Origin of the sequence: Terrabacter terrigena (assembly GCF_042676085.1) — a bacterium.
Classification (GTDB): Bacteria; Actinomycetota; Actinomycetes; order Actinomycetales; family Dermatophilaceae; genus Terrabacter; species Terrabacter terrigena.
In genome coordinates, this window is sequence record NZ_JBHTKH010000007.1 from 109,003 (window position 1) to 222,080 (window position 113,078).

Sequence of the window (113,078 nt, forward strand, 5' to 3'; positions counted from 1 at the left end):
GCGCAGGACGCCGCAGCAGACGACGACGAGACCGAGCTGACCGTCGACCGCAGCGCCCTGCTCGAGGCCCGCAACGCGGCGCGGAACCAGGCCTTCTCGGGTCCGAGCGTGCTCGCCGTGCTCTGCTCAGCCGGCCACCCGACGCCACCGCACAGCGACCGGTGCCGGGTCTGCGGTGCGAGCATCCCGCCGCAGGAGCCGTTCACCATGCCGCGGCCGCCGCTGGGCGTGCTGCGCCTGTCGACCGGTGACGTCGTGACGCTCGACCGCAGCGTCCTGCTCGGCCGGGCCCCGAAGCTCGGTGAGGGCCTCGCGGCCCACGACAGGCCCCACGTGGTCAAGGTCCCGAGCCCCGAGCGCGACGTCTCGCGCAACCACGTCGAGGTCATCCTCGAGGGCTGGCACGTCCTCGTGCGCGACCTCGGCACGACGAACGGCACCACCGTGTGCCTGCCCGGCGAGACGCCCGTCCGGCTGCGCGCCAACGACCAGCAGGTCCTCGAGCCGGGTTCGCTCGTCTCCATGGCCGACGAGGTCTCCTTCACGTTCGAGGCGGCGCCGTGACCACGCCTACCCCACCGTCGACAGGCCGGAGCCGGCTCCCCGGGGGAGGTGCGTCGTGAAGAAGGGGGCACCTCCCAAGATCCCGGGCCTCGTCTTCGTGCAGCCACTCGGCTCGGGCGGCTACGCCGACGTCTTCCTCTACGAGCAGCAGAGTCCCAGGATGCCGGTGGCCGTCAAGGTGCTCAAGTCCGAGGGCCTGACCGACGCGCTGCGGCAGCAGTTCGTCGAGGAGGCCGACACCATGGCCGCCCTCGGCGACCACCCCTACATCGTCCAGGTCTTCCGGTCCGGCACGTCCGACGACGGCCGCCCCTACCTGGTGATGAAGTACTACCCCCCGCCCAACCTCGCCATGCGGGCGCGGGCAGAGCGGTTCTCGGTCGAGGACGTCCTGCGCACCGGCATCCAGCTCTCGAGCGCGGTCGAGACGGCCCACCGGGCCCACATCACCCACCGCGACATCAAGCCGGCCAACGTGCTCATCAGCGCCTACGGCGCCCCGGGCCTGACCGACTTCGGCATCGCCGGGCGCGGCGCCCGCGAGGGCGACGTCGAGGCCGAGGCCACCGACGACGTCGGCGTCTCCGTGCCCTGGGCCCCGCCGGAGGTCCTCTACGGCCAGAGCAACGGCGACGAGCGCTCCGACGTCTACTCGCTCGCGGCGACCCTGTGGCAGCTGCTCGTCGGGCGTTCGCCCTTCGAGGTCCCCGGGGGCGACAACTCCGCGTACGCGTTGATGCCGCGCATCCGCAGTACCGCGCCGCCGCGCACGGGTCGCCAGGACGTGCCGGCCGGTCTCGAGCGCCTGCTGGCGCAGGCGATGGCGAAGGACCCCGCGCACCGCCCAGCGTCCGCGCTCGAGCTCGCCCGCGCCCTCCAGGCGGTCGAGCAGCAGCAGCGGCTCGCACGCACGCCGATCGTCGTCCTCGACGAGCAGGGTCACACGACCCTCGTCAGCCAGACCCAGGGCTCGCCCACGGGGCGCGGCGGCGACGAGGACGACCGCACCCGCATCAAGGCGCCGCAGACCGTCGTCGCCCAGCCGGCTGCCCCGACACCCCCACCGTCGCCCGCGCCGTCGGTGCTCGACGATGAGACCCGCCGCCGCTCCGACGCCGGCGGTCAGCGCTGGTCGCCGGCCCCGATGCCGAGCCCCACGCGTACGTCAGCCGCTGCGCCGGTGCGGGCGGCCGCCGTCACCGACCTGGTCTCGAGCCCGACCGCGCCGCTGGGCTCCGACACCTCCGACGAAGCCACCGTCCGCCGTGCCGCGAGCACCATTGGCACACAAGCAGATCCGGCCCCCGCACCTTCCCCCGCCCCAGGCCCGGCGATGCCCGTGGTCCTGTGGGGCCTGGTCGTGGGCCTCGTGCTGCTGCTCGGCCTCGTGGTCTTCCTCGTGGTGCGCCCGGGTGCGGACGACCCCGTCACCACCCCGACGCCGAGCGCGACCGTCTCGATGCCAGGCGACGACAGCGCCATCGGCGACGGTGTCTTCGACCAGCCCGTCGTCGAGGCGAACAGCCAGGCCGGCAGGGTGACGTTCACGTGGACCTATCCCAACCGGTCCACGAAGGACACGTACCGCGTTTCCTACGGCCCGACGGCCTCCGACGCAGGGAACCCGGCGCGGGCCAGGACCGTCTCGCTCACGGCGCCGCGCTACACGGTCAAGGCGCCCAAGGGCACGAAGGTGTGCGCGACGGTCGTCGTCGTCCGGTCCGGGCAGGCGTCGCCGGGCGCCCAGCCCCAGTGCGAGACCGCGAGGTGAGCGTCCACCCGTGAGTACGTGGGCGGGTGGACACTCGTCGGGCGAAACGGCAACCTCGACCCAGACACCGGCAAACCACCACAGACTTCCGTAACGTCGCACGGCCGGACATCGTTTGACCACGAGTGCCGGCGGGCGTGCGCACCGACAGGGGACAGGGGACCTGATCGTGATCCACAGCAAGGTGAGCGTCGTGTTCTGCGGCGAGGAGTACTCGGTGTCCCCCGAGACCGGTCTCACCATCGGACGCACCGGCGACGTCGAGGTCGACGACAACCCCTACCTGCACCGCACGTTCCTCGTCGTCTCCTTCGACAACGGCTTCTGGTGGCTGAGCAACACCGGCTCGACGCTCACGGCCACCGTCGCCGACGAGCAGGGCCTCTTCCAGGCCTGGCTCAACCCCGGCGCCAAGATCCCGCTCGCGATGCGCAAGCTCATCGTCTGGTTCACGGCCGGCCCCACCACCTACGACTTCGAGATCCACGTGGCCAGCCCGGCGTTCAAGTCCGTCACGGCCGACGCGCTCACCGACGGGCCCACCGGCGCGTCCGACGACGAGGTGGGCGCGGCCACCGTCGGCCGTGTCTCGCTGACGCCCGACCAGAAGCTGCTCATCGTCGCCCTGTGCGAGCCGTTCCTCCGCAGGCGTGAGGCGGGCACGAGCCAGATACCCTCATCCGCTGCGGCGGCAGAGCGCCTCGGCTGGACCATCACCCGCTTCAACCGCAAGCTCGACAACGTCTGCCAGAAGCTGGCCGACGCCGGCACCCGCGGCCTGCACGGCGGCGTGGGCAAGCTCGCGACCAACCGCAAGGCCCGCCTCGTCGAGCACGCCCTCTCGACCAAGCTCGTCACCGAGGACGACCTCGCCCTCGTCGACGACCGTCGCGACGAGCGGGGCGGCACCGCACCGGACCACACACCACGCACCGAAGAGAACAGGTTCGGCCGTCTGGTCGCGACCGAACAGGGGACCGCATGAGCACCGCCGCCAGCAAGCGACGGATCGGGATCATCTCCACCGTCGTCGTCGCGCTCGTCGCGAGCCTGCTCGTCTGGCTCGCGACGCGCAGCGACGGCGAGATCGTCCGCAAGGCCGACCTCAACGACGGCGGCATCTGGGTGACCAACGCCGAGCAGGCCCGCTACGGCCGCATCAACAAGGCGGCCGGACAGCTCGACGCCGGCGTGCTCTCCGACGGCACCAGCGGGTCGGGTCTCGACGTCTTCCAGGACGGTGCGGCCATCGTCGGCTACTCGCGGGCCACCAACCAGATCGTCCCGATCAACCCCTCCGAGGGCACGCTCGCGGCGGAGCAGTCGATCCTGCTGCCCAAGGCCAGCACCGCGACGGGCAACCGGGTCTTCGCTGCTCCGCTCGTCGACGTGCGCGGCGGCTCGATCGCGATGATCGACCCGGCCAACGGCGAGCTGCGCGCCCAGCGCGTCGACAACCGGTCGGGCATCTCCGGCCTCGACGCCCTCCAGACCCAGGCCAAGCCGCTCGCCAAGGTCGGCGGAAATGCCGCCGTCGCCGTCGGTGTCGACGGCGCCGTCTACGCCCTCTCGGCCGAGAAGGGCACGATCACCGCCCTGCGCCCCGAGGGCGACGGTCTCGGCAAGCCGGCCACGACGTCGCTCGGCTTCACCTCCAAGTCCGCCCAGGTCACGGCCGTCGGCAGCCACTGGGTCGTCTGGGACTCCGCCTCCGGCAAGCTCTACTCCGACGTGCTGCCCGAGCCCCAGCAGCTGTCGGTCGGCAACGTCGAGCCGGGCAACCCGGCATACGCGGCCCTCCAGCAGCCCGGACCCGACGCGAACACCGTCCTCGTCGAGGACGAGTCGGGTCTGACGCAGGTGCCGCTCACCGGTGACAGCCCCACGGTCGGTGGCATCAAGCTGTCGCAGGCGGGCCCCGGGACCAGACTGTTCCTCTCGGCCCCGGTGCGTCTCGCGAGCTGCGTCCACGCCGCCTGGGCCGGGGCGTCCGACGTCTACTACGGCCGCAACTGCGGCTCGCCCACCGACGCTGCCACCGTCGACCTCGGCGCGATGAAGAAGGGCGTGCGCACCGACGGCGTGAAGCTGCGCACCAACCGCGGACTCATCGTGCTCAACGACCTCGACTCCGGCGACGTCTGGGACATCGACCGCAACCGCGTCAAGATCGACAACTGGAACTCGGTCATCCCCCCGCCGCAGACCGACGACCAGAACAAGAAGAAGGACGAGAACCTCGTCGACGACGAGGTGAGCCGTACGCCGCCGAAGGCGCAGCCCGACAACCTGCAGGTGCGCCCCGGCCGCACGTCGACGCTTCACGTGCTCGACAACGACTCCGACTCACAGGGCTCGATCCTCGCCATCGCGCCCGGCGACGTCACCCAGCCCGCGACCCAGGGCATCACCACGAGCGCCGCGGCCGACGGCCAGACCGTCCAGGTCACCGTGCCCGAGGAGGCCCAGGGCACGTTCTCGTTCGACTACACCGTCAACAACGGCACCACGGCCAAGAACGGCCGCGCCACGGCGAAGGTCACCGTCCGCGTCGTCGGCCCCGACGTCAACACGCCGCCGAGGCTGCGCACGGGCCAGGCCAAGCTCGCCCTCGCGAAGTACCCCGTCGTCGCGAGCGGCTCGGTGCGGGTCGGAGTCGTCGCCGACTGGCGTGACGCCGAGAACGACCCGATCCAGGTCTCGGCCGTCGACCCGACGACCACCGGCGTCGACGGCTCAGGCGCCCTGACCATCAAGGCTCAGGCGGCCAAGGGCGACCAGCTCGTCGAGTACGTCGTCGACGACGGCCGGGGCGCCAGCCAGAAGTCGAACGTCACGCTCGACGTGCTGAGCGAGGCCGACTCGAAGGCGGTCGCGCCGAAGACGCAGCCCGACGTGCTGCGTGCCGTGGTCGGCAAGCCGGTGCAGCTGCAACCCCTCGGCAACGACATCGCGGGCGCCGACCCGACCGACCCGCAGGCGCGGATGCGTCTCGCGCAGGCGGTCAAGGGCCCGGGCCAGCTCAAGCTCGACACCAACCTCGACACCAACGTGCTCACGGTCACCGGGCAGACCCCCGGCACCTCGACGATCACGTATGCCGCCCAGGTCGGTTCCGGCGTCAGCGTCGGTCGCATCCGGGTCGACATCGCACCCAACCCCTCGGTCGACCTGCCGCCCGTGGCCTCGCCCGACGCCGCGGTGCTGCGCGGCCAGACGCCGGTCATCGCCGACGTCCTCTCCAACGACTACAGCCCGCGCAGCGACGTCCTCGTCGTCCAGCGCGTCGTCACCGGAGATGCGTGGCTACGCGTCTCGGTGGTGCAGGGCCGCTGGGTCCGCGTCGAGGCCACCGCGCCGCTCGACGGCGACGCCGCCCGGCACGGCAAGGTCACCTACACGATCAGCGACGGCACCAAGACGGCCGTCGGGCAGCTGAGCGTCACCCAGAAGCCCGAGCCCGAGGACAAGGTGCTCCCGACCGTCGTCGACGACGTCGCGACCGTCCGCGTCGGTGACGCGGTGACGATCCCGGTGCTCGACAACGACTCGATGAGCGAGGGCATCCCGCTCAAGCTCGAGCCGGCCGGCGTCAAGGTGCTCTCCGGCGGCGGCCAGGCGTTCGCCTCAGGCACCGTCGTGCGCTACGTCCCCGAGCAGGGGGCCATGACGGGCCCCAAGTCGGCCATCCTCGAGTACGTCACCTACCCCGAGGGCCTGCGGGCGCGCGGAGTGACCGGCCGCGTCAACGTCACGGTCAACCCGCTGCCCGACGCCGTGAAGCTGCCCGACCAGCCGCCGTCGGCGCGCAGCTTCTCGGCCACCGTCACCGCGGGCGACACGCTGTCGATCACGGTGCCGACGAGCGGCGTCGACCCCGACGGCGACCTGACCTTCGTCAGCGGCATCGTCGGCGAGGACGGCAAGGCCGTCGACCTGAAGCTCGGCCGCGTGCTCGGGTTCGGGGCGGCGACCATCCGCTACGAGGCCTACCCGCGCAGCTCCGGCACCGAGGTGATCCGCTACCAGATCCGCGACCGGTTCGGCCTGTCCAGCGAGGGGTTCGTCCGGGTCGGCGTCGTGCAGCCCGGCGACCCGCAGCCGCCGGTCGCCGTCGAGGACGACGTCGTGGCCGCGCCCGGACGCACCGTCCACGCCGACGTGCTGTCCAACGACCTCATCGCCGCCGGTGACTCGGTGTCGTTCGTCGACCTCGCGACTCTCAACGAGCCCGACGTGCTCAAGGACTTCCAGAAGCAGAAGGACGACTCCTTCAAGGTGGTCGCGCCCGAGGACGGCCCGGCGAAGGTGCTGACCTACGGCATCACCAACGGCCTGTTCGACCCTTCGAAGTCGACGCTGACGGTGCGCGGCCAGAAGGACTTCAACAACCCGCCCGTCGCCGTCGACGACACCGGCATCGCCAAGCAGGGTGAGACCTCGATCGTCGTCGACGCCCTCGCCAACGACCGCGACCTCGACGGCGAGCAGTCGAGCCTCAAGATCTCCAAGTTCATCGGCGACGGCGTGACGCGCGAGGGACGCAAGCTGCGCATCCAGCTGCGCGCCCAGGCCCGCGTCGTCCCGTACTTCATCGAGGATGCCGACGGCGCGACGGCGATGGCGCTGATCTACGTGCCGGCCGGCAGCAACGGCTCCCCGTATGCCGTCGACGGCAAGGTCGTGAAGATGGGCGCCGACTCGACGGTCGACGTGCTCCTCGGCGACTACGTCTCCGACCCGCGCGGCGGCAAGGTGAGCCTCACCTCGCCCGACACCGTCTCGACGTCGCCCGAGGAGAACCTCCAGTTCTCCGTCACGTCCGGCACCGAGCTCAAGCTGACGTCGACCAACGGCTACGTGGGACCGGCCGCCCTCATGCTCGAGGTGACCAACGCGACCGGGCCGTCCGACAAGACGGCGCAGGAGGCGTACGTCACGATCCCGGTCCAGATCGGGCCGGACGTGCCGGTGCTGCGCTGCCCCGACCACGAGGTGCGGCTGGTCGCCGACGGCCCCGCGCGCAGCTTCGACATCCCGCGCCTCTGCCACGCGTGGCTGCCCACCGGCATGGACCAGGGCAACGTGCAGTACGAGGCCACGTGGGACCCCGCGATCGACCGCGTCGACCTCAACCAGTCCGGCGCCGGCGGCCGCCAGGTCGTGCTCAAGGCGCAGCCGGCGGCCCAGGCGGGCGCAACCGGCTCGGTCACGGTCAAGGCCAAGGGCGGCGCCGAGTCGTTCAAGATCAAGGTGCGCGTCGTCAGCTCGCCCCCGATCGCGACGCTGCGCCCGGTGCGTATCGAGGGTCTCATCGCCGGCACCAGCCGCACGGTCAACATGGCCCAGTACCTCGACAGCCCCCTCGGCGCACCGCAGTGTGCGATCCAGTCGTCACGGGTGCTCTCCGGCACCGGCGTCAGCGCGACGCAGAGCGGGTGCCGGCTCACGGTGGCGGCCTCCGACAAGGGGCGCGGCGACGCGCGCGTCTCCGTCAGCGTCACCGACGCCCCGGGCCGCCCCGCGGTCACCGGCGAGGTGGCCGTGAGCGTGCGCAGCAAGCCCGACCCGACGGCTGCCCCCGTCGCCGTCGCCGACCGCATCCTCGGCAGCAGCGCCCGGGTCGACTGGCGTCCGCCGGCCTACGACGGTGGTCTGCCCATCCAGGGCTACGAGGTCACGGCCATCGGTCCCGGTGGCGGCACGACGCCCTGCCCCGCGGCGCCCTGCACCATCAAGGGCCTGACCAACGGCCAGGACTACTCCTTCACGGTGCGCAGCAAGAACCCGGTGGGCTGGTCCGACCAGAGCCCGCGCAGCAACACGGTGCGGCCCGACACCAAGCCCAAGGCGACCGCGGTCAGCAGCATCACGCCGGGCGACCGCAAGCTGACGGTGCGCTGGTCCGAGCCGCCCAACGAGGGCAGCCCGGTGCTCAAGTACCGCGTCCAGTGGGTCAACATCGGCGGCAACGCCGGCGCGACGGGCTCTGCCGAGGTGCCGGCCCCCGGCCTGACGAAGGTCATCAGCGGCCTCGTCAACAACGACGCGTACAACGTGCGGGTCCAGGCCTACAACGAAGCCGGCTGGGGTCCCTTCGGACCCGACGTCAAGGCCCAGTCGTTCGGCAAGCCGGCGGCCGTGCCCGCCCCGAGCCTGAGCCCGCGCACCCCGGTGCCCGGCGAGACGAACGCCCAGGTGTCGATCTCCTGGTCGGCGACCGACCCCAACGGCCCCCCGATCACGAGGTACGACGTCTACCGCCGCACCGGGGGCGGGGCGTGGAACCTCATCGCGACCCGCTCGGGCGGCGAGTCGCGGGTCGCGAGCGACACCGTGCCCTACGAGGGCCAGACCGTGCAGTACGTCGTCACCGCGACGAACGGCGGCCCGGCGACGTCCGACAAGGCCAACTTCTCGAGCTACACGGCCAACGGCTACCCGGACACCCCGACGCTGCTCACGGCCACCACGCCGCGCGCCGACAAGACGATCGACATCACCTTCCGCGTCGGCAGCCCGCACGCCGGGGGCTACGACCGCATCCACTGGACGACCGACGGCGTCACGGGCTCGTTCCCGTGCTCGGGCAGCTCCTGCCCGTCGGCAGGCACCACGAGGCCGGTCGACCCGACCTCCCGCACCATCGCGATCCGGGCGTGCAACTCGGCCGGCTACTGCTCGCCGATGTCGAACGCGATCCGGGTCCACCCCTACGGCCCCACCCAGGGCGTCGGCGGCATCAGCCAGACCCACGACGACAACAGCATCACCTTCAGCTGGAACAAGCCGGCGAACAACGGCAACCCCATCGGCGGCTACCGGGTGAGCCGCTCGAACGGCGGCAGCGGCTGCGGGGCCAACCTGGGCCCGAACCAGACGTCGTGCACCGTCTCGGGGCTCGGCTACTCCACGACGATCAGCATCAGCGTCACCCCGTATGCCGACCGGTCCGGTGACGGACCGACGTCGCGGGGGTCGGGCACCACCAACGCGGCCCCGCCGCCGCCGCAGCCGAAGGTGAACTCCGTCTACAAGGCGGGCCCCTGTGGCCCGAGCAACTGCCCCAAGCCCGACGGCACGCAGTGCGGCACCAACTGCAACTTCGTCGGCTACAACCTCGCGAACTACCAGGGCAACATCGTCTGCAGCCTCGACAGCAGCAGCGGTGCCTGGAGCACGCGCGACGACGGCATCGCCGGGCGCCACAACCCGGTCAACGGTGCCAACACCTCCGGCAAGTTCTTCGGGTTCCCGTCCGGCTGGGTGAGCGTGCGATGCACGGGGTCCAACGGGTCCGACTCGGCCAGCCGAAACCCCTGGGGGTAAGGGCCGGCTCCTCCGCTCAGCCGCTCCACCCCGACGCAAGACCAGCGACCGACCGACGAACCACCGATCGACGAACCACCGACCGACGAGCCACACGGCATACCCAAGCCTTTCGCAAGAACCGACAGGAGAACGACAGCCATGACGGCCACCCCGACAACCACCCGCGTCACCCAGGAGCAGGTGACGTGGTTCGCCCACACGTTCGACCAGCTCGTGGGCAACATCGAGAAGGCCGTCCTCGGCAAGCAGCACGTGACGCGCCTCGCGCTCACCTGCCTGCTCTCCGAGGGCCACATGCTCCTCGAGGACTTCCCCGGCACCGGCAAGACGCAGCTGGCCCGGGCGCTGTCGGCCACGGTGCAGGGCACGCACAGCCGCATCCAGTTCACGCCCGACCTGCTGCCGTCCGACGTCACCGGCGTGACGATCTACGAGCCGACGAAGCAGGCCTTCGAGTTCCACCCCGGGCCGATCTTCGCGACGATCGTGCTCGCCGACGAGATCAACCGCGCCTCGCCGAAGACGCAGTCGGCGCTGCTCGAGGTCATGGAGGAGGGCCGCGTCACCATCGACGGCAAGCCGCACTCGGTCGGCGAGCCGTTCATGGTGATCGCGACGCAGAACCCCATCGAGCAGGCCGGCACCTACCGCCTGCCCGAGGCGCAGCTCGACCGCTTCCTCATGAAGGCGAGCGTGGGCTACCCCGACCACGAGGCGACGATCGCGGTCCTCGCCGACGCGAAGACGCGTGACCGCGCCAAGACGCTCAGCCCGCTGATCGCGAGCAACGTCATCGTCGAGATGAGCAAGCTCGCCGACGAGGTGCACGTCGACCCGGCGATCCTCGGCTACGTCAGCCGCATCGCCGAGGAGTCGCGCCGCCACCCCTCGCTCAAGCTCGGCCTCTCGGTCCGGGGCTGCCTCGCCTACGTGCGCTGCGCGAAGACGTGGGCCGCGAGCCAGGGGCGCACGCACGTCATCCCCGACGACATCAAGCTGCTCGCCGAGCCGGTGCTCAGCCATCGCCTGCTGCTCAATGCCGAGGCCCAGTTCGCCGGCACGACCGTCGAGGCGGTCGTCGACCAGATCCTCGGCGACATCGCGCCGCCGGCCGAGCGCGCCTCCTGACCGCGACCCGCGTCCGCATCCGCGGGCGCGGCAGCACGACAGCACAGGGAACCAAGGGGAGAGCATGACCCAGCAGGACCAGGAAGGGACGTCGCGCGGCGGCCGTCGCTTCCGTATGCCGTCCCGTCGCGCAGCGGCGGCACCCGCCGTCGCTGGTGCGCCGGCGTCGGCGGTGCCCGGCCGCACGGGCGGTCGGGCGCACGGCACCTCCGGCACCTCGGGCACGACGAGCCGCGGCATCCGTCAGGTCACCGCGCCCATCACCCGCTCGATCGAGCAGGTGGCGGGGCAGACCGAGGGCGTGTGGCGCCCGGTCGCGCGGGTGCTGCGCTGGGTCTCGCCGCTGGGGTGGACCATCCTCGCCCTCGGCGTCGTGTGCTGGGTCGTCGGCGTCCACTGGGTCTGGACCGAGCTGCTCATGGTGGCCGGGGCCGCCCTGCTGCTGTTCGCGATCTGCTTCCTGCTGGCCCTCGGTCGCACCAAGGTGCGCATCCTCGCCGAGGTCGACCCGCGCCGGGTCGTCGTCGGTGAGCCGGCGACGGGTCGCATCCTCGTCACGAACGAGGCCCGCACGCCGATGCTGCCGATCCTCGTCGAGCTGCCCGTGGGCCTGTCGGCGGCGCGCTTCGTGCTGCCGGCCCTGACGCCCGGCAACCAGCACGAGGAGCTCTTCGTCGTGCCGACCTCCCGACGAGGGGTCATCCAGGTGGGCCCGGCCACGACCGTGCAGGGCGACCCGCTCGGCCTCATGCGCCGCACCCTGACGTGGACCGAGCGCACCGAGCTGTTCGTCCACCCTCGCACCGTCGCGCTCGAGTCGCTGGGTGCGGGCCTGCTGCGCGACCTCGAGGGAAGCACCACCGAGGACGTCTCGATGAGCGACCTCGCCTTCCACGCGCTGCGCGAGTACCAGCCGGGTGACGACCGCCGCTACATCCACTGGCGCAGCTCGGCCAAGGCCGGCAAGCTGCTCGTCCGCCAGTTCCTCGACACGAGGCGCTCGCACGTGACGATCATCGTCGACCCCGACCCCGAGCAGTACCGCTCCGGCCACGGCAGGACGGGCCGCACCGACCGCGACGTCGAGCGTGACGTCATGGCGGCCAACGCGCCGACGGCGATCCAGGCCGACGTCGAGACCGCGATCTCGGTCGGCAGCTCGATCATGGTCCGGGTCATGCTCGACGAGCAGGACTGCACGATCGTCTGCGGCCGTCAGAAGGTCACCAAGTCGGTGCCCCAGGTCGGCCTCGACGCGATGTCACGGGTCGAGCCCGGACCGGTCGACCTGTTCACGCTCTCGCTCGACGCCGCCGACCTCGCGCCCGACACCAGCACGTGCTTCCTCGTCACCGGTCCACACCGGCCGTTCATCGAGCTGCAGCGCGCGGCCGGGCAGTTCCCGCCCGAGGTCACCCGCGTCGTCGTGGTCGTCGACCCGCAGGCCCGGCACGGCATCCGCCGCGGCGGTGGGCTCGTCATCCTCATGCTGAGCTCGCTCGACGAGCTCCGCACGCTTCTCGTCTCAGGGGTGGCCCGATGAGCTCGAACCCGTCGATCCCCGCCCCCCCGCCGTCGGCGCTGGTCAAGCCGCCGACGGCGCGCGAGCGCCTGGCCGGGCAGCTGGTCAGGCTGCGGCCCACCGCGCCACACCTCGTCGACGCAGGCTTCACCGTCGTCCTCGTGGGCCTTGCCCTCGTCGGCTTCCGCACCACCTTCTTCGGGCTCGGCTGGCTCTGGGTCGGGCTCGCCGGCCTGTTCGTCGGGCTGCTGCTCAGCCACGTCACGGCCGCCTACCGGGCACTCGGTGTCGTGACCCTGCTCGCCGTGGCAGCGGCATACCTGCTCCTCGGTGGGCCGGTCGCGACGCGCGAGGACCTCGTCGCCGGCTTCATCCCCTCCGGCGCCACGTTCGCGACGCTCGTGCACATGGCCGTCCCGGGCTGGAAGGAGCTGTTGACGGCGCTGCCGCCGGTCGACTCGGAGGGCCCCTACATGGCCCTGCCGTTCCTCTTCACGCTCGTCGGCGCCGCGCTCACGTACGGCGTCGCGCGCCGCTGGAACGGCGCCGTCACCGCGCTCGTCGCGCCGGTGCTGCTCCTCGTCGCCTCGATCATCCTCGGCACCAAGAGCCCCGCCGCGCTGCTGCTCCAGGGCGGCCTGTTCGCGCTCGTCGCCATCGGCTGGACGGCCCTGCGCAGCAACCGCAACCGCCCCGCCCTGCAGAACGGCGCCGGCCGCACGACCCGCGCGGTCACCACGGCGGCCCTGCTGGCCGTGGCCACGGTCGGTGGCTTCTTCGTCGGCCCGCACCTACCCGGTGCCGGCGGCGCCGACCGCACCGTCCTGCGCGCCGGTCTCGTGCCGCCCTTCGACGTGTCCCAGTACGCCTCGCCCCTGGCCGGCTACCGCAAGTACACCGAGCCCAACAGCGCCGAGCTCTACGACAAGACGCTCCTCACCGTCCGGGGGCTGCCGAAGGGCGTCCCGGTGCGCTTCGCCGCGCTCGACTCCTACGACGACTTCGTCTGGGGCGCGGGCAACGTGGCGAACCTCGGCTCGGGCGACGACCCGGGCGGCACGAGCTTCCGCAAGGTCGGCAGCCACATCGCCAGCGACGCCGCGGGCGACGAGGTCACCGCGACCGTGTCGGTGCCCGCCGGCGGCTACGACGACGTGTGGCTGCCCACGTTCGGCACGGTGACGGGCCTCGAGTTCGGTGGCTCCCGCGGAGACGAGCTCGCCGACGACCTGCGCTTCAACGTCGACACCAACACCGGTGTGATGCCCGAGAAGCTCGCGGCCGGCGACACCTACACGGTCACCGCACTGACGCAGAGGGTCGACGACGCCCTGCCCAAGACCGTCGACGTCGCCGACGGCACCGTCGTCGACAGCCAGAACCTCACCTTCATCGACGACAAGATCACGCCGTGGACCGAGCGCGTCGACAGCCAGTGGGACAAGGTCGTCGCGGTCGCCAAGGCCATGCAGGACGGCGCCTACACCGACGGTGGCGCGCCAGGCGACTACCAGAACGTCTTCCTGCCCGGCCACAGCCTGCGCCGCATGACCCAGTTCATGAAGGCGACCCAGCTCGCGGGCAACGACGAGCAGTACGCCGCCGGCCTGGCCCTCGCGGCCAACCGGCTCGGCGTACCGGCGCGGGTGGTGCTGGGCGGCGAGCCCGACGCCACCGGTGCGATCAAGGGCAAGGACGTCCACGCGTGGGTCGAGGTCGCCCGCACCGACGGGTCGTGGCAGCCGATCTACTGGAAGCAGTTCATCCCGGAGCACAACAAGAAGCCCCAGCAGCTGATCCAGAAGTCCGAGGAGAAGAAGACCGGCGCCCAGGTGCCGCCTCCCGCGGCGAACAACCCGCCGAGCGTGCTCCAGGGCCCCGACCAGGCGCAGAACGCGACCCAGCTGAAGAACCCGCCCAAGGACGACAAGAACCCCCTCGACCCCGACAACTGGCCCGACTGGCTGCGCTACCTGTTCTTCTTCCTCGTGGTCCCGGCGCTGGTGCTGCTCCTCGTCTACGCCGCGATCCGCTTCGCGAAGTGGCTGCGCCGCCGCCGTCGTCGCACGACGGGGGCGACCGCGCGCCGGGTCAGCGGTGGCTGGCGTGAGGTCGTCGACACCGCTCGCGACCTGCGGATGCCGCTGCCGGTCAAGGGAACCCGTCTCGAGCAGGCCCGCGCCCTCGAGGAGCACGTCTTCGGCCCGCCGCCCGAGAAGCCGAGCGCCGTCGTCGACGGTGCCCTCATGGGCGCGCCCGTCCGGGTCCCGACGTCCGTGTCCGAGACGACCGATCCGGGCCGCACCGAACCGCTGGGGGGCAACACCCCGTCGACCCAGCCCGTGCCCGTGGCTGCGCCGACGCTGGCCCTCGTGCCGCTCGCGACCGCGGCCAACGGGCACGTCTTCGACATCGCCGAGCCCACGCCCGACGAGGTCGAGGCGTTCTGGGCCGACGTCGAGACGGCGCGCAAGCGCATCCGGGCCGGGCAGGGGTTCTGGCAGAAGCTGCGCGGCGACGTCTCGCTGCGCACGTTCCGCGACCACCTGCCGACCGGCGCGGGACTCGGGCCGTCGCTGGCCCGCTCGTCGCGGCGCCAGGGCAAGCCGCAGCCGAGCCGTCGCGGCAAGCCGACGAAGGTCGGCATCGGCACGACAGCGCCCACCGAGACGCGGGCGAGCCGGCGCAGCTCCGGCACCCGCACGAACAGCCGTGGCGAGAAGGGTGACGCGTGAAGCTCAAGTTCGTCCTCCGGTCGGGCGACCGGGAGACCGACCTCGTCGCGACCACCGACTCGGCGACGACCGTCGGAGACCTGGCCGCCTACCTGGCGGCCGCCGACCCGAACCGTTCGAGCGTCCTCGGGGTCGACGCCGCGATGACGCTCGCGCTCGTCGACCAGGACCTGCGTGGGCTCGACCCGCGGGCCACGGTCGCCGAGAGCGGGCTCCAGTCAGGCATGCGCGTGTCGGTGACGCGCGCCGGCGAGGGGTTCGTCGACCGCGGTCGCCCCGCCGCCGTCGCCTACATCCGGTCAGGCCCCGACGCCGGCAAGGAGTTCGCCCTCGCCCGCGGCACGGCGTACGTCGGCCGCGGGCGCGGCTGCGAGGTCCAGCTCGGCGACGAGTCCGTGTCGCGCAAGCACGCCAAGCTCGTCATCCAGGAGGTCGTCGAGGTCGTCGACCTCGGCTCGGCCAACGGCATCACCGCCGGCGGCCAGCAGGTGACCCGCGCCCACCTCAAGAGCGGCGACGTCGTGCGCCTCGGCGACACCGAGCTCGAGGTGCACGTGCAGGGCGAGGGCGTCGTCAGCCGCCCCGGCAGCGGGGTCCTCTCCGGCGACGCCGGCACGGTGGCGTTCTCGCGCTCACCCCGCATCGCGCCCCTGTTCAAGGGCCAGGAGTTCCAGGTCCCCGACCTCCCCGAACGCGGCAAGATCCAGCCGATGCCGCTCGTGGCGATGGTCGTGCCGCTGCTCATGGGTGTCGTGATGTACCTCATCACCCGCAGCGCCTTCTCGATCATCTTCATGCTGATGATGCCGATGATGATGGCCGGCACGTACTACGAGGCACGGCGCCAGCAGAAGAAGGACTTCGCCCAGGCGATGGAGGACTTCAAGGAGGACCTCGGCCTGCTCTCGCAGCGCATCCGCGGCTCGCTCGAGGCCGAGGGCCACGTCCGCCGGGGCGAGCACCCCAGCGGCGCCGAGTGCCTCGTCGCGGTCCGCGACCGCAGCGCCCTGCTCTGGACCCGCCGCCGTGACGTGCCCGGCTACGCCGAGCTGCGGCTCGGCCTCGGCACTCTCGCCTCGCGCTCGTCGATCAAGATGCCGGCCGTGGGGCGGTCCAAGGCCGAGGCCTGGTTCGAGGTGTCCGAGCAGCTGCGCGGCCTCGAGGTCGTGCACGACGTGCCCGTCGTCGCGGCGCCCTTGTCCGTCGGCGCGATCGGCGTCGCGGGCCAGCGGGCCAACGCGCTGGGCGCCGCACGCTCGGTCGTGCTCCAGACGGCCGCCCTGCACTCCCCGGCCGAGCTCGCGGTCTGCGCGTTCGCGTCGGGCAGCTCGGCCCGCGACTGGGACTTCCTCAAGTGGCTGCCCCACACCACCTCGCCGCACAGCCCCGTCGGCACCGGGCACCTCGCCGCGAGCGCGCCGGCCTGCTCCGCGCTCGCCGACGCGCTCGAGGACATCGTCGAGTCCAAGGGCTCCCCGAGCGAGCAGGAGGCGGCCACCGCCTCGCGCCCGACCGTCCTCGTGCTCGTCGAGGGCGACGCCCCCATCGACCGCAGCCGGCTCGTCGCGATCGCGGAGCGGGGTCACCGGCACGGCATCCTCGTGGTGTGGGTCGCCGAGACGCAGCAGCTGCTCCCCGCCGCCTGCCACACCTTCCTCGTCGTCAGCGACGACGAGAGCTCGCTCGCCGGCTTCGTCCAGACCGGTGAGCAGGTGCAGCCGGTCGCGGTCGACCGCATCGGCTACGACGAGGCGATGGCCTGCGCCCGCATGCTCGCGCCGGTCGTCGACGCCGGAGTGCCCGTCGACGACGCGAGTGACCTGCCGCGTGCCGTCTCGCTGCTCACCCTCGCCGGCACCGACCTCGCCAGCTCCGAGCAGGCGGTCATCGAGAAGTGGGGCGAGTCGCGCTCGATCCTCACCGGCCCGTACGCCCCGGCCGTGCTGCCACGCAAGCCCGGCAACCTGCGCGCCATCGTCGGCCAGTCGAGCCAGGGCACGTTCTCCGTCGACATCCGCACCGACGGCCCGCACGCGCTCGTCGGTGGCACCACGGGTGCCGGCAAGTCCGAGCTGCTGCAGGCGTGGATCCTCGGCATGGCGTCAGCCCACTCGCCGCAGCGGGTGACGTTCCTGCTCGTCGACTACAAGGGCGGGTCGGCCTTCCGCGACTGCGTCAAGCTGCCGCACACCGTCGGCCTCGTCACCGATCTCTCGCCGCACCTCGTGCGCCGTGCCCTGGCGTCGCTCGCCGCCGAGCTCCACTACCGCGAGCACCTCCTCGCGCGGCACAAGGCCAAGGACCTCGTCGAGCTCGAGCGGCGCGGCGAGGTCGAGGCCCCGCCGTCGCTCATCATCGTGGTCGACGAGTTCGCCGCGCTCGTCCAGGAGGTGCCCGAGTTCGTCGACGGCGTCGTCAACGTCGCGCAGCGCGGCCGCTCGCTCGGTCTGCACCTCATCCTCGCGACGCAGCGCCCGGCGGGTGTCATCAAGGACAACCTCCGCGCCAACACCAACCTGCGCATGGCGCTGCGCATGGCCGACGAGAACGACTCCGACGACGTGCTCGGCAGCAAGGAGGCCGCGTTCTTCGACCCGGCGCTGCCCGGTCGCGCGGTGTCCAAGACCGGCCCCGGCCGGCTCGTCCCCTTCCAGACGGGGTATGCCGGCGGGTGGACCTCCGACGTGCCACCGCCCCCGGACATGAAGGTCGAGACGCTCACCTTCGGCGCGGGCGTCGAGTGGGAGCCGCCGCGCGCCGAGGGCAGCGACGACGCCGTCGACCTCGGCCCGACCGACATCCAGCGCCTCGTCGGAAGCCTGGGCCGTGCCGCCCGGCTGGCCGAGCTGCCCAAGCCGCGCAAGCCCTGGCTGCCCGACATGCGCCCCGTCTACGACCTCGCAACGCTGCCGACGCAGCGCCGTGACGACGAGCTCGTCTTCGGCATCGCCGACGACCCCGACAACCAGGCCCAGCCCGAGGTCGCGTTTCGCCCCGACAAGGAGGGCAACATCGCGATCTACGGAACCTCCGGCTCCGGCAAGTCGGTGTTCCTGCGCTCGATGGCGGTCGCGGCGGGCTACACGGTGCGCGGCGGGCCGTGCCATGTCTACGGGCTCGACTTCGGCAACCGCGGTCTCGCGATGCTCGAGACGCTGCCGCACGTCGGTTCGATCGTGCCGGGCGGCGACCACGAGCGCGTCACGCGTCTGCTGCGCATGCTGCGCACCACGATCGACGAGCGGGCCTCCCGCTACTCGGCCGTGAGCGCCGCGACGATCACCGACTACCGCCGTCTCTCGGGCCGCGCCGACGAGCCACGCATCATCGTGCTCATCGACGGCATGACGGCGTTCCGGCAGGCCTACGAGGTGGGCGGCCGCTTCCAGTGGCTCGACCTGCTCGCCGGGCTCGCGGCCGACGGTCGCCCGGTCGGCGTGCACTTCATCATCGCCAGCGACCAGCGCACCGGCCTGCCGACCAACCTGGCCGCCGCCGTCCAGGGCCGCGTCATCCTGCGCATGAGCAACCTCGACGACTACTCCGTCTTCGGTGTACCGGGCGACGTCCTGACCATGGCCTCGCCGCCCGGGCGCGGCCTCATGTCGGGCTCCGAGGTGCAGGTCGCGGTGCTCGGCGGCTCGTCCGACGTCACCCTCCAGGCCGCTGCGATCGAGGCCTTCGCCGATGCCACCCGCAAGGCCGGAGTCAGTCAGGCCCCGCCCATCGAGAGCCTCGCCGAGGAGATCCCGCTCGGTGACCTGCCGGCGGAGCTCGGCGGCAGACCAGTCGTCGGCGTCGCCTCCAGCTCCCTCGAACCGCACGGCTTCGACCCGAAGGGCACGTTCATCATCACCGGCCCCTCCGGCTCGGGTCGCACGACGGCCGTGGCAGCCACCGCGGCCGCACTCTTCCGGTTCAGCTCCGCCTCGGCGCTCTACCTCATGACCCCGCGCCGCAGCTCCGAGCTGCTCGACCTCGGCATCTGGACCGAGACCGCCGTCGGCAGCGGGCCGACCTCGGCGCTCGCGACGCGGCTCGCCCAGGAGATCGACGAGGGCCGCATCACGCGGCCGGTCGCGGTCTTCGTCGAGCGCATCGACGACCTGGCACCCTCGGGGGCCGAGAACTCCCTGACCACCCTCGCCAAGGCCTGCGTCGACAACGACCAGCTCGTCGTCGCCGAGGGCGAGGCGGCGTTCTTCAGCAGCAACTTCGGCCTGCAGGCCCTGCTCAAGACGTCGCGCTCCGGTCTCGCGCTGCACCCCGACGGCAACGAGGGACTCTCGGTGTTCAAGGCCAACCTGCCCGCTCTCAACCGCGCCGAGCTGCCCCCGGGCCGCGGGTTCGTCATCGAGAAGGGCAAGTTCGAGCTGCTCCAGGTGGCCAGGCCGTGAGGACCGTGACGACACCGAGAGCACTGCGGCACAGGGCAGCTGGCGGTGCCACACGGCATACGGCCGCGGTGCCTCCGAGACCGGGGAGGTCATGGGGAGTGCTCCCCATCGACACCCCACGGGGGCTCACATAGGTTCAGGCATGTCGACGAAAGCCGCCCATCGGGAGCAACCACGCGAACGGGTGGCCGGGTCGAGGAGGAGAACGACGCGGGCCTGAACGGTTGGTCCGGAAGAGGAACTTCCCGAATCAGTCGGGGGAACACAGGCAAAGGAGAAGGTCATGGCTTGGCTCGGAATGAACGACGATGAGGTCAACGCCCAGGGCAACGTCCTGCAGCAGCAGGCGGAGGCCATCCAGAAGCTCATCACGAAGGTCGACCAGGAGGTCGAGTCGCTCAAGCAGAACTGGCAGGGTGACGACTCCAAGCAGTTCGAGCAGGAGTGGACCGGCACGCACCGTCCCGAGCTCCAGAAGGCCCAGAAGCTGCTCACCGAGATGAAGTCGACGATCGACCGCGAGGTCCAGCAGCAGCGCTCGACCTCGTCGCAGTACTGATCGACACCCGTCGACGAGCTCGTCCCACACCAGACCGACCACACGCAGACTTCTGAAGGGGAACTGACATGGCTGTTTACAAGAAGGGTATGAACGCCGACGCGGTGTCCGCGTCCGGCGACAAGCTCACCGGCTACAAGGGCGAGCTCGACGGCATCGTCGAGGCCGTCAACGGCGCCGTCTCGACCATCAAGAGCAACTGGGGCGGCACCGACGCCGAGCAGTTCCAGAGCGACTGGCACGGCCAGCGCCAGGTCGTCTCGGCCGCGGGCGACAAGCTCGACGCCATGGGCAAGAAGTGCAAGACCAACGCCGAGTCGCAGAAGCAGACCTCGTCGAAGTGAGCCCGGCCGCTGCGTGAGCCCGGCTCCGCAGCGCTGCACGAAGGGTGGTCGTTCCCGCGGGGGAGCGGCCACCCTTCGTCGTGTCCCCGTGCCCGTCCGTCGGAGCGGGGCGTACGCCGTCGGCCCGCCCTGTCGTTTCACGGGAAAGTCAGGCGGTCCTTCCCCGATGTATCAGACGGGTTGTCCCTGCCGTCTGCAGGGGGTGACACCTAGACTGAGCACCCAGAGAGGGGGCGAGGCATGGGCGGACCCGGTGAGCTCACCGAGCTGCTCGCCCGCGCCTCCCGTGGCGACGCCGCGGCGTGGAGCGCCATCGTCGAGCGCTTCGCCTCGCTGCTCTGGGCCGTGGCCCGCGGCCACCGGCTCGGCCAGGAGGACGCCGCCGATGTCGTGCAGAACTCGTGGCTCAAGCTCCTCGACCACCTCGACGACATCGCGCAGCCCGAGGCCCTTGCGGGCTGGCTCGCGACGACGGCCCGCTACGAGTGCCTCGCGATCCTGCGCAAGAAGGGCCGCGAGCACCTGGTGCGCGACGACGACCTCGCGACGCGCGTGGTCGACGAGCAGGTGCGTGCGCTCGACGCGAGCCTGCTCGACGACGAGCGCGACGCGCACCTCTGGGCCTGCCTCGGCCGGCTCTCGGAGCGGTGCCAGGTCCTGCTGCGTGCGCTCATGGCGAGCGACCGCCCGAACTACAAGGCGATCGGGGAGGCGCTCGGCATGTCGGTCGGCTCGATCGGCCCTACGCGGATGCGCTGTCTCGACAAGCTCCGAGACCTCGTCGGCAGCGGCGACTACACCTTCGACCGAGGGGGGCGGACGTCATGAGCTCCGATGACACCCACGTGGGCCTCCACCCCGACGACCTCGACCTGCTCGAGCGGCTCGGCCGCATCGCGGCCGTCGTCGATCCCGTCCCCGACGAGGTGCTCGAGCTCGGCAGGGCCGCGTTCGAGCTCCACCGGGCCGACGCCCTGCTCATGTCGCTGGTGGCCGATGCCGGAGCCGCCGTGCGCGACAACGGCGCTGCCACGGCGTCGCACCTCGTGGTGTTCGAGCTCGGCGAGACCTCGGTCGAGGTCGAGGTGGCCCGCCGGGGCGAGTTCGTTCGCGTGATCGGCGTCGTCATGGCCGCCGACCAGCCGTATGCCGGTGAGTGCCGGGTCTCCCTCGAGACGTCGGCGTCGACCACCACCCAGACGCTCGACGACGGCCGGTTCGCCTTCGAGCGGGTGCCGGTCGGGCTCGCCCGCCTCGTGCTCGACCGTGAGGGTGACCAGCCCATGAGGACGCCCTGGTTCGACGCCCGCTGACGCCCGCTGACGGCTGCTGTCGCTGTGGCGCCGTGGCGCCGGCCCCCGGATCCGTGCCTCAGGTGCCCCACACGGTGAACGACGCAGCCGTCGCGGCTGCCAGGGGGTCCGCTGACGCCGCGAGCCGGGCCGCGCGTAGCCCCTCCGCGAGGGAGCAGCCGGAGGCCACGGCTGCGTGCACGTCGGCCATGACCCGCGCCGTGGCGACGTCGTTGACCGGGTTGACGCTGGCCACCACCGAGCGCGTGCCGATCGCGAGGAGGCTCGACACGAGGCCGAGCGCCTCGTCGGCCCCGATCGGGTGCACGCCGCCTGAGTCGCAGGCCGAGAGCACCACGGACCGAGGCGGCCGTCTCAGCCGGTCGAGGTCGTGCACCATGAGCGGGCCGTCGGCGAGCATGAGCGAGGAGAAGAGCGGCGCGTCCCCCCGGAAGTCTCCGTGGGCCGCGAGGTGGGCCAGGTGCGCCCCCTCGAGAGCCTCGAGCGTGCGGTCCACGGTCGCGTCGTCACCACCGAGCACGGTGGCATCGGCGTGCAGGCGGCGCAGCTCGCTGACCTCGCGCTGCTCCGTGCTGAGCCCGGGGCCGGTGACGAGGGTGACGCGGCCCGAGCCGCGCTCGGCGCCACGGGCGGGGTCCTCCTGGGCCCGGGCCCACAGCGCGATGGACGGAGACACGACGAAGGCAGAGCCGCGGAAGACCGGCATCAGGCCGAACGGCACCGTCAGCAGGTTCGACGCCGGTGAGATGAGCACGGAGGGCCGGCTCCACGCCGGGTCGGGGTCCCCGAGCAGGGCGTCCTGCAGCTGCCGACCGGCGCGGGCCACGTCGACGGTCCGGCCGTATGCCGCCCGGCGAAGGGCGAAGCGCGCGTACGACGCCTCCCGCTCGGCCGCGGTGAGGCTGCCGAGCCGGCGCAGCCGGGCGCGCCCGTCGGCCACCGTGATGGTGTGCACCACGCCTCGCACCAGGACGACGTAGACCAGGACGGTGTCACCGAGCAGGTCGCCCAGCCGGGTGAGGTCGGGCCCCTGGGTGTCGGGGCCCTCGGCGCGCAGGCGACGGTAGCGGGCCCGCACCGCGGTCTCGAGGCGCGAGCGCTCGCGAACGAGGTGGGCCTCCTCTCCCTGCAGGGTGATCCGGCGGGTGACGTCACGCAGCGCCGAGACCTGGGTGGCAAGCACCTCGTCGTCCGGCGGTCGCGCCGGGGGGCCGGTGAGCGACGTCGCGCGCCAACGGTCGGCCCAGCGCAGCACGGCCCGGGCGTCCCCTGCCCGTTCGGCGTCGTCGATGGCGATGGACGCCAGCTCGAGGCCGTAGCCGGTCGCGAGCGCGCGCAGCTCGAGGTCGCCGATGAGCGACCGGTGCTCGTCGACGGCGTCGAGGCCACGCCGGCAGGCGTGCCGCAGGGCGCGGCGGTCCCCGACCTGCTCGGCGAGCATGGCGCGGGCCAGCCACGCCGCGGCCCTCGGGAGCGGGGCCCCGTCGTGCCGGCGGTCCGCGGCCTCGCGCAGTGCCCGGGACCGCAGCCGCAGGTGCCCGGTGTCGCCGGCGACCTGGGCCAGCAGCAGCAGTGCCTCCGGCACGGCCGGGTCGTCGAGCCGTCGCAGGGTGCGCACGAGGGCGCGCGTGCGTGTCAGCAGGTCGGGCAGGGACGGGCGCGGGAGGGCGCTGACGCCCTCTGCCGACCCACGCGCGTGCTGCTCGGCGGCATACGCGGCCTCGAGGGCGAGCAGGTTCGAGCGCGCGGCCCAGCGGTGACGGCGCTGCGAGCGGAAGGTGGACTCGGCCGCGCGGGCCCGTTCCTCCGCCACCTGCCACTCCTCCCGGAGCATCGCTGCGCGCGACGAGGCGAGCAGCAGGTCGCCGCGCCACACCGGCGCCAGGTCGTCGCGGGCGAGGGCCGCGTCGAGCATGGCCTGAGCCTCGCTCGCGAGGCGAGCCGTGAGCAGAGCCTCGGCGTGGTCGACGAGCTGCTCGACGGGGTCGACGCCGGCGGCGCGGTAGCGCTCCTCGGCCTGCTCCATGAGGGTCAGGGCGTCGACGACGTCGCCGTGCTGGAGGGCCACGAGTGCGCGGTTGCGCGCCGACATCGTGGCCTCGAGCACCTCGCCGATCTCCAGGTGCACGGCCTCCGCCGAGGCGTAGTCGGCGCTCGAGCCCACCGAGTCGCCCATGGCCCGGCGCACGTCGCCACGCGAGCCGAGCGCCCTTCCCTCCCAGAGCTTGTCGCCCGCGCCATGGCTCAGGGCGGCGGCCGCGGTGAGGTCACGCACCGCGTCGTCGTAGCGACCGAGGAGGCCGAAGGTGCAGCCCCTGAGGTGCAGGACGCGGTGCCGGGCGGCGCCGGTGCTGAGGCCCAGCGCGTGCTCGAGCTGGGCCAGGCCCTTCGAGGTGCGCCCGGCGAAGAGGAGGATCGTGCCGAACGTGGCGCGGACCTCCGCCTCGCGGTCGGGCCCGGCTCGGCGCGCCGCGCGCACGGCGGACCGGGCGTGGTGGAGGGCGGCCTCGGTGCGGCCCCGGTCGCGCTCGACGATGGCGATGGCGTGGTGGGCGAAAGAGCGCTCGCGATGGCCGGGCCGCCCATCGAGGATGGCCAAAGCCGAGGCAGCGGCGACCTCGGGCTGCGATATTGCGAGAGGCAACAGCTCGTCGGCGCGGCGACGGGGGACCGGTGTATCACCGGCGACGCCCGCGTCGTCTGCAGCCTGTCCGGCTCTCATGCCACACCCCTGTGTCCGCGTCCCTTGGGAGGTCTCTGGTGAATACCCGCGATGATCGCAGCAACGGCAACGGCGGGAAGGGGGTTCAGGGACAGCATGGCCGCGACCGGTGGTGGCGACCGTGGAACGCGTCGGTCATGGCGCAGCGGTCCGACGTGCAGGTCGACAAGATCCTCGATGCCGTGGGCCGCGACAACGTCGACGTGCACCGCGGGCCCGATGGCACCGTCGACTACATCCGCCGTCGCCGGCTGCTCACCGATGTCGACGCCGTCGAGGACGTCTACGGCCACCTGAAGCGCACACCCCCGCCGCAGAGCCAGCGCCGGAGCACGAGGCTCGAGAAGCTGCACCGCTTCGACGTCGACCTCGAGCCCGACCAGACCCTCGACGACCTTCTGGACGACCTCGACCGGAACGTCGGTGAGGGCACGGTCACGGCCGACTACCTGCTGCACGTGTGCACGACCTGGTGCGGCGCGACCGAGCCCCAGCCCACCACCGCCACCGAGCCGCTCGACCGCAACACCGACCGCGCCGCCACGGGGAAGGACGTCCGCGTCTCGGTCGTCGACACGGGCCGGCTCTTGCGCGTCGTGCGCGCGCACCCGTGGCTCGACGGGGTGCGTGGTGACGACGAACCGGCCAACATCGGCCACTACGCCGGTCACGGGACCTTCGTCGCCGGCGTCGTCCGGGCGTACGCACCCGAGGCCGACGTCAAGGTCGAGTCGGTCACCACGATGGGCGGCACCGTGTTCGAGAGCGACATGGTCGACCAGCTCATCGAGGCGGTCTCCTTCGACCCGCACGTCATCAGCTTCTCCGGCGGCACGCGGACCCGCGGCGACCGGCCGCTCAAGTCGTTCGAGATGTTCTACGAGCAATACCTGAAGGACCGAGGGGACGAGACGGTCTTCGTGTGCGCGGCCGGCAACGACGGTGACGAGGGCCTCTTCTGGCCGGCAGCCTTCGACTGGGCGGTCGGTGTGGGCGCGCTCGACGAGGACCACGAGAGCCTCGCCGGCTACTCCAACCGCGGCGAGTGGGTCGACGTGTACGCGCTCGGCACGGACGTCGTGAACGCGTACCCCAACGGCACGTACACCTACCAGGAGCCGCCCGACAGCAGCCTGCCTCCCGCGACCTTCACCAACGGCATGGCGTCCTGGAGCGGCACGTCGTTCGCGGCCCCCATGGTCGCCGGGCTCATCGCGGCGCGCCTGTCGTGGAACGGCGCCGACGCGCGCACGTCGTGGAACCAGGTCAAGGCGCTCGCCGTTGCCGACGCCGGCGCGGGACTCGATGCGCGGCTTCGGGACGCGCGTGCCGCGAGCCGGCCGTGACGCGAGAGGCCGCCGCGGGCCGGGTCGTCATGACCCGGCTCGCGACGGCCTCTGCGTGGGTGCTGCGTGGGTGCTGCCGCTCCGCGGCTCAGGCGGGGACGGTGGTGAAGCGAAGGTAGGGCTTGACCTCCTCGACCGCGTCGTCGCCGAAGCGCTCGCGGGCGTCGGCGGTCGACAGGGTCGGGGCGACGATGACGCGCTGGCCGTCCTTCCAGTCGGCCGGCGTCGAGAACGGGCCGCTGTCGGTGACCTGCAGGGCGTCGACGGCGCGCAGGATCTCGTCGAAGTTGCGGCCGACGCTCTTGGGGTAGGTCAGGCTGAGGCGCACCGTGTTCTTCGGGTCGATGACGAAGACCGAACGCACGCCCGAGGTGTCCCCCTCGCCCGGGTGGATCATGTCGTAGAGCTCCGAGACCTGGCGCGAGTCGTCGGCGATGATGGGGTAGCCGACGGGTGCGCCGCCGACCTCCTCGATGTCGCTCTTCCAGGCGTCGTGCTGCTCGACGGGGTCGACCGACACGGCGAGCACCTTGACGCCGCGGGCGTCCCACTCGTCCTTGAGCGCGGCGACGCGGCCGAGCTCCGTGGTGCAGACCGGCGTGAAGTCGGCCGGGTGGCTGAAGAGCACGGCCCAGCTGTCGGCCTTCCAGTCGTGGAAACTGATCGGGCCCTCTGTGGTCGTGGCGTCGAAGTCGGGGGCGGTCTCGCCCAGTCGCGGTGTTGCCATGGCTCGTCCTCTCGCGGTCGGGCGCACGTCGCGCTCCGGTCTGCGAGCCATTCTGACCACAGAACCAAGCATCGCGTTATGGGTGTCCAAATGTTGTGACGTGCATTCAGCGCGCGTCCAGACTTCCCGCAAAGACTGCCCCCACCCTGTCGCCGCCCCAGAGGAGCCTGCCGTGAGCGCCCTGCTCGACACCATCGCGAACGAGGTCCTCAATGCCCCCGTGTGGCTCGTGCTGCTCGTCGTCGGAGGCGTCGTCTTCGTCGAGGACGCGATCTTCGTCGGCTTCGTCGTGCCCGGCGAGACCGTCGCCATCCTCGGCGGCGTGGCGGCGTCGCTCGGACACGTCCCGCTGGCGGCCGTGCTCGTGGTCGTCGTGCTGGCCGCCATCGTCGGTGACAGCGTCGGCTTCGAGGTCGGTCGCCACCTCGGCGGGAGAGTGGTGGCGCTCAAGGCGTTCGACCGGCACCGCCACCGGATCGACCGAGCCCAGGACTTCCTCGGGCGGCGCGGCGGCGCGGCCGTCTTCCTCGGGCGCTGGACCGCCTTCTTCCGCGCGGTCATGCCGGCGCTCGCGGGCATGTCGAAGATGCACTACCCGACCTTCCTCGCCTGGAACGCGGCGGGCGGCATCGCCTGGGGCAGTGTCGTGGTGACGGCCGGCTACCTCGCCGGCCGGTCCTACGCCCGGGTCGAGACCTGGCTGGGCCGCGGCGCCGCCGTGGTCGTCGCGCTCGTCGTCGTGGTCGTCCTCGTCGTCTGGCAGGTGCGCCGCCACCGTGCGGAGCGTGCCGGGAGTGCCGACAAACCCTCGCGTACGCCGTCCGCCGGGTGAGCCGGTGGCGCTCGCGCGGTTCGGCGCCCGTCGCACCGGGGGGCGTGGTCGTCACGATCCGGTCGCGGGCGCCCCGTTTCGTCCCGGGTCGCACGGCGACCTGCGATGCTCCCGCTCGTGACCGCCGAACTCCCGCCGCCGAGCGGCCCACCGCAGCCGACCCCGGACGTCGACGCCTCGCCCGTCCGGGCGGATGCCGCCTCGCCCGCCACCACCGGAGCCGTGCCGGCTGCGCCGGCGCCCTTCATGCCTCCCCTCGGGTCCACGCCCGGGCAGCCGAACACGCCGATCGGGGTGTATCCGTCGTATCCGGCCCCGTCGGCAGCCGGCGTCGTGCCGTACCAGCCGACACCGGTTCCGGGCACCAACGGGCTCGCGATCGCGGCACTCTGCTGCGGCCTCGTCGGCATCTTCCCCATCGCCGCCGTCGTCGCGATCGTGCTGGGGATCGTCGCGCTGAACCAGCTGAGCGATCGCATCCAGCGTGGCAGGGCAATGGCCGTCGCGGGCATCGTGCTCGGGGGGCTCTGGCTGCTCGGCTGGGCCGTGCTCGTCGTGGCCGCCGTGGTCACGGGCGGGCCCGTGCGCGACGCAGCCGGTGCTGTCACGCAGACGTCCGACGTCTACGTCGAGGACCTCGAGGCCGGCGACTGCTTCTCCGGTGCCGGCCACGACGAGGTCGACGACATCACGATCCTCCCGTGCACCTCGCCCCACGAGAGCCAGGTCGTGACCATCTTCGCGATGCCCGCCGGTCCGTGGCCCGGTGAGGACAAGGTCGTCGCGGATGCCGAGAGGGGCTGCACGGACAAGGCCGTCCCGCTCGTCACAGCCCGGGCCCTCGACGACCTCCGCCCGTCGTTCATCTACCCGCAGGACGCGTTCTCCTGGCGCGACAGCCGCGAGATCATCTGCGTCGTCGAAGCCCCGTCGGGCACGACCTCGGGCTCTGCGTTGAGGTAGCCGACGACGCTCCGACCGGGCACGTGCCGGAAGCGTGATCTCCGAAATGCCCCCATTGGTCACTCACAGGTGGTTGGGTACGTTCTCGCACCCCGCAGGGCGCAACTCATCCACAGCCATGGAGGCACCCGGAATGTCGTTCGTCGACGCCATCAAGACTGTTCTGTCCAAGTACGCGACCTTCTCCGGTCGCGCCCGCCGCTCCGAGTACTGGTTCTGGTTCCTCGGCCTGTTCATCGTCGGCGTCGTCGCCAACATGCTCGACCGGGCGATGGGGACCCAGCCCGGGCAGGTGGGCATCGTTGCCATCGTCCTGCTCGTGGCCACCTTCGTGCCGAACCTCGCCGTGATCGTGCGTCGTCTGCACGACACGAGCCGCTCGGGATGGTGGATCCTCATCAGCCTGATCCCGATCGTCGGCGCGATCATCCTGATCGTCTTCCTCGCTCAGGACAGCCACGGTGACAACACCCACGGCCCGTCGCCCAAGGCCGTCGGCGCCGGCGAGGTCCCCGTTCGCGGCTGACACCCCACCAGCAGCAGCAGGTACGCGTGAGGCCCCCTTCCAGCCGGAAGGGGGCCTCACGCGTACCTGCTGCTGCTGGTTCGAGGTGAGCGGCCACCCGGGGAAGTCGGGATGCCTCGAACCGAAGGGGGACCGGGGGGTCAGCGCTCCTCGGTGCCCGCGATGAAGGCCTCGAGCTTGGCCCGACCGAGGTCGTCCGGGCGCTGCTCGGGCGGGGACTTCATCAGGTAGGACGACGCGGACAGCAGGGCGCCGCCGACGCCGCGGTCCTTGGCGATCTTCGCCGCGCGGATGGCGTCGATGATGATGCCGGCCGAGTTGGGGGAGTCCCACACCTCGAGCTTGTACTCGAGGTTCAGCGGCACGTCGCCGAAGGCGCGACCCTCGAGGCGGACGTACGCCCACTTGCGGTCGTCGAGCCACGCGACGTAGTCGGACGGTCCGATGTGGACGTTCTTGCTGTCCACGAGGCCGGCGAGCGGCCCGGTCAGGTTGCTCGTGACGGCCTGCGTCTTGGAGACCTTCTTGGACTCGAGGCGCTCGCGCTCGAGCATGTTCTTGAAGTCCATGTTGCCGCCGACGTTGAGCTGGTACGTGCGGTCGAGCACGACGCCGCGGTCCTCGAACAGCTTGGCCATGACGCGGTGCGTGATCGTCGCTCCGACCTGGCTCTTGATGTCGTCGCCGATGATCGGCACGCCGGCAGCCTCGAACTTCGCGGCCCACTCGGGGTCGGACGCGATGAAGACGGGCAGCGCGTTGACGAAGGCGACGCCCGCGTCGATCGCGCACTGGGCGTAGAACTTGTCGGCCTGCTCGGAGCCGACCGGGAGGTAGGAGACGAGGACGTCGACCTTCGCGTCCTTGAGCGCCGCGACGACGTCGACCGGCTCGGCGCCCGACTCGTCGATCGTCAGCTTGTAGTACTTGCCGAGGCCGTCGAGCGTGTGGCCGCGCTGGACCGTGACGCCCGTGGTGGGCACGTCGGCGATCTTGATCGTGTTGTTCTCGGAGGCGTTGATCGCCTCGGACAGGTCCTTGCCGACCTTCTTGTCGTCGACGTCGAAGGCGGCGACGAACTCGACGTCGCCGACGTGGTAGTCGCCGAACTTCACGTGCATGAGGCCGGGGACGCCGGTGGTGGCGTCAGCGTCCTTGTAGTACTCGACACCCTGCACGAGCGAGCTCGCGCAGTTGCCGACGCCGACGATGGCGACGCGTACGGATCCCATGGATCACTCCTTGTTGTTGGTGGTCTTGCGCTTGGTGGTGATGTCGGTGGTGTCGTCGTAGGCCGCCGGCCCTGGGTCGAGGGCTGCGCGGCGCTCGGCGACGATCAGCTCCTCGAGCCAGCGCACCTCGCGCTCGGCCCGCTCCTCGCCGTACTGCTGGAGGGCGAGGGTGTAGCTGTCCATGCGCTCACGGTTGCGGGCGCTGACCTCGCGCACGTTGGCGAGGCGCTCCTCGAGGCGGGAGCGCCGGCCCTCGAGGATGCGCAGGCGGACCTGCGCCTCGGTGCGGGAGAAGAATGCGAAGCGGACGTCGAAGTCGTCGTCGTCCCAGGCGTCCGGGCCGCTGGCGGCGACCAGGTCCTGGAAGTGCTCCTTGCCCTCGGGCGTCAGCTCGTAGGTGATGCGGGGGCGCTTCGAGGTGCCGGTGCGGGTCGTGTGCGGCTCCTCGGTCTCGTGGATCCAGCCGGAGTCGACGAGGTGTCTGAGGGCGGGGTAGAGCGAGCCGTAGCTGAGTGCCCGGAAGATGCCGAGGGCGGTGGTCAGCCGCTTGCGCAGCTCGTAACCGTGGAGGGGGCCGTCGTGGAGCAGGCCGAGGACCGCGAACTCGAGCAGCGCGGCGCGGCGGCTCTGGGGACGGTCGGGCCTGGGCACGCGTCAACAGTACACGCGGATATATCGCAGCGATACATCTGCGTGACACATCTCGGGCGCGGTCAGGGCGCCAGCGCGTAGACGGCCACGAAGCCGGAGCCGTGGTCGGGACGGGTGCCCCGAGCAGAGAGAGTCACCCGCAGTCTCGAGCCGGCCGGCAGAGCAGTGGTGCCCCACGTCCCGTAGCCGCGGGTCTCGTTGTCGCCCGGGAACCGGGTCAGGCGCATCCCCGACCCCTCGGGCGCGTCGGTGCCGGTGAGCCCCTCCCCGGCCGAGCCCCACGCGACCATCGCCGGACCCTGGTCGACCCCAGTCGTCAGGTCCTGCCACCCCCGCAGCGGACCGGCGGTCATCCGCACCTGCGAGTAGGTGTACCCCTGGTGCTCGATGACGTCCGGGACCATCGCGACCACCTTCCCGGACGCGTCCTGGAGGGGCGTCTCGAGGCCCAGGTCGTAGACCGCGCCCGCGACCTGGCTGCCGCTTCGGCAGGCGCTCGAGCGCACGCCACAGGTCCGTGCGCTCGTCGACGCGTACGTCGTCGGGTCGGCGGCCATGGGTCGGGCGCTCGGGCGGGTCAGCCGTCGCCTCCTCGCCGTTCCAGCGGCGCCGCCAGCTCGAGTACGTGTTGACCATGATCCGACGGACGTACGCCTCCGGATGGCCCTCGATGCGACCCCAGGCGAACCACGCCTACGACAGCGCCGTCTGCACGAGGTCCTCGGCGAGCGCGCGGTCGTGGGTCAGCAGGTATGCCGTGCGCAGCAGTCGCGTGGGCCGGCTGGCCACGAAGTCGTCGAAGGAGGCGTGGCCCACGGCGGCTCCCCCTGTCATCGGCTGCGCGCCGGCGCGCGTCGTCGTCGTCACATCGTGTTCGACGGGCATGCTCTGCAGAAAGGTTGCACGGCCCTGCCGGGTATGTCGCCTTCGCCGGGTCGAGGGCGTGGCCGCTGTCTGTGAGCACCGTGTGAGGGTCGGGTGAGCCACACCCTGCGGTTTGGGCGCAGGGGCATCCATCGGGTCATACTGGGAGGTGGCTCGGGAGGATCTCTCGGGCCTCATCAGTGAACGGAGCAGGTTGTGACGCAGAGCAGGCGCGACGTCCGCGCTGCCCAGCTGGCCAGCAGTGAGGGCCGCGACGGCGAGGGACGCACCGGCTGGAAGAAGTGGGCCATTGGCACCCTGAAGTGGGGCTCGATCGCCGCCGCCGTGCTGCTCGTGCTCGGCACCATCGGTGTCGTCATCGCCTACAACCAGACCGCGATCCCGCAGCCGAACGACCTCGCCAACAAGCAGGTCTCGATCGTCTACTACTCCGACGGCAAGACCGAGCTCGACCGCATCGCCGTCCAGGACGGCAACCGCGAGTCGGTCAAGCTGAACCGCGTGCCGAAGTACGTCCAGGACGCCCACATCGCCGCCGAGGACCGCACGTTCTACCAGAACAACGGCATCTCGGTCGGCGGCATCCTGCGCGCCGTCAAGACCAGCGTCACCGGCGAGGCCCAGGTCGGTGGCTCGACCATCACCCAGCAGTACGTCAAGAACTACTTCCTCACCCAGGACCGCACCCTGAGCCGCAAGGCCAAGGAGATCCTCATCGCCGTCAAGATCGACGGCCAGCTCTCCAAGCAGGAGATCCTCGAGAAGTATCTCAACACCATCTACTACGGCCGCGGCGCCTACGGCATCCAGAGCGCGGCCAAGGCGTACTTCGGCAAGGACGTCGGCAAGCTGACCGTCTCCGAGGGTGCCGTGCTCGCGTCGGTCATCAACGCACCGTCGCTCTACGACCCCGCCAACGGCGACCGCGCCGAGGCCAACCTCGAGAAGCGCTACGCGTACGTGTTGAACGGGATGGTCGAGGAGGGCTGGCTCAGCGCCGCCGACCGCGCCAAGCGCACCGAGCTGCCGAAGATCCTCCCCTACAAGGGCACGAAGAACTCTGCCGGTCCCAACGGCTACATCACCGCCCAGGTCAAGCGGGAGCTGCTCACGACCGGCCTGACCGACCGCGAGATCGACAACGGCGGCCTGCGCATCGTCACGACCATCGACAAGAAGGCCCAGACGGCCGCCGTGGCCGCGATGAAGGACAACCTGCCGAAGAAGGTCACCGGCGGCCTCGTCGCGATCAAGCCCGGCGACGGCGCGGTGGTGGCCATGTACGGCGGTCCCGACTACGCGAAGGACCAGCTCAACACGTCCACGCAGGCGATCATGCAGGGCGGCTCCAACTTCAAGCCCTTCGGCGTCCTGGCCGCGGTGCGCGAGGGCATCTCGACGAAGACGAAGTTCGACGGCGACACCCCGCAGACGATCGCCGGCACCACGATCAACAACTTCGAGGACACGTCGTACGGCAGGGTCGACATGCGCCGCATGATCGGGCGCTCCATCAACACGGCGTTCGTCAACCTCAACGAGCAGATCACGCCGGCCAAGACGAAGCAGGCCGCGATCGACGCCGGCATCCCCGCGAACACGCCGGGGCTCGGCACGGACCTGACCAACATCCTCGGCACGGCCTCGCCCCACGTCATCGACATGGCATCGGCGTACTCGACCATCGCGTCGCAGGGGGTGCGCACCAAGCCCTACTTCGTCAAGAAGGTGACCTCCGCGACCGGGGACTTCACCTACGACGCGAAGCCGCAGGCCAAGCGGGCGTTCGACAAGGACGTCACGGCCGACGTCACCGACGCCATGACCTACACGGTCAAGCCCGGCGGCACGGCGACGAAGATCGGCCGCACGCTCGACCGCCCGGTCGCCGGCAAGACCGGCACCTCCGAGGAGAACCGTTCGAAGTGGTTCTCCGGCTTCATCCCGCAGCTCGCCGTGTCGGTGGGCATGTACAAGCCCACGGCGGACGGCAAGAGCAGCCAGACGCTGACCCCGCAGGAGTCGTCCCTCTACGACGGCTCGACCATCCCGGCGAACATCTGGCTCGACTTCATGAAGGTCGTCACGGACAACATGGACGTCCAGGAGTTCCCCCAGCGCGCCGGCGTCGGCGACGACAAGGTGCCGACCCCCACGCCGACCTTCACGCCGCCTCCGGTCACCACGACCCGCGAGCCGACGACCACCGAGGCGCCGACGACCACCACCACACAGCCGCCGACGACCACGCAGCAGCCGACGAAGACCAACGGCACCGGCAAGCCGACACCGCCGCCGACCACCACGCAGCAGCCGACGATCACCATCCCGCTGCCCGGCCAGTCGTCGACCAAGCCGGGCCCTGGCGGTGGCGGTGGCGGTGGTGGCGGCGGTGGTGGCGGCGCCGGCGGCGCCCCGGGCGGTAGCGGGTGACCTCGGCCGAGGGTGTGGTGACCCGACGGTGACCCGGCGCGTCGGCCAGAGCACCGACGACCCCGTCGTGCGAGCGGCCTCCGAGGTCATCGGCGGTCCCCGCGGGCGGTATGCCGCCGCGCGAGAGCTCCCGTGGATCCTCACGGCTGCCGTGCTCTCTGCCCTGACCGCCGTGACCGCGGGGCTCGGCATCCTGTTGCGTGCGCCGTGCCTGCGCACCGGCTTCACCGGTGACACCCAGTTCTGGAGCGCCTGCTACGCCGACCTGCCGACCGCCTACCGCGACTCGAACGTCAAGGCGGGCCTGGCGGCATACCTTCAGGGGGGTGCGGACGCTCCCGTGACCGGGCAGCCGCCCGTCACCGGCCTCGTGCTCACCGCGCTCGCCAGCCTCGGCCCCGACGGGGGCTCGTTGCGCACCCGGGCGGCCTGGTACTTCGCCCTGTGGTCGGTGCTGCTGACCCTGCTGCTGCTCGCCGTCGTCTGGCTGGTCGCCTCCTCTGCCGCCCGTCCCTTCTCGGCGGCCCAGGTGGCGGTGTCGCCGGTCGCGGCGCTGGCCGTGTTCGTGTCGGCCGACCTGCTCGGGGTCGCCCTCGCCACCGCCGGCATGTGGGCGTGGTCGCGGCGCAACCCGACCCTCGCCGGCGTGCTGCTCGGCCTCGCCATCGGCGCGCGCTCCTACCCGGTGCTCGTCGTCATCGCGATCGTGCTGCTCGGGGTGCGCTCGGGTCGGCTGCGCGAGACGGGCCGCACGGCAGGCTATGCGCTGTTGACGTTCGGCGCCGTCCTTTCGGCGACCTGGCTGCTCAACCGCGGGGCCGCCGCCTCCCCCTACCAGCAGTGGGCCTCCGCTCCGGCCGGCTACGGCTCTCCGTGGCTGCTGCCCCAGCTCGCCGGGCACCCACTGCCCGAAGGTGCCGTGACGGCGCTCGCGGTCCTCGGCTGGCTCGTGGCCGTGCTCGTCGGTGCGGTTCTGGCGCTCTCGTCGACGCGGCGACCGGCCCTCGCCGAGGTGTCGCTCGTGATGGTCGGCATCGTGCTCGTCACGGGCAAGTCGTTCACGGTCCAGAGCTCGCTGTGGCTGCTGCCGCTCGTCGCCTGGTGCGCCCTGAGGTGGCGCGACCACCTCGTCTGGGCCGGCGCCGAGGCGCTGAACTTCGTCGCCGTGTGGCTCACGATCGCGGCGACATCGGTGCCCGACCGCGGCCTGCCGCCGCAGTGGTACGCCTTCTTCTCCATGCTGCGCGTCGTCGCGGTGCTGTGGCTGGTCGCCGTCGTGTGGCTGCGGGCGCGGGAGCGCTGGGGCCGCTCCGGCACGGCCTCGGAGCCGGAGCCCGACGACCTCGCCGGGCCGATGGCCGGCGCCGAGGACCGCCTGATCGTCCGCTTCTCCTGAGCGTGCGGTGCGGGTGTCCGGGGGGCGCGTGGGCTCGGCGGTTCGATTTCTTCGTATGCCGGGTGGCCCGGTAGTCTTGCCCAGTTCGTCGTGTGCCCCGCAGCCTGTGGATCGAGCCGACCGGTGTCGGTGAGATCTGCGAGGCTGGGACCCGGCTGGAAGACCAGGCGGGGCCAGGCCCACGGCGGGACGAATGCAACCCTCCTGTCACGAGAGAGACTCGTGACCGCCGAGACCAGAGGAGGTGGGTTAGAAGCATGCGTCAGTACGAACTCATGGTCATCCTCGACCCGGAGACCGAAGAGCGCACCGTCGACAAGACGATGGACAAGTTCCTCACCGTCGTGAAGAACGACGGCGGCACCGTCGACAACGTCGACATCTGGGGCCGTCGCCGCCTTGCCTACGACATCAAGAAGAAGTCCGAGGGCATCTACGTCGTCGTCACGATGTCTGCTGAGCCGGCCACGGCCCAGGAGCTCGACCGCCAGCTGAACCTCAGCGAGTCGGTCATGCGCACCAAGCTGCTGCGCCCCGGCGCCTGATTCAGCACGTTCACTGAACCGCTCGATCAACCAAAGATCACCCAAAGAAGGACTGGTCCATGGCAGGCGACACCGTCATCACGATCATCGGCAACCTGACCGCCGACCCCGAGCTGCGTTTCACGCCGTCCGGTGCCGCGGTCGCGAACTTCACCGTGGCCTCGACGCCGCGGCAGTTCGACCGCCAGAGCAATGAGTGGAAGGACGGCGAGACGCTGTTCATGCGCTGCTCGGTGTGGCGCGACGCGGCGGAGAACGTCGCCGAGTCGCTGCAGCGCGGCATGCGCGTGATCGTGTCCGGCCGACTGAAGTCTCGTTCCTACGAGACGAAGGAAGGCGAGAAGCGCACCGTCGTGGAGATGGACGTCGACGAGATCGGCCCGTCCCTGCGCAGCGCGACCGCAAAGGTCAACAAGACCCAGCGCGGTGGCGGCGGTGGCGGCTTCGGCGGCGGCCAGGGCGGCCAGGGCGGCGGCTGGAGCGGTGGCTCCGGCGGCGGCCAGGCCGAGGACCCGTGGGCGACCGGGGGCAGCTCCGGTGGCCAGGGCGCCGGCAGCCAGGGTGGCTGGGGACAGTCCACCGGTGGCACCCAGCCGGCCAGCCAGCCCTCGGGCGGCCAGCCGGGCGGTGGCTGGGGCTCGGCCCCCAGCTACGACGAGCCCCCCTTCTGATCGAGCAGGTCAGCACCGTCGTCCGGTGACCGCGTCGGACGGCACACCCCAGTAGTTCAGACCCATCCCGGGGCACGAACCCCGGGCTCTCATCAAGAAGGAGAGCACCACGATGGCAAAGCCCGTTGTGCGCAAGCCCAAGAAGAAGGCCAACCCGCTGAAGGCGGCGAAGGTCGAGAACATCGACTACAAGGACACCGCGCTCCTGCGCAAGTTCATCTCCGACCGCGGCAAGATCCGCGCGCGTCGCGTGACCGGTGTGTCCGTCCAGGAGCAGCGTCTCATCGCCACGGCCGTCAAGAACGCCCGTGAGATGGCCCTGCTGCCCTACTCGAGCTCGGCTCGCTGAGCCACCCGCTCGAGAACCAGGAGAACATCATGAAGCTCATTCTCACGCACGAGGTCTCGGGTCTCGGCGAGGCCGGCGACATCGTCGAGGTCAAGGACGGCTACGGCCGCAACTTCCTGCTCCCGCGTGGTCTCGCGACGCCGTGGACCAAGGGTGGCCAGAAGCAGGTCGACGCCCTGACGAAGGGCCGTGAGGTCCGCTCGATCAAGGACCTCGACCAGGCCAAGGGCATCAAGGGCCAGCTCGAGGCCTCCTCGGTCAAGGTGCCGGCCAAGTCCGGCCAGTCGGGTCGTCTCTTCGGCGCCGTCAGCAACGGCGACATCGCCGCGGCCGTCAAGGCTGCCGGTGGGCCCGAGCTCGACAAGCGCAAGATCGAGGTCAAGCAGGCCATCAAGACGCTCGGCTCCTACGAGGCGACCGTCCGTCTGCACCCCGAGGTCGCGGCGACCCTCAAGTTCGAGGTCGTGCCCGCCTGAGCACTGCTCACCAGCACCTCACGCACGGTCGAAGGGCCGGGACCCGCTTCGGGTCCCGGCCCTTCGTCGTGTCCGGCGTCGTGTCCGGAAGCGTGAACCTGGCGGATGAGCCGCGCAGCGGGAGGCCAGCCACGCACCGCGAGTGCGGCAGGTCGCCTCAGGCGGACTCGCGCTCGACGAGCCTGGTGGTGAGCGTCGTGACGCGCGGAGGCGTCTCGCCGGCCAGCAGCCGCAGCAGGGTGTCGGCCATGACGACGCCCATCTCCTGCGCCGGCTGGGCCACGGTGGTGAGGCCAACCTTGCCGCGTGTGGCGTACGGGCTGTCGTCGAAGCCGACGATGGCGACGTCACCCGGGACGGAGAGCCCCCGCTCCTCGAGCGCGAGGAGGGCGCCGCTCGCCATGAGGTCGCTCGCGACGAAGATCGCGTCGAGGTCGGGGTGCTCGTCGACGAGGGCGAGAGCGGCCCGGATGCCGCCGGCCTCGGTGAAGTCGCCGCGTCCGATCCGGTGGTCCGACAGTCCCGCCGCGGCGAGGGCGTCGCGCCAGCCGAGCTCGCGGTCGACGGAGGCGGGCATGTCGGCCGGGCCGGTGATCGTCGCGATGTTGCGGCGGCCCCGGGCGACGAGGTGCTCGACGCCGTGCCGGGCCCCGGCCCGGTTGTCGACGTCGATGTAGTAGTCGCCGGGGTTGGCGATCTCGCCGAGCGGGCGGCCGCCGAAGACGACCGGGAGCGAGCGGCCGAGCGAGGCGAGAAAGTGGTCGCCGGAGTGGTGCGAGACGACGAGCGCGCCGTCGACGTTGCCGCCGAGCAGGTAGCGGCGGGTCTTCTCCGACGGCGAGCTCGGGTGGGTCAGCTGGAGGTTGAGCACGTAGTCGCTGTCGTCGAGCCGGTCGCTGATGCCCTGGACCACGTCGGCGAAGTAGGGGTCGCCGAAGAAGCGGTGCGCGTCCTCGGGCACAACCAGGGCGATCGACATCGTCGCGCGCGCGACGAGCGACCGTGCCGCGCGGTTCGGCACGTAGTTGAGCTCGGCGATGGCCTTCTGGACGACGGCGAGCACGTCGGGGCTGACCCGTGGCGAGCCGTTGATGACGCGCGAGACCGTGGCCCGGGACACGCCGGCCACCCGGGCGACCTCCTCGAGGGTGGGTCGCCCGAGGGGGGCCGACAGCGTCCCGTCGCTCATGCCTCGGTGTCTCCTGCGGGTCCGGTGCCCTCGTCGTCGGCGGCAGCGTCCCCGGCAGGGAGCAGCTGGCGCGTCGCGATGATGCGGGCGTAGTCGAGGGCGCTCGCCTTGGGCGTGCGCACCTGGGTGTCGTAGTCGACTCGGACGATACCGAAGCGCTTCGCGTAGCCCCAGGCCCACTCGAAGTTGTCGAGCAGCGACCAGTAGAAGTAGCCCCGGACGGGCACGCCCGCGTCGACGGCGTCGAGGACGGCGCCCAGGTGGGCCCGGACGTATGCCGTGCGGCACCGGTCGTCGACGAAGCCCTCCTCGTCGGCGACGTCGTCGAAGGCGGCGCCGTTCTCCGTCACGTGGAGCGCGACGGCCGCCGGGCCTGCGTACTCCTCGTGGAGGCGTACGAGCAGCCGGGTAAGACCCTCGGGCTGGATCTCCCAGTCCATGGCGGTGACCGGGAGCCCGCGCGGGTGACGGAACGCCGAGTCGGCGGCGGGGAACGGCGATCGGGTCCTGCGCCCGCCGTTGAGGGCGTCGTCGAGTGCCGAGCCGGGCCGTTCGTGGCCGACCGCCTCGCCGTTGTAGTAGTTGACGCCGAGCACGTCGATCGGCGTCGAGATAACAGCGAGGTCACCGTCCATGATGTGGTCCTCGAGTCCCAGGTGCCGGACGTCCTCGAGCAGGTCGACCGGGTAGCTGCCGCGGAAGACGGGGTCGAGGAAGATGCGGTTCATCTGGCCGTCGACGCGGCGGGCGGCGTCGACGTCGCGCGGGTCGGACGGGTCGACCGGGTCGGCGACCGTGAAGTTCAGGGTCAGCCCGAGCTCGAGCGAGGCGTCCCGCACCCGCAGCTCCTGCACCACCCGGCCGTGCGCGAGCATGAGGTGGTGGGCTGCCGCGAGACCGGCGGCCGGTGACGTGCGACCCGGAGCGTGCATGCCGGCCGTGTAGCCGAGGAACGCCGAGCAGAACGGCTCGTTGAGCGTGGTCCACGTGCGCACGCGGTCGGCCAGCCGGTCGTGCACGGCGAGAGAGTAGTCGACGAACCGGTCGACCGTCTCGCGCGAGGTCCAGCCGCCGCGGTCCTCGAGGGCCTGCGGCAGGTCCCAGTGGTAGAGCGTCAGCCACGGGGCGATGCCCGCCTCGACGAGCGAGTCGACGAGCCGCTCGTAGAAGTCGAGGCCCTTCGCGTTGAGCGGGCCGCCGTCGGGGCAGACCCGGGCCCACGACGTCGAGAAGCGGTACGACTGCATCCCGAGCGATTGCATGAGCGCGACGTCGGCGGCATACCTCGTGTAGTGCTCGCACGCGACGTCGCCCGTGTCACCGTGGACGACGGCGCCCGGGGTGTGGGCGAAGGTGTCCCAGATCGAGTCGGTGCGCCCGTCGACGTGTCGGGCTCCCTCGATCTGGTACGCCGCGGTGGCGACCCCGAGCACGAAGTCCTGCGGCACCGGGCGAGCCTGTGCGACCAGCGTTCGCGCGGGCGCGCGCAGCGAGGTGGTGGGGTTGGCGGTCATCCCTTGACTGCTCCTTGCATGATGCCGGTCACGAGCTGCTTCCCGGCGACGACGAACAGGACTATGAGGGGCAGCGCCATGAGCACGACCCCGTTGAGCACGAGCGAGTAGTCGACGAAGTACGCGGCCTGCAGCTGCTGCAGGGCCACGGGCAGCGTCGGGTTGCCCGGGTCGAGCACGATGAACGGCCAGAAGAAGTTCGTCCACGTCGCGATGAAGGTGAACAGGCCGAGCATCGCCGCGCCGGGCCGCGCTGCCGGCAGCGCGACGGACCAGAAGGTGCGCAGCGTCGAGGCCCCGTCGACGCGGGCCGCCTCGATGAGCTCGTCAGGCAGTGCCTCCTGGAGGTACTGGGTCATCCAGAAGACGCCGAACGCGCTCACCGCGCTGGGCAGGATGACGGCCCAGACGCTGCCGATCCACCCCAGTCTGCTCATGACGATGAAGAGCGGCACGATGCCCAGCTGAGTCGGCACGGCCATCGTCGCGATGACGAAGACGAGCAGTCCCGAGCGGCCTCGGAAGCGCAGCTTGGCGAACGCGAATCCGGCCATCGTCGAGAAGAGCACGACGAGCAGCGACACCGTGCCGCTGACGAGCACGCTGTTGCCGAGGGCCTTCCAGAACGGCACGGTGGTGACGACGGTGGCGGCGTTCTGCAGGAAGTGCCCGCCCGGCACGAGCGAGTACGGGTCGCGCACGATGGCGGCCGAGTCCTTGCTGCCGATGACGAACGACCACCACAGCGGGAACGCCGACGCGAGCAGCACGACGGTCAGGACCACGTATGCCGTCCGGCCCGCCCGGGTGCGCCTCACGAGCTGGGGGCGCCTCGCGGGTCTGGGGCGGCCCGTGGGGGCCGGGCGGGGCAGGGTCGAGGTGGTCATCGTTGTCCCTTCGAGGCGATCCGGCGGGTGACGAGGAAGTTGACGAGGGCGACGACGACGACGATGAGGAAGAGCATCCAGGCGACCGCCGCGGCGCGGCCGAAGTTCTTCTGCGTCCAGCCGAGCTGGTAGAGGTAGAGCGTGAGCGTCTGCCACTGGCGGTCCGCGCCACCGAGCCCGTACTGGTCGTACATCCGGGGCTCGTCGAAGATCTGCAGACCCCCGATGGTCGAGGTGATGACGACGAAGATGATCGTCGCGCGCAGCTGCGGGACCGTGATCGAGAAGAAGGTGCGCACCCGGCCGGCGCCGTCGATGAGGGCGGCCTCGTAGTAGTCGCCGGGGATGGCCTGCATCGCCGCGAGGAAGATGAGCGCGTTGTAGCCGGTCCAGCGGAAGTTGACCATCGTGGCGATGGCGAGATGGCTCGGCAGCACCTCCTTGTGCCACTGCACCGGGTCGACGCCCACGAGTCCGAGCAGGTGGTTGACGAGGCCGAACCTGTCGCCGAAGAGGTCGCTGAAGACCAGTGCCACCGCGACGGGCGCGACGACGTAGGGCAGCAGCACGCCCATCCGCCAGAAGGTGCGGGCGCGCAGGCCGCTGTCGAGTGCGGCGGCGACGAGCAGCGCTGCGATGACCTGCGGCACGCTCGAGAGCACGAAGATGCTGAGGGTGTTCTTCAGGGCGTTCCAGAAGAAGGGCTGTGCAAGCACGTCGGTGTAGTTCTTGAGGCCGACGAAGTCTCCCTGCCCGCCGATGAGGCTCCACCTGTGCAGCGACACCCACGCCGTGTAGAGCAGCGGGAAGAGCCCGACGACGCCGAACAGGATGAAGAAGGGGCTGACGTACGCGTACGGCGAGGCCTGCTCGTCGAGCTTCGTCAGGCGCCTCCGCCACCGCGAGCGGGGCTTCAGGGGCGAGCGCTGCGCGAAGGGAGATGCGTCGGGGATCGCGGTGGACGTCTCGGGCGACCTCGTGGTGGACGTCGTGGTGCGGATGGTGGTCTGGAGGGTCATGGGTCTTCCGATCGTCGGGTGGACGGCCCGGTGGGGAGGGGCGCCGCCGGGCCGTCCACGGGCCGGCTGAGGTCTCGGGTCAGCCGAGGGCCTTGACGTCGGCCACCCACTTGTCCCAGGACTCCTGCGGGGAGGTGCCCTGCTCGACCCGGGCCAGGGCCTGCTGCATCGCGTCGTTGATCGCGAAGTAGTGGGTCCCCTTGTACGGAGAGACCGTGACGGCCTTGGCACGGTCGGCGAAGATCCGCCCGGTCGGTGCGTTGCCGAACGAGGCGACCTTGAAGCCGAGGAGGTCCTGGCTCTCCAGCGCCTGCGTCTGGCTCGGGAAGGCGCCGACCTTCTTGAAGGCCTTGACCTGCTGCTCCGGGGCCGTCAGCCACGCGGCGAGCTCCCGGGCCTCCTTCGGGTGGGCGCTCTGCTTCGGCACCGTGAGGTAGCTGCCTCCCCAGTTGCCGCCGCCACCGGGGAACGTGTTGGCGACGTCCCAGCCCTTGACGCCCTTGGCGTTCCCTTCGATGACACCGACCATCCAGCCGGGGCAGAGCATCGTCGCGAAGCCGTCCTTCTGGAAGGACGCGGTCCAGTCGTCACCCCACTGCTGGAGCTTGGCCGACAGGCCGTCGGTGATGCCGGCGGTCACGACCTGGTCGTAGACCTTCTTCACGGCGGCGTTGTCGGTGGCGGTGATTGCGTCGTCGCTCGGGTTCTCGTAGGCGGCCTCGAGCTGGTTGACCATGCCCTGGTAGGTCGCTCCGATGCTGTCGAAGAACGGGACCTCGGACCTGGCCTCGAACCGCTTGCCGGCGGCGAAGTAGCTCTCCCAGGTGGTGCCGAACAGCTTCGCAACGGACTCGCGGTCGCTCGGCAGGCCCGCCTTCTTGAACAGGTCGCTGCGGTAGCAGATCGCCTCGGGTCCCGAGTCGGTGCCGTAGCCGATGAGGTGGCCGTCTGCGTCGGTGGCCGCCTTGGCCTTCCAGTCGAGCCAGCGACCCTCGGTGTCGCTGCTCCGGAGGTCGTTGAACTTGTCGGAGAACTGCAGCATCTCGGGCAGCCAGTCGACCTCGACCGCCTCGACGTCGGCCATGCCGCTGCCCGCCGAGAGGCGGGTGAAGAAGTTGTCGCGGGCCTCGTTGGAGGTCGCGGCCTTCTTGTGCGTGACCTTGATGTTCGGGTGCGTCTTCTCGAACTCGGGGAGGAGCTCCTCGTAGCCGAACTGGTTGAAGGTGGCGAGCGTCAGGGTGACCTGCCCGCCGGCCGAGGCGGCCGCCCCGGCCTGGGTGGCGGAGCCGGCGCCGGCCGAGCCCGAGCTGCAGGCCGACAGGGCGAGCAGGCCGACCGTGAGGGTGGCGAGGGCGACGTGGCGCGAGCGCACGGCAGGCGTGCCGGGCCGCATGGAACGGGATGTCATGGAGAGCTCCTTCGGTCTCATCCGCAGGGTGGGTGTGGGAGCGCTCTCCGTGCGTGAACCCAACGCGTGAGAGCGCTCTCACGGGAGAGAATGGGCTGGATCCGACCTCGACGTCAAGACCCGTGACCATTCCGTGACACCGCACAGGTGGCGTCCGGCGGCTAGCGTGGTGCGCTCAGGCACCGTCGCCCAGCGGGAGGTTCCCGATGATGAGCACGACCACCTACGACCTCGTCGCGATCGGACGTGTGGGCGTCGACCTCTACCCGCTCCAGCACGGCGTACCGCTCGACGAGGTGCACACCTTCGAGAAGTTCCTCGGTGGCAGCGCCGCCAACGTCACCGTCGCGGCCGCCCGCCACGGGAGGCGCGCAGCCCTGGTCAGCGCTGTCGCCGACGACGCCTTCGGGCGCTTCGTGCACCGCGAGCTGCTACAGCTCGGTGTCGACGACGCTCACGTCCAGGCGATCAGCGGTGGACCGCCGACCCCGGTCACCTTCTGCGAGATCTTCCCGCCCGACAGCTTCCCCATCTGGTTCTACCGCTACCCCGTTGCCCCCGACCTGCTCATCACCGCGGAATCCCTTCCGCTGCAAGCGATTCGCCAGGCTCGAGTCCACTGGTCCACCGCCACCGGGCTCAGCCAGGAGCCGAGTCGAGGCGCGCACCACGCCGCGTGGGAGGAGCGAGGCCGCGCCCCGCTGACCGTCCTCGACCTCGACTACCGTGCCACGTTCTGGTCGAGCCCCGACGAGGCGCGCAGGCACGTCCGTGACGCCCTGGGCAGGGTGACGGTCGCCGTCGGCAACGCCGAGGAGTGCGAGGTCGCCACCGGCGAGTCGGACCCCGATCGGGCCGCCGACCGGCTGCTCGAGGCCGGCATCGAGCTCGCCGTCGTCAAGCTCGGGCCCCGAGGCGTGCTCGCCGCGACGCCCACCGAGCGGGTGTCGGTCGGACCGTTCCCCGTGCGCGTCGTCAACGGGCTCGGCGCCGGCGACGCGTTCGGCGGGGCGCTCGTGCACGGCCTGCTCGAGGACTGGGACCTCGAGCGCACGCTGCACTTCGCCAACGTGGCCGGGGCCCTGGTCGCCGGACGGTTCGAGTGCTCGACCGCCATGCCGACGACCGCCGAGGTGCAGGAGCTGCTCTCGGACGTCGAGGTGGCCGACGGGGCCTTCTAGAGCCTGCATCGCCCGTGGCGCTTCGCCGCCGCCGTGTCGCTGCCATGCCGCGGTGATGCCGCGCTGATGTCGCGGCCGTGTGAAGAAACCTGCGGACACAGAGAAGACCCGCCCCTGCTGGTCTTGTCGCCGAACTCGGCCAGCAGAGGCGGGTGCCCTTTGACCCGATGATCCGACAGGGGGAGGAGATCACCGAGTCGCACAGGAGCAACTCACGAGATCGACTATGAACGCCCTTGTTTAAAGAACGCTGGGAATGGCGTAGCAGTTGTCTCAGACCCTCCGGTCGGGAGTCGCAGCGTGGCCCCGCGGGTATGCAGCCCGTGTCGCGCCACGTCGGCGTCGACGCCACATCGGGAGGAGCAGCGCGTGCAGACGTTCGTGCCCTACGCGGACTTCGCCCGCACCGCCGAGGTGCTCGACACGAAACGGCTCGGAAAGCAGCGGGTGGAGGTCATCCAGATCGTGCGGGCACTCACCGTGCCCGGCTACGCGTGGGCGTCGCACCCCGCGGTGCTGATGTGGAAGGGCTACGAGGAGGCCCTCGGCTCCTACGGGCTCGCGATGTGCGACGAGTGGCTCGGTCGCGGCTTCGACGACACGTGCGCCGGCACCATCCGCGCCGACCTCGCCACGGCGGGGGTGATACGACTGCGCGACTTCGAGACGCTTCGGGACAAGAGCGCCCTGCCTCCGTGGCTGGCCGACGACGACGTCCAGCGCAGCCACCGCTCGGCGCTCGTGCGCAAGGACCCCGAGCACTACGCCGACTCCTTCCCGGACGTGCCCCCGGACCTGCCGTACGTCTGGCCCGTGCGTTCGCCGGCGGTGCTCGAGCGGGAGCGTCGGAAGGCCGAGGCTGCCCGACGGCGCGAGGAGCGCTCACGCCGCCGTCCCGCGGCCGGCCGGCGCGAGTAGCCGCGCCACGACGGCATACCTCTGCGGGGCGTTCGTCCACGGGGCTGTCTGCTGGGCTGTCTGCTGGGCTGTCTGCTGCGCTGTCTGCGGGGCCGTCTGCGGGTCAGCGGGCGCCGACGACCATCCACGCGTCGCCACGCGCGCGCCACCCGAGCACGACGGCACGGATCACCATGAACGCCGTGAAGGCGGCCCAGAGCACGATGACGTCGTGGCTGGGCGAGCCGCTCGGCCCGGCGGCCCGGACGGCGATCACGAACGGCAGGTAGGCGACGAAGGTGATGACCATTCCCCACGCGAGCCAGGCGCCGTCGCCGGCTCCGATGAGCACACCGTCGAGCACGAACACGTAGCCGGCGACCGCCTGGCCGAGCCCGACGACGACGAGCGCCGCCCCGAGGGCGCTGCGCACGGCGGGGTCGCTGGTGAAGAGCGGCGGGACGACCGAGTGCAGCGCGGCCAGCAGCAGGCCGAGGCCGAGACCGCCCCACACGCCCAAGCGCACCATCGTGCCCATCGCGACCCGCACCCCCTCGCGGTCGCCGGCACCCAGGGCGCGACCGGTGATGGCCTGGCCCGCGATCGCGAGCGCGTCGAGGGCGAACGCGAGGAACGACCACACCGTCATGGCGACCTGGTGTGCGGCGAGCGGCACGTCGCCGAGCGAGGCCGCGACCCAGGTCGTGACCAGCAGGGTCGCGCGAAGGGCCAGCGTGCGCACCAGCAGAGGTATGCCGGTGCGCGCGGCCGCGATGATGCGCCCGGGATGCGGGCGCAGGCGGGCCTGCCGCGCCCGCGACCGCGCGAGCAGCACGCCGACGAGGGCGAGCCCCATCCCGGTCTGCGCGATGACTGTTCCCCACGCGGATCCGGCGATGCCCCAGTGCAGCCCGTAGACGAAGAGGAGGTTGAGCGCGATGTTGGCGCCGAAGCCCACGACCGAGGCGACGAGCGGCGTGGTGGTGTCCTGCAGACCGCGCAGCACACCCGTCACCGCGAGGATGACGAGCATCGCCGGGATGCCGAAGGCGGAGATGCGCAGGTAGGTGGTCGCCTGCTCGAGAGCGGCCGGGGATGCCCCGAACGCGGCGCTGATCGGACGGGCCCCAACCGCGACCACGGCGGCCATGACGACACCGAGGCCGAGCGCGAGCCAGAGGCCGTCGATGCCCGCGCTGATCGCCGAGCCCTCGTCACCGGCGCCGAGGTGCCGTGCCACGACGCTCGTCGTGCCGTAGGCGAGGAAGACGAAGATGCCGGCCGCCGTGACGAGGGCCGCGCTCGCGACCCCCAGGCCGGCGAGCTCTGCCGTGCCGAGGTGACCGATGATCGCCGAGTCGGCGAGCAGGAAGAGCGGCTCGGCGATGAGGGCGAGGAACGCGGGCACCGCCAGTCGCACGATCTCGCGCCGGTGGCTCGGCCTGCCGGCGTCTGCGGTCGGGTCGCTCACGTCCGCGTCCCGAGGTGCTTGAGGGCTTCGCGCCGCGACAGGCCCGACAGCTCGGGGTGGGCCGTGACGAAGTCGAGCACCCAGTCGGGGTCGTGCCGCGCGTGGTCGCGCAGGGCCCAGCCGATCGCCTTGCGGCTGAAGAAGTCGCGGTCGTCGATGTTCGGCTCGATGACGTCGGTCAGCAGGGTCTGGTCGAGACGGGCGCCCGCACCGACCTGGCTGATGATCGCCGACCGGCGCACCCACAGCGAGTCGGCGGCGGCCCACTCGCGCATGCGCAGGCCCTCGACCGACGGGTTGCCGAGCACCGTGTCGCGCACCAGGTGCGTGGCGATGTCGTCGACGACGTCCCACCAGGCGCCGGCCCGGATCAGGCTCTCCCACAACGGCATCGCGTCACTGTCGACCCACGCTCGGTAGGACCGGTGGCGCGCGAGGGCGATGGCGGCATACCAGTGCTCTCGGTAGGTGGCGCGTTCCCAGAGGGCCTCGACGGTGGCCACCCACTGGTCGCGTGACTGCATCGCCAGGTCGGGCTCGCGCAGCAGGGGGACCAGGGCGGCCTTGAGCTGCGGTGACGTGAGGCCGAAGTACGGCATGGCCGACTTCATGTAGCGCTGCTGCGCCGCGGCGCGGACCGGGTCGGCGCGCTCGGCGAGCGCCGCATGCACCGCGGCGACGAGCTCGGTCTGCGGCTGGGTCGGCACGCCCGCGAGCCTACGCGGGCGCGGACGGGACCCGCGCTCGTGGTCCGGTGCCGGACGCCGGGGCTGCGTCGTCGGGGCGACGCAGCGACTCGCGCCTACAGGTGCAGGCGGCTCTCGAGCTGGCGCTCGAGCGTCGCGGCATACGTCGTCGTGATGTGGTGCGAGTCGCGGTAGACGATGATGTTGCCCACGACGACAGGGCACTTCGACTGGTAGCAGAGCCATGGCACCGGGTCGATGAAGTCACCGTTGACCTGCTTCGTCGCGGCGCTCCACAGGGCGTTCCGCTCGAGGATGTTCTTGCCGGGGGCGCGCACGCACGTTGCCATCGTGGCCGACGTGCTGCCGAGGCAGTCGGCGGCCGCCTTCGCCAGAAACGGGGTGCCGCCGATGACGTGGACGTTGGGCGTGATCTCGTTGAGGCGGGCGAGCGAGCTGCTCAGGCCGTCCTTGAGCAGGCGCGTGGCCTTCGGACCCGTGACCGGCTTGCCCGTCGCAGGGTCGGCGAGCGAGAAGTTGAGCAGGCCGCTCGTGATGATCATGTCGGGCTTGGCCTTGGCGATCTGGGCGTACGCGTTCTCGCGCCAGGTGTCGCACTCGGTGTAGACCCGCTGCTTGGCGCCCCACCAGAGGCTCGCGTCGAGCGGGAAGCAGCCCGCCTTGCGGAACGGGATGACGCGCCAGCCGTGCTCCTCGGCCAGCTTCTCGATCGGGCGCAGCCACATCACGGCGTGGGAGTCGCCGAAGATCACGACCGTGCGCTTGGCCTTGGTGTCGCCGAGCACGCAGGAGCGCACCGTGGGGTCGTCGCGCTCGACGGTGCACGAGCTCGGCAGCAGCGAGATGTCGCTCTCGAGCTCCTTGAGCGAGGGCGTGAGGGCTTCGGGCAACGGCTGCTTCGCCCTCGCCTGGGTGACCGCGGCCGACACGGCGTTGACGGCGGGGTCTGAGCTGACCGAGACGTTCTGGCCGCCGGGGACGGGGGCCTCGGCGCGGGTCGCGAGCGCGCCGGGCCCCGGGAGGAGCGCGACGGCGACGACGGTGAGGGCTGCGGCCGGCCACAGTGCCAGGGCGGGGCCGCGGCGGTGCGCCAGTCGGCGCGACTCGCGGATCGGCGTCTCGACGAAGCGGTAGCTGAGCCACGCGACCGCGGTGGCGCCGACCATCGTGACGACGCGCTCACCGAGGGTCAGGTCGCGGGCGAGGTAGACCGCGGGCAGCACGAGGAAGGGCCAGTGCCAGAGGTAGAGGGAGTAGGAGATGTCGCCGACCCACCGCAGCGGCGCGACGTCGAGCAGGACCCGCGCGCCGCGGCGCGGGCCCTCGATGCCGCCGCCCAGGAGCAGCGCCGCGCCGAGCACGGGCAGCAGCGCCTGGTAACCGGGGAAGGGGGTCGCCGAGGAGAAGCGGTACGCGGCGACGGCGATCGCCACGAGGCCGAGCCACGACGCGGCGGCCTTGACCGCACCCGGCAGCCTCGCGACGGAACCGGCGCAGAGCGCCAGGAGCGCGCCCACGCACAGCTCCCAGCCACGGGTCAGGCTCGAGTAGTACGCGGAGATGGGCTCGGCCTGCGTCTGGTGGACGGACCAGGCGAGCGACACACCGCCGATCACGGTGACCGTGAGCACGAGCCAGCGCAGCCGGGTGCGGCGCAGCTCCGCGGCCGGGACCTCGCCCGTCGCGCGGCGTCGGGTCCAGCGACGCAGCGCGAAGAGCACGAGCGCGATGAGGGCGGGCCACACGAGGTAGAACTGCTCCTCGACCGCGAGCGACCAGAAGTGCAGCACCGGCGTGCGGAAGGACTCCTCCGAGAAGTAGTCCGAGCCGGATCGGGCGGAGTAGATGTTGGCCGCGAAGAAGGCCGCCCAGATGACATGGTCGACGGTCTGCTCGAGGCGGCCGGCCGTGTAGACGAGCGCCGAGACGGCGACGGTCGCCACGAGCACGACGGTGCCGGCCGGCAGGATGCGGCGGGCGCGCCGGGCGTAGAAGCTCGCGATCGAGATGCGGCCGGTGCGGTCGGACTCGCGCACGAGGATGCCGGTGATGAGGAAGCCGGAGATGACGAAGAAGACGTCGACCCCGACGAACCCGCCGGCGAAGCCCGGCACGGCCGCGTGGCTCATCATCACGAGCAGGACGGCCAGGGCACGCATGCCCTGGATGTCGCCGCGCTGCTGCTTCGGCTCGACCCGGCGTGCAGAGGGAGCTGCCCCCGGGCGCGTCTGCATTCTCGTCACTGTCGGACCCATCGGATTGGAGGTGGAGCTTCGGCGCCTGTGGGGGTGCGCACTCCGCGGCCAAAGGACTCAAGGATGCCAGAAAGGTGGCCTCGAACTCGAATGCGCAGTTTGCCCGAAATGCTACCGGAACCGCTCGGGACGAGCGAACACGGCTCGCCCACGCCGCACCGCTCCGTCACGAGAGCTCGCGCATCGCAGCCGGCGGGTCAGGGCTTGGTCGCGCGACCGAGGTAGCCGAAGATCCACGGCTTCATGAGCGCGGACATCGGGGCGTACGCCCGCTCGACGTGCTCGACGACGAGGCCCGACCGCTCGACGAGCTCGTCGATGGGCCGAGTCAGGTGGCAGCCGTCGAAGACCCGCTTCTGGATCGGCTCGATGCGGTGCTGCCAGCGGCGCACGCCGGGGTCGGGGGAGACGCCGTGCTCGAGGAAGTGCAGCGCCCCGCCCGGGCGCAGCACGCGCCGCACCTCGGAGAGGGCCGCGGCGACGTCGGGGATGGTGCACAGCGTGAAGGTCGAGAGGGCAGAGTCGACGCTGTCGTCGTCGACCTCGAGACGTTGCCCGTCGAGGCCGCCACGCACGATCGGGATCGGGCTACGGGCTCGTCGTTCGGCGCCGAGGCCCCAGCCGACGTCGGAGGGCTCGACGGCGACGACACGGGTCACCTGGACCGGGTAGAGCCCCACGTTGTTGCCGCTGCCGAAGCCGAGCTCGAGGACCTCGCCCGTCAGGCCCTCGCACGCGCGGGAGCGCAACGCGACGAGCGCCTCGTTCTCGGCCCCGGCGACCAGCCGGGGCGTGACCTGCCTCGCCCAGAAGCCCATGCCGGCAGCCTAGGCGGCGTCAGCCCGTGCGCAGCGTGATGACGGGGATCTCCTCAGGGCCCAGCGCGCGTACGGGAGCACGACGAGTGGGATGCCGACCCGCAACGTTCGACGACGGGCTCGCGCCGCGACGACGGCGACGAAGATCGACGAGGGCCGGGGTGTGGCCGGGCGGTCAGGCGGGGGTGCCGAAACGGACCGCGTTGCGGGCCTGCGCCTTCTGGCGCTCGACGTCGCGGTCCTTCGGTGGGGCGCTCGTCGTCAGGTGGTCGAGCAGGTGCTGGGTCGCGTGGGCGACGGCCTCGACGGCCTCGTCGAACGCGTGCTGGTTGGCGAGGCTCGGCTTGGTGCTGCCACTGACCTTGCGGACGTACTGCAGGGCGGCGGCGCGCACCTCCTCGGACGTCGCGGCGGGCTCGAAGTTGTGGAGCTGTCGGATGTTGCGGCACATGCGTACGACTCTAGGTCGCTCCGCCGACGCAACGGGTCCCGGTGAACTGGTGGGGTCGAAGGGGTTGTCAATTGAGAGTTAGTAAACTTTACTAACTCTCATGACCAGCGCACTGCCGCGAGCCCGTCGGGTCTCGACCCGCACCGCCGTCCTGCCTGCCCACGGCCGACGGCACAACCTCTCGCTCGTGCTGCAGATGCTCTACTCCGTCGGCGCGATGAGCCGCGCCGACCTCGCCCGCCGCCTCGGCATGAGCAAGGTGACGGTGTCGGACCTCGTGGCCGAGCTGATGGACAGCGGCCATGCCGTCGAGCTCGGCCCGTCGGGGACCGTGCGCCCGGGCAAGCCCGGCACCCTGGTCGACGTCAACCGCACCGGCCTTCAGGCCATCGGTGTCGACCTCGCCGAGCACGAGGTGCTCCGGGCCGCGGTGCTCGACCTCGACGGCAACATCCTCGTGCGTGCCGAGCGGCCGATCGGAGACGACACCGGACAGTCCGTCGTCGACACCGTGCTCGACCTCGTGGGCGAGGTCGTCGCCGCCGCCACGGCACCCATCCTCGGCATCGGCATCGGCACCCCCGGCATCGTCGGCCCGGGGGGCGTCGTCGGCACGGCCCCGAACCTCGGCTGGACCGACGTGCCCCTGCGCGACATCGTCGCCGACGCCACCGACCTGCCCGTCTTCGTGGTCAACGACGCCGACGCCGCGGTCCACGCCGACTACACCCTGGGCGAGGGCGGCGACGACCTCGTCCTCGTCAAGGTCGGGCGCGGCGTCGGCGGCGGCCTCATCGTCGGTGGCCAGCGCGTCCGTGGCGCCCACTTCGCCAGCGGCGAGATCGGCCACGTCACCGTTGGCACGGACGGTGGCGCCACCTGCCGCTGCGGCAAGGTGGGCTGCCTCGAGACGTGGGTGTCGGCGCCGAACCTCGAGAAGGCGCTCGCGGCCGCCGACGACGACGAGCCGCTCCGCGAGGCCGGCGAGCGTCTCGGCATCGCGCTCGCACCGGTCGTCGCAGCCCTCGACCTCTCCGAGGTCGTGCTGAGCGGCCCGGAGCACCTGCTCGGCGGGGTGCTTCGCGACGCCCTCGACGAGACCCTGCACGCGCGGCTCCTCGCCCGCACCACCACCGACCTCACCGTGCGCCTCGCGCACCGCCCCGACGACATCGTCCTCCGGGGCGCCGCCGTGCTCGTCCTCTGGGACCAGCTCGGCGTCGCCTGACCTCGCCCGGCGCGGACCCAGCGGTCCGTCGCCGCCGCACCACACGGCATACGCCCTCTCCCTCGTCCGTCACTCCCCTCCACGGGACAACCCCTCCGCTCGCGTCAGCGAACAACCGGTCCGCACCGCGGCCCTTCGAAAGGAACCAGGAATGAAGAAGACCCTCGGTCTGGCCGTTGCCACGACCACCGCGGCGCTCCTGCTCACCGCATGCGGTGGCGGCGCGACCGGCTCGACCACCTCCCCCTCCGCGGGCGCGTCCGGAGCCGGCGGCGCCGGCAACGCGGGCAAGAGCATCACGCTCTGGCTCGCGGGCACCGACACGCCCAAGGAGCTGCGCACCTACCTGCAGGACACCTTCAAGGCGAAGACCGGCGCGACCCTCAAGATCGAGGAGCAGGCCTGGCCCGACCTCGTCACGAAGCTGACGACGGCCCTGCCCGACGCGAAGAACACCCCGGACGTCACCGAGATCGGCAACACCCAGAGCCCGACCTTCACCAACGTGGGCGCGTTCAGCGACCTCTCCGACGTCTACCAGGAGCTCGGCGGCAGCAAGCTGCTCCAGTCCTTCGTCGATGTCGGCACGGTCGAGGGCAAGCAGTACGCGCTGCCCTACTACTTCGGCTCGCGATACATGTTCGCTCGCGCCGACCTCTGGAAGGAGGCGGGGGTCGCCGCGCCCAAGACGCTCGACGAGTTCAACTCCGCGGTCAAGACGATCACGGCCAAGAACCCGCGCGGCATCAAGAACTTCAGCGGCTTCTTCCTCGGCGGCCAGGACTGGCGCAACGGCATCTCGTGGGTCTTCGCCAACGGCGGCGAGCTCGCCAAGCAGGAGAACGGCCAGTGGGTCTCGACGCTCTCCGACCCCAACACGGTCAAGGGGCTGACTCAGCTGCAGGACCTCTACCGCAATGCGTCCAAGGCCCCGGCCGACGCGAAGGACCAGACGCCGTGGCTCTACGTCAACGACGCCGACGAGATCCTCGACGAGAACCAGAAGGTCACCGGCAAGACGTCCCTCGCCGCCGCGACGATCATGGCGCCGGGTTGGGCGCACTGGTCGATCGGTGACCTCAAGGAGAAGGACGGCAAGAAGGTGCGCGAGTGGAACCCCAAGACGTTCACCGCGTTCGTGCTTCCTGGCAACGACGGCAAGCCGGCACCGGTCTTCGCCGGGGGGTCGAACATCGCCATCTCCAAGGCCAGCCAGAACCAGGCGCTGGCACGCGAGCTGCTGAAGATCATCTTCTCCGCCGACTACCAGAAGAAGCTCGGCGGCGCCGGCCTCGGCCCGGCCAACAGCGACTACGTCAGCTCGCTCGGCGACGACGAGTTCGCCAAGGCGCTCGTCGAGTCCGCCTCGAACTCCAAGCTGACGCCGGCAGCGCCGGGCTGGGCGGTCGTCGAGTCGAAGTCGATCATGGAGGAGTTCTTCTCCAAGATCCGTGACGCCGCCGATCTCACGGCCCTCGCCAAGGAGTACGACGCGAAGATCACGCCGCTGCTCAACCTCAAGTGACAGCAACGCGTCGGCACGTCTGACGCCGGCCCCCGGCGGCCGGGTCCCCCTCAACCCGGCCGCCGGACCACAGGTTCGAAACGGCTACAGGCTCGAAAGGCCAGACCCATGACCACGACGGCGACCCCTCCGTCCCAGACCCTCCACGAAGCCGCCCCCACGAGTGCACCCCTGCCCCGGCGGCGGAGCCTCCCTGCTCTCCTCGTCGTCCCGACGCTGCTGATCCTGGTGGCCGCGCTCGGTTATCCGGTCGGCTGGCAGGTCGTCACGAGCCTCCAGAAGTTCGGTCTCGCCCAGCAGTTCGGCCAGCCCCCCGAGTGGGTCGGACTCGACAACTACCGCGCCCTGCTCAGCGATGCGGACCTCTGGCTCATCGTCGGGCGCTCCATCGCCTTCTGTGTCGTCTGCGCCCTCGTCACGGTCGGCATCGGCCTCGGTCTCGCACTCCTCATGGGCGCGGTCGGCCGCACCGCGCGCCTCGCCCTGCAGGTCGCGCTGCTGCTGGCCTGGGCGATGCCCGTCGTCGCCTCGATGACGGTCTGGACCTGGATCGTCAACTGGCGCAACGGTCTGCTCAACTGGGTCCTCGACCGCGTCGGGGTCGACGCGGCGGGACACAACTGGCTCGTGCAGCCGCTGTCGTTCTTCGTCGTGGCCGCCGTCGTCGTCGTGTGGATGAGCGTGCCGTTCGTGGCACTCTCGATCCATGCCGGCCTGACGCAGCTCTCGCCGGAGGTGCTCGAGGCAGCCGAGATCGACGGGGCGGGCGGCTGGCAGCGGCTGCGCCTCATCATCCTGCCGCTCGTGCGGCCGGTGATCTCCATCGTGCTGCTGCTCCAGCTGATCTGGGACCTGCGGGTCTTCACCCAGGTCAAGCTGCTCCAGGATGCCGGCGGCGTGGCCAACGAGACGCACCTGCTCGGCACGTACATCTACCAGCTCGGCACGGGCGCAGGCGATTTCGGGATGGCAAGTGCCGTCTCGATCCTCATGCTCGTCATCACCGTCGCGGTGAGCTGGTACTACGTCCGCTCCCTCATGAAGGAGGAGTCCTGATGAGCACGACCGCCCTCGTGCGTCCGCGCCGGTCGACCCGACGCACGCTGCTCACGGTCCTGGCCGTCGCCCTCGCGCTCGTGTGGGCCTTCCCCGTCTACTGGATGCTCAACTCCGCGTTCCTCGACAAGGTCACGCTCCAGCGCACCACACCGACCTTCCTGCCCTTCGGTGGGTCATTCGAGAACTTCCGCGCGATCTTCGACGACCCCGGTTTCGTTCGGGCGCTGGGCATCTCGCTCGCGGTGACCCTGACGACGGTCGCGGCCGCCATCGGCATCGCGTTCCTCGGGGCGCTCGCCATCAGTCGCTTCCGGTTCCGTGGGCGGCGGTCGTTCGTGCTCGCTCTCCTGCTCATCCAGATGCTGCCGGCCGAGGGTCTCTTCATCGCCCAGTACAAGATGATGAGCAGCGTCGGCCTGCTCAACAACGTCATCGGGCTCGCGATCCTGTACACCGCCGCGGTCGTGCCGTTCACCGTGTGGATGCTGCGCGGGTTCGTCGCCGGCGTGCCGATCGAGCTGGAGGAGGCCGCCATGGTCGACGGCCTCTCCCGCACCAAGGCCTTCCTGCGGATCACCTTCCCGTTGCTGGCTCCCGGGCTCGTGGCATCCGGCGTCTACGCCTTCCTCCAGGCGTGGAACGAGTTCACCGTGGCACTGGTCGTCATGACGGAGGAGCAGTCGCGCACGCTGCCGCTCTGGTTGCGGGGCTTCGTCCAGGCGAGCGCGACCCGCGAGACCGACTGGGGCCAGGTCATGGCGGCGTCCACCGTCGTCGCCGTCCCCGTCATCATCTTCTTCCTCGTCGTCCAGGGGCGGATGAGCAGCGGCCTCGTGGGCGGGGCGGTGAAGGGCTGACATGGAGCACTCACGTGAGGCGCTGCGGCGCCTCGTCCTCGGCACCCTCATGCCGGGATTCGTCGGCACCACCGTCCCCGACTGGGTGAAGAGGGAGTACGCCGCCGGGTTGGCCTCCGTCTGCCTCTACGGCGCGAACGTCGTCGACCCCGACCAGCTCGCGGCCCTGTGCGCATCACTGCGCTCCGCAGCGCCGCACGTCGTCCTCGCGGTCGACGAGGAAGGGGGTGACGTCACCCGGTTGCACTACCCGACCGGGTCGACCCAGCCCGGCAACGCGCTGCTCGGGCGGCTCGACGACACTGCCCTGACACGCGACTCGGCCGTCGCCATCGGCCGCGAGCTGGCGGCATACGGGATCAACCTCGACCTCGCGCCGGTCGTCGACGTGAACTCGGCCGACGAGAACCCCGTCATCGGGGTGCGCAGCTTCGGGGCGGAGGCGGCGCGCGTGTCACGGCACTCGGCGGCGTACGTCGAGGGCGTGCAGTCCGTCGGGGTTGCCGCGTGCGCCAAGCACTTTCCCGGCCACGGCGACACCGTCACCGACTCGCATCTCGCGCTGCCGCACGTGCACGCCGAGGCCCACGTGCTCGACGGGCGCGAGCTGGAGCCGTTCCGGGCGGCGATCGGGGCGCGGGTCGCCTGCATCATGACCTCGCACGTGGTCGTCTCGGCCATCGACCCCGACCGGCCCGCGACGTTCTCGCCGGCGGTTCTCGGCGACCTGCTGCGGGACAGACTCGGCTTCGAGGGCGTCATCGTGTCGGACGCCCTCGACATGGCCGGCGCATCCGCGGAGACCGGCATCCCGGAGGCAGCCGTGCGGGCGCTCGTCGCCGGATGCGACCTGCTCTGCGTCGGGTCCGAGACGACCGAGGAGGAGTTCCACGCAGTGGTGGCGGCGGTCGTGTCAGCGGCCGGGTCGGGGCGGCTGCCAGTCCAGCGCCTGGAGGAGGCGGCGGCGCGAGTTGCCCTGCTCTCCAAAGGCTTTGCGGCGGACTCGTTCGCCGTCGAAGGGTCCGCGCAGGTGCCTGCGTGGTCCAACGGGGCGCTCGTGCGCGGCTTCGAGGTGGGCGCGGCCGTAGAGGCCTGGCTCGATGCCCCGTGCGACGCGGTCATCGTGCAGGTGGCGTCCGACCCGAACCTCGCCGTGGGTCGGGTTGCCTGGGGGCCGTGTGCCGCCGGGCTGGCGACCTCGGAGGACGCTGTCCCGCAGGGGGCCAAGGTGGCTGTCGCCGGTCGCGGGCTGGCCGCCGGGCACCCGTTGTGGGCCGTGGCGGAGCGCCTTCGTGCTCACGGGCACCCGACGATCACCGTCGACTGCGGCTGGCCCCGCGGCGGCGCCGACCTCGTCACCTTCGGGGGGTCGGTGGTCGTGGCCGAGGCCCTCGGGCGCTACCTCGGGGTGGAGCGCCCGGGATGAGCGGCGTGCTCCGGCTCGGCATCGACATCGGCGGCACGAAGACGGCTGCCGCGCTCGTCGCCCAGGACGGCGCCGTGCGCGCACTGCGGACGGCAGCGTCGGGCCGTGGACCCGCGGGTGTCGTCGACGTGGCGGTGCGGCTCGCACAGGCGGTTCGGGCCGAGCCGTCCTCGCCCGTGGTGTCGACGGGTGTGTGCATGCCCGGACTCGTCGACCCCGCGACGGGACTCGCGCGCCACGCGGTGAACCTCGACGTCGAGCAGCTCGCGCTGGGTCCGGAGCTCTCGGCGCGGCTGGGGACCCCCGTCTTCGTCGAGAACGACGTCAAGGCGGCCGCCCTGGGGGCGTGGCGGCTGCGTTCGCCTGCGCGTGGGTCGGTAGGCGGCTCGGCCGCTGGGGCGGTCGGTGCGTCACCGCCGAACACCGAGACCCTGGCGTACCTCAACCTCGGCACCGGCCTGGCGTCGGCGGTCGTGCGCGGGGGTGTCGTGGTCCGCGGGATCGACGGCGTGGCAGGGGAGATCGGTCACCTGCCGATCGGCGGCCACGCTCCCTGCACGTGTGGGCAGATCGGCTGCCTCGAGACGGTCGCGTCGGGGTCGGCGCTCGGACGCCTGTGGCCGGAGGCCCGGCGCGTGCATCGCGACCCCTTCGTCGCGGCCGCCGGCGGGGACTCGTCGGCAGCTGCGGCGCTCGAGGTGCTGTGCACCGGCATCGGGCTCGCGGTCCAGCTGCTGGCGCTCGCGTCCGGCGCGGAGCGGGTCGTGGTCGGCGGCGGTCTGGCTGCGCTGGGCGCCCCGTTGCTCGAGGGCATCCGCGGCGACCTGCGGCGACGAGCCCGGTCGTCCCCGCTCGTCGGGGCGCTCGACCTTGCGCACCGGGTGGAGCTGATTCAGTCCGACGTCCCGGTGGCCGCCGTCGGAGCCGCCTTCCTGGGCGACTCGCCGGACGTCCTGGCGGGTCAGGGTCGCATCGACGACAACCGCATCGGCCTGGTGGGCTGATGGAGGTCCTCGTGCTGCCCACGCCGGCCGAGGTGGCCCGTCGTGCCGCCGAGGTCGTCGTCGACGGCCTGGTCGGGGCCGGCCGGCCCGAGCCGGTGCTGGGCCTCGCCACCGGCTCCTCGCCGCTCGGGCTCTACGCGGAGCTGGCTAACGCCGTGGCCGCGGGGCGGCTCGACCTGACGCACGCGCGCGGCTTCGCGCTCGATGAGTACGTCGGCCTGACGCCGGGGCACCCCCAGTCGTACCGCGAGGTGCTGCTGCGCGAGGTCTGCGCGCCCCTCGGCCTGCCCCCGGAGCGCCTCCACGTTCCCGACGGGTCCGGCGTCGACGAGGCGGCACTCGTGGCGGGCGCGGCGGCCTACGAGCGGCTCCTGGAGGGAGCCGGCGGGGTGGACGTGCAGATCCTCGGGATCGGTGCGAACGGGCACCTCGGGTTCAACGAGCCCGGGTCCGCGCTCTCGTCGCGCACTCGGGTCAAGCGGCTCTCGGACCGCACGCGGGCCGACAACGCGCGGTTCTTCGACGGGACCGAGGAGGTTCCCACGCACTGCGTCACGCAGGGACTCGGAACTGTCCTGGATGCCCGCCGGCTGCTCCTCGTGGCGTCCGGTGTCGCCAAGGCCGAGGCAGTCGCGGCGGCGCTCGAGGGTCCCTTGTCGGCTTCGTGCCCAGCCTCCGTGCTCCAGTGGCACGCCGACGCCGTCGCGGTCCTCGACGAGGACGCCGCCCGGCTGTTGCGCAACCGGCACTACTACGACGCCTCGGCCGCGGGTCTGGCCGAACGGCATACGCGCTCGTCAAAGGCGTGGTAAAGGGCGCGCCACGTCTTGGTGAGGCCTGCGAGGCCGCCCCACTGTGGAAAACCCCACAGGCACCTCGGGGTTCTTCTCCACAGGGGGTGGACGCTCGTTCCTGCAGGTCATCCCGCATGAGCACGTGTGACCGGGGCCACACGTGCACAGTTGTGCACACACCTTGTCCACACCTGTTGACGGCGTGTCGCCGATACCCGTCCACACGTTGTCCACAGGCTGTCTTGTGCCCCGGGGGGCCCGGCCCTAGGTTTGCACGGTGCTCCTCCGGGAGGGCGCCTCGACGGGTTGGTAGGGCCGGTCGGCGACCTTGTCGGCGCCACGTTGTCTACTAGGCGTGGACCGAGGTTGCACCGTTGTCATTCACTCACGCACCACCCACGCACCACTCAGGGGAACTCAGGGGAAGGGGAGCACGTGTCGCTCGACGAGCTGAGCACGAGCGCTTTCGCGTCGTCGTCGACCCGTGACGGGGGCCCGCCCGACGACCGCCTGCCCCCGCAGGACGTCGGCGCCGAGCAGTCCGTCCTCGGCGGCATGCTCCTGTCCAAGGACGCGATCGCCGACTGTGTCGAGCAGCTCAAGGGCACCGACTTCTACCGGCCCGCGCACGAGCTCATCTACGACGCTGTCCTCGACCTCTACGGCCGCGGCGAGCCCGCCGACGCGATCACCGTCAGCGACGAGCTGACCAAGCGCGGCGACCTCGGCCGTGTGGGTGGCCAGGCCTACCTGCACCAGCTCATCGCGTCCGTCCCCACGGCCGCCAACGCCGGCTACTACGCCCAGATCGTCGCCGAGCGCGCCGTGCTGCGCCGCCTCGTCGAGGCCGGCACCCGCATCGTCCAGCTCGGCTACGCGCAGGGCGGCGGTGACGTCGAGGACATCGTCAACGCGGCCCAGGCAGAGGTGTATGCCGTCGCCGACAAGCGCGGCGGCGAGGACTACCACGCCATCGGCGACATCATCGAGGCCACGGTCGACGAGATCGAGGTCGCGTCGGGTCGATCCGGCGAGATGACCGGTGTGCCGACGGGGTTCACCGACTTCGACGCCCTCACCAACGGCCTGCACCCCGGCCAGATGATCGTCATCGCCGCCAGGCCGGCGATGGGAAAGTCGACGATCGGCCTCGACATCGTCCGGTCGGCCGCCATCAAGCACAAGATGGCTGCCGTCGTCTTCTCGCTCGAGATGAGCCGCACCGAGATCACGATGCGCCTGCTCTCGGCCGAGGCCGGCATCCAGCTGCAGCACATGCGCAAGGGCACGATGCGCGAGGAGGACTGGACCCGCCTCGCCTCGACGATGGGACGCGTCTCCGACGCCCCGCTCTTCATCGACGACTCGCCGAACATGTCGCTCATGGAGATCCGTGCGAAGTGCCGTCGGCTCAAGCAGCGCGAGAACCTCAAGCTCGTCGTCATCGACTACCTCCAGCTCATGAGCTCGGGCAAGCGTGTCGAGTCCCGTCAGCAGGAGGTCTCGGAGTTCTCCCGAGCCCTCAAGCTGCTCGCGAAGGAGCTCGAGGTCCCCGTCATCGCGATCTCACAGCTGAACCGTGGTCCGGAGCAGCGCACCGACAAGAAGCCCGCCATGAGCGACCTGCGAGAGTCGGGCTCGATCGAGCAGGACGCCGACATGGTGATCCTGCTCCACCGTGAGGCCGCCTACGAGAAGGACTCACCTCGCGAGGGCGAGGCCGACCTCATCGTGGCCAAGCACCGAAACGGTCCCACCGACACGATCGTCGTCGCGTTCCAGGGCCACTTCAGCCGCTTCACGAACATGGCCAACAACTTCTGAGTCGCATTTCCGCAGACCCGTCCCGGCTCAGGCCTCCGGAAGGGCGGCAAAGGCCGCCTTGGTGTCGCGGTACCAGTCCATCGACTTCTTCGGGTGGCGCCAGCGGCTCTTCATCGCGTCGCGGGCGTCCTGGTGCGTGACGTCGCCGGCCTTCTCGGCGTCCTTCAGGTGGCGGTCCTGGGCCTTGATGACCTCGTCGGCGTTCTCGCCGCGGTGCTCGAGGTCGCAGGGTCCGCCCAGGGCTCGGCAGGTCATGGTCTTCATGTCAGCTCCTTGTTCGTGTGGACTTTCTGCACTGCTGACGATCGAAGCACGGCAGATGTGACACGACGATGGACAGAACCGGAGGAGATACTGGCGTCGAACGGGAATGGTCGAACCAGGGAGCCGGTTGACCCGGGCATGAATATACCCACCGGGGGTATGTGAATGCACGGAGGGACGCAGGCATGAACGACACCTCGCAGGCCGCGCACGGGGCCCAGCACCACCCTCACGACGAGCCGGCCCACGCCGGGCCGCACGGGCACTCGGCACAAGACCACCACGACGGGCATGACCACCACGACGGGCATGACGACCACGCCGGCCACGCCGGGCACGTCGGGCACGTCGGGCACGTCGGGCACCCCGCCGGGCTCGCATCCATGGCGGCCAGCGCGACCCTCCACTGCCTCACCGGGTGTGCCATCGGCGAGATCCTCGGCCTCATGATCGGCACGGCGGTCGGTCTCGCGACCGGTGCCACGATCGCGCTGTCCGTGGCCCTGGCGTTCCTCTTCGGCTACACCCTCTCCAGCTTCCCGCTGCTGCGCGCCGGGCTGACGTTCGGCGCCGCCCTGCGACTCGTCCTCGCCGCCGACACCGTCTCGATCCTCACGATGGAGGTCGTCGACAACCTCGTCATGGCCCTCATCCCCGGCGCGATGGACGCGGGCCTCGTCAACACCGTCTTCTGGGTGAGCATGGCGATCTCGCTCGCCGCTGCCTTCGGCGCGGCCTACCCCGTCAACCGCTACCTGCTGCGCCGTGGAAAAGGCCACGCGCTGACGCATGAGCACCACGGGTCGGCCGCCCCGGTCACGGGCGCCCGCCGCTTCATCCCCGTGCTGCCACCGGCAGCCCTCGCCGCCGCCATCGCGTCGTTCATGCTGGGCGGGTTCGTCGTCTCCGTCGCAGACGGCCTGATCCGGTAGGCGCCGACGTGCGCCGCAGCCGGATGCCGTTCGTCCGGGACCCGCCCTACGCTGCCCGACATGACTGACGAGACGTACGAGGACCGCACGGGCACCAGGTTCGAGCGGGTCCGGCTCACCGACGCCAGCTTCGAGGACGTCTACCTCGACGGCGCCCGCTTCACCGACGTCGTGCTCAGGGGCGCGACGCTGCGGCAGGTCGACCTGCGCGGTCTCCGCGCGCGCGACGTGTGGCTCGAAGACGTCGACATCACCGCCGAGATCGGAAACCTCCGCATCAACGGCATCGACGTCGTGCCCTACGTCGAGGCCGAGCTCGACCGCCTCCAGCCCGACCGGCCGAAGATGCGGCCCACCGACGCGGATGGCTTCCGCGAGGCGTGGGACGTCGTCGAACGCATCTGGGGCGAGACCGTCGAGCACGCGCGCACCTTCACGCCCGACCAGCTCCACGAACGCGTCGACGGCGAGTGGTCGTTCATCGAGACGCTGCGCCATCTCGTCTTCGCCACCGACGCCTGGGTGTGCCGCGCCCTCCTCGGTGACCCCCAGCCGTGGGATGCGCTCGACCTGCCGCACGACGAGATGGCCGACAGCCCACCGGTCCCGCGCGACCGCGAGGCGCGTCCGACGCTCGACGAGGTGCTGGCCCTGCGCGCCGACCGGATGGCCGCGGTGCGGCGTGTCGTCGACGGCCTGACGGACGAGGCGCTCGACGGCACGACGGAGCCCGTCACCGAGCCGGGCTATCCCGAGCCCCGGGCGTATGCCGTCCGGCGCATCCTGCTGACGATCCTCAACGAGGAGTGGCTGCACCGCCAGTACGCCGAACGTGACCTCGCCGTCGTCTCGGCCCGAGCGCACGGGGGCGCGGACCCCGAGCCCGCGGTCGGCGTACCTCCTCGGTGACCGACGCGCGAGGGCGCAGAGCACCGACTGCCGCCGGCGGCACCGGCGCGGTGAGTGCGGTCAGCGTGGTCAGCGCGCGGCCTCGACGATGCGCCGGTGGACCTCGCGCAGCGCCGCCGCGGCGGCTGCCGAGACGCGCTCGCCGTCGGTGAGCCAGCCGACGAGGGCGGTGTCGTCGCGGGTCACGCCCGACCGGGCGTCGGCGACCGCGGCCGCCATGAGCGCACCGGCACGCGGCACGGGCCGGTCGTCGCCGAGGGCGTCGTCGGCCCAGGCGTCGGCAGCGTCCAGGAGCTCGTCGTCGACGTGCGCCCGCCGGGCCGCCGCCAGGGCGGCAGCAGCGGCCGGCAGTGCCCCCACTGCGGCAGGGTCGGCGACGGACCGCACCTCGCGCACGAGCTCGTCGAGATGGATCTCGAGGAGCCACGACGGCATGCCGCGCGCGGCGAGCACCCGCGCAAGCCACTGGACCTGTTTGACGGCGCCGGCCTCGTCCAGCCACGCGAGGGACACCAGCCACGCGGAGTCGGTGGTCGCGAACCGTGACCCGCGCGCCCCGTAGCGCGCGCCGTAGTAGGGCATCGCGTCGATCGAGCGCTGGGCGGCCCGCACCGCGGCACGGAGCAACGTCGCGTCAGTGGTGATCTCGTGGCCACCCGCGTCGGCGTTGACGACCGCGGCATCGGCGCCCAGGCCCTCTGCGCGTCGGACGAGCCCGGCGACGACATGGTTCTCGCCCTCGGCCACCAGCTCGCGGACGCGCGGCAGGTCGGCGTCCGGGGCGTCACCTCTCGTCAGCTCTCCCTCGAGGGCGCGACGCAGCACCCCCGCGTCCGTCGAGCGCGTGGCCACGACGAGGCGCTCGACCCCCACGACGGCGGCGACGACGGCAGGGTCCTCGAGCGGTCCGGTGACGGTGCGGTCCACGTGCTCGAGCAGCAGCTGCCGCGCCTCGTCGACGGGTTGGGGGCCAGTCATGACAGACATTCTGGCGCCCGATGGGCTCGTCGGGAGAGGCCCCTGCCGCTCAGGCGGGTTCGAGGCGACGGATGTCGGTCCAGCCGGTCCACCCGCGCTCCTCGAGCAGCTCGAGCAGGCGGGCTGCGCACGCGAACGACTCGAGGAACGCGGCATCGAGCAGCTCGACGAGCTCCGCGCTGACGGGGTGCACGTCCTCGAAGCCCTGGGCCTCGGACGCAGCCGCCTCGATGAACGCCGTGACCCGGTCGGCCAGCGCGGGCAGCCGGGGGTCTTCGGGACCGCAGTCCACGAGGTCGCCGATGTCGAGGTAGAGCCGGCGCAGCCCCTCGTGCTCCAGCTGCAGCTGCTTGATCTCCATGAGGTCGGCGACCGCCTCGGGCATCTGCGCCGCGATGAGGATCCAGCTGTCCCGCTCGACCTCGATGAGCCGCTGCGGGAAGCCGAGCTCGCGCATCCGGTCGACGTAGGCGACGGCTTCGGGCGGAAGGGTCAGGCTCTCGCCGGCGGCGAGCTTGGCGATGCGCTCACGGTGCCGCTGGCGCTCGCGGATCTCGGCTCGCAGGCGGCGGTCGATCTGCTCGACCGCCGCCGCGAACTCCTCGTCGTCCGCGACGAGCAGCTCGCTCACCCTCGACAGTGGGACGCCGGCGTCGGCCAGCGTGCGGATGCGGACGAGCTGGACCACCGCCGCCGCGTCGTAGCGGCGGTAGCCGGAGTGGTCGCGTCCGGGCTCAGGCAGCAGGCCCTTCGCGTGGTAGTGCCGGACCGCGCGCACCGTCACGCCGGCGTACGCGGCGAGCTGGCTGATCGTGAGCATGTCCCCATTCTCCTGACTCGAGTCCGTCCGCGTATGCCGTGTGGTCGGGTCACGCGACCTTGGCGCGGTAGGTGCGCATCGCGAGGGCGTAGGCCACGAGCAGCAGCCCGACGCACCAGGCGAGCGCGACCCAGACGTCGCCCCCGACGGGGCGGTGGGCGAAGAGGCCGCGGATGGTGTCGACGATCGCGGTGACCGGCTGGTGCTCGGCGAACCACCGCACCGGGCCCGGCATGCCGGCCGTCGGCACGAACGCCGAGCTGATGAACGGCAGGAAGATGAGCGGGTAGGAGAAGCCGCTCACGCCGTCGACGGTCTTTGCGGTGAGGCCGGGGATCACGGCCAGCCAGGTCAGGGCGAGCGTGAAGAGCACCATGATGCCGAGCACGGCCAGCCAGGCCCCGAGGCCGGCGCTCGACCGGAAGCCCATGGCGAGGGCCACGAGCACGACGAGCGCGAGCGAGATCAGGTTGGCCACCAGGGACGTCAGCACGTGGCTCCACAGCACCGACGAGCGGGTGATCGGCATCGACTGGAAGCGTTCGAAGATGCCTCCGGACACGTCGGTGAACAGGCGGAAGGCGGTGTACGCGATGCCGGAGGCGACGGTGATGAGCAGGATGCCCGGCAGCAGGTAGTTGACGTACGACTCGCTGCCGGCGTCGATCGCGCCGCCGAAGACGTAGACGAAGAGCAGCAGCATCGCGATCGGGGTGATGGCCGTCGTGATGATCGTGTCGGGGCTTCGCAGGATGTGACGCAGCGAGCGCTTGAGCAGGACGGTGGTGTCGCTGAAGAAACGGGTGGTCATGGGTGGTCCTCAGTTCGCGGGGGTCGTGGCGGTGGTGGTCGGAGATGGCGCAGCGCCGGAGGTGGCGGCTCCCCGGTCGTGGCCGATGACCGCGAGGAAGATCTCCTCGAGCGTCGGCTGCTTCTCGACGTACTCGATCTCGGTGGGCGGCAGGAGTGCCTTGAGCTCGGCGAGGCTTCCGTCGGCGATGATGCGGCCCTCGTGCAGGATGGCGATCCGGTCGGCGAGGTGCTCCGCCTCGTCGAGGTACTGGGTCGTGAGGAGCACGGTGGTGCCCCGGCCTGCGAGGGCCTGGACGGTCTTCCACACCTCGAGGCGCGACTGCGGGTCGAGACCCGTCGTCGGCTCGTCGAGGAAGAGCACCGCCGGGTCGCCGATGAGGCTCATCGCGATGTCGAGACGACGCTTCATGCCACCGGAGTAGGTCCCTGCGCGCCGCCCGCCCGCCTCGGTCAGCCCGAACTGCGCGAGCAGGTCGTCGGCGACACGGCCGGGATCGGCCACGCGGCGCAGCTGCGCGACGAGCACGAGGTTCTCGCGACCGGTCAGGATCTCGTCGACGGCGGCGAACTGCCCTGTGAGACTGATGGACTCACGCACCCTTGCCGCGTCGGACGCCACATCGTGGCCGTTGACGAGGGCGGACCCGCTGTCCGAGGTGAGCAGGGTGGAGAGGATCCTGACGATGGTCGTCTTGCCCGCGCCGTTGCTGCCGAGCAGCGCGAAGACGGAGCCCGCCGGGACGCTGAGGTCGACGCCCTGCAGCACCGCGGTCTCGCCGTAGGACTTGGTCAGTTCCGTGATCTCGATGGCCTGTGTCGTTGTCATGGGACGAGCGTGCAACCTTGACGCAGCGTCAAGGTCAAGGGCGGCCGACCGATGAGTTTCTCGCCGACGCCCCACGGTGGCGTCGGCGACGCGGTGAGCCCCCGGGACGGCGGGCGGTCTCGCCTCGGCGCCGGTCAGCGGCAGCCGTTGAGGACCCGCGCGACGGCTGCCTTCTCGGCCGCGGTCACCCACAGGTGGTAGCGGGTCTTGACCGCCACCTGGCGCGCGACGTACGTGCAGCGGAACCCGCGGTTCGGCGGCAGCCAGGAGGCGGCATCCGAGTCCCGCTTGGCGCTGTTGGTCGGCCCGTCGACGGCGAGGAGGTTGAGCGGGTCGTTGGCGAGTGAGATGCGCTGCACCCGCGTCAGTCGCTGCCCGCCCTTGACCCAGGCGTCGCCGAGGGCCACGACGTGGTCGATCTGCACCTTCGACGACGACGCGCCGCGCTCGAAGGCGATGACGCGCCCCGTGTACGGGTCGGCGAGCCGGCCCGACAGGACGACGCAGCCGCGCGTGCCGGGCTTGAGGCGCTCGGCGGTGAGGTCGCGGCGCAGCACGTCGTTGCGGGTGTCGCACCCGTTGTGACCGCCGGCCACGTCGATGTCGTCGGTCCACGCCGGACCGAACTGCTCCCGGGAGTACCCCGTCTTCGGCGCGCGTCCCTTGACCGGCAGCGCGCTGAGCTGCGAGAGCGCGACGCGCGCCTGGGCTGCGCTGATCGTCGGTGTGCTCGTGCGGGGCAGGCTCGTCGTGGTGCCCGGGCCGGGCGCGGCGACGTCGGTCGGTGCATGGGACCGACCGCCCGGAGCTGCCCCCGTCAGGGGCGGCAGCCCGCAGCCCGCGAGGAGCACCGCCAGGGCGGCGACGGCCAGCACGGGAGCGGGGGTGCGCGTGAGCTCGGGAGCCCCACGCTGAGGGAGTCTTGGCACGGTGGGACACCTTGGCACACAACCCAACCCGTGCCGAGGCGCCTCGCCGCTCCTGTCCGTCGGGGTGGGCCAGGCGCGCACTCACGGCTGGTTCCCAGCCGCCGCACGGTGCCCTCCCACCCGCGGGCCGTACGTTGCCGCATCGACATGCGCCCGGCCGTGGGTGGTGCCGACCCGTCAGGAGGTTGCCATGGCTGATCTCGGTGGTCCGGAGATCCTCGTCATCATCATCGCCGTCGCGTTGCTGTTCGGCTGGAAACGGATGCCCGACATGGCCAGGAGCCTCGGCCGGTCGGTGCGCATCTTCAAGTCCGAGGTCGACCAGCTGCGCACCGGTGAGACGCCCACGACGACCGCGCCCACGACGACTGTGCCCACGACGACCGCGCCCGCGGCTGGCTCGGCGCCGGAACCCAGCCCCCTGACGACGCGTACGCCGGAGGACTGAGCGCCTCAGGCCACCGTGTGGATCGGCTCCGTCGGCAGCTTGCGCACCTTGGCGCGGCGGCGACGGCGCTGCGGGATCATCGAGCGCATCTCCTCGAGACGGCCGAAGCAGAGCAGCCGGTCCTCGGCCTCGAGCACGACCCGGCGGCGCGGGTTGGGGATGACGCTGGCGCCCCGGTGCAGGGTGAGCACCTGCAGGTCGCGCTCCTCGAGGCCGGACTCGCCGATCGTCTTGCCGATGATGTCGGCTCCGGCGTGGACGACGAGCTCTGCGACGCCGTACCCCGTTGAGACAGTGAGGCGCTGACGCACGTCGATCTCGGGGAAGGCCACCTGCCCGGCGATGTGGTCGACGATCGCACCGGCGATGTCGAGGTTCGTGGCGCGCTCGATGCCCTCGAGGCCGGGGGAGGAGTTGACCTCCATGACGAGCGGGCCCTCGTTGCCCTCGAGCATGTCGACGCCCGCGACGCGCAGGCCCATGATCTGGGCCGAACGCACAGCAGCCTGCTCGTACTCCGGGGACAGCTCGACCGGCTCGACGGTGCCGCCGCGGTGGACGTTGGAGCGGAACTCGTCGCCGTTGGCGCGCCGGCGCATGGCGGCGACGACGCGGTCGCCGACGACGAGGGCGCGGATGTCGCGGCCCTTGCTCTCGGTGACGAAGCTCTGGATGAGGACGTTCTGCTTCGTGCTGTGGAGGGTCTCGATGATCGCCTCGGCGATCTTGATCTCCGGCGCGAGGATGACGCCGATGCCCTGCGTGCCCTCGAGCAGCTTGATGACGACGGGGGCGCCCCCGACGCGCTCGATGGCCGGGATGACGTCGGCGCGGTTGCGCACGAAGGTCGTCGCCGGCATACCGATGTTGTGGCGCGAGAGGATCTGCGTCGCGCGGAGCTTGTCACGCGCGTTCGCGATGCCGTTCGCCGTGTTCGGCGTGTACACGTCCATCTGCTCGAACTGGCGCACGACGGCCGTGCCGAAGTACGTGATCGAGTTGCCGATGCGGGGCAGGATCGCGTCGTAGTCGGACAGCTGGCGCCCGCGGAACTGAAGGTCCGGCTCGGGCCCCGTCAGGTCGATGGCGAAGCGCAACGTGTTGAGGACTCGCACCTCGTGCCCACGGTCGAGCGCCGCCGTGCGCAGGCGCTGGGTCGAGTAGGCACGCGGCGCGCGCGAGAGGATCGCGAGTTTCATGCAGAGGTCCTGCCAAGATGGGCGGGTGTCCGGGCCGGCCTATTCAAGCACTCATGTCGGGTGGAGGGAGTGGGTCGGTATGCCCGGGCTGGGGCTGCCGTGGGTCAAGGCGAAGATCGACACGGGCGCGCGCACCTCGTCGCTGCACGCCGAGGACGTCGAGGAGTTCGAGCGCGACGGTCGCCCGTGGGTGCGTTTCAGCGTGCACCCCTGGCAGGGCTCGTCGGACGACCCGACGGTCGTCGAGTGTCCCGTCCACGACCGGCGCAAGGTGCGCTCGTCGAGCGGCCACGTCCAGCGCCGCCTCGTCATCCGGGTCGACCTCCGGCTCGGGGGGCGCACGGTCCCGGCCGAGGTGACCCTGAGCAAGCGCGACCGGATGGGCTTCCGCATGCTCGTCGGTCGCGAGGCGCTGCGTCAGGGCTACGTCGTCGACCCCGACCGCTCGTATGCCGGGGGCAAGCCACCCAAGGAGGTCCGCCGCCGCAACCGCGGGCGCTGACCCGGCTCGGTCAGGGCGCGCACGAGCGCGACGGTGAGCAGGGCTGCAGCCGACGCCCCGAAAGGGGGCTCCGGGGCCGTATGCCGTGCCGAGCGTCGTGATGACCCCCGGCGCGACGGTCGTGGCGAGCCCCACGTGAGACCCAGCACCGCGAGGTAGGTGCCCCCGGCTCCACTCAGGAGCCGGCGTGCCGGGCCCAGGCGCTTCAAGTCCTGGTCAGGGGGTGGCGTCATGAGCGGCGAGGAGGCGGGCCTCTGCGTCCGCGTCCATCGGACCGCCACCACGGTTCGTGGGGCGCTCCGGCACTCCCTCGCGCTGGAGCCACGCCCACGTGTCGGCCACGGTCTCGGGCATCGGGCGCGGCCTGAGCCCGGCGGCATACGCCGCAGACACGTCGCAGTCGTGGAGTCCGACGTACTCACCCGTCGGCGGGACCCAGATCGGCAGCTCGGTCCACGGCGACACCCCGGCCGCCTCGACCGTGGCGGGGTCGACCCAGACGAGCTCGGTGTCGCCGCCCGTCACCGCCTTCACCTCGTCGAGTAGCCGGCCGATCGTCGTGTGGCCCGACTCGCTGACCGTGTTGAAGACGCCCACGGGTCGCGACCCGAGGGCCCAGTCGGCGATGTCGCGGCAGTCGACGTACTGCAGGGGCCGGTCGTAGGGTCCCGGCGCCGGCACGCGTCCACCGGCGGCGATCCGGTTGAGCCAGAACGGCATCCGGCCGACGATCTCGTAGGGCCCGAGGATCAGGCCCGCCCGGGCGATCGCGACGTCGCCGGCGAACTCGGCCTGGACGGCGAGCTCGCCGCCACGCTTGGCCGCGGCGTAGTCGGCACCGTCGGTCGACGAGGCGTCGCCCTCGACCACGGGCGCGCTCTCGTCGGCACCGGGTTCGAGCGGCCACGTGTAGACCGAGCGCGACGAGATGTACGTGTAGTGCGGTGCACGGTCGCTCAGCAGCCGCGCCGAGGTCTGCACCGCGACGGGTGCGGCCGACCACGTGTCGACGACCGCGTCCCACTCGTCGTCGGCGAGGGCCGCCCGCATCGCGTCCGGGTCGAGGCGGTCGGCGTGTCGGGCCTCGGCGCCGTCGACGGCGTGGCCGGTGAGGCCGCGCGTCAGCGTGGTGATTTCGTCACCGCGGGCGAGGGCGGCCTCCACGAACGCGCGGCCGACGTGGTGGGTGCCTCCGAGGACGAGAAGTCTCATGCGCAGATCCTCGCCCGCAGGTCACCGCACGCCAAGCACCCTTCGCTCTCGACGAAACCCGCGCTCTCCGTCCCATCGAGAACGTTCCGTCACCTGACGGAGTGCTCTCTCGATGGGGAAGGTGTGGCGGAGTGCTCTCTCGATGGGGGAAGGGCTACTCCCAGTCGGTGAGGTGGGCCGTGTCGGCGCGGCCCTCGGTGAGGTCGGCGACGTGCTGGGCGAAACGGGGGCAGGCGACGATGTCGTGCGCGCGGCACCTGAGGGCGTGCTCGGTCATCTCCCGCGAACGCTCGATCGATCGGGCGCGCTCGTCGAGGTCGCGCAGGTGCGCCTCGAGCACTTCGTGCCGGCCGGCCGCCTCGCCGTCGAGGAGCACCCCGATCTGCTCGAGGCTCATGCCGGCGGACTTGTTGCGCAGGATGACCGCCACCCGCACCAGGTCCCCTTGGCCGTAGCGGCGGTACCCGGACGCGTCGCGTGCCGGAGCCAGCAGCCCGAGCGACTCCCAGTGCCGGAGCACGTTGGTCGGCAGCTCGAAACGGGCCGCCAGCTCACCGACGGTCCAGGTCTGTTTGCGTTCGCTTGCCTTCATCCCAACATGAAGGTACACGCTCGATCCCGAACAGCGACAACAACAGCAGGGAGACACCGTGCACACCGACATCGCCATCATCGGAGGCGGTCCCGCCGGCCTCCAGGCCGCCCTCTCGATCGGCCGTATCCACCGCGACGCCGTCCTCTTCGACGACGGCACCTACCGCAACGCCACCGTCAGCCACATGCACAACGTCCTCGGCCACGACGGCACCCCGCCGGACGCTTTCCGCGCGCTCGCGCGCACGCAGCTCGCGGCATACGACACCGTGAGCGTGCGGGAGGAGCGCGTCGAGTCGGTCGAAGAGGTCGACGGCACGTTCCACCTTCGCGTCGCCGACGGCTCCGGCCTGACCGCGTATGCCGTCGTGCTGGCCACGGGTGTCCGCGACACCCTTCCGCCCGTGCCCGGGCTCGACGCCCTCTGGGGAGACCTCGTCGCGCACTGCCCGTTCTGCCACGCCCACGAGTTCGCCGGTCGACGCGTCGGCATCCTCGGCGCCGCGACGGCGCCGCACCTGAGCGCCATGCTCGGCCGTATCGCGTCCGACCTCGTCGTGTTCGCCGACGGTGAGGCGCTGCCGGAGGACTGGGCCGTGCGTCCCGACGTGCGGACCGAGCGGGTGGTCTCCGTCGAGCGTCACGGCGGAGAGGTCCGCGTGTCGCTCGAGGGCGCGGACGGCGAGGTGCACCACGAGCACGTGGCCGGCCTCTTCGTGAAGCCGACGATGACCCAGTCCGCGCCCTTCGCCGACCAGCTCGGTCTCGAGCTCAACCCGTCCGGCTGCATCCGCGTCGACGAGTTCGGGCGCACGAGCCGCGCCGGTGTCTGCGCCGGCGGCGACCTCGCCCACCTGCCCGCCCACCCGATGCCGATGGCATCGGTGACGATGGCGGCCGCCGCCGGCCAGGTGGCGGCGTCCGGGGCGATCATGGCGTTGCTGTCGCGCTGACCCCGCCGAGGGGCTCGTCACCGGCCCGGCGGTCACGCCGCTGCGGCATACGATGCCAAGGATCCCGAGAACTCGAAGGAGTGGCACATGCCGCGCGACCTCGCCCCCGACCTCGTCGAGCGCCTCACGAAGGCGTTCGAGGCCGACCCCACCGCCCGGATGCTGCAGAACGCGGTCACGACGACGTCGGTCGACGACATCGCCCTCGACCGCCGCGTCGTGACGAGCATCGACCACTCCGTCTCGAACCTGCTCGACGACTGGTCTGCGACATCGCAGGAGAAGAGCGGTCGTTGCTGGCTCTTCGCGGGCACCAACCTGCTGCGCGCCGGTGCGCGAAAGACCTTGAACGTCAAGGACTTCGAGTTCTCGCAGAACCACCTGCTCTTCTGGGACAAGTTCGAGAAGGCGAACCACTGGCTCGAGTCGATGATCGCGACGGCCGACCGTGACGTCGACGACCGCACCGTCGCGCACCTGCTGGCGACGCCGGCCGAGGACGGCGGGCAGTGGAACATGTTCGTCGCGCTCGTCGTCAAGCACGGCCTCGTTCCGAAGGTCGCGATGCCCGAGACGAAGAGCTCGAGCAACACGCGCCTGATGAACCGCGACCTCGGCACGATCCTGCGCCAGGCCGCGCGAGACCTGCGGGCGCAGGCCGCGGACGGTGCGCCGGAGGCCGACCTGCGCGAGACGAAGGAGCAGGTGCTCGCCACGGTGCACCGGCTCCTCTGCATCCACCTCGGCACGCCGCCGGAGTCGTTCCTGTGGCAGTGGAAGGACGCCGACGGCGGCTTCCACCGCGATGGCGAGATGACGCCGCTCGCGTTCGCCGAGAAGTACGTGACCGTGCCGCTCGAGGACTACGTGTGCCTCGTCAACGACCCGCGCACGAGCAGCCCCTACGGCCGGACCTTCACCGTCGAGCACCTCGGCAACGTCGTCGGCGCGCCGCCAGTCACGTACCTCAACGTCGAGCCCGACGTCATGAAGTCCCTTGCGGCACAGGCGATCGTCGGCGGAGAGCCGGTGTGGTTCGGGTGCGACACCGGGCAGATGTCGCACTCCGACCTCGGCCTCTGGGACGCCGGCCTCTTCGACCGCGCCGCCGTCTACGGCACCGAGCCGGCCCTCGCCAAGGCCGACCGCCTGCTCCACCACGAGTCGCTCATGACCCACGCGATGCTCTTCACCGGGGTCGACCTCGTCGACGACGCCCCGCGGCGCTGGCGCGTCGAGAACAGCTGGGGCACCGAGAAGGGCGACAAGGGCTTCATGACGATGAACGACGGCTGGTTCGCCGAGTACGTCTTCGAGGTCGCCGTCCGCCGCGACGCCCTGCCGGCCGAGCTGCAGGAGGCTCTGACCCACGAGCCGATCGTCCTTCCGGCGTGGGACCCGATGGGCGCCCTGGCCTGAGCCGTCCGCCCGCGCCGCCCGGCCTCAGGCGGCCGACGTGTTGGCCGGCTGTCGGAGGTGCTCTCGGACCGGCTCGGAGTGCAGGACCAGGAGCATGACGACGTAGAGCACCGGCACGAACCAGGGGGCGGAACCGGTGAAGGCCGAGCCCGTGAAGAGCAGGGCGCCAAACGCGGACAGCAGCACGAGGCACAGGCGCGCGACCTCTTGGCGCCAGCGGTGGATGCCGAGCAGCAGCCCGAGGTCGACGACGATCCACAGGAGCGGGACACCGCCGATCGGACCGCGGTCGCCGGAGACGTGGGCGAGCACCGAGCAGACGCCTGCCAGGAGGAGCAGCCTCCTGGCGTTCGGCATCGTGAGGGGTGGAGCGGAGCGGTGCATGTCCGAAATGTACGTCTTGGTGCGAATCCGCGTAGCGGTTTCGCCCCTACCGGCGCCCGCTCAGCGCAGGTTTCGCTGCAGGAAGGCCTCGGTGCGACGGATCGAGGTGTCCCACTGGGGTGACGTGAGCGTGTGTCGACCGCCGGGGTAGACGTACAGCTCGACGTTCTTTCCCCTGGCCCTGAGCGCGGCCACCGACTCCTGCGACCACGCGATGGGGCAGTCCTCGTCGGCCGTGCCGTGGTGGATCAGCAGCGGCTCCGTGATGCGGCTGAAGTACGTGCGCGGGCTCGTGGCCGCCCACTTCGCCGGCTGGGCCTCCGGGGTGCCCAGCCTCGCGATCACGGCGCGCGCTGCACCCGCCCGGGAGGCGTCGCGGCGCACCCACTTGTCGAAGTTGTCGACGGTGTCGGAGCTGACCGGGGCGTACGCCACGCCCGCGCGGAAGAGCCCCGGGCGTACGACGAGGGCGTTGTAGACGACCCCGCCTCCCATCGACCGTCCGACGAGCGCGATGCGTGACGGGTCGACGAGCGAGGACTGCTTGAGCGCGAGCCCGGCGTTGACCGCATCGACCGTGTAGCCCGCGCGGAGCCTCGCGTCGTTGCTCGGGTCCTTGCTGGACTGGGCGTGGTTGCGGTAGTCGATGTGCAGGGTGACGTAGCCCCGCCTGGCGAGGTGGTCGCGCTCGCGCAGCATCGTCTCGCCGTTGGTGTAGACGGCCGGGTCGACGTAGCCGTGCGCCAGGACGACAGCGGGGAAGGGGCCCTTGCCGCGCGGCACGTTGATGCGACCCGAGATCGTCAGGCCGTTGCTGCGGTAGCTCGCGAAGTACTGTCGGTAGGCGCTGGTGCTGCCGCGCTCGGCCCCGAGCCGCAGGCCGCCGCCCTCGAACTTCGTGGCGATGAGCGCGGCGATCGACGCCGGGTCCGGAGCGGCTCGCACGCCCGGTGCCGTGGTGGGTGCGGGCCCCTTCGCCTCGGGGATCGAACGGGTCGGCTCGCTGCTCGGTGGTGTGGTGGGGGCCGTGGACGGGCCCGGTCCGCTGGCCGTTGTCGCGCTGTGCCGGGACGAGCCTCGGCCGGTGTCGACGGCCGGCCCGCTGGTGCTGCACGCGCCGAGCAGCACGGCGACGGTGAGGCCGGCGGTCAGTCCGGTCCGGATCCTGGGGGCGGTGGATCGCACGGGGCGCACCCTCCGAGTCTCGCCCCGGACGCCGAGGATTCCCAGCCCGCTCCCAGCCTTCGTGCCCGATCCGAGACCATCGGGGTCAGGGCAGGGTGGCGGCAGCCTCGAGGACGGTCCAGGCCTGCAGCTGCGGCGACAGCTCCAGCGGTGGCCCGGGAGCCCGGCCACCGGGCTCGACCGGGAAGACGGTGGGGTCGCGCCGGCCGGCGACCGGAAGGCTGCCTCGACCGCGCCAGAGCGCGTGGGCGGTGTCGAGGACGAGCCGGTGCGCCACGGCTCGGGCGTCGTCGGGCAGACGCGAGCTCGGGGATGCGGCGAGGGCGAGGTAGCGCACGAGGATGCCGGTGAACAGGCCGCCGTCGCCCCCGCCGTGCGTGCGCAGCACGCGGGCTCCGTCCAGCTCGCTCGTCAGGCCGGTGTCGACCGCTGCGACGAGGGCCGCCGCCCGGTCCAGGCTCCGCTCGTCACCGAGCGTCACGAGCGCGCCGAGCACCGTGCCCTGGTTGTAGGACCAGACGTCGGGGACGAGCACCTCCTGGCCCGACCGCAGCCGTATGCCGTCGAGAACGAGCCCGCTGTCCGCGGACCACAGGCGTGAGTAGAGCCAGTCCACGAGGCGGCGGGCCTCTCCGGTCTCGCCGAGTCGTGCGAGGTGCAGGGCCGCGGGCCCGGTGGCGGGGCTGTTCTTGAAGTCGCGGTCGCGGCTCCAGAAGAGGCCGCCGCCGAGGTCGTCGGTGTGCGCCGAACGGAGCTGCTCCGTCAGGTGCCGGCCGGCCGACCGCAGGCGACGCCTTGGCGACCGGCTGCCGATCTCGGCGTGCAACACCCCGAGCCTGCCAGAGGCGAGCGCGAGCCAGGCCATGTCGTCGTAGAAGTCGTTGACCCACCGTGCGCGGTTGCGCAGCCGGATCGTCGCGAGCAGCCGGTCGCCCTGCCGGGCCTGCGCTTCGGCGGCTTCCGGGTCCCCGGTTCGCAGGTGCCGCAGGCCGGCGTCGACGATCGCGTCGAGGTAGTGCGCCTGCCACCAGTAGTGCCAGACGCCGCGCAGACCTCCGAACCAGCGCCCGCCGCCCGGGGCGGGGTGGGACACCTGCGCGAGGTGGGTGAACGGCATGCGGCCGAGCCGCCCCCCGAAGAGCGCCTCGACCGAACGCTCCGCCTCGGCGGCGCGCTCGTCGGGCTGCCCCGTGAGCTGGGTCGGTGTGCGTGCGGCGGACACGCTCCGGACGCTACCGCGCGGCCCTGCGGCCGCCGCGGCTGTGCAAGGGTCGGAGGGTGGGGATGACCGAAGGGGTGGTGGCCGACGAGCTGTGGCGCACGGTGACGCCGCAGGTCATCGGGGCGCTCGTGCGGCGCTACCGGGACTTCGACCGGGCCGAGGAGGCCGCGCAGGAGGCGCTGCTCGCGGCTGCCGCGCAGTGGCCCGAGGAGGGCGTGCCGGACGACCCCAAGGCGTGGCTCGTCCGCGTCGCGTCGCGCCGGCTCATCGACGGGCTGCGCAGCGACGAGGCACGGGTACGCCGTGAGGTCGCCGACGCCGGCCGCACCCCCGTCGGCGACCGGGTGAGCCCGCCACCGGATGCCGCCGTCACGTCAGACGTCGACGACACCCTGACGCTGCTGCTGCTCTGCTGCCACCCGGCGCTGACCCCAGCGGCGCGGATCGCCCTGACCCTCAGGGCCGTCGGTGGTCTGACCACCGCCCAGATCGCCCACGCCTTCCTCGTCGGCGAGGCGACCATGGCGCAGCGGATCAGCCGCGCCAAGGCGAGCATCCGCGATGCGGGGTCGCAGTTCACGATGCCACCTGCCACCGAGCTTCCCGCCCGGCTGAGTGAGGTGCTCCACGTGCTCTACCTCGTGTTCACCGAGGGGCACACGGCGAGCAGCGGAGACGCACTGGCCCGGGTCGACCTGACCGCCGAGGCGATCCGCCTGACCCGGCAGGTGCACGCCCTGCTGCCCGACGAGGGCGAGGTGACGGGCCTGCTCGCGCTGATGCTCCTCACCGAGGCGCGGCGGCCGGCCCGCACCTCGTCGACCGGCGAGCTCGTGCCTCTCGACGAGCAGGACCGCTCGCTGTGGCACGCGGCCTCCATCCGTGAGGGCACCGACCTGATCACGGACGCCCTCACGCGCACGCAGCTGGGGCCCTACCAGGTGCAGGCGGCCATCGCGGCGGTCCACGACGAGGCGCCCACCGCAGCCGACACGGACTGGGCGCAGGTGCTGGCGCTCTACGACGTGCTCGAGCAGCTGGCCCCCGGGCCGGTCGTCTCGCTCAACCGGGCGGTGGCGCTCGCGATGGTGGAGGGACCGGACGCCGGCCTGGCGCAGCTCGCCGACCTCGAAGGTGACAGGCGACTGGCGCAGCACCACCGACTGCACGCCGTGCGTGCCCACCTGCTCGAGCTGCGTGGTGACACCGAGGGAGCCCGCGAGAGCTACCTCCGCGCTTCCCGGCTCACGACAAGCATCCCCGAGCAGCAACACCTGCGCCGCAAGGCGGACGCCCTGTGAGAGGCAGAGACGGCACGGCCGGCACCGCCGACGCGGCCGACGCGACGGACAGGCCCGGTCAGCTGCTCATCGAGGAGGACCCGCCGAGCTCGTCCTCGACCTTCTCGGCCGCCGCATGCGTGGCGGCGTCGATCTCGTCGGGGTAGGCGCCGAAGAACATCATGGTCAGCTCGACGTCGCCGACTGCCGTGGCGACCTGCGTGGCCTCCAAGCCGTCGAGCGCGCCGCCGTCTGCCGTGACCCGGAACGCGACCGAGTGGTCCCCGGCGTCAGGGGCCTTGGCCGCACGGACCGACATCGTCGAACGGCCGTCCGGCAGTCTGAACGTCACGCTCGGGCAGGCCTTCACCGCCGTCGTGATCGAGTCGTGGAACACGCGGACCCTGGCGGGTGAACCGAGGGCATCGAGGTACTCGTCGATCCAGGGCCCGTCCTGCCCGCCCGAGAACGAGGTCGCAGCGCTGGCGGTCGAGCCGGGCGCGTGGTCGGCGTTCATGATGTCGATGAGCGCCTTGCACTGCGCTCGCTTCGACGAGATGACCGGGTTGGCGTCGCCCTGGTCCATCGCCTCGATCGAGAAGCCCGGCGGAAGGTCGTCGAGCTGGAGCAGGGCCTTCCGGAGGGTGGCCGCAGAGCGCACCGGCCTGGCGGGGCGGGCAGCTGTGGTCTCGGGCTGTCCGGTTGTCATCGACGGGGTCGGGATGGCCGACGTCGGGGCGGTCGATGTCGATACCGACGAGCCGGTGGAGCTGGCCACCGCGGTCTCCGCCGGGCCCGGGCCGCTCCCCGACGTGCAGGCGGCGAGCGTCAGGACGACCGGAAGGGCGAGCACGCCGCTGACAGGGCGTAGACGAGGAGGCATGGGCGCGAGGCTATAGACCCATACCTCGTCTCATGGCCGGAATGAGGCGAGCGTGTCCCTTCGGTGATGTGCGCGTGCTGCCGCAGGCCCGTGAAGCGTGACCTCCGCCGGAGCGGCCTCGTTTCCTGACGAGACCGTCCCGGACGAAGGAGTCCCCCGTGCGCCACCCGACCCGCCTCGTCGCCATGCTCGCCGCCACACTCGCGACTGCTGCACTCACGTCAGTCCCTCCGGCCGGCGCGCTGAGCGCAACCGCCGCAGCTCCCAAGGCCGCCACGCAGAAGCAGGTCGTCCAGCTGGGCGACTCCTACTCCGCGGGCAACGGCACGGGCGCCTACGAGGAGCGCAGCTGCTACCGGTCACCGCGCAACTACGGCAGCCAGGTCGCCGCGTCGATCGGGGCGAGCTACGTCGACCGCGCCTGCAGTGGCGGGGTCGTCGCCGACATCCTGCAGCCGCGTGACCTGGGCGATGCCTTCACGAAGTCGGCGACGTACTCCATCGACCCCGTCGCCCACCCCGACCAGCAGTCGGAGTGGATGCGCCGCGCCCAGACCGAGCGGCTCTGCGGCGTTCCGGCGCAGCCTGACTTCTCCTACCGCTACACCTTCGTCACCGGCGCCGGCGTCGGCAGCCTCTACACCGGCACCGTGTCGTGCCAGCTCGTCGTGCGACCGCAGATCGACGCCGTCACGCCGGCGACCGACCTCGTCTTCCTCACCATCGGGGGCAACGACCTCGGCTTCTCGACGATCGTCACCAACTGCCTCGTCCTGCGCGATCCGTCGAGCTGCCGCAGCACGCTCGAGTCGGCGCGCGCCAAGGCGCCGACGATGATGGAGCGCGCGAAGGACGCCCTGCGTGCCGTCGAGGCCCGGTCCGGCGGGCACGCGGAGATCTACCTGCTCAGCTACCCGTACCTCGTCAACAGCGAGAGCTACTCCATTCCCGAGGCCGCCCCGACCTACGACGCCGGCGCCGCACTCAACGAGCTGCAGCGCTACGGCGACGAGGTGCAGGCCCGCGGCATGGCCGAGCTCAACGCAGAGCCGGGTGCCGACCGCTACCACTTCGTCGACACGGTGAAGCAGGAGTGGGCCGGCCACCTCCACGGGCTCGACCCGCACGTCGTCGCCGACAACTCGAAGGCCTGGCTCGTCCCGGTCGGTACCCCGGGACGGGACGTCGCCGAGTTCGTCCACCCGATCCAGCCGGGCTGGGACGCGACCGCCGGTGCCCTGCGCGCCGCCGTCGCCGGCTGACGCGTCGCGGCGCGCGGCGCCGTCAGGCCCAGATCGCGGCCGGTATGCCGTCCGAGAAGACCTCCGGCGGGTCGGGCAGCGGGCGCGCCTGACCCGCCGCGTGACGCGCGGCCGTCCACGCGACCGCGCACGCGTCGAGCACGTCGTCGGCGGCATACCCCTGGCCCTCCAGCACCGAGGGGCGTGCCAGCCCAGCCTCCGCCAGGGCGCTGAGCCGTTGCGAGCGACCCTCGTCCGTCTTCTTGCTCGCCTTGATCGGGGCGCCGGTCATCGTGGCGAACGACAGCTCGGGATGCACCTCGAGCACGGTCACCGTCGGGCGCGTGCGCACCCACGCGTCGACCTCGACGATCTTGTCGCGCAGCGAGAAGGCCTGCGCCCCGACGCCCTGCCCGACGAGGTCTCGGTTGACGGCGTCCGCGTCGAGGCGGGAGTCGGCGAGGTAGGCCGCCCTGGTCAGGGTCGAGAAGATCGACGAGGACTTGCCCGGCAGGGCATTGCGGGCGAGCTGGTCCGCTTGACGGATCGTCTTGTCGGGCAGGCCGATCGGGATGTCGATGCCGACGACCCGGATGCCCAGCGACTCGCGCACCATCGCGACGAGCTCGGCGATGGTCGGGGCAACGACGACCCGCGGTCGCGGTGCGCCGGGCTCGAGAACCGCACCGACCCAGCCCGCTCTGCAGCCGTCCACCCCGAGAACCGGTGCAGCGACCTCGATCGGCGGCAGCTGCGTGCCGGGCGTGATGGTCGGTCTGTTCTGTCCGGCCAGCGCCGCGTCGAGCCGTGCCAGCGCTCGGGAGGCGTCGGCGTACGCGTCAGCCACCTGGGAGCCGCCCGTCGGCTCCGACTGCGCCTCGGCCGCCAGATCCACGGCGAAGTCGCGCACTCGCTGACGCCACGCCTCGATGTCCATGTCCCCACCCAACCGCACCGACGACAGCCGACGCGCACCCCTCTCCGGCCCGGACGACCCTTCGACACCGTCGCAACTCGGACGTAGCGTGAGGCAATGAGCCTTCCCGAGCCGGGTCGACCGGCCACCCTCGGCGAGCTGCGGGCCTCGGGCCACGTCCACCGCAGCGTCAAGAGCGAGATCCGCGAGAACCTGCTCGCCCGCCTGCGCACAGGTGAGGACGTCTTCCCCGGCATGGTGGGTTTCGAGGACACCGTGCTGCCCGAGCTCGAGACCGCGCTACTCGCCGGGCACGACCTCGTGCTGCTCGGCGAGCGCGGACAGGGCAAGACTCGCCTGATGCGCACCCTCGCCGGCCTGCTCGACGAGTGGAGCCCGGTCGTCGAGGGCTGCGAGATCGGCGACGACCCGCACGAGCCGTCGTGCGTGCGCTGCCGTCGCCTCGCCGCCGAGCTCGGCGACGACCTGCCCGTGGCCTGGCGGCACCGCAGCGAGCGCTACACCGAGAAGCTCGCGACCCCCGACACCAGCGTGGGCGACCTCGTCGGCGACGTCGACCCGGTCAAGGTCGCGCAGGGGCGCACGCTCGGCGACCCCGAGACGGTCCACTACGGTCTCGTGCCGCGCAGCAACCGCGGCATCTTCGGCCTCAACGAGCTGCCCGACCTCGCCGAGCGCATCCAGGTCGCGCTCTTCAACGTGCTCGAGGAGCGCGACATCCAGATCCGCGGCTACTCGCTGCGCCTGCCGCTCGACCTGCTCCTCGTCGCGACGGCCAACCCCGAGGACTACACGAACCGCGGCCGCATCATCACCCCGCTCAAGGACCGCTTCGGCGCCGAGATCCGCACCCACTACCCGACCGAGGTCAGTGACGAGGTCGCTCTCATCGCCCAGGAGTCGGCCCTCGTCGCCGACGTCCCCGAGCACCTTCTCGAGGTGCTGGCGCACTTCACCCGCGGGCTGCGCGAGTCGGCCGCCGTCGACCAGCGGTCCGGCGTGTCCGCGCGCTTCGCGATCGCCGGCGCCGAGGGGGTCGCGGGGTCGGCGCTGCGCCGCGCCGCCAGGGTCGGCGAGGCGTATGCCGTCGCGCGCGTCTGCGACGTCCCCACCGTCGTGCCCACGCTGCTCGGAAAGGTCGAGTTCGAGATGGGGGAGGAGGGCCGCGAGCGCGACGTGCTGACGCACCTGCTGCGGCTCGCCGTCGCCGAGACGTACCGGTCGCGGCTCGCCGGCCTCGACCTCACGGGCTTCACGAACCTCTTCGCCGAGGGCGCCGTCGTCGAGACCGGCGAGCTCGTGCCGGGCGCCGACCTGCTGGCCCAGGTCGGTCCGGTCTCGGGCCTGTCGAAGGTGCTCGACCGGCTGGGCCACGGCGACGACGCGACACCCGGGCAGGTCGCCGCCGCGGTCGAGTTCGTGCTCGAGGGGTTGCACCTGACCCGTCGCATCGACAAGGACAGCGTGGCCGGCCGCACCGTCTACGGGGCCTAGGCCGAGCCGATGACCCCGCACGAGGGTGACGGTGTGCACGGGCGGTTCCGCTACGCGCCGTGGAGTGGTGGGCAGCCGGACCCGCTGGCGCCACCGTTCGACGTGCGCGCCGCCCTCGACGAGGTGGGCCAGGACGTCCTCGCGGGCGGCAGCCTGCGCGAGTCCCTGCGAGAGCTGCTGCGCCGCGGCACCGACGGCCGGCGCGGCCTCGACGACCTCAGCGAACGCGTCCGCCGGCTGCGCGAGGCGGCCCGTCGCCGCGGTGACCTCGGCGGCACGCTCGACCAGGTGCGCGGCCTTCTCGACCAGGCGCTGGCCCAGGAGCGAGACCAGCTCGCGTCCGAGGACTGCGACGACGCCCGCCTCGCCGAGATGGACCTCGCGACGATCCCCGACGACGTCGCTGGTGCCGTCCGGGCGCTGAGCGACTACCAGTGGCACTCCGACGAGGCGCGCCGGGCCTACGAGCAGATCGCGCAGATGCTGCAGCGCGAGGTCGTCGGCGCGCAGTTCGAGGGGCTCAAGCAGGCTCTCTCCGGCAACGACCCCGAGGCGATGCAGCGGGTCAAGGACATGCTCGCCGACCTCAACCAGCTGCTCGCGGCCCATGCCCGGGGCGAGGACACCGAGGACCTGTTCCGTGACTTCATGGACAAGCACGGCGACCTGTTCCCCGAGAACCCCGAGAACGTCGACGAGCTCATCGACGCCCTCGCCCGTCGGCAGGCCGCGGCCGAGCGGCTGCTCGCCTCTCTCAGCCGCGAGCAGCGCGAGCAGCTCGCCCAGCTGATGGCCGATGCGCTCGGCGACCCCGACCTCGCCTCCCAGATGGCGCAGCTGTCCGACAACCTCCGCGCCCTGCGGCCCGGGCTCGACCGCTCGTCACCCGTGCGCGGCGGCCAGCCCGGCGGTGAGCCGATGCCGTGGGGGCAGGCCGTCGAGGCGGTCGCGGAGGTGGCCGACCTCGAGCAGCTCGACGAGCAGCTGAGCCAGGCCTACTTCGGCGCGACCCTCGACGACGTCGACGTGGAGCGGCTCGAGCAGTACCTCGGCGCCGACGCCACCCGTGACTTCCAGGCGCTTCGCCAGCTGGAACGGGAGCTCGAGCGGCAGGGCTTCGTCTCCCGTGGCGACGACGGGCTCCGGCTGACGCCTCGCGCCGTCCGACGGCTCGGCGAGACGGCGCTGCGCCGCGTCTTCGAGCACATCGACGCGGCCGGCCGTGGCGACCACGACGACCACTCCGCCGGCCAGGCCGACGAGCCGACGGGCCTGAGCCGCGAGTGGCGCTTCGGTGACGAGCTGCCGCTCGACACGGTGCGCACGGTCTCGAATGCCTTGCGGCGCAACGCGACCCGACGGCATACGTCCTCGGCGCATGCCGGCGGAGTGGACCTTCTCGTCGAGGACTTCGAGGTGATCGAGACCGAGCGGCGCGCCCAGGCGGCGGTGGCGCTGTGCGTCGACATGTCGTTCTCGATGCTGCACGAGGGCCGGTGGGGGCCGATGAAGCAGACGGCCCTGGCGCTGTCCCACCTCGTGGCCACTCGCTTCCGCCACGACGCCCTCCAGATCATCGGCTTCAACCTCGCCGCCCGGCGGCTCACCCCGGTCGAGCTCACCGAGGCCGAGCCGGAGTGGGTGCAGGGCACGAACCTCCAGCACGCGCTGATGCTCGCGTCACGGCACCTGCGGCGGCACCCGGAGGCCGAGCCGGTCGTCCTCGTCGTCACCGACGGCGAGCCGACCGCACACATCGCCGATGACGGTATGCCCGAGTTCCACTGGCCTGCGACGCAGGAGACCATCCGGGCGACGATCCGCCAGGTCGACGAGCTGCGGCGCTCGGGTGCGACGCTCAACGTCTTCATGCTCGGCGACGACCCGGGCCTCGCCCGCTTCGTCGACGCCGTCGCCCGGCGCGCCGGCGGTCGCGTGTTCACGCCCGACGTGTCCCGTCTCGGCGAGTACGTCGTCGCCGACTACCTCCGGGCCCGCCGCGGGCGGCGCTGACCCACCACGACCACACCACAGGAGGAGGGCGGCATGGGCAAGGTGATCTCGTCGGCGTCGACGTCCCTCGACGGCTTCGTCGCGGGCCCCGACGACGAGGTGGGACCCCTCTTCGACTGGTACGAGGCCGGTGACCGGCCGTGGACGTCGGCGGGCGGCGACATGACGTTCCACCTGACGCAGGCCGACCACGACTACTGGAGCGGCTGGGTGGCGCGGCTGGGAGCGCTCGTCGTCGGGCGTCACCTCTTCGACATCACCGACGGCTGGAAGGGCACCCACCCGCTCGGGGTGCCGGTCGTCGTGCTGACCCACAGCCCGCCCGAAGGTTGGGGATACCCCGGCGGCACGGTCGAGTTCGTCACCGGCGGCATCCACGACGCCGTCGCGCGGGCGAAGCAGGTCGCGGGTGACGCCGACGTGGGCGTCGCAGCGGGCGAGATCGCGAGCCAGTGCCTCGTCGCGGGGCTCCTCGACGAGGTCTCGGTCGACCTCGTGCCCTGCTTCCTCGGTGTCGGTCGCCCCTACTTCACGGCGGTCGCGGGGCAGGTCGTCCTCGGCGACCCGACGACCGTCGTCGAAGGGGAGCGCCTCACCCACCTCGTCTACCCGGTGCAGCCCGGCTGACCGCGAAATGCGCTCGCCCGTGGTGCGCGCGCCTGTCATGGTGACCGCATGACGCGCGGGTGCGACGGCCGGCTTGGCCGCATCGAGGCCTTCTACGACTGCGTGCCGCGTGCCGTCGCGTCGGCCCGAGAGGTGGGTCCCTTCACGCTCTTCGTCGCGGGAAAGGGCACGGGGTGGCAGTTCTACGCACGGCCGCGCCTGGGTGCCCGGGCCGTGTTCACCACCGCGGACGTGTGCGGTGTGCTCGAGCGACAGGGGCAGCTGGACGTGCCACGCGCCATCGAGTGGGTCGACGAGGTGACGCCGACGCTGCTCCCGGCCGTGCGTGGTGCGGGTCACGAGCCGCACCGCTACCCGCTGCTCGTCATGCCCAGCGACGTCGCCGTCGAGGCCGACCCGCGGGCCCGTCCGCTCCGGCCGGCGGAGCCGCACCTGTCGATCGCGCTCGGGTCGGTGTCAGCCGGGTTCGCCGGGCGCGACGAGGTCGAGCCCAAGGACCCCGGGCAGCGACCCGAGCTGATGGAGCGCGGCGACCTCGTCGTCGTGGCCTCGTTCGAGGGCAACCGCCTCTGTGGTGCCGGCTCGGCCGCGCCCCGCGGCGATGTCGCCGAGCTGATGGGCATCGCCGTCCCCCCGGGCCATCGGCACCGGGGGCACGGCACGGCGATCACCCGCTCGCTCGTCGCAGCCTGCCGAGAGCAGGGCGTCGACCTCGTGTTCCTCTCGGCCGGGTCCGATGCCGCCGCGGACATCTACCGGCGCATCGGCTTCGTCGACGTCGGCACCGCCTGCGTCCTCGAGCTCGACGACTGAGTCAGACCTTGGCAGGTCGGAACCCGGCCGCCTCGGCCGCGCTCATCGTGGCGAAGCAGTGCTCGGGGTTCGTCACGTCGTAGTACCGGTCACCGGGCTCGTGGGCGATCATCGAGTCCTCGTTGCCCTTGACCGGGCGGGACTGCGGGCACGGGTGCTCGTCGCCCGGGAGGGGCCACGAGCTGGTGTGCGTGCTGCCCGTCGCGCCCGACATCCCGGCCCCGTCGCCGCGCGACGAGGGCGATGCGCACGGCGCCTCGGGGCTCGACCGGTCGGCTTGGACGTAGGCCGTCTCGCGCGCGTGCCTGCCGTAACCGTCGCGCGAGTCGTAGCGCGCGACGGCATACCCCTGCTTGACCTGGCGCAGACCGGCGTCGACGCCGTTGACGTCGACGTAGCGCAGCAGTCGGCCGTAGCGGTCGACGTCGTCCCGGGCGCCACCGGTGAGGGTGACGGGCTGGCCGCCGATGATGCCGCGGAGGTTGCGCGACGCCTCGGAGTAGCCGCACTGGCCGATCTCCGGCGTGTCGACGCCGATCAGCCGGACCTTGCGCGTCACGCCGGCGCGGGCAGCCCAGATCGTGTCGCCGTCGACGACCTTCGTCACGACCCACTTCGCGGCGGAGGCCTGCGCCCGGGCGGCGGCTGCGGCGGCTCTCGTCTGCGCCGTGTTGTCCGATGCCGCGGTGGTGGGTGCTGGCGCCGTCGTGGCCGGCGGCGCGGCATACGGCGTGACCGTCACCGCTGGCTCGAGCACGGTCGGCGCGGCGTCCTCCGACCCGCGAGCGGCGTTGCCGGTGAGGACGGCGATGGCAGCGAGGCCCGCGATGAGGGTCAGTGCCTTGGTCCTGCGGCTGTGCATGTCCTGTTCCTGCTCCCCTGTGGCGACTCGAACACGGTAGGCGCGCACGTCGGCCGTGTCCGGCGAATCGGCCACCGCGGCCGAGCCGGCCCGGTCTGGTCAGGCCCCCCGCGCGAGCAGGAACGCCTGCGGGGTCGTCTCGTAGTCCTGCGGCGTGCGTTCGGTGCGGACGGTCACGCGAAGACCGGCGTCGGCGAGCTGGGCGGCGACGCCGTCGGTGTCGTGCCGGTGCGCCTCGAACGTGACCTCGTGGCCGTACGCCTGCTCGCGCCGGACACTGAAGCCGCCGGTCTGGAAGGCGAGCAGCAGCAGGCCGTTCGGCCGGATGACGCGATGCAGCTCGGTGAAGACGGCGGGCAGGTCGTCGGGCGGCGTGTGGATGATCGAGTACCACGCCACGACGCCGGCGAGGGAGTCGTCGGTGGCGTCCAGGGCGGCCAGCTCGCCGACGCGGAAGTCGATCTCGGGGTGCCGACGCCGTGCCTCCCCGACCATCCCGGGCGACAGGTCGACCCCCTCGACGTCGAGGCCGAGCGTCGCGAGATGGCCCGTGATGCGGCCCGGGCCGCAGCCGACGTCGACCACCCGGCCACCGCCCTCGGCGAGCACGAGCTCGGTGAAGTGACCGAGGAGGGCCCGGTCGAGCGGGCTCCCGGCCAGCTCGTCCTCGAGCAGACGCGCGTAGTCCACGGCCACCGTGTCGTACGCCGTCCGCGTCTCGATGACGTACGACCGCTCGTTCACGTACTCGACTGGGTAGCGGCGTCGTCGGGTCCGCTCGGGGTTTTCGTCACGCCTCGGCCTTGAGCAGCCCGAGCGTGTGCGCCACGACGGCATTGGCGTGACCGTGCCCGAGGCCGTGCTCGGCCTTGAGCCACGAGACGAGCTCGCCGTGCCTGGTCGTGCCGGCGGCGTGCTGCCCGCGGACCTGTCCGATCCAGTGGTCGATCGGCTGACCGTACGTCTTCTCGATCGAGGGGAAGTAGGACGCCGGCCCCTTGGGGGCGGCGGGCTGGGTGGTCATCGATGCTCCTGCGGTGGTCGTCATGCCCTCACGTCGAACGCGCTGAACGGTTCTCGACACGGCACACGCTACGTCCCTCGTCCTTGGGCGAGGGCTAGGCGGGGCGTGCGGTCGCGAGGTCGTGGACGGCCGCTGCCCCGGCGGCAGGCGTCGTCACAGGTCGGCCGTGTGCCGCGTGACGGGCGAGGTCGCCGATGACCTGGGCGGCCTTGCGGCGCGACGGCATGAACCGCAGGAAGAAGGCCAGGCGCAGCACCCAGGCGAGCCACCCCGTGAACGGGACGCCGTAGAGCTCGGAGATCGAACGCCCGAAGCCGAACGAGGCCGCCTGGCCGAGCCCCCGGTACGCGAACGGCCGCGTGGCGCGACCGCGGACCGACCGGGCGAGGTTGCGACCCACGTGCTCCCCGCCCTTGATCGCCCAGAGCGCGTTGGCGGGGACGGGCGCGCCGCTCGTGGGGTGCACGACACAGGCCGCGTCGCCTGCGGCCCACACGTGCTCGACGACGGAGAGGTCCGGGCGGGTGACGAGCCGGCCGTGCGGGTCGCGGTGCGCGTCGAGGCCCGGGACGTGGACCGGGCGCTGGCCGATCGTGGCGATCACCGTGCCCGCCGGCAGGCTCGTGCCGTCGGAGAGGTACGCGTGGTCGGCGCTGACCGAGGCGAGACGGACCCCCAGCCGAACGCGTACGCCGAGACGCTCGAGCTCCCGACGGGCCCGGGCTGCCAGCCGCGGCTGGGAGTCCTGCAGCTCGGGCAGCAGCTGCTCCCCGGAGTGCACGAGCTCGACGCGAAGGCGTGCGCCGCCGAGGTCGGCGACGGCCGCGGCCATCTCGACACCGGCCATGCCGCCTCCGGCCACGACGACGGTGCGCCGGCGCGGCCCATGCTCGGCCGCCGCCGAGCGCACCCGGTGGGCGAGCACCTCGATGTCGCCGGGCGCCCGGAGCGTGAAGCCGTGCTCGGCGAGACCCGGCACGCTGGTCGCGGGCTCACGTCCGCCGGTGGCGATCACGAGGTCGTCGTAGTCGAGCACGCGGACGCCCGCCTCGCCCTCCTGCTCGTAACGCACGACCCGCCGCTCCGTGTCGACGGCGACCGCACGGCCGGTGACCACGTGCGCGTGCGGCATCGCCTCGGTGAGCGGGGTGCGGGTGCGGTCGTAGGGAAGGAGCCCGGCAAGCACCTCGCCTGTGAAGCCGTGGAAGCTGTGCGCGTCGTCGGCGCTGATCACCACGACCTGGACCGCGCCGCCGCGGACCGCCCGCCCGGCGTGGCGCATCAGGCCGGCATACGCGTGGAGCGTGACGTAGCCGCCGCCGAGAAGGACGATGCGGTGCTGGGCGCGGTGACCCGAGCGGAGCACCGTGGTCATGACGCCACCCCCATCGCGGGTCGGCCGATCGTGACGGGCCGTCCGAAGCTCGTGGGTTCGGCCGCCCGGAAGCCCAGGTGCGACAAGCCTCTCGCGAGCTCGCGGGCGTGGTCGACGAGCTCCAGCGTCGGGACCCCGATCGAGAAGTGGCCCCGGTGGCCCGAGAGGGCGAGCAGCGCCGTCTCGGCGAAACAGGCGTACGCGCGACCGTCGGGCAGGCCGATGTTGCCGCCGACGAGGCGAAGGCTCGGGATGTCGACGACCCCGCCGTCGACGACGAGCACATCCGGACGCTCGTGGGCGAGCGACGCGGAGGTGTTGCGCGGCTGGGTGGCGTCGAGCACGACGGCACCGGGGGCGAGGTGCGCGGGCCCGAGCAGCGCGTCGGCAGAGGCGGTGAGGAGGATGACGAGGTCGGCATCGGCGACGGCCTCCATCAAGGTCGAGGCGGTGGTGGGGACGTGGCGGCCGACCTCGGCGGCCAGCGCGTCGAGACGGCGGGCGGAGCGGGCGACGAGGGTGAGGCGAGCGACTGCGCGGTCGCGAGCCAGCAGCCGGGTGACGGCCGCCCCGACGCTGCCGGTGGCGCCGACGATCGCGACGTGCGGGTCGGACGCATGGTCGACGGCGTCGCGCAGCAGCCGGCGGGCCTGGTCGTCGACGATCGCTGCGGTGAAGGCGTTGCCGTTCGTCACCCCGATGTCGGTGCGGCTGCGGAGCGAGACCCCGCCCGCGGTCACCGTGGCGGTCAGGGCGCCGAGTCCCACGACGTCGCAGCCGAGGGCCCGGGCCTTGTCGACCGCACGGTGAACGCGGGCACGGCCCTCGCCGGGTGAGTCGAGCAGGTGACGGGCGCCGTACGGCACGAGCACGACGTGACCGACCCGTTCGCCGCCGATGTGGATGCCGGCCATGGTGACGGGGCGAAGCGGAAGGTGACGGAGCGCGGCGTCGTAGACGGGGTCGGGCACGCGGCCCAGGGGCGGCCACACCCGTGCGAGGTCCTCGCCGAGGCGGGCGCGCGGATGGACCGTGAAGGCGAACGTGCCCGGGCTCTCGGTGTGGCTGGTCATCGGTGCTCCCCGTGTGTCGTGCATCGCGCACCCGCGGGTGGGCGCCGTTGCACGAGAGGAGGAGCGAGCGGCCGGGTTGATACGTCGAGGAGGGCGGGCGACGGCATACGTGGTGCGGATGGGGTACGCGTGCCTAGGCTGCGGTCATGGCTGAGCTGCCGGAACGGCTGCGCGGGAAGTGGTCGATCGGGTCGAGGGACTCGTTCCTGTCGATCGGGTCGGTGGGCTCGGTGCTCTCGGTCGGGAGCGTCGGGTCGGTGCTGTCGGTAGGCAGCGTGGCGTCGTTCGCGTCGTTCCTGTCGCTGGGGTCGTCGATGAGCGCGTTCTCGCTGCTGTCGAACCAGTCGACGGCCTCGGCTCTCTCGCACCAGAGCAACGGGTCGGTGCTATCGGCGCAGTCGCGGCGGGCGGTGAGCGGTCACCGCGCCGACGGCACGCCCGGGGTCAGGCGCTCACGGGGTCGTGGGCGTCATCGCGGTCACTGAGCCACCGGGCGGTAGACGAGCCACAGGGCGCCGCTGAGCGTCGGCGTCGCGCTCACGAGGGCGAGCCGCTGGAGGTCGGTGCCGCGCTCGAAGAGGCGACGGCCTTGCGGGTCGATGACGGGCGCGACCGCAAGGTGAAGCTCGTCGACGAGTCCCTCGGCGAGCAGCGACTGGGCGAGCTCGATGCTGCCGTGCACCCCGATGTCGCCACCGGGCGCGGCCTTGAGGTCGCGCACGACGTCGGCGAGTGGGCCGCTGACGGCCTCGGCGTCACCCCACCCGGCGGTGAGGGGCGAGGAGGTGACGACGTACTTCTTGACGCCGTTGATGAAGTCGGCGAAGGGCTGCTCGTCGGAGGTCGGCCAGTAGCGCGACCACTCGTCGTACATGTGTCGGCCGAGGAGCACGGCGTCCTGCGTGCCGATGAGCTCGGCCTCGAGGGCGATGAGGTCGTCGTCGAAGGTCGGCGGCTGCGGCTTGTCGGGGTCGACGTCGGGCGGGAAGGCGCGGGTGGGGTCGTCGACGGCGCCGTCGAGCGAGGTGATCGTGTAGAGGACGATCCTGCGCATCGGTGCTCCTTGCTCTGTGGAACGGGTCACGGTGAGACCAGCTCGAGGCCGAGCCACTCTGCGAGAGAGGCGATCTCGCGGTCGACGTCGTTGCGGACCCGCTTCGTGAACGGCACGTCCTCGTGGACCGCGTTGACGACGAGGCGCCGCGCCTTGCGGTCGGCCTGGGCGTCGAGCTTTCCGACGAGCCTGTCGTGGTGGAGGATCGGCAGCGCGAAGTAGCCCCAGCGGCGCTTCTCCTTCGGCTTGTACATCTCGAGGATGTACTCGTAGCCCCAGAGCTGCTCGGCCCGGACCCGGTTGTGGATGAGCTGGTCGAACGGGGACAGCAGCGCCGCCCTCCCCGTGAACGTGCTCGGGACGCCGAGGTATGCCGCGTGGACCCGCCAGGTGCCCGGCACGCCTTCGACCTCGGCGGGCTCGCCGGCGTCGCCGACGTAGGCCTGCTCACCCGGCAGCTCGGGGCCGGTGGCGCGGGCGATGCCGAGCGACTCGAGGCGACGCTCGTTGCGAAGGCGCGTGGCCTCCTCGTGGCTCGGGAGCTCGAACCCGTCGCCGTAGACGCGTTCGGGGAGGTCCCAGTAGCGCTGCCGCCCCTTGCGGCCCGAGACGGCGATCTGCCCGCGACGCGCCATGGACTCGAGCATCTTCGTGACGTTGCGGTTGTTGGTCCAGCCGCTCGAGGGCCACGGCACGGCGCTGGTGTCGGGGATGTCGCGCGACAGGAGCGGCCCCTCGGCCGTGAGCCTGGCCAGGATGTCGCGGCGGAACTGCTCGTTGGCCTCGAGCCACTCGATGATCGCGGGGTGGAACTCGCGGCCGACCCACTCGGCGATGACAGCCGGCACGTCACGCGCCGGCCGGATGTAGGCGACGGTCTCGTGGAGGGTGCGGTCATGCTCGACGGCCTTGGTGAGGTGTTCGGGCCGGTAGCTGTTGCCGAGCCGGCTCCACAGCACGAGGTCGGCGCTCGGCGCGATGGCCGCGGTCGGGTCGATCTGCAGCATCGTCAAGCGCTCGACCGTCTCGACGAGGTCGGTCGGGCGCGGCACGTCGAGGTGCTGCGCGTGCACGGCGATGCGTCGCGCGTCGTCGAGGCTCAGCCGGTGCACCGCCATGGGGCGACACTAGCCAGCCGCGCCGACACGAGTCGCTGTCCGGCACCGACGAAGGTTGCGCGGTCAGCCCCCGCGGGCCGAGACCGCCTGCCAGAGCACCACCACCGCGGCCACCGAACCGAGAAGCGCCAGGGCGTAGACGCCGGCGTCGATCGGGCGCCGGTGCCGCTGGAGCAACAGGCCGTCGACGAGCATGTAGCGGAAGCGCTGCGCCCAGTGGAAGAGGGACAGGACGCAGACGCCGACGAGGACGAGTGCGACGAGGGGGTGGCCGACCAGGCCGAGCAGGCCCTCACGACCGCCACCGTCGACCCAGCCCAGCGGCAGCGCGAACGCGAAGAGGACAACCAGGGCCGGGAGGAACAGCGCCGAGGCGACGCCGCCCGCACTGAACAGCAGCCACAGCACCGGCTCGACGGGACGCCTCGCCATCTACCGGGTCACCACCAACGCGACGATCGCCGCGGTCACGACGACCCAGCCGGCATACGCGCCCCCGGCGACGGCTGCCGGCGGCAGCCGCTGCCCGCGCAGCTTCACCACTGTGGCCGCCGGCGTGAGGTTGAACCACGTGACGGAGTGCAGGACGAGGAAGGCCAGCGCGACGACGTCTAGGGCCAGGGCCCAAGGTGTCGACGCCCAGTCGAGGAAGGCGGCGTACGCGGCATCCCCCTGGGCGAGCGCGCGGACGAACAGGAGCAGGAGGACCACCGACCAGGCCACGAAGACGCTGCTCAGCTCGCGCAGCACGAAGAAGACGTAGCTGCGCCGGCGCAGCCACCACAACCGGCTCGCCGCCGGGCGGAAGGCCCGCGGGGGGTCCTGCGTCGGCTGGGTCATCGCGGCCCCCGCGGGAGCACGAACGACCGCACCGACTGGAGCGCGGCGGTGAGCTTGTAGCGCTGGATCGCACCGGCCGGGTCGACACCCTTCGGGCAGGCGCGCGTGCACTCACCGACGAACGTGCACCCCCAGATGCCCTCGGGGTGGATGAGCAGGTCCATCCGGACGTGGGCGCCCTCGTCGCGCGAGTCGAGGTTGTAGCGCTGCGCGAGGGCGATGGCGGCCGGACCGACGAACGACGGGTCGAGCCCGTACACGGGGCAGGCCGAGTAGCACAGCATGCAGTTGATGCACATGCTGAACTGCGAGTAGTCCGAGAGCTGCTCAGGCGTCTGGAGGTACTCGCCGTCGTCGACCGAGCTCTCCTGCTCGCGCACGATCCACGGGCTGACCTGTGGGAGCTTGCGCATGAAGTCGCCGATGTCGACGACGAGGTCGCGGATGACGGGGAAGTTGGCGAGCGGCTCGACCCGGACCGGGCCGGGCGCGTAGTCCACGAGGAACGTCGCGCAGGTCAGCCGTGGCTCGCCGTTGACCGTCATGCCACAGCTGCCGCAGATGCCCATGCGGCACGACCACCGGTACGACAGGCTCCCGTCGAGGGTGTCCTTGACGTGGTTGAGGCCGTCGAGCACCGCCCAGTCGCGACGCAGCGGGACGTCGTACGACTCGAGGGTCGGCTTCTCGTCGCGGTCCGGTCGGTACCGCGCAACCTCGAGCGTGATGGTGTCCGCCATCGCTCACCTCCCGTAGACCCGTTCCCCGGGTGGCCATCGGGTGAGGGTCACCGGCACGTACTCGACCTCGTGGGCGCCCGCCTCGTCGCGGTGGACGAGCGAGTGCCCGAGGTAGCGCTCGTCGTCGCGGGCCGGGAAGTCGAGGCGCTGGTGGGCACCGCGGGACTCCTCGCGCCTGAGGGCCGCGGCGACGATCGCCTCGGCCACGTCGAGCATGTTCGACAGCTCGAGGGCGGCGACGACCTGGGTGTTGAACGCGCGGCTGTGGTCATGGACCGCCATCGAGGCGGACCGCTCCTGCAGCTCGCGCAGCGTCTCGGCGCCCTTGACGAGGGAGTCCTCGGTGCGGAAGATCCCGGCGCTGTCCTCCATGGCCTGCTGCATGCCGGTCCGAAGACCCGCGATCGGCTCGCGGCCGTCCGCGCGGTCCCTGAGGTCACTCCCGAGCCGCCGGTCCTCGTCGCGGGCCTGTGCTGCGACGGAGGGTCCGGGGTCGGGCGCGCCGGCGGCATACTGGGCAGCGGCGCGGCCGGCGCGCGCACCGAAGACCAGGCACTCGGGAAGGGAGTTGGAGCCCAGCCGGTTGGCGCCGTTGATGCTGACGCAGGCCACCTCGCCCGCCGCATAGAGGCCCGCGAGCGGCGTCGCGCCGTCGATGTCGGTGTGGACCCCGCCCATCATGTAGTGCACGACCGGGCGCACGGGCACGAGCTCGCGGACCGGGTCGATGTTCTCGTACTTGAGGCAGAGCTCGCGCACGAAGGGGAGCTTGGTGTCGATCACCGTCTCGCCGAGGTGGCGCAGGTCGAGGTGCACGACGGGACCGTAGGGCGTGTCGATGGTGCGGCCCTTCTCGTCCTCGTGCACGAACGCCTGCGACAGGCGGTCACGGGGGCCGAGCTCCATACTGCGCAGCACCGGCTCCGGCGTGGGCGTGCCGAGGTCGTAGTCCTGCAGGTAACGCTCGCCGTCCTTGTTCAGCAGCCAGCCGCCCTCTGCGCGCGCGGCCTCGGTGATGAGGATGCCGGTGAACGGCAGGCCCGTCGGGTGGTACTGCACGAACTCCATGTCCTTGAGCGGCACGCCCGCCCGCCACGCGAGCGCCATGCCGTCGCCCGTGTTGATGTTCGCGTTCGTCGTGAACGGGAACACCCGGCCGCAGCCACCGCCCGCGAGAATCACCGCCCTGGCCGTGATCGGCGCGATCCGCCCGGTGGCCAGCTCGAGGGCGACGACCCCCTGTACCCGGCCGGCGTCGACGAGCAGCCGGGTGACGAACCACTCGTCGTACCGCGCGATGTCGGAGAACTTCAGCGACGTCTGGAAGAGCGTGTGCAGCATGTGGAAGCCGGTCTTGTCGGCGGCGAACCAGGTCCGCTTGCGCTTCATGCCGCCGAACGCGCGCACGGCGATGTGGCCGTCGCGCTGCCGGCTCCACGGGCAGCCCCAGTGCTCGAGCTGCAGCAGCTCGCGGGGAGCCTCCTTCACGAACGCCTCGACGGCGTCCTGGTCGCAGAGCCAGTCACCTCCGGAGACCGTGTCGTACGCGTGCTCGTCGAGGCTGTCGTCGCTGGCGACCGCCCCCGCGGCGCCTCCTTCGGCGGAGACCGTGTGGCTGCGCATCGGGTACACCTTGGAGACCACCGCGACGCGCAGTGCGGGGTCCACCTCGGCGATGGCGATGGCGGCTCTCAGGCCCGCGGCGCCACCTCCGATGACGAGGATGTCGTGGTCGGCGCGCATGGTGGTGTCCGTGGCCTACTCGCCGCGCAGCTCTTCGTCGAGCAGCAGCTTGCCGCTGTGGTGCACCACGCGCCGGTGGGTGCTTCCGTCGTGGAAGTCGTCGCGGAGGTCCTGGCAGCCGCAGCCGTAGTGGATGTGCTCGACGCGCATCCCCTCGTCGTCGCTGTCGTGGTAGCGCGTACCGTCCACAACCGACCCGCAGGGGGCCGTCTGGCCGGTGAAGCCAACCCTCGTCGCCACAGCGCACCACCCACCTTCGCCCTCCTCAAGAATGCTCCCGACCGCGCCGGAAGTGAACAGGGAACCGAGCGGCACCTCCCAGGGCACGTCCTGGGTGGGGCGAGCCTCGGGACCCCGTCTCGAGTGACCGACACGACAGACGGGTCCGAAACGCACGAGCCATCGGACGTCGTCGGTCACGCCCTACGCGGACGGCCGATCGACAGGGCCAGGCCGGCGAGCAGCGCGGCGGCAGCCACGACGGCGAAGGCCGCACTGAGGTCGACCTGCTGCTCGGTCACGGTCACGTGCTTCGGCAGTTCGGCGAGGACCTTCGTCAGGGCGTCGGCATCGGTCGCCGCGAAGTACTCGCCGCCCGTCTTCTGCGCCACGCCCTTGAGCGCGGCCTCGTCGACGACGAGGAAGTTGCGCCCGCCGCCGGGGCCACCGCCGCCGCCACCACCGCCGCCGCCGCCGAAGTCGCGGATGCGCGGCTGCGCGAACCCGCCGTACTGGTCGCGGGTGCACGCCATCTGGGTCGGGTTCGTCGTGCCGAAACCGATCGGGTAGACCCGCACGCCGCGGGCCGCGGCCTGCTCGGCGGCCTGGGCGGGAGTGACACCGCGGGTGTTCGCCCCGTCGGTGAGAAGCACGATGATCTCAGGCGCGACGTCGGGCTTCTCGCCGGTGCCGCTGGTGCCGCCGGTGCCGCCGGCCCCGCCGGCCCCGGCGCTGGGCGCGGGTGTCGGAGTCGGGTCGACGGCTCCCTGGCCGTCGGTCGTCGGCTCGTCGACGGCGTCCGAGGGCGCGACGTTCGGGTCGAGCTCGGCGATCGCGTCGATCGAGCGGAGGATGGCTGCACCGATCGTCGTGCCGCGGCCGGTCGTCACCGCGTCGAGCGCCTCGAGCAGCTCGTCGCGGTTCACCGTCGGTGCGACCGCCAGCTGGGCGAACCCGGAGAAGACGACGAAGCCGATCTTCGTGTCGTCGTCCTGGTTCTGGATGAACGACCGCACCGCAGCCTGCGCCGCGGCCAGCCGGTTGGGGTCGACGTCCGTCGCGCACATCGACCCCGACACGTCGAGCGCCAGGATGATCGTCGAGCTCGACGTCGGCACCTGGGCCGTCACGGTCGGGCGGGCCGAGGCCAGGCCGAGCAGCGCGAGCGCGGCCAGCACCAGGGCGATCGGCACGTGCCGCCGCCAGGAGTGCGACCCGGCTCCCACGGACCGCAGCAGGGCGACGTTGGAGAAGCGCACGGCCTGACGCCGCCGGCGCCGGAGCTGCCAGACGTAGACCCCTGCCAGCAACGGCGCGAGGAGCAGCGAGACCAGCAGGACGGGCAGCTCGAACGACACTCAGATCACCCGCCCCTGTCGCAGCACCGACACGGTCGCGCCGCCGAGCAGCAGCAGGGCCGCGACGGCCGCGACCCACGACGTCACCTCGTGCGGCACGGTCCGCGTCGTCCACTGCAGCTGGATGGAGTCGTACACCGCGGCCAGCGACGCGGCGTTGCTCGCCCGGCGGTAGGTTCCGCCCGTCGTCTCCGCGATCTGCTGCAGCGACGTCTCGTCGAGTGCCGTCGCGATGCTGAACCCGTCGACCTCGATGACGGTGCCCTCCGGCGTCCCGAGACCGATCGGCTCGACGCGGACGCCTGCCGCCGAGGCCAGCTCGGCCGCCCTGACCGGGTCGGCGGAGGCGGTGTTCTCGCCGTCGGTGAGCAGCACGATGGCCGTGCCGCCGTGGAAACCGATGGCCGACTCGTCGGTCGTCCCCGCCTCGGCGTCGCCCGGCGCCTTGACCGGCTTGCCGACGATCGCGCTCAGGCCGCTGAGGACGCCGTCCGCGAGCGACGTCTCGCCCGACGGCTTGAGGCGGGCGACCGCTGCCAGCACCGCTGCGCGGTCGTCGGTCGGCCGCTGCGTCACGAGGGCGGTCCCGCCGAACGCGACCACCGCGATGCGCACCGACGCAGGCTGTTTCTCGACGAAGCCGCGCGCCGCGGCCTTGGCCGCCTCGAGCCTGGACGGTTTGACGTCCTTGGCGGCCATGCTGTTCGACACATCGAACGCGAGCACGACCGTGCCCTCGCGATGCGGCTCGGCGACCGAGGCCACCGGCCGCGTCAGCGACAGCACCAGGACGGTGAGGGCACCGATGAGCAGGCCCGGCCCGAGGTGACGCCGCCAGCCGCGGCGGGGTGCCGGCATGACGAGGCCCTGCTCGGCGAGGGCGAGGCGCCGCTGCTCCTGCACCCGCAGCACCCGGCGGTAGCCGACGACGAGCAGCGGGACGACGAGCAGTCCCGCTAGCGCCCACGGCCACGTCAGTGTCATCGCGGTCTCCTCATCGCCAGCTCCTCATCGCCAGCTCCTCATCGCGGTCTCCTCATCGCCGTCTCCTGCGCCGCAGGTCGGAGATGCGCATGAGCGACCGCACGAGGTCGTCGTCGGTGCGGATGCGATGGAGGTCGACGCCGGCCCTGCGCGCCCGTGCCTCGAGGTCGGCCTGCCGCGCGTCCGCGGCAGCCGCAAGCCGCGCACGGAAGGAGGCGTCACTCGTGTCGACGAAGATCTGCTCGCCCGTCTCGGCGTCCTCGACGTAGACACCCCCCGCGTCGGGCAGCTCGCTCTCACGCGGGTCGACGACCTGGATCGCCACGACCTCGTGCCGCCGCGCGAGCCGCGCCAGCGGCTTCTCCCAGCCGTCCGTGCTGATGAAGTCCGACACGACGAGCACCAGCCCGCGCCGCCGGGCGATGCCCGCCGCAGCCGTGAGCAGCAACGAGAGGTCGGTGACCCTGCGGTCATCGCCCTTGTGTTGATCGCCTTTGCTGCGCCGGGAGCGGGTCGGGCTGACGTCCCGGCCCGGCCCGGTCCGCGACCTGCGGCTCGCCAGCCACCCGGATGTCGGGACGGGATCGTCTGCGGCGGAACGGGACTCGCGCCGGTCGAGCAGCAGCTGCGCGATGCGCAGCACCTGCATCCGACCCGACGCCGGCGGGATGACCGCGTCGACGCCGGTGTCCATGACGATCGCCCCGACCCTGCTGCCACCGCGGGTCAGCACGTGCGCCAGGGTCGTGGCGACCTCCGCGAGCACGAGGTGCTTCTGGCGAGCGACGGGCCCGAAGCCCATCGAGGCCGAGTGGTCGAGCAGCAGCCAGGCTGTCAGCTCGCGGTCCTCGACGAACTCGCGCACGTACGGGGTGTCGAGCCGTGCCGTGACGTTCCACTCGATGTGCCGCAGGTCGTCGCCGGGCTCGTACTCGCGCAGGTCGGTGAAGTCGAGCCCCGACCCTCGGAAGAGGCTGCGGTAGTCGCCCTGCAGCCGACCGTCGAGCCGCCGCACCACCCTCCACTCGAGGCGTCGGAGCAGCTGCTCGGCGCTCAGCGTGTCGGTCGAGCCCATGTCGCGTCACCAGCTGCGGACCCGCCGGCCGTGCCCCCCGCAGGGATACCGCCCGACTCCGCCCCGAACGCGCCGGCCACCGAGCCACGGGCCCGATGGTCTCGGCCCTGCTGCTCGCGCAGGGGCGCCGTCGGCACCGGCACCGCGTGGATGATCGGCGTGAGCAGGTCATCGGGAGAGAGGTCCTCGGCCAGCGCCTCGTAGGACAGGACGATGCGGTGCCGCAGCACGTCGCGAGCGAGATCGCTGACGTCACCCGGAAGCGCGTAGTCGCGCCCGCGCAGGAACGCCAACGCGCGCGCCGCCAGCACGAGGTTGATCGACGCTCGCGGGCTCGCGCCGTACGTCAGCAGCCGGGCCAGGTCGTCACGCCCCACACCGGCGGGCTCGCGGGTCGCCGTCGCCAGCCGGACGGCGTACTCGATGACCGCGGGGTCGACGTACACGGCATCGGTCTCACGCTGGAAACCGCGCAGCAGCTCCGGGTCGAGCACCTTGACCGTCGCGACGGCAGCCGCGATCTGGCGCTCGACGACCACGAACTCCTCAGCGGCAGAGGGGTATCCGATGAGCACCTTGAGCATGAAGCGGTCGACCTGCGCCTCGGGGAGTGCGTACGTGCCCTCCGACTCGATCGGGTTCTGCGTCGCCATGACGAGGAACGGGTCGGGGGCCGGGAAGGTCTCGCGGCCGATCGTCACCTGCCGTTCCTGCATGACCTCGAGCAGAGCGCTCTGCACCTTCGCGGGTGCGCGGTTGATCTCGTCGGCGAGCACGAGGTTGGCGAAGACCGGCCCCAGCGAGACCTGGAACTCGCCGTCGTGCTGGTTGTAGATGCGCGTGCCGACGAGGTCGGCCGGCACGAGGTCGGGCGTGAACTGGATGCGCTGGAACTCGCCGCCGATCGCGTGCGCGAGCGTCTTGATCGCCATCGTCTTGGCCAGCCCGGGCACGCCCTCGACGAGCAGGTGGCCGCGGGCGAGCAGGGCGACCATCATCCGCTCGAGCAGCAGGTCCTGCCCGACGATGGTCCGCTTGACCTCGTAGAGCGCCTGCTCCAGCTCGTGCCGTCCCTGCCGACTGCCTGCCTCGCCGTCCATGCCGTGCTCCTGTCGCTGCTGCTCGGTCGTGCTGGGCTGATGCTTCTCGTGCTGTTCTCGTGCCTGTTCTCTTACGTGTTCTCGGGCCCGGTCGTGCTGCCGACGTATGCCGTGTGCCACCTATCGCGGGAGGCTGCCGCCCCCGCCCCCTGCGGTCGCAATGGGCACGGCGAAGCCGATGCCGACGAAGAGCGTCTGGTCGGTGGGGTTGGCGAGGCCGGTGACGATGCCCACGACCTGCCCTGCCTTGTTGAGCAGCGGGCCGCCGGAGTTGCCGGGGTTGACGGCGGCGTCGAACTGGATGAGGTGCTCGAGCTTGCGGTTGCCCTCGACGCGGACCGTCCGGTCGAGCGCCGACACGACGCCCGCCGACAGCGAGTCGGTCAGTCCGAGTGGGTGGCCCACGGCGAAGACGGGCGCCCCCACGGGCAGCCCGCCGCCGAGCACGGCCGGCACGACCGTCTCGGGCAGCCTCGCGGGGGTGAGGGTCGCGATGTCGCTCTCGGGCTTGCGCGACGCGACGATGGCGGGCGAGGTCGTTCCGTCGGAGAAGGCGACCGTGATGGCACTGGCCCCCTCCACGACGTGCAGCGCTGTGAGCACCGTGCCGTCGGCGTTGACGACGACGCCCGCGCCGCTGCCCTGCGACTGGGGGCCTGCCGACGTGCCGCGCGTCGTGATGACGACGAGCGACGGGGCGATGGCGGCGTGCGCGAGCGTCGCGTCGGCAGGGGCGGCCGCCTCGGCCTCGGCCTGCCTCCCCAGACCCTTCTGGACGGTCACGTCGACGTCGCGCTGGGTGATCGGTGCGGGCTCGGGTGGCCGCGTGACGGCATACGCGGTCAGGGCTGCCGTGACGAGCAGGACGACGGAGAGAGCCGCCCACACCCAGCGGGGGACGGCGGCAAGGCGGCGGCGCGTCCGCTGCAGCGGCCCCTCGGGAGGGCCGGGTTCGGGGCTGTGGACGGGGCCGTCCGGCGATACTCCGGGCGGTGCGAGCAGCCGCGCGCGCAGAGGTGTCCCGGCGCCGGGGGCGGAGGTGTCGACTGCGGGGGGAGCGGTGACCCGTGCCACCTTTTCGACTGTACGTTTCGATCGCCCGGAGCGGCAGGGGTCCACCCCGAGTTCACAGGTTGGGCGGAACCGGTGACTTGCGGTCACCGCCACGGGTAGGAATGGCGTATGCCGTCCGCCGCGTCCCTGGTGCGTCAGCGCCTCACGGTGCAGCGGGAGGCGCTGACCGAGGCAGAGGAGGCACTGCTCGGCGGTGAGCCCGAGGGACTGCACGACGTCCGCGTCGCCATCCGGCGCATCCGCTCGGCCCTCGCGACGTTCCGACCGGTGCTCGAGCCCACGGTCACCGACCCGCTGCGTGACGAGCTGCGGTGGGTGTCGGGGCTGCTGGGTCAGGCGCGCGACATCGAGGTCGTCATCGAGCACACGGAGCTGCTCCTCGCGGCCGCCGAACCGGTCGGACTCGACGACGCCGTCACCGGCCTGCGTGCCCGCCTGCGCCTCGACCTCGCCGCCGCGGGCGACGTCGTCGACGAGACGCTCGCCTCGACGAGGTATGCCGCGGTGATCGCCCTGCTCGACGCGGCCGTCACCGATCCCCCTTTCACGGCCGAGGCGGACGGGGGAGCGAGGAAGATCGCCCGCAAACGCGTCGAGCACGACCTCGAGCGCGTGGTCGAACGCATCGGTCTCGCTCGGGCCACGAGCGACCCCGAGGAGCAGGCCGCCCGGCTGCACGACGTGCGCAAGGCGGCCAAGCGGCTGCGCTACGCGGCCGAGGCGGCCGCACCGGTGGCCGGGTCGCGCATCCGCGAGATCGAGGAGGTCGCCGAGGGTACCCAGGACGTCATCGGCCTGCACCACGACGCGACGGTCACGCGCTCGACCCTGCGGCACCTGGCGCTCGACGTCGAGAGCGGTGAGGCGGCGGCGTTCCTGCTCGGCCACCTCGACGCCGACGAGCAGCGCGCCCTGCGCGACCTGAGGTCCCGGGCGATGGACGCCCTGACCGCGCTCGAGAAGCTTGCCGACGACCGTCGGTGACCTCGCGCAGGCGGCGCCGCCCGGCTCAGAAGGGAGCGGTCTGCGCCCACGGTCGCTCGACGGCGGTGGCCTGCCCGTCGGGACGCCCCGGCACACGCCCACTGTGTCGTATGCCGGAGGGGTCGCATGCCGGAGGGTCTGTCGTGTGCCGAGGGCAGGGACTGGCTGTCACACCTGCACCTAGCATCGGCGCCATGCCCGAAGTCCACGTCCGCGACGCGACCGCTGCCGACGCGGTGGCCTGCGCCGCCATCTACGCGCCCTACGTCACCGGCACCTCGATCACCTTCGAGACCGAGCCGCCGGACGCGGCGGAGATGGGGCGACGCATCGAGAAGGCGCAACGCTTGCACGCCTTCCTCGTGCTGGAGGACGCGGGTGAGGTCGTCGGGTACGCGTACGGCGGGCCCTTCAAGGAGCGCGCGGCCTACCGCTGGTCGTGCGAGGTGTCGGTCTACCTCGCGATGGACCGCCGAGGGCGAGGCGGCGGCCGTCGGCTCTACGAGGAGCTGCTACGACGGCTGGCCGCGCGCGGCTACCGGGTGGCGGCTGCCGGGATGACGCAGCCCAACGAGGCCAGCGGGCGGCTGCACGCGGCGATGGGCTTCAAGAAGGTCGGCACCTACCGCGACATCGGCCACAAGTTCGGGGCGTGGCACGACGTCACGTGGGTGCAGCGCCCCCTCGGGGACCCACCGCCGCCGGGCGAGAGCCCGCCGGAACCGCGCTGAGACCGCCGCGCCGGCCCCGCCGGGGCGGCGCGGCGGTTCACGGTGCAGGTGTCAGGGGAGGGCAGGGTAGTCCGTGTAGCCCTCGGCGCCGCCACCGTAGAAGGTGGCCGGGTTCGGTTCGTTGAGCGCGGCACCCTCGCGCCAGCGGCGGGCGAGGTCGGGGTTGGCGAGGAACTCGCGCCCGACGGCCACGGCGTCGCCCAGGTCGCGCTCGAGGATGTCCTCGACCTCGGCCAGGCCGGTCACGGAGGCGAACCCGGTGTTGAGGATGACGGGCCCACCGAACCTCTTGCGCAGGTTGCGCACCAGGTCGGACTCGGGGTCGCCGAGGATGCTGAGGTAGGCGAGGCCGAGCGGCGCGATGCCCTCGACGAGCGTCTCGTAGGTCGCGGCCGTCTCGAGCTCGTTCTCCTCGAGGACGCCCTGGATGTTGTGCGCCGGCGAGATGCGGATGCCGACCCGGTCGGCGCCGATGGCCTCGGCGACGGCGGTCGTGATCTCGATCGCGAGGCGAGCGCGGTTCTCGGGCGAGCCGCCGTACGCGTCGGTGCGCTGGTTGCTCGACGGCGCGAGGAACTGGTGCGGCAGGTAGCCGTTCGCGGCGTGCACCTCGACGCCGTCGAGCCCGGCCGCGACCGCCTGCCGCGCCGCGTGGACGAACTCGGCCACGAGCGAAGGGATCTCGTCGGTCTCAAGGGCCCGCGGGACGGCATACGGCTGCTCGCCGGACGGCGTCACGATGGAACCGGGTGCGGCGATGGCGCTGGGGGCGACACTCTCGAGGCCACCCTTGTTGTCGGGGTGGGCGACGCGGCCGGCGTGCATGAGCTGAACGACGACGTGGCCGCCGCCCGCGTGCACGGCGTCGGCGACGAGGCGCCAGCCGGCGACCTGCTCGTCGGAGTGGATGCCCGGGGTGTCGAGGTAGCCCTGACCCACGGCACTGGGCTGCGTGCCCTCGGTGATGATGAGGCCGGCGCTCGCGCGCTGGCCGTAGTACTCGGCGTTGAGCTCGGTCGGCGCCTGGCCCGCGCCCGCGCGGTTGCGCGTCAGCGGGGCCATGACGAAGCGCTGGGGGAGGTCCCAGCGGCCGATGCGGATGCTCTCGAAGGCCGTGGACACAGGCCTGCTCCTCACTGTCGGTGGAGGTTGTCGGTGACGGTCGGCGGCTCGCTCCCGCGAAGCGGAGGAGCCTTCGACCACGTGGGCGACAAGTCGGACAGCGGGGGGATCATTCCCCGAGGGCGGCTGGTGTGACGCGTCAGGCATGACGAAGGGGAGGATGCCGCGGCATCCTCCCCTTCGCGTGCAGCGCTCAGATCGCGTGGGTCACGGCGCGTAGATGTACTTCATGCCCGGACCGTCGGTGAGGGTGCGGGTGTTGTAGTTGTACGGGCCGGCCAGGGCGTTCATCTCGATGATGTGCACCTGGTTGCCGTCGACGCCGGTCACCCAGGCGACGTGGCCGACGTTCGAGGAGCCGTGGACGCCGGGCTGCATGACGAGGATCGAGCGCGCACGCGGCGTGCCGGTCACGGTGTAGCCCGCGTTGGCGGCGCCGGAGGCCCACTCCATCGCGTTGCCGGTCCAGCCGCCGGGGTAGTAGCCCTCGGAGGCGTGCCACTTGGCGAGCGCGCCCCAGGTGCACTGGCCCTCGGTGGCCCAGTTGTAGGCGGAGCGCATGCCCGAGGACGCGCCCGGGACGGCGCCGTTGCTGCTCGACTTGATCGAGGTGGTCGCCGTGAGCGTGCGACGGGTCAGGTCGCGCGAGGCACGCTCGGCGGCGGCCTTGCGCTCGGCTGCAGCCTTCTCGGCAGCGGCCTTCGCGGCGGCAGCCTTGGCGGCGGCGCGCTCGGTCTTGACCTGGATGTCCTCGATGACCTGCGGCTTGGGTGCAGCAGCGGGCTGGGTGGTCGCCTTCTGGGCTGCCGGCGCGTAGCCGATCTTCGCCAGGGCGGTGGAGGCGGCGGGGACGGCGCCTGCGGTCGGGCCGACCGCGGCAGCGCCGGCGGTGGAGGCGGAAAGGGGCTCGGCGCTCGCGGGGTTCGCGAAGCTGGCGACAAGGCCACCGGTGGCCGCGACGAAAGCCGCGCCCTTCATGGCCGGCTGTGCCGTCTCGCGAGCGAGGAGCTTGAGCTCGTTCAGGGGGTTGTGACGGCCAGGCGCACGGTGGCGGCCGCGGATGATCTCGTTGTTCACACGTGTACCTCTCCGCGCCTACGAAGTTAGCTGTCGGGTTCGGGCGGGGAGGTGCCCGGTGCTCCCCCGGCCCGCGACGAGTCGCGATCCGGGCGAATACTTCACCCCAAGGACGTCCGGAGTCGTGGCGCCGGACGCCCGGAGAAACGTGTGGTTCCTCCGCTCCTGTCACAAGGTTTGCTCTCGCTCGTCAGGCGGTGACAGGACTAGGCGGTCCACCTCGCGAGCGCCCGACCAGGTGGTCGGACACCCGGAAGAGTAGACGACTTGTCGGGCAAAAGTCACGCTGAGGTAACGGAGTCGCGCCAGAAAGGTCGTTGAAGGCCCGTTTTGAGCGCCTTTACCCGCGCTTTACGGTCGGCGACTGTGACCGGGGTCACATGACATGATCGTGACCGGGACCGGCGCAACCCAAGACACCTACCCGCCGGACCGACGCTTCAGACCGACCCTCCAGACCGACCCGTCACACCGACACGAGGAAGGGGCACGACGTGCTCGAGAGCTCCAAGGCGTTCGGCGGCTTCTCCGTCGACGACATCCCCGCCGCCCGCGCGTTCTACGCCGACACGCTGGGCCTCAGGGTGACCGAGGCGAACGGCATGCTCACGCTGCACCTGGCCGGCGACCGGCCGGTGATCGTCTACCCGAAACCGAACCACACACCCGCGACCTTCACGATCCTCAACTTCCCGGTCGACGACGTCGAGGCGGCCGTCGACGAGCTGACGTCGCGAGGCGTGACGTTCGAGAGGTACGAGGGCACGCCGACAGAGACCGACGAGAAGGGGGTCTTCCGCCAGGGCGGTCCGCTCATCGCCTGGTTCACCGACCCGGCGGGCAACGTCCTGTCGGTCATCGACTCGTCGCCCGCCTGACGCCGCCAACCCGGGCGGTGCGTGGCTAGGGTCGGGGGCGTGTTCGACGACAGCGCCCACGTCCTGCGCCGCGCCCGCCGCGTGCTCGCCGAGCACGTGACCCCTGCGGTCCACCGAGACCGGGTGCCGCTCGCCACCTCCGCGTGGCACGTCGCCGGTGAGCCGGTGCCGGTCGCCGTCGCGCTGGGGGTGGCGGCGCGCGGAGGTTTCGAGCCCGCCGGCCCGGGCACGCCGTGGGGCGAGCCGTGGTCGACGTGGTGGTTCGAGATCACCGGCTCGGTGCCCGAGGCGTTCGCGGGGGAGTGCGTGGAGGTCGTCGTCGACCTCGGTTTCCGCGGCGAGGGCCCCGGCTTCCAGGCCGAGGGGCTGCTCCACGACGCCGATGGCACGCCACTCAAGGGCATCCACCCGATGAACCGGTGGTTCCGGGTCTCACCGTCGGCCGCCGGCGGGGAGCAGGTCCATCTCTTCCTCGAGGCGGCCGGCAACCCGGCCGTCATGGAGCACGGGTTCCGGCCGACCGGGCTCGGTGAGGTCGCGACGGCGGGCGCCGAGCCGCGCTACCTCCTGGGGCGCGTCGACGTCGCCGTCTTCGAGCCGGAGGTCTTCGGCCTGGCGATGGACCTCGACGTGCTGGTCGACCTCGCGACGGAGCTGCCCGAGCGCGACGCCCGTCGGCTCGAGGTCACGGCCGCGCTCGACGACGCGCTCGCGGCTCTCGACGTCCACGACATCCGCCACACGGCGGCTGCCGCCCGGGCGGCGCTCGTCGAGGTCCTGGCCGCGCCGGCGGTCACCAGCGCCCAGCGACTCACCGCCGTCGGCCACGCCCACATCGACTCAGCCTGGCTCTGGCCGGTCCGCGAGACGGTGCGCAAGTGCGCCCGCACCTTCGCGAACGTGACGGCGCTCGCCGCCGACTACCCCGAGCTCGTCTTCGCGTGCTCGTCCGCGCAGCAGTACGCCTGGATGAAGGAGCGCCAGCCCGCCATCTGGCAGCGCATCAAGGACGCCGTCGCCGCGGGCACGTGGGAGCCCGTCGGCGGCCAGTGGGTCGAGGCCGACGGTGTCATGCCGAGCGGCGAGTCCCTCGTGCGCCAGCTGCTCCACGGGCAGCGCTTCTTCGAGCGCGAGCTCGGGGTCCGGTGTCGCGGCGTGTGGCTGCCCGACTCGTTCGGGTACTCGGCGGCATACCCGCAGATCGCCCGGCTCGCGGGCGCGGAGTGGTTCCTCACCCAGAAGCTCAGCTGGAACGACACCAACACGTTCCCCCACCATACCTTCTGGTGGGAGGGCATCGACGGCACCCGGGTCCTCACGCACTTCCCGCCGGCTGACACCTACGAGAGCAAGCTGGGCGGCGCGGAGGTGCACCGTTCCGCGCGACAGCACCTCGACAAGGGGCGCTCGCGGCGCGCCCTCATCCCGTTCGGTTTCGGTGACGGCGGTGGTGGGCCCGAGCGCGAGATGCTCGAGCGCGCGCGGCGCCTGCGTTCGCTCGAGGGCTCACCCGCGGTCGAGGTCGGCACCGCCCAGTCGTTCTTCGACGGCGTGCGCGACGAGTACGCCGACCGCGCGCCGACGTGGGTGGGCGAGCTCTACCTCGAGCTGCACCGCGGCACCCTCACGAGCCAGCGCGCCATGAAGGTCGGCAACCGCGGCTGCGAGGCGCTCCTGCGCCAGGCCGAGCTCGTGTGGACCCTCGTCGCGGTGCACGGCCTGGGGGAGTGGCCGGCAGAGCGGCTGCGTCTCGTCTGGGAGCGCCTGCTGCTCCTGCAGTTCCACGACATCCTCCCGGGCAGCGCCATCGCCTGGGTGCACCGCGAGGCCCGCGACGACTTCGAGCGCCTCACCGCCGAGCTGCGCTCCCTCGTCGACGAAGGGCTCGAGCTGCTCAGTGCCGTCGGTGGGCCCGGCGGGGTCGGTGCCGTCGGTGGGCCCGGCGGGCTCGGTGGAGTCGGTGGCGGCCTGCTCAACGCCGGCCCGTACGCGCGTCGAGAGGTGGTCGACGGCGCGCAGGGCCGGGTCCTGGTCGACGTGCCGGCCTTGTCGGTCGGCGGCCGGGTCGTCGACCAGCCAGCCAACCCCGTGTCGGTGGAAGGGCTCACTGTCACGAACGGCCTTGTCTCCGTGACGGTCTCGACGGACGGGTCGATCGACTCACTGGTCGACCACCGGCACGACGACCGGCAGGTGCTGCCGGCGGGTGCACGTGCCGCGGAGCTGCGGCTGCACCCCGACGTCCCTGCGATGTGGGACGCGTGGGACATCGACAAGCCGCACAGCCGCACGTGGACCTCGCCCGTCGACACCGTCGTCGAGGTCGTCGAGAGCGGGTCGCTGCGCGTCGTCGTCGAGGCGCGCGGCGCGGTGGGGCGCTCGACGTTCGTGCAGCGAACGACCGTCACCGCCGACTCCCCGCGGGTCGACGTCGAGGTGCGGGTCGACTGGCGCGAGCGCGAGCGCGCCCTGGCGGCATACGTCCCCGTCTCGGTGCTCGCCCCGCACAGCAGCGCCGACATCCAGTTCGGGCACCTGCGCCGGCCGACCCACGAGAACACGTCGTGGGAGTCGGCGCGGCACGAGATGGTCGCGCACCGTTGGCTGCACGTCGGCGAGGAGGGCTGGGGCGTCGCGCTCGTCAACGAGGCCACCTACGGGCACGCGGTGCGCCGCTCGGTCACCGGCGCGGGCGAGCCGGTCACGACGATGCGCCTCACGCTGCTGCGCTCACCGTCCTTCCCCGACCCCACGACCGACAGCTCGGAGGAGGTGGGCGAACAGGTCGTCCGCTTCGGCATCGTGCCCGGCGCCGATGTCGCCGAGGCGGTCGAGCACGGGTATGCCGTCCACCTCCCGCTGCTCGGTGCGCGAACGCCCACTGGCGCAGACGGGTCCGTCGCCCGCGTCGTCGAGGTGGGCCCGCTCGTCGAGGTGGGCGACCCTGCCGTCGTGGTCGAGGCCGTCAAGCTCGCCGAGGACGGCAGCGGTGACGTCGTGGTGCGGCTCTACGAGTCGCGCGGCGGGCGGGCTCGTTCGGTCGTGCGCCCCGGGTTCGAGTGGTCGTCGGTCGCCGAGGTCGACCTCCTCGAGGAGGACTCGCCGGCCCTCGACGGGCGTCACGCCCTCGTCACGAGCGACGCTGCAGCCGCGGCGCCCGGAGGCCGGGTGACGGTCGAGCTCCGGCCGTTCCAGCTCGTGACGCTGCGCTTCACGCGCGTCTCCCCCGCACCCTGAACCGTCGAGAGGCCGGCTGTGGCCGCTCGTCAGCTCGTCAGCTCTCGGTCGCCTCGGCGATCGCCGCCCGGCGCTGCAGGCACAGCTCGGTGATCTCGGAGATGAGCTCGAGGGGGACCGGGCGGTTGATCGGGAAGCGGACGGTGTCCTTGGCCCGGCGGTAGGGGCCGATGGCGTCCTCGAACTCGGGGTCGCCGGTGGGCACCGGATAGAGGCCGACGTGGTTCTTCCAGCCGGCGTAGTAGATCAGCGGCTTGCCGTCGACGGTGAAGGTCGCCATGCCGTAGCTGATCTTCTCGGCCGCGTGCGGGGCGGCCTCGCGAATCGTGCGTCGCACGCCGGCGAGCTGACTGCGCGTGTCCTCGGGATAGGACGCGATGTAGTCATCGACGGACGCAAATCTCGGGGCCAATCCAGGTCCTCACCTTGTTCCGGACCGGTCGCGGGGGATGCCTCGACTGTATTGCGCGAAAGGGGTGACTGCAAAGTAAGCACGTGTTACGTGATGAACAGGTCAACAACCTACGGAGACTGGACGAATCGGGCTCAGACGTCGAGCCACTGCTCCCCGGCGAGAACCCTCTCGACGACCGCGGCTCCCGGGCCGTGGGGTGGGCGGCCGAGCAGCGTCGCTGCCGTGAATCCCGCGGCGATCCCGTCGAAGACCTGGTGCCGGCGCAGCATCGCGTGCCGGCCGCCCTCGACCGTGACGTAGGAGACGTGCGCCGTGCGGGCGAGGTCGCGGGCGACGGCCGCCGAGCTGGTCGGCCGGGCGACCCGGTCGTCGTCGCCGTGGACGAGCAGCACCTGCCGGCCGGTGAGGTCGAGGTGGCCCTCGTGGGGGTACACCCACGGGTTGAGGGCGACCGCGCTCACGACGGGCTGCTCGGCAGCGGCGAGCAGCGCCGCGCGACCGCCGAGAGAGTGGCCCACCAGACCGACGGGCAGGTCGGGACCGAAGCGGGCCGTCACCTCACCGAGGGCCCAGCGCACGTCGTCGACCGGCGTGTGGTGCGCGTCCCAGCCGCGGGTCGAGTTGAGCAGGCGGAGCACCGCGAGCTCACCCTTGGCGGCCCGGGCGATGCGCGCCGCGATCGGCACCATGCGCAGCACCGACAGCTGGGTGGGGCTGACCCGCATCGGCTTCCGGCGAGCGGCGCCACCGTGCAGCACGAGCACGACCCCGCGGGGTGCGCTCGGCGCGGCGGTGTCGACGAGGCGTGCGTGGGTCACTGGGACGGCATACCCGATCGGGCGAGCGTGACGAACCGCCCGCTCGACCGGGAGGGACGGAACGGAGTGCACTCTCGATCGAGGGAGTGCATCAGGGCCGGAGGAGGACCTTGATGGCGCGGCGCTCGTCCATGGCGCGATAGCCCTCGGCGACCTCGTCGAGCGGCAGCTCGAGGTCGAAGACCAGGCCGGGGTCGATGCGACCGTCGAGGACCCGCTCCATGAGGTCGGGGAGGTAGCGGCGCACCGGGGCGATGCCGCCGGCCAGGCCGATGTTGCGGACGAACATCCGGCGCAGCGGCAGCTCGACGCCGTGCGGCACGCCGACGAAGCCGACGGTCGAGCCGGCCCGGGCGACGTGGAAGGCGGTGTCCATCGACTGGTGGGTGCCGACGCACTCGAGCACGGCGTCGGCGCCGATGCCGCCGGTGAGCTCCATGACGGCGGCCACCGCGTCGTCACCGCGCTCGGCGACGACGTGCGTCGCGCCGAAGCGGCGGGCGAGCGCCTGCCGTGGCTCGTGCCGCGACATCGCGACGATGCGCTCGGCGCCGAGCTGCTGGGCGGCGATGACGCCGCAGAGGCCCACCGCGCCGTCGCCGACGACGACGGCGGTCGAGCCCTCGCGCACTCCAGCGGCGACGGCTGCGTGCCACCCCGTGGCCATGACGTCGGTGAGGGCCAGCAGCGACGGCACCAGCGCGTCGTCCGGCATGCCGTCGGTCTTGACGAGGCTGCCGTCGGCCTGGGTCACGCGGGTCAGCTCGGCCTGCCCGCTCGAGGTGCCGTCGGCGTTGGGGCAGGCGGACTGCACGCCGGCCAGGCAGTCGGGGCAGGTGTTGTCGCAGTGGCAGAACGGGATGACGACGAAGTCTCCGGGCCGGAAGTCCTTGACCTCGGAGCCGATCGCCTCGACGACGCCGACGGCCTCGTGCCCGATCGTCGCTCCCTCGCGGATCGGGTTCTCGCCGCGGTAGGGCCACAGGTCGGAGCCGCAGATGCAGCCGGCGGTGACCCGCACGATCGCGTCGGTCGGCGCCTCGATGGTCGGGTCGGGCACCTCGGAGAGTCGGATGTCGCCGGGAGCGTGGATCGTCGTAGCGCGCATGGTCGCCATCCTTCTCCTGACCGGCACCAGCGTCCAAACGGCGAGGTCAGCCGCGCGAGCGCAGGCGCAGGTTCGGGAGGTCGGGGGCCGGGAGGGTGTGGTCCCACTCCTTCGGGAAGACGCCGTATGCCGTCTCGGCGCCGTTCTCGTGCATGTTCGCCTCGCGGGCGCGCTCCCACTCCTCCCGGAAGCCGACGACCTCGTCGTGGCTGCGGCCGATGAAGTTCCACCACATGACGATCTGCTCGCCGAACGGCTTGCCGCCGAGCACGAGGAACCGGGTCGGCTCGCCGGGCCCGGCCTCGACCGTGACCTGCTCGGCTCCGAGGGCCTGGAAGGCGATCTCGCCGGGCTTCGCCGTGGCGTCGCCCACGGTGAGAAGCCCTGTGTCGCAGAGAAGTCCGTGCTCGTGGGCAGGGTCGAGCGTGATGGTGAGCGACTGCCCGGGTTCGAGAGTCACCTCCGCGCCGACGAGGTCGGAGAACATCGTCACCGGCGAGGTCTGGCCGAAGAGGGTGCCGAGGAAGACGAGGACGCGAGCGCCGTCGACCTCGGTGACGGGCGGGGCGTAGTGCTCGAAACCGGGGTCCGTGGAGCGGTCGGCCTCGGGCAGCGCCACCCAGAGCTGGGCGCCGTGCAGCACGGTCGTGCCCGGCGTGGAGTACTCGGAGTGGGCGATGCCCCTCCCGGCGGTCATGATGTTGAGCTCGCCGGGGCGCACCAAGGCATGGGCGCCCGTGGTGTCGCGATGCTCGACCTCGCCGGTGAAGAGCCACGAGACGGTCTGCAGGCCGGTGTGTGGGTGACCCGGAACGGCCATCCCGCCGGTCTGCGACACGTCGTCCGGGCCGTAGTGGTCGACGAAGCACCACGCGCCGATGAGCGAGCGTTCGCGCTGCGGGAGGCTGCGGCGCACGGGCATCGCGCGGGGCCCGCCGAGCGGCACCTCGCGGTAGGGGAGGACGACGGCCGCGGCGGGTGCGGACGGTGCGTCGTGGTCTGCGCCGGCGTCCTCGCCGCAGACGACCTCGGTGGGGTGACTGTCCGGGTTGCTCACAGGATCAGGCTAGGCCGGGCACGAGGGACGTGCGTGCAGGAGCGGTTGCTACGTTGCCCACCATGACCAACGTTTCCGGGACCGGTGCCGCGACGCACGGCGCCGAGGCGACCCGTGGTCGCTGGTCGGCCTGGCGGGTGGTGTGGTGGTTCGGCTTCGTCAGCCTCGCCGCCGACATGGTCTACGAGGGCGCGCGGTCGGT

At 71.8% G+C, this 113,078-nt stretch carries 103 protein-coding genes and 1 riboswitch (2 of these 104 only partly in view); of the genes, 49 read left to right on the forward strand and 54 right to left on the reverse strand.

The genetic code is table 11. The features are described 5' to 3' along the window. The 12 genes from ACFQ2V_RS12410 to ACFQ2V_RS12465 form a co-directional block, all read left to right on the forward strand. Positions 1-564, forward strand: partial view of an FHA domain-containing protein gene (locus ACFQ2V_RS12410; protein ID WP_386053006.1) — the 3' portion only. 1,788 nt of this gene lie to the left of the window's left edge; only the last 564 of its 2,352 coding nucleotides appear in the window; the start codon falls outside the window, past its left edge; the stop codon is at positions 562-564. Positions 565-619: 55 nt separating this feature from the next. Further along, entirely contained in the window at positions 620-2,335 is a 1,716-nt protein-coding gene (locus ACFQ2V_RS12415; RefSeq protein ID WP_386053007.1) for a serine/threonine-protein kinase, read from the forward strand. Positions 2,336-2,504: 169 nt separating this feature from the next. Then, positions 2,505-3,320 carry a hypothetical protein gene (locus ACFQ2V_RS12420; protein ID WP_386053008.1) on the forward strand — a complete coding sequence of 272 codons (816 nt, stop codon included), beginning with the start codon at positions 2,505-2,507 and terminating at the stop codon, positions 3,318-3,320. Continuing rightward, the gene (locus tag ACFQ2V_RS12425) at positions 3,317-9,664 is read left to right on the forward strand and encodes an Ig-like domain-containing protein (protein WP_386053009.1); all 6,348 of its coding nucleotides are present in this window, start codon (positions 3,317-3,319) and stop codon (positions 9,662-9,664) included. The genes ACFQ2V_RS12420 and ACFQ2V_RS12425 overlap by 4 nt, the downstream gene beginning before the upstream one ends. Positions 9,665-9,805: 141 nt before the next feature. Beyond that, positions 9,806-10,795, forward strand: coding sequence for an AAA family ATPase (locus tag ACFQ2V_RS12430; RefSeq protein WP_386053010.1), 990 nt, complete (start codon positions 9,806-9,808; stop codon positions 10,793-10,795). Positions 10,796-10,859: 64 nt separating this feature from the next. Beyond that, entirely contained in the window at positions 10,860-12,338 is a 1,479-nt protein-coding gene (locus ACFQ2V_RS12435; RefSeq protein WP_386053011.1) for a DUF58 domain-containing protein, read from the forward strand. Beyond that, the gene (locus ACFQ2V_RS12440; RefSeq protein WP_386053012.1) at positions 12,335-15,052 is read left to right on the forward strand and encodes a DUF3488 and transglutaminase-like domain-containing protein; all 2,718 of its coding nucleotides are present in this window, start codon (positions 12,335-12,337) and stop codon (positions 15,050-15,052) included. Before ACFQ2V_RS12435 ends, ACFQ2V_RS12440 begins: the two co-directional genes overlap by 4 nt. Then, positions 15,049-19,449 (forward strand): FtsK/SpoIIIE domain-containing protein, encoded by a 4,401-nt coding sequence (locus ACFQ2V_RS12445; RefSeq protein WP_386053013.1) that lies wholly within the window; start codon positions 15,049-15,051, stop codon positions 19,447-19,449. Before ACFQ2V_RS12440 ends, ACFQ2V_RS12445 begins: the two co-directional genes overlap by 4 nt. A 283-nt stretch (positions 19,450-19,732) precedes the next feature. Further along, positions 19,733-20,008, forward strand: a complete 276-nt coding sequence (locus tag ACFQ2V_RS12450) for a WXG100 family type VII secretion target (protein ID WP_082080755.1) — start codon at positions 19,733-19,735, stop codon at positions 20,006-20,008. 68 nt (positions 20,009-20,076) lie between these two features. Next, the gene (locus ACFQ2V_RS12455; RefSeq protein WP_386053014.1) at positions 20,077-20,352 is read left to right on the forward strand and encodes a WXG100 family type VII secretion target; all 276 of its coding nucleotides are present in this window, start codon (positions 20,077-20,079) and stop codon (positions 20,350-20,352) included. Positions 20,353-20,592: 240 nt separating this feature from the next. Then, entirely contained in the window at positions 20,593-21,180 is a 588-nt protein-coding gene (locus ACFQ2V_RS12460) for an RNA polymerase sigma factor (RefSeq protein ID WP_386053015.1), read from the forward strand. After that, positions 21,177-21,665 carry a carboxypeptidase regulatory-like domain-containing protein gene (locus ACFQ2V_RS12465; RefSeq protein ID WP_386053016.1) on the forward strand — a complete coding sequence of 163 codons (489 nt, stop codon included), beginning with the start codon at positions 21,177-21,179 and terminating at the stop codon, positions 21,663-21,665. The genes ACFQ2V_RS12460 and ACFQ2V_RS12465 overlap by 4 nt, the downstream gene beginning before the upstream one ends. Before the next feature lie 58 nt (positions 21,666-21,723). Here the strand turns inward: ACFQ2V_RS12465 and ACFQ2V_RS12470 are convergent, their stop codons facing one another. Next, complete coding sequence (locus ACFQ2V_RS12470) at positions 21,724-24,387, reverse strand: CHAT domain-containing protein (RefSeq protein WP_386053017.1); 2,664 nt, start codon at positions 24,385-24,387, stop codon at positions 21,724-21,726. A gap of 137 nt (positions 24,388-24,524) precedes the next feature. Between ACFQ2V_RS12470 and ACFQ2V_RS12475 the strand changes: the two genes are divergently transcribed. Continuing rightward, entirely contained in the window at positions 24,525-25,733 is a 1,209-nt protein-coding gene (locus ACFQ2V_RS12475; RefSeq protein ID WP_386053018.1) for a S8 family peptidase, read from the forward strand. An 88-nt stretch (positions 25,734-25,821) separates the two neighbouring features. Here ACFQ2V_RS12475 and ACFQ2V_RS12480 read toward each other — a convergent pair whose 3' ends face one another. Next, positions 25,822-26,460, reverse strand: coding sequence for a peroxiredoxin (locus ACFQ2V_RS12480; protein ID WP_045189089.1), 639 nt, complete (start codon positions 26,458-26,460; stop codon positions 25,822-25,824). 172 nt (positions 26,461-26,632) lie between these two features. On the opposite strand from ACFQ2V_RS12480, the gene ACFQ2V_RS12485 reads away from it, so the two are divergent. The 3 genes from ACFQ2V_RS12485 to ACFQ2V_RS12495 all read left to right on the forward strand — a co-directional run bounded on the left by ACFQ2V_RS12485 (position 26,633) and on the right by ACFQ2V_RS12495 (position 28,781). Further along, positions 26,633-27,292 carry a DedA family protein gene (locus tag ACFQ2V_RS12485; RefSeq protein WP_386053019.1) on the forward strand — a complete coding sequence of 220 codons (660 nt, stop codon included), beginning with the start codon at positions 26,633-26,635 and terminating at the stop codon, positions 27,290-27,292. Positions 27,293-27,409: 117 nt separating this feature from the next. After that, entirely contained in the window at positions 27,410-28,255 is an 846-nt protein-coding gene (locus ACFQ2V_RS12490; RefSeq protein WP_386053020.1) for a DUF4190 domain-containing protein, read from the forward strand. Positions 28,256-28,388: 133 nt separating this feature from the next. Beyond that, positions 28,389-28,781 (forward strand): DUF805 domain-containing protein, encoded by a 393-nt coding sequence (locus tag ACFQ2V_RS12495; RefSeq protein ID WP_386053021.1) that lies wholly within the window; start codon positions 28,389-28,391, stop codon positions 28,779-28,781. Between the two features lie 140 nt (positions 28,782-28,921). Here the strand turns inward: ACFQ2V_RS12495 and ACFQ2V_RS12500 are convergent, their stop codons facing one another. The 4 genes from ACFQ2V_RS12500 to ACFQ2V_RS12515 form a co-directional block, all read right to left on the reverse strand. After that, positions 28,922-30,013 carry an inositol-3-phosphate synthase gene (locus tag ACFQ2V_RS12500; RefSeq protein WP_386053022.1) on the reverse strand — a complete coding sequence of 364 codons (1,092 nt, stop codon included), beginning with the start codon at positions 30,011-30,013 and terminating at the stop codon, positions 28,922-28,924. A gap of 3 nt (positions 30,014-30,016) precedes the next feature. Next, positions 30,017-30,664 (reverse strand): PadR family transcriptional regulator, encoded by a 648-nt coding sequence (locus tag ACFQ2V_RS12505; protein ID WP_386053023.1) that lies wholly within the window; start codon positions 30,662-30,664, stop codon positions 30,017-30,019. Positions 30,665-30,726: 62 nt separating this feature from the next. Continuing rightward, on the reverse strand, positions 30,727-31,221 hold the full coding sequence (locus tag ACFQ2V_RS12510) for a hypothetical protein (protein ID WP_386053024.1): 495 nt from the start codon (positions 31,219-31,221) through the stop codon (positions 30,727-30,729). Between the two features lie 136 nt (positions 31,222-31,357). Next, positions 31,358-31,549: a hypothetical protein gene (locus tag ACFQ2V_RS12515; RefSeq protein WP_386053025.1), complete on the reverse strand. Its 192-nt coding sequence runs from the start codon at positions 31,547-31,549 to the stop codon at positions 31,358-31,360. Between the two features lie 195 nt (positions 31,550-31,744). Here ACFQ2V_RS12515 and ACFQ2V_RS12520 point away from each other — a divergent pair, with 195 nt between their 5' ends. The 6 genes from ACFQ2V_RS12520 to rplI all read left to right on the forward strand — a co-directional run bounded on the left by ACFQ2V_RS12520 (position 31,745) and on the right by rplI (position 37,419). Beyond that, positions 31,745-33,982, forward strand: coding sequence for a transglycosylase domain-containing protein (locus ACFQ2V_RS12520; protein WP_386053026.1), 2,238 nt, complete (start codon positions 31,745-31,747; stop codon positions 33,980-33,982). A gap of 28 nt (positions 33,983-34,010) precedes the next feature. Continuing rightward, complete coding sequence (locus ACFQ2V_RS12525; RefSeq protein ID WP_386053027.1) at positions 34,011-35,378, forward strand: hypothetical protein; 1,368 nt, start codon at positions 34,011-34,013, stop codon at positions 35,376-35,378. A 257-nt stretch (positions 35,379-35,635) separates the two neighbouring features. Continuing rightward, positions 35,636-35,923, forward strand: coding sequence for a 30S ribosomal protein S6 (gene rpsF / locus ACFQ2V_RS12530; protein ID WP_045189105.1), 288 nt, complete (start codon positions 35,636-35,638; stop codon positions 35,921-35,923). Positions 35,924-35,982: 59 nt separating this feature from the next. Further along, on the forward strand, positions 35,983-36,594 hold the full coding sequence (locus ACFQ2V_RS12535) for a single-stranded DNA-binding protein (RefSeq protein ID WP_386053028.1): 612 nt from the start codon (positions 35,983-35,985) through the stop codon (positions 36,592-36,594). A 112-nt stretch (positions 36,595-36,706) separates the two neighbouring features. Further along, positions 36,707-36,943 (forward strand): 30S ribosomal protein S18, encoded by a 237-nt coding sequence (gene rpsR, locus ACFQ2V_RS12540; protein WP_013494395.1) that lies wholly within the window; start codon positions 36,707-36,709, stop codon positions 36,941-36,943. A 29-nt stretch (positions 36,944-36,972) separates the two neighbouring features. Continuing rightward, positions 36,973-37,419, forward strand: coding sequence for a 50S ribosomal protein L9 (gene rplI, locus ACFQ2V_RS12545; protein WP_045189111.1), 447 nt, complete (start codon positions 36,973-36,975; stop codon positions 37,417-37,419). Positions 37,420-37,576: 157 nt separating this feature from the next. Here the strand turns inward: rplI and ACFQ2V_RS12550 are convergent, their stop codons facing one another. The 5 genes from ACFQ2V_RS12550 to ACFQ2V_RS12570 all read right to left on the reverse strand — a co-directional run bounded on the left by ACFQ2V_RS12550 (position 37,577) and on the right by ACFQ2V_RS12570 (position 43,436). Beyond that, entirely contained in the window at positions 37,577-38,608 is a 1,032-nt protein-coding gene (locus tag ACFQ2V_RS12550; protein ID WP_386053029.1) for a LacI family DNA-binding transcriptional regulator, read from the reverse strand. After that, on the reverse strand, positions 38,605-40,122 hold the full coding sequence (locus ACFQ2V_RS12555; protein WP_386053030.1) for a GH1 family beta-glucosidase: 1,518 nt from the start codon (positions 40,120-40,122) through the stop codon (positions 38,605-38,607). The genes ACFQ2V_RS12550 and ACFQ2V_RS12555 overlap by 4 nt, the downstream gene beginning before the upstream one ends. Beyond that, positions 40,119-41,009 carry a carbohydrate ABC transporter permease gene (locus ACFQ2V_RS12560; protein ID WP_386053031.1) on the reverse strand — a complete coding sequence of 297 codons (891 nt, stop codon included), beginning with the start codon at positions 41,007-41,009 and terminating at the stop codon, positions 40,119-40,121. Before ACFQ2V_RS12560 ends, ACFQ2V_RS12555 begins: the two co-directional genes overlap by 4 nt. Continuing rightward, positions 41,006-42,028, reverse strand: a complete 1,023-nt coding sequence (locus ACFQ2V_RS12565) for a carbohydrate ABC transporter permease (protein WP_386053032.1) — start codon at positions 42,026-42,028, stop codon at positions 41,006-41,008. Before ACFQ2V_RS12565 ends, ACFQ2V_RS12560 begins: the two co-directional genes overlap by 4 nt. A gap of 79 nt (positions 42,029-42,107) precedes the next feature. Next, positions 42,108-43,436 (reverse strand): extracellular solute-binding protein, encoded by a 1,329-nt coding sequence (locus tag ACFQ2V_RS12570; RefSeq protein WP_386053033.1) that lies wholly within the window; start codon positions 43,434-43,436, stop codon positions 42,108-42,110. A 206-nt stretch (positions 43,437-43,642) separates the two neighbouring features. On the opposite strand from ACFQ2V_RS12570, the gene iolC reads away from it, so the two are divergent. Together iolC and ACFQ2V_RS12580 are read left to right on the forward strand one after the other, a co-directional pair. Continuing rightward, on the forward strand, positions 43,643-44,617 hold the full coding sequence (gene iolC, locus ACFQ2V_RS12575; RefSeq protein ID WP_386053034.1) for a 5-dehydro-2-deoxygluconokinase: 975 nt from the start codon (positions 43,643-43,645) through the stop codon (positions 44,615-44,617). Positions 44,618-44,986: 369 nt separating this feature from the next. Beyond that, positions 44,987-45,535, forward strand: a complete 549-nt coding sequence (locus ACFQ2V_RS12580; protein WP_386053035.1) for an MSMEG_6728 family protein — start codon at positions 44,987-44,989, stop codon at positions 45,533-45,535. Positions 45,536-45,638: 103 nt separating this feature from the next. Here ACFQ2V_RS12580 and ACFQ2V_RS12585 read toward each other — a convergent pair whose 3' ends face one another. The 5 genes from ACFQ2V_RS12585 to ACFQ2V_RS12605 all read right to left on the reverse strand — a co-directional run bounded on the left by ACFQ2V_RS12585 (position 45,639) and on the right by ACFQ2V_RS12605 (position 51,216). Continuing rightward, a complete protein-coding gene (locus ACFQ2V_RS12585; protein WP_386053036.1) occupies positions 45,639-46,985 on the reverse strand; it encodes an MATE family efflux transporter in 1,347 nt (448 codons plus the stop codon). Then, on the reverse strand, positions 46,982-47,692 hold the full coding sequence (locus ACFQ2V_RS12590) for a DNA alkylation repair protein (protein ID WP_386053037.1): 711 nt from the start codon (positions 47,690-47,692) through the stop codon (positions 46,982-46,984). The genes ACFQ2V_RS12585 and ACFQ2V_RS12590 overlap by 4 nt, the downstream gene beginning before the upstream one ends. 95 nt (positions 47,693-47,787) lie before the next feature. Continuing rightward, on the reverse strand, positions 47,788-49,926 hold the full coding sequence (locus ACFQ2V_RS12595) for an acyltransferase family protein (protein WP_386053038.1): 2,139 nt from the start codon (positions 49,924-49,926) through the stop codon (positions 47,788-47,790). Between the two features lie 218 nt (positions 49,927-50,144). Further along, positions 50,145-50,765: a class I SAM-dependent methyltransferase gene (locus ACFQ2V_RS12600; protein WP_386053039.1), complete on the reverse strand. Its 621-nt coding sequence runs from the start codon at positions 50,763-50,765 to the stop codon at positions 50,145-50,147. 175 nt (positions 50,766-50,940) lie between these two features. Further along, complete coding sequence (locus ACFQ2V_RS12605; protein ID WP_386053040.1) at positions 50,941-51,216, reverse strand: DUF2277 domain-containing protein; 276 nt, start codon at positions 51,214-51,216, stop codon at positions 50,941-50,943. Positions 51,217-51,316: 100 nt separating this feature from the next. Here ACFQ2V_RS12605 and ACFQ2V_RS12610 point away from each other — a divergent pair, with 100 nt between their 5' ends. The 8 genes from ACFQ2V_RS12610 to dnaB all read left to right on the forward strand — a co-directional run bounded on the left by ACFQ2V_RS12610 (position 51,317) and on the right by dnaB (position 60,933). Continuing rightward, positions 51,317-52,444: an ROK family transcriptional regulator gene (locus tag ACFQ2V_RS12610; protein ID WP_386053041.1), complete on the forward strand. Its 1,128-nt coding sequence runs from the start codon at positions 51,317-51,319 to the stop codon at positions 52,442-52,444. A gap of 151 nt (positions 52,445-52,595) precedes the next feature. Continuing rightward, on the forward strand, positions 52,596-53,969 hold the full coding sequence (locus ACFQ2V_RS12615) for an extracellular solute-binding protein (RefSeq protein WP_386053043.1): 1,374 nt from the start codon (positions 52,596-52,598) through the stop codon (positions 53,967-53,969). Between the two features lie 108 nt (positions 53,970-54,077). Then, entirely contained in the window at positions 54,078-55,025 is a 948-nt protein-coding gene (locus tag ACFQ2V_RS12620; protein WP_386053045.1) for a carbohydrate ABC transporter permease, read from the forward strand. Beyond that, on the forward strand, positions 55,025-55,885 hold the full coding sequence (locus ACFQ2V_RS12625; RefSeq protein ID WP_386053047.1) for a carbohydrate ABC transporter permease: 861 nt from the start codon (positions 55,025-55,027) through the stop codon (positions 55,883-55,885). The genes ACFQ2V_RS12620 and ACFQ2V_RS12625 overlap by 1 nt, the downstream gene beginning before the upstream one ends. Before the next feature lies 1 nt (position 55,886). Beyond that, a complete protein-coding gene (locus tag ACFQ2V_RS12630; RefSeq protein WP_386053049.1) occupies positions 55,887-57,311 on the forward strand; it encodes a glycoside hydrolase family 3 protein in 1,425 nt (474 codons plus the stop codon). Continuing rightward, positions 57,308-58,315 carry an ROK family protein gene (locus tag ACFQ2V_RS12635; RefSeq protein ID WP_386053050.1) on the forward strand — a complete coding sequence of 336 codons (1,008 nt, stop codon included), beginning with the start codon at positions 57,308-57,310 and terminating at the stop codon, positions 58,313-58,315. Before ACFQ2V_RS12630 ends, ACFQ2V_RS12635 begins: the two co-directional genes overlap by 4 nt. After that, the gene (locus tag ACFQ2V_RS12640) at positions 58,315-59,127 is read left to right on the forward strand and encodes a glucosamine-6-phosphate deaminase (RefSeq protein WP_386053052.1); all 813 of its coding nucleotides are present in this window, start codon (positions 58,315-58,317) and stop codon (positions 59,125-59,127) included. The genes ACFQ2V_RS12635 and ACFQ2V_RS12640 overlap by 1 nt, the downstream gene beginning before the upstream one ends. Positions 59,128-59,544: 417 nt before the next feature. Next, a complete protein-coding gene (gene dnaB, locus ACFQ2V_RS12645) occupies positions 59,545-60,933 on the forward strand; it encodes a replicative DNA helicase (RefSeq protein ID WP_056750334.1) in 1,389 nt (462 codons plus the stop codon). A gap of 27 nt (positions 60,934-60,960) precedes the next feature. Here dnaB and ACFQ2V_RS12650 read toward each other — a convergent pair whose 3' ends face one another. Next, complete coding sequence (locus ACFQ2V_RS12650) at positions 60,961-61,197, reverse strand: DUF1059 domain-containing protein (protein WP_386053054.1); 237 nt, start codon at positions 61,195-61,197, stop codon at positions 60,961-60,963. Positions 61,198-61,382: 185 nt separating this feature from the next. Here ACFQ2V_RS12650 and ACFQ2V_RS12655 point away from each other — a divergent pair, with 185 nt between their 5' ends. Next, positions 61,383-62,129, forward strand: coding sequence for a DUF4396 domain-containing protein (locus ACFQ2V_RS12655; protein WP_386053055.1), 747 nt, complete (start codon positions 61,383-61,385; stop codon positions 62,127-62,129). 60 nt (positions 62,130-62,189) lie between these two features. Continuing rightward, entirely contained in the window at positions 62,190-63,038 is an 849-nt protein-coding gene (locus tag ACFQ2V_RS12660) for a DinB family protein (protein WP_386053056.1), read from the forward strand. A gap of 69 nt (positions 63,039-63,107) precedes the next feature. Here ACFQ2V_RS12660 and ACFQ2V_RS12665 read toward each other — a convergent pair whose 3' ends face one another. From ACFQ2V_RS12665 to ACFQ2V_RS12685, 5 genes are all read right to left on the reverse strand, one after another. After that, positions 63,108-64,016: a hypothetical protein gene (locus tag ACFQ2V_RS12665; protein ID WP_386053057.1), complete on the reverse strand. Its 909-nt coding sequence runs from the start codon at positions 64,014-64,016 to the stop codon at positions 63,108-63,110. Between the two features lie 49 nt (positions 64,017-64,065). Beyond that, positions 64,066-64,836 (reverse strand): MerR family transcriptional regulator, encoded by a 771-nt coding sequence (locus ACFQ2V_RS12670; RefSeq protein WP_386053058.1) that lies wholly within the window; start codon positions 64,834-64,836, stop codon positions 64,066-64,068. Between the two features lie 49 nt (positions 64,837-64,885). Beyond that, the gene (locus ACFQ2V_RS12675; protein ID WP_386053060.1) at positions 64,886-65,647 is read right to left on the reverse strand and encodes an ABC transporter permease; all 762 of its coding nucleotides are present in this window, start codon (positions 65,645-65,647) and stop codon (positions 64,886-64,888) included. Between the two features lie 9 nt (positions 65,648-65,656). Next, on the reverse strand, positions 65,657-66,475 hold the full coding sequence (locus ACFQ2V_RS12680; RefSeq protein WP_386053061.1) for an ABC transporter ATP-binding protein: 819 nt from the start codon (positions 66,473-66,475) through the stop codon (positions 65,657-65,659). 134 nt (positions 66,476-66,609) lie between these two features. After that, positions 66,610-67,404, reverse strand: a complete 795-nt coding sequence (locus ACFQ2V_RS12685) for an HNH endonuclease family protein (RefSeq protein WP_386053063.1) — start codon at positions 67,402-67,404, stop codon at positions 66,610-66,612. A 190-nt stretch (positions 67,405-67,594) separates the two neighbouring features. On the opposite strand from ACFQ2V_RS12685, the gene ACFQ2V_RS12690 reads away from it, so the two are divergent. Continuing rightward, a complete protein-coding gene (locus ACFQ2V_RS12690) occupies positions 67,595-67,852 on the forward strand; it encodes a twin-arginine translocase TatA/TatE family subunit (protein ID WP_386053065.1) in 258 nt (85 codons plus the stop codon). 5 nt (positions 67,853-67,857) lie between these two features. On the opposite strand, the gene ACFQ2V_RS12695 is transcribed toward ACFQ2V_RS12690, so the two are convergent. Next, the gene (locus ACFQ2V_RS12695; protein ID WP_386053067.1) at positions 67,858-69,051 is read right to left on the reverse strand and encodes a RimK family alpha-L-glutamate ligase; all 1,194 of its coding nucleotides are present in this window, start codon (positions 69,049-69,051) and stop codon (positions 67,858-67,860) included. Here ACFQ2V_RS12695 and ACFQ2V_RS12700 point away from each other — a divergent pair. Continuing rightward, positions 69,050-69,553, forward strand: a complete 504-nt coding sequence (locus tag ACFQ2V_RS12700) for an ATP-dependent zinc protease family protein (RefSeq protein ID WP_386053069.1) — start codon at positions 69,050-69,052, stop codon at positions 69,551-69,553. The genes ACFQ2V_RS12695 and ACFQ2V_RS12700 overlap by 2 nt on opposite strands. Positions 69,554-69,769: 216 nt before the next feature. Here ACFQ2V_RS12700 and ACFQ2V_RS12705 read toward each other — a convergent pair whose 3' ends face one another. Both ACFQ2V_RS12705 and ACFQ2V_RS12710 read right to left on the reverse strand, forming a co-directional pair. Beyond that, complete coding sequence (locus tag ACFQ2V_RS12705; protein ID WP_386053071.1) at positions 69,770-70,765, reverse strand: NAD-dependent epimerase/dehydratase family protein; 996 nt, start codon at positions 70,763-70,765, stop codon at positions 69,770-69,772. A 154-nt stretch (positions 70,766-70,919) separates the two neighbouring features. After that, positions 70,920-71,357 carry a MerR family transcriptional regulator gene (locus tag ACFQ2V_RS12710; protein ID WP_386053073.1) on the reverse strand — a complete coding sequence of 146 codons (438 nt, stop codon included), beginning with the start codon at positions 71,355-71,357 and terminating at the stop codon, positions 70,920-70,922. Between the two features lie 58 nt (positions 71,358-71,415). On the opposite strand from ACFQ2V_RS12710, the gene ACFQ2V_RS12715 reads away from it, so the two are divergent. Then, entirely contained in the window at positions 71,416-72,312 is an 897-nt protein-coding gene (locus tag ACFQ2V_RS12715) for an NAD(P)/FAD-dependent oxidoreductase (RefSeq protein WP_386053075.1), read from the forward strand. Positions 72,313-72,399: 87 nt separating this feature from the next. Then, the gene (locus ACFQ2V_RS12720; protein ID WP_386053077.1) at positions 72,400-73,731 is read left to right on the forward strand and encodes a C1 family peptidase; all 1,332 of its coding nucleotides are present in this window, start codon (positions 72,400-72,402) and stop codon (positions 73,729-73,731) included. Positions 73,732-73,755: 24 nt separating this feature from the next. On the opposite strand, the gene ACFQ2V_RS12725 is transcribed toward ACFQ2V_RS12720, so the two are convergent. From ACFQ2V_RS12725 to ACFQ2V_RS12735, 3 genes are all read right to left on the reverse strand, one after another. Beyond that, positions 73,756-74,115 carry a hypothetical protein gene (locus ACFQ2V_RS12725; protein ID WP_386053079.1) on the reverse strand — a complete coding sequence of 120 codons (360 nt, stop codon included), beginning with the start codon at positions 74,113-74,115 and terminating at the stop codon, positions 73,756-73,758. A 60-nt stretch (positions 74,116-74,175) separates the two neighbouring features. Next, a complete protein-coding gene (locus ACFQ2V_RS12730; protein ID WP_386053081.1) occupies positions 74,176-75,300 on the reverse strand; it encodes an alpha/beta hydrolase family protein in 1,125 nt (374 codons plus the stop codon). A gap of 85 nt (positions 75,301-75,385) precedes the next feature. Continuing rightward, complete coding sequence (locus ACFQ2V_RS12735; protein WP_386053083.1) at positions 75,386-76,522, reverse strand: glycoside hydrolase family 76 protein; 1,137 nt, start codon at positions 76,520-76,522, stop codon at positions 75,386-75,388. A gap of 62 nt (positions 76,523-76,584) precedes the next feature. Between ACFQ2V_RS12735 and ACFQ2V_RS12740 the strand changes: the two genes are divergently transcribed. Next, positions 76,585-77,823 carry an RNA polymerase sigma factor gene (locus ACFQ2V_RS12740; RefSeq protein ID WP_386053084.1) on the forward strand — a complete coding sequence of 413 codons (1,239 nt, stop codon included), beginning with the start codon at positions 76,585-76,587 and terminating at the stop codon, positions 77,821-77,823. Positions 77,824-77,881: 58 nt separating this feature from the next. Here ACFQ2V_RS12740 and ACFQ2V_RS12745 read toward each other — a convergent pair whose 3' ends face one another. Further along, on the reverse strand, positions 77,882-78,685 hold the full coding sequence (locus ACFQ2V_RS12745) for a hypothetical protein (RefSeq protein WP_386053085.1): 804 nt from the start codon (positions 78,683-78,685) through the stop codon (positions 77,882-77,884). Between the two features lie 158 nt (positions 78,686-78,843). On the opposite strand from ACFQ2V_RS12745, the gene ACFQ2V_RS12750 reads away from it, so the two are divergent. Then, positions 78,844-79,947, forward strand: a complete 1,104-nt coding sequence (locus ACFQ2V_RS12750; protein WP_386053086.1) for an SGNH/GDSL hydrolase family protein — start codon at positions 78,844-78,846, stop codon at positions 79,945-79,947. A 22-nt stretch (positions 79,948-79,969) separates the two neighbouring features. On the opposite strand, the gene ACFQ2V_RS12755 is transcribed toward ACFQ2V_RS12750, so the two are convergent. Next, positions 79,970-80,863, reverse strand: a complete 894-nt coding sequence (locus ACFQ2V_RS12755) for a DUF429 domain-containing protein (RefSeq protein WP_386053087.1) — start codon at positions 80,861-80,863, stop codon at positions 79,970-79,972. A gap of 96 nt (positions 80,864-80,959) precedes the next feature. Here ACFQ2V_RS12755 and ACFQ2V_RS12760 point away from each other — a divergent pair, with 96 nt between their 5' ends. Genes ACFQ2V_RS12760 through ACFQ2V_RS12775 form a run of 4 tightly spaced genes read left to right on the forward strand, consistent with a single transcriptional unit; the run spans position 80,960 to position 85,810 of the window. Further along, positions 80,960-82,357, forward strand: a complete 1,398-nt coding sequence (locus ACFQ2V_RS12760; protein WP_386053088.1) for a sigma 54-interacting transcriptional regulator — start codon at positions 80,960-80,962, stop codon at positions 82,355-82,357. Between the two features lie 9 nt (positions 82,358-82,366). Then, positions 82,367-84,370, forward strand: coding sequence for a vWA domain-containing protein (locus ACFQ2V_RS12765; RefSeq protein ID WP_386053090.1), 2,004 nt, complete (start codon positions 82,367-82,369; stop codon positions 84,368-84,370). 33 nt (positions 84,371-84,403) lie between these two features. Beyond that, positions 84,404-84,997 (forward strand): dihydrofolate reductase family protein, encoded by a 594-nt coding sequence (locus ACFQ2V_RS12770; RefSeq protein ID WP_386053091.1) that lies wholly within the window; start codon positions 84,404-84,406, stop codon positions 84,995-84,997. 48 nt (positions 84,998-85,045) lie between these two features. Beyond that, a complete protein-coding gene (locus ACFQ2V_RS12775; protein ID WP_386053093.1) occupies positions 85,046-85,810 on the forward strand; it encodes a GNAT family N-acetyltransferase in 765 nt (254 codons plus the stop codon). Between the two features lies 1 nt (position 85,811). Here the strand turns inward: ACFQ2V_RS12775 and ACFQ2V_RS12780 are convergent, their stop codons facing one another. The 18 genes from ACFQ2V_RS12780 to ACFQ2V_RS12865 all read right to left on the reverse strand — a co-directional run bounded on the left by ACFQ2V_RS12780 (position 85,812) and on the right by ACFQ2V_RS12865 (position 101,449). Then, positions 85,812-86,672, reverse strand: a complete 861-nt coding sequence (locus ACFQ2V_RS12780; protein ID WP_386053094.1) for a thermonuclease family protein — start codon at positions 86,670-86,672, stop codon at positions 85,812-85,814. A 99-nt stretch (positions 86,673-86,771) separates the two neighbouring features. After that, positions 86,772-87,416 (reverse strand): class I SAM-dependent DNA methyltransferase, encoded by a 645-nt coding sequence (locus ACFQ2V_RS12785; protein ID WP_386053095.1) that lies wholly within the window; start codon positions 87,414-87,416, stop codon positions 86,772-86,774. Between the two features lie 46 nt (positions 87,417-87,462). After that, on the reverse strand, positions 87,463-87,696 hold the full coding sequence (locus tag ACFQ2V_RS12790; RefSeq protein ID WP_386053096.1) for a DUF4287 domain-containing protein: 234 nt from the start codon (positions 87,694-87,696) through the stop codon (positions 87,463-87,465). 94 nt (positions 87,697-87,790) lie between these two features. After that, on the reverse strand, positions 87,791-89,071 hold the full coding sequence (locus ACFQ2V_RS12795) for an NAD(P)/FAD-dependent oxidoreductase (protein WP_386053097.1): 1,281 nt from the start codon (positions 89,069-89,071) through the stop codon (positions 87,791-87,793). Beyond that, entirely contained in the window at positions 89,068-90,144 is a 1,077-nt protein-coding gene (locus ACFQ2V_RS12800) for a saccharopine dehydrogenase NADP-binding domain-containing protein (RefSeq protein ID WP_386053099.1), read from the reverse strand. Before ACFQ2V_RS12800 ends, ACFQ2V_RS12795 begins: the two co-directional genes overlap by 4 nt. Before the next feature lie 133 nt (positions 90,145-90,277). Further along, the gene (locus ACFQ2V_RS12805) at positions 90,278-90,520 is read right to left on the reverse strand and encodes a hypothetical protein (protein WP_386053100.1); all 243 of its coding nucleotides are present in this window, start codon (positions 90,518-90,520) and stop codon (positions 90,278-90,280) included. A 102-nt stretch (positions 90,521-90,622) separates the two neighbouring features. Continuing rightward, positions 90,623-91,198, reverse strand: coding sequence for a dihydrofolate reductase family protein (locus tag ACFQ2V_RS12810; RefSeq protein WP_386053101.1), 576 nt, complete (start codon positions 91,196-91,198; stop codon positions 90,623-90,625). A 26-nt stretch (positions 91,199-91,224) separates the two neighbouring features. After that, the gene (locus ACFQ2V_RS12815) at positions 91,225-92,316 is read right to left on the reverse strand and encodes a DNA glycosylase AlkZ-like family protein (RefSeq protein WP_386053102.1); all 1,092 of its coding nucleotides are present in this window, start codon (positions 92,314-92,316) and stop codon (positions 91,225-91,227) included. Between the two features lie 63 nt (positions 92,317-92,379). Continuing rightward, positions 92,380-92,748, reverse strand: coding sequence for a fumarate reductase subunit D (locus ACFQ2V_RS12820; RefSeq protein WP_386053103.1), 369 nt, complete (start codon positions 92,746-92,748; stop codon positions 92,380-92,382). Further along, positions 92,749-93,156, reverse strand: coding sequence for a hypothetical protein (locus ACFQ2V_RS12825; protein WP_386053104.1), 408 nt, complete (start codon positions 93,154-93,156; stop codon positions 92,749-92,751). Then, positions 93,153-93,896, reverse strand: coding sequence for a succinate dehydrogenase/fumarate reductase iron-sulfur subunit (locus ACFQ2V_RS12830; protein ID WP_386053106.1), 744 nt, complete (start codon positions 93,894-93,896; stop codon positions 93,153-93,155). The genes ACFQ2V_RS12825 and ACFQ2V_RS12830 overlap by 4 nt, the downstream gene beginning before the upstream one ends. Positions 93,897-93,899: 3 nt before the next feature. Continuing rightward, a complete protein-coding gene (frdA, locus tag ACFQ2V_RS12835; RefSeq protein ID WP_386053107.1) occupies positions 93,900-95,639 on the reverse strand; it encodes a fumarate reductase (quinol) flavoprotein subunit in 1,740 nt (579 codons plus the stop codon). Between the two features lie 15 nt (positions 95,640-95,654). Next, positions 95,655-95,879: a hypothetical protein gene (locus tag ACFQ2V_RS12840; protein WP_386053108.1), complete on the reverse strand. Its 225-nt coding sequence runs from the start codon at positions 95,877-95,879 to the stop codon at positions 95,655-95,657. Positions 95,880-96,055: 176 nt separating this feature from the next. Then, positions 96,056-97,216, reverse strand: coding sequence for a VWA domain-containing protein (locus ACFQ2V_RS12845; RefSeq protein WP_386053109.1), 1,161 nt, complete (start codon positions 97,214-97,216; stop codon positions 96,056-96,058). Further along, positions 97,217-98,200, reverse strand: a complete 984-nt coding sequence (locus tag ACFQ2V_RS12850) for a VWA domain-containing protein (RefSeq protein ID WP_386053110.1) — start codon at positions 98,198-98,200, stop codon at positions 97,217-97,219. It abuts the gene before it with no gap. 52 nt (positions 98,201-98,252) lie between these two features. After that, on the reverse strand, positions 98,253-99,275 hold the full coding sequence (locus ACFQ2V_RS12855; RefSeq protein ID WP_386053112.1) for a DUF58 domain-containing protein: 1,023 nt from the start codon (positions 99,273-99,275) through the stop codon (positions 98,253-98,255). Continuing rightward, on the reverse strand, positions 99,254-100,375 hold the full coding sequence (locus ACFQ2V_RS12860) for an AAA family ATPase (protein WP_386053114.1): 1,122 nt from the start codon (positions 100,373-100,375) through the stop codon (positions 99,254-99,256). Before ACFQ2V_RS12860 ends, ACFQ2V_RS12855 begins: the two co-directional genes overlap by 22 nt. A gap of 120 nt (positions 100,376-100,495) precedes the next feature. Then, complete coding sequence (locus tag ACFQ2V_RS12865) at positions 100,496-101,449, reverse strand: S1C family serine protease (RefSeq protein ID WP_386053115.1); 954 nt, start codon at positions 101,447-101,449, stop codon at positions 100,496-100,498. 108 nt (positions 101,450-101,557) lie between these two features. On the opposite strand from ACFQ2V_RS12865, the gene ACFQ2V_RS12870 reads away from it, so the two are divergent. Together ACFQ2V_RS12870 and ACFQ2V_RS12875 are read left to right on the forward strand one after the other, a co-directional pair. Continuing rightward, positions 101,558-102,433 carry a CHAD domain-containing protein gene (locus ACFQ2V_RS12870; RefSeq protein ID WP_386053116.1) on the forward strand — a complete coding sequence of 292 codons (876 nt, stop codon included), beginning with the start codon at positions 101,558-101,560 and terminating at the stop codon, positions 102,431-102,433. 194 nt (positions 102,434-102,627) lie between these two features. After that, positions 102,628-103,164 carry a GNAT family N-acetyltransferase gene (locus tag ACFQ2V_RS12875; protein ID WP_386053118.1) on the forward strand — a complete coding sequence of 179 codons (537 nt, stop codon included), beginning with the start codon at positions 102,628-102,630 and terminating at the stop codon, positions 103,162-103,164. A 51-nt stretch (positions 103,165-103,215) separates the two neighbouring features. On the opposite strand, the gene ACFQ2V_RS12880 is transcribed toward ACFQ2V_RS12875, so the two are convergent. Both ACFQ2V_RS12880 and ACFQ2V_RS12885 read right to left on the reverse strand, forming a co-directional pair. Beyond that, entirely contained in the window at positions 103,216-104,286 is a 1,071-nt protein-coding gene (locus ACFQ2V_RS12880) for an alkene reductase (RefSeq protein ID WP_386053119.1), read from the reverse strand. Between the two features lie 207 nt (positions 104,287-104,493). Beyond that, on the reverse strand, positions 104,494-105,363 hold the full coding sequence (locus ACFQ2V_RS12885) for a CHAP domain-containing protein (RefSeq protein WP_386053120.1): 870 nt from the start codon (positions 105,361-105,363) through the stop codon (positions 104,494-104,496). Between the two features lie 3 nt (positions 105,364-105,366). Beyond that, positions 105,367-105,556: riboswitch (cyclic di-AMP (ydaO/yuaA leader) on the reverse strand. A 301-nt stretch (positions 105,557-105,857) separates the two neighbouring features. On the opposite strand from ACFQ2V_RS12885, the gene ACFQ2V_RS12890 reads away from it, so the two are divergent. Both ACFQ2V_RS12890 and ACFQ2V_RS12895 read left to right on the forward strand, forming a co-directional pair. Beyond that, positions 105,858-106,241 carry a VOC family protein gene (locus ACFQ2V_RS12890; protein ID WP_386053122.1) on the forward strand — a complete coding sequence of 128 codons (384 nt, stop codon included), beginning with the start codon at positions 105,858-105,860 and terminating at the stop codon, positions 106,239-106,241. A 39-nt stretch (positions 106,242-106,280) separates the two neighbouring features. Next, positions 106,281-109,478 carry an alpha-mannosidase gene (locus ACFQ2V_RS12895; protein ID WP_386053124.1) on the forward strand — a complete coding sequence of 1,066 codons (3,198 nt, stop codon included), beginning with the start codon at positions 106,281-106,283 and terminating at the stop codon, positions 109,476-109,478. 37 nt (positions 109,479-109,515) lie between these two features. Here ACFQ2V_RS12895 and ACFQ2V_RS12900 read toward each other — a convergent pair whose 3' ends face one another. The 4 genes from ACFQ2V_RS12900 to ACFQ2V_RS12915 all read right to left on the reverse strand — a co-directional run bounded on the left by ACFQ2V_RS12900 (position 109,516) and on the right by ACFQ2V_RS12915 (position 112,876). Next, on the reverse strand, positions 109,516-109,890 hold the full coding sequence (locus tag ACFQ2V_RS12900) for an iron chaperone (protein WP_386053126.1): 375 nt from the start codon (positions 109,888-109,890) through the stop codon (positions 109,516-109,518). Between the two features lie 134 nt (positions 109,891-110,024). After that, positions 110,025-110,711 carry an alpha/beta hydrolase gene (locus ACFQ2V_RS12905; protein WP_386053127.1) on the reverse strand — a complete coding sequence of 229 codons (687 nt, stop codon included), beginning with the start codon at positions 110,709-110,711 and terminating at the stop codon, positions 110,025-110,027. Positions 110,712-110,802: 91 nt separating this feature from the next. Then, positions 110,803-111,819, reverse strand: coding sequence for a zinc-dependent alcohol dehydrogenase family protein (locus ACFQ2V_RS12910; RefSeq protein WP_386053129.1), 1,017 nt, complete (start codon positions 111,817-111,819; stop codon positions 110,803-110,805). A gap of 46 nt (positions 111,820-111,865) precedes the next feature. After that, positions 111,866-112,876 (reverse strand): pirin family protein, encoded by a 1,011-nt coding sequence (locus ACFQ2V_RS12915; RefSeq protein WP_386053130.1) that lies wholly within the window; start codon positions 112,874-112,876, stop codon positions 111,866-111,868. A 62-nt stretch (positions 112,877-112,938) separates the two neighbouring features. Between ACFQ2V_RS12915 and ACFQ2V_RS12920 the strand changes: the two genes are divergently transcribed. After that, positions 112,939-113,078 carry the start of an MFS transporter gene (locus ACFQ2V_RS12920; protein ID WP_386053132.1) on the forward strand. 1,240 nt of this gene lie beyond the right edge of the window, so 140 of the gene's 1,380 nt are visible here — the first part of the coding sequence; its start codon is at positions 112,939-112,941; the stop codon falls past the right edge of the window.

Bases quoted from the DNA above. Each gene is read 5' to 3' on its own strand.
- ACFQ2V_RS12425 (WP_386053009.1), top strand. From the start codon at position 3,317: ATGAGCACCGCCGCCAGCAAGCGACGGATCGGGATCATCTCCACCGTC.
- ACFQ2V_RS12430 (WP_386053010.1), top strand. From the start codon at position 9,806: ATGACGGCCACCCCGACAACCACCCGCGTCACCCAGGAGCAGGTGACG.
- ACFQ2V_RS12435 (WP_386053011.1), top strand. From the start codon at position 10,860: ATGACCCAGCAGGACCAGGAAGGGACGTCGCGCGGCGGCCGTCGCTTC.
- ACFQ2V_RS12440 (WP_386053012.1), top strand. From the start codon at position 12,335: ATGAGCTCGAACCCGTCGATCCCCGCCCCCCCGCCGTCGGCGCTGGTC.
- ACFQ2V_RS12450 (WP_082080755.1), top strand. From the start codon at position 19,733: ATGGCTTGGCTCGGAATGAACGACGATGAGGTCAACGCCCAGGGCAAC.
- ACFQ2V_RS12455 (WP_386053014.1), top strand. From the start codon at position 20,077: ATGGCTGTTTACAAGAAGGGTATGAACGCCGACGCGGTGTCCGCGTCC.
- ACFQ2V_RS12460 (WP_386053015.1), top strand. From the start codon at position 20,593: ATGGGCGGACCCGGTGAGCTCACCGAGCTGCTCGCCCGCGCCTCCCGT.
- ACFQ2V_RS12465 (WP_386053016.1), top strand. From the start codon at position 21,177: ATGAGCTCCGATGACACCCACGTGGGCCTCCACCCCGACGACCTCGAC.
- ACFQ2V_RS12470 (WP_386053017.1), bottom strand. From the start codon at position 24,387: ATGAGAGCCGGACAGGCTGCAGACGACGCGGGCGTCGCCGGTGATACA.
- ACFQ2V_RS12475 (WP_386053018.1), top strand. From the start codon at position 24,525: ATGGCGCAGCGGTCCGACGTGCAGGTCGACAAGATCCTCGATGCCGTG.
- ACFQ2V_RS12480 (WP_045189089.1), bottom strand. From the start codon at position 26,460: ATGGCAACACCGCGACTGGGCGAGACCGCCCCCGACTTCGACGCCACG.
- ACFQ2V_RS12495 (WP_386053021.1), top strand. From the start codon at position 28,389: ATGTCGTTCGTCGACGCCATCAAGACTGTTCTGTCCAAGTACGCGACC.
- ACFQ2V_RS12500 (WP_386053022.1), bottom strand. From the start codon at position 30,013: ATGGGATCCGTACGCGTCGCCATCGTCGGCGTCGGCAACTGCGCGAGC.
- ACFQ2V_RS12510 (WP_386053024.1), bottom strand. From the start codon at position 31,221: ATGGCCGCCGACCCGACGACGTACGCGTCGACGAGCGCACGGACCTGT.
- ACFQ2V_RS12515 (WP_386053025.1), bottom strand. From the start codon at position 31,549: ATGCCCGTCGAACACGATGTGACGACGACGACGCGCGCCGGCGCGCAG.
- rpsF (WP_045189105.1), top strand. From the start codon at position 35,636: ATGCGTCAGTACGAACTCATGGTCATCCTCGACCCGGAGACCGAAGAG.
- ACFQ2V_RS12535 (WP_386053028.1), top strand. From the start codon at position 35,983: ATGGCAGGCGACACCGTCATCACGATCATCGGCAACCTGACCGCCGAC.
- rpsR (WP_013494395.1), top strand. From the start codon at position 36,707: ATGGCAAAGCCCGTTGTGCGCAAGCCCAAGAAGAAGGCCAACCCGCTG.
- rplI (WP_045189111.1), top strand. From the start codon at position 36,973: ATGAAGCTCATTCTCACGCACGAGGTCTCGGGTCTCGGCGAGGCCGGC.
- ACFQ2V_RS12550 (WP_386053029.1), bottom strand. From the start codon at position 38,608: ATGAGCGACGGGACGCTGTCGGCCCCCCTCGGGCGACCCACCCTCGAG.
- ACFQ2V_RS12555 (WP_386053030.1), bottom strand. From the start codon at position 40,122: ATGACCGCCAACCCCACCACCTCGCTGCGCGCGCCCGCGCGAACGCTG.
- ACFQ2V_RS12560 (WP_386053031.1), bottom strand. From the start codon at position 41,009: ATGACCACCTCGACCCTGCCCCGCCCGGCCCCCACGGGCCGCCCCAGA.
- ACFQ2V_RS12565 (WP_386053032.1), bottom strand. From the start codon at position 42,028: ATGACCCTCCAGACCACCATCCGCACCACGACGTCCACCACGAGGTCG.
- ACFQ2V_RS12570 (WP_386053033.1), bottom strand. From the start codon at position 43,436: ATGACATCCCGTTCCATGCGGCCCGGCACGCCTGCCGTGCGCTCGCGC.
- iolC (WP_386053034.1), top strand. From the start codon at position 43,643: ATGATGAGCACGACCACCTACGACCTCGTCGCGATCGGACGTGTGGGC.
- ACFQ2V_RS12595 (WP_386053038.1), bottom strand. From the start codon at position 49,926: ATGCAGACGCGCCCGGGGGCAGCTCCCTCTGCACGCCGGGTCGAGCCG.
- ACFQ2V_RS12600 (WP_386053039.1), bottom strand. From the start codon at position 50,765: ATGGGCTTCTGGGCGAGGCAGGTCACGCCCCGGCTGGTCGCCGGGGCC.
- ACFQ2V_RS12605 (WP_386053040.1), bottom strand. From the start codon at position 51,216: ATGTGCCGCAACATCCGACAGCTCCACAACTTCGAGCCCGCCGCGACG.
- ACFQ2V_RS12610 (WP_386053041.1), top strand. From the start codon at position 51,317: ATGACCAGCGCACTGCCGCGAGCCCGTCGGGTCTCGACCCGCACCGCC.
- ACFQ2V_RS12615 (WP_386053043.1), top strand. From the start codon at position 52,596: ATGAAGAAGACCCTCGGTCTGGCCGTTGCCACGACCACCGCGGCGCTC.
- ACFQ2V_RS12620 (WP_386053045.1), top strand. From the start codon at position 54,078: ATGACCACGACGGCGACCCCTCCGTCCCAGACCCTCCACGAAGCCGCC.
- ACFQ2V_RS12625 (WP_386053047.1), top strand. From the start codon at position 55,025: ATGAGCACGACCGCCCTCGTGCGTCCGCGCCGGTCGACCCGACGCACG.
- ACFQ2V_RS12630 (WP_386053049.1), top strand. From the start codon at position 55,887: ATGGAGCACTCACGTGAGGCGCTGCGGCGCCTCGTCCTCGGCACCCTC.
- ACFQ2V_RS12635 (WP_386053050.1), top strand. From the start codon at position 57,308: ATGAGCGGCGTGCTCCGGCTCGGCATCGACATCGGCGGCACGAAGACG.
- ACFQ2V_RS12640 (WP_386053052.1), top strand. From the start codon at position 58,315: ATGGAGGTCCTCGTGCTGCCCACGCCGGCCGAGGTGGCCCGTCGTGCC.
- ACFQ2V_RS12650 (WP_386053054.1), bottom strand. From the start codon at position 61,197: ATGAAGACCATGACCTGCCGAGCCCTGGGCGGACCCTGCGACCTCGAG.
- ACFQ2V_RS12655 (WP_386053055.1), top strand. From the start codon at position 61,383: ATGAACGACACCTCGCAGGCCGCGCACGGGGCCCAGCACCACCCTCAC.
- ACFQ2V_RS12660 (WP_386053056.1), top strand. From the start codon at position 62,190: ATGACTGACGAGACGTACGAGGACCGCACGGGCACCAGGTTCGAGCGG.
- ACFQ2V_RS12665 (WP_386053057.1), bottom strand. From the start codon at position 64,016: ATGACTGGCCCCCAACCCGTCGACGAGGCGCGGCAGCTGCTGCTCGAG.
- ACFQ2V_RS12670 (WP_386053058.1), bottom strand. From the start codon at position 64,836: ATGCTCACGATCAGCCAGCTCGCCGCGTACGCCGGCGTGACGGTGCGC.
- ACFQ2V_RS12675 (WP_386053060.1), bottom strand. From the start codon at position 65,647: ATGACCACCCGTTTCTTCAGCGACACCACCGTCCTGCTCAAGCGCTCG.
- ACFQ2V_RS12680 (WP_386053061.1), bottom strand. From the start codon at position 66,475: ATGACAACGACACAGGCCATCGAGATCACGGAACTGACCAAGTCCTAC.
- ACFQ2V_RS12690 (WP_386053065.1), top strand. From the start codon at position 67,595: ATGGCTGATCTCGGTGGTCCGGAGATCCTCGTCATCATCATCGCCGTC.
- ACFQ2V_RS12700 (WP_386053069.1), top strand. From the start codon at position 69,050: ATGCAGAGGTCCTGCCAAGATGGGCGGGTGTCCGGGCCGGCCTATTCA.
- ACFQ2V_RS12695 (WP_386053067.1), bottom strand. From the start codon at position 69,051: ATGAAACTCGCGATCCTCTCGCGCGCGCCGCGTGCCTACTCGACCCAG.
- ACFQ2V_RS12705 (WP_386053071.1), bottom strand. From the start codon at position 70,765: ATGAGACTTCTCGTCCTCGGAGGCACCCACCACGTCGGCCGCGCGTTC.
- ACFQ2V_RS12710 (WP_386053073.1), bottom strand. From the start codon at position 71,357: ATGAAGGCAAGCGAACGCAAACAGACCTGGACCGTCGGTGAGCTGGCG.
- ACFQ2V_RS12720 (WP_386053077.1), top strand. From the start codon at position 72,400: ATGCCGCGCGACCTCGCCCCCGACCTCGTCGAGCGCCTCACGAAGGCG.
- ACFQ2V_RS12725 (WP_386053079.1), bottom strand. From the start codon at position 74,115: ATGCACCGCTCCGCTCCACCCCTCACGATGCCGAACGCCAGGAGGCTG.
- ACFQ2V_RS12740 (WP_386053084.1), top strand. From the start codon at position 76,585: ATGACCGAAGGGGTGGTGGCCGACGAGCTGTGGCGCACGGTGACGCCG.
- ACFQ2V_RS12745 (WP_386053085.1), bottom strand. From the start codon at position 78,685: ATGCCTCCTCGTCTACGCCCTGTCAGCGGCGTGCTCGCCCTTCCGGTC.
- ACFQ2V_RS12755 (WP_386053087.1), bottom strand. From the start codon at position 80,863: ATGGACATCGAGGCGTGGCGTCAGCGAGTGCGCGACTTCGCCGTGGAT.
- ACFQ2V_RS12760 (WP_386053088.1), top strand. From the start codon at position 80,960: ATGAGCCTTCCCGAGCCGGGTCGACCGGCCACCCTCGGCGAGCTGCGG.
- ACFQ2V_RS12765 (WP_386053090.1), top strand. From the start codon at position 82,367: ATGACCCCGCACGAGGGTGACGGTGTGCACGGGCGGTTCCGCTACGCG.
- ACFQ2V_RS12770 (WP_386053091.1), top strand. From the start codon at position 84,404: ATGGGCAAGGTGATCTCGTCGGCGTCGACGTCCCTCGACGGCTTCGTC.
- ACFQ2V_RS12775 (WP_386053093.1), top strand. From the start codon at position 85,046: ATGACGCGCGGGTGCGACGGCCGGCTTGGCCGCATCGAGGCCTTCTAC.
- ACFQ2V_RS12780 (WP_386053094.1), bottom strand. From the start codon at position 86,672: ATGCACAGCCGCAGGACCAAGGCACTGACCCTCATCGCGGGCCTCGCT.
- ACFQ2V_RS12790 (WP_386053096.1), bottom strand. From the start codon at position 87,696: ATGACCACCCAGCCCGCCGCCCCCAAGGGGCCGGCGTCCTACTTCCCC.
- ACFQ2V_RS12795 (WP_386053097.1), bottom strand. From the start codon at position 89,071: ATGACCACGGTGCTCCGCTCGGGTCACCGCGCCCAGCACCGCATCGTC.
- ACFQ2V_RS12800 (WP_386053099.1), bottom strand. From the start codon at position 90,144: ATGACCAGCCACACCGAGAGCCCGGGCACGTTCGCCTTCACGGTCCAT.
- ACFQ2V_RS12810 (WP_386053101.1), bottom strand. From the start codon at position 91,198: ATGCGCAGGATCGTCCTCTACACGATCACCTCGCTCGACGGCGCCGTC.
- ACFQ2V_RS12815 (WP_386053102.1), bottom strand. From the start codon at position 92,316: ATGGCGGTGCACCGGCTGAGCCTCGACGACGCGCGACGCATCGCCGTG.
- ACFQ2V_RS12820 (WP_386053103.1), bottom strand. From the start codon at position 92,748: ATGGCGAGGCGTCCCGTCGAGCCGGTGCTGTGGCTGCTGTTCAGTGCG.
- ACFQ2V_RS12825 (WP_386053104.1), bottom strand. From the start codon at position 93,156: ATGACCCAGCCGACGCAGGACCCCCCGCGGGCCTTCCGCCCGGCGGCG.
- ACFQ2V_RS12830 (WP_386053106.1), bottom strand. From the start codon at position 93,896: ATGGCGGACACCATCACGCTCGAGGTTGCGCGGTACCGACCGGACCGC.
- frdA (WP_386053107.1), bottom strand. From the start codon at position 95,639: ATGCGCGCCGACCACGACATCCTCGTCATCGGAGGTGGCGCCGCGGGC.
- ACFQ2V_RS12850 (WP_386053110.1), bottom strand. From the start codon at position 98,200: ATGACACTGACGTGGCCGTGGGCGCTAGCGGGACTGCTCGTCGTCCCG.
- ACFQ2V_RS12855 (WP_386053112.1), bottom strand. From the start codon at position 99,275: ATGGGCTCGACCGACACGCTGAGCGCCGAGCAGCTGCTCCGACGCCTC.
- ACFQ2V_RS12860 (WP_386053114.1), bottom strand. From the start codon at position 100,375: ATGGACGGCGAGGCAGGCAGTCGGCAGGGACGGCACGAGCTGGAGCAG.
- ACFQ2V_RS12870 (WP_386053116.1), top strand. From the start codon at position 101,558: ATGCCGTCCGCCGCGTCCCTGGTGCGTCAGCGCCTCACGGTGCAGCGG.
- ACFQ2V_RS12875 (WP_386053118.1), top strand. From the start codon at position 102,628: ATGCCCGAAGTCCACGTCCGCGACGCGACCGCTGCCGACGCGGTGGCC.
- ACFQ2V_RS12910 (WP_386053129.1), bottom strand. From the start codon at position 111,819: ATGCGCGCTACGACGATCCACGCTCCCGGCGACATCCGACTCTCCGAG.